General features: G+C 64.2%; 114 protein-coding genes and 1 pseudogene (2 of these 115 running past the window's edge). 76 read left to right on the plus strand and 39 right to left on the minus strand.

The window, feature by feature from the left end:
- On the minus strand, positions 1–176 hold the 5' end (the start) of the coding sequence (locus WHT83_RS10630) for a GntR family transcriptional regulator (protein ID WP_108609022.1). 514 nt of this gene lie to the left of the window's left edge; only the first 176 of its 690 coding nucleotides appear in the window; its start codon is at positions 174–176; the stop codon falls past the left edge of the window.
- Between the two features lie 195 nt (positions 177–371).
- On the opposite strand from WHT83_RS10630, the gene WHT83_RS10635 reads away from it, so the two are divergent.
- From WHT83_RS10635 to WHT83_RS10685, 11 genes are all read left to right on the plus strand, one after another.
- Complete coding sequence (locus WHT83_RS10635; RefSeq protein WP_108609021.1) at positions 372–1,943, plus strand: ABC transporter substrate-binding protein; 1,572 nt, start codon at positions 372–374, stop codon at positions 1,941–1,943.
- Positions 1,944–2,039: 96 nt separating this feature from the next.
- Complete coding sequence (locus tag WHT83_RS10640) at positions 2,040–3,032, plus strand: ABC transporter permease (protein ID WP_108609020.1); 993 nt, start codon at positions 2,040–2,042, stop codon at positions 3,030–3,032.
- 9 nt (positions 3,033–3,041) lie between these two features.
- The gene (locus WHT83_RS10645) at positions 3,042–3,977 is read left to right on the plus strand and encodes an ABC transporter permease (RefSeq protein WP_108609019.1); all 936 of its coding nucleotides are present in this window, start codon (positions 3,042–3,044) and stop codon (positions 3,975–3,977) included.
- 4 nt (positions 3,978–3,981) lie between these two features.
- Entirely contained in the window at positions 3,982–4,950 is a 969-nt protein-coding gene (locus WHT83_RS10650) for an ABC transporter ATP-binding protein (protein WP_406873767.1), read from the plus strand.
- Positions 4,947–6,020: an ABC transporter ATP-binding protein gene (locus WHT83_RS10655; protein WP_406873768.1), complete on the plus strand. Its 1,074-nt coding sequence runs from the start codon at positions 4,947–4,949 to the stop codon at positions 6,018–6,020. The genes WHT83_RS10650 and WHT83_RS10655 overlap by 4 nt, the downstream gene beginning before the upstream one ends.
- A 10-nt stretch (positions 6,021–6,030) precedes the next feature.
- Complete coding sequence (locus tag WHT83_RS10660) at positions 6,031–6,693, plus strand: flavin reductase family protein (protein WP_108609016.1); 663 nt, start codon at positions 6,031–6,033, stop codon at positions 6,691–6,693.
- 66 nt (positions 6,694–6,759) lie between these two features.
- On the plus strand, positions 6,760–7,950 hold the full coding sequence (locus WHT83_RS10665; protein ID WP_108609015.1) for an amidohydrolase family protein: 1,191 nt from the start codon (positions 6,760–6,762) through the stop codon (positions 7,948–7,950).
- 9 nt (positions 7,951–7,959) lie between these two features.
- Entirely contained in the window at positions 7,960–9,432 is a 1,473-nt protein-coding gene (locus tag WHT83_RS10670; protein ID WP_108609014.1) for an amidohydrolase family protein, read from the plus strand.
- Between the two features lie 173 nt (positions 9,433–9,605).
- The gene (locus tag WHT83_RS10675) at positions 9,606–9,920 is read left to right on the plus strand and encodes a helix-turn-helix transcriptional regulator (protein ID WP_108609013.1); all 315 of its coding nucleotides are present in this window, start codon (positions 9,606–9,608) and stop codon (positions 9,918–9,920) included.
- 2 nt (positions 9,921–9,922) lie between these two features.
- Positions 9,923–10,387 (plus strand): SRPBCC family protein, encoded by a 465-nt coding sequence (locus WHT83_RS10680; RefSeq protein WP_108609012.1) that lies wholly within the window; start codon positions 9,923–9,925, stop codon positions 10,385–10,387.
- 22 nt (positions 10,388–10,409) lie between these two features.
- Positions 10,410–10,823 (plus strand): GFA family protein, encoded by a 414-nt coding sequence (locus tag WHT83_RS10685; RefSeq protein ID WP_406873769.1) that lies wholly within the window; start codon positions 10,410–10,412, stop codon positions 10,821–10,823.
- 22 nt (positions 10,824–10,845) lie between these two features.
- On the opposite strand, the gene WHT83_RS10690 is transcribed toward WHT83_RS10685, so the two are convergent.
- The 3 genes from WHT83_RS10690 to WHT83_RS10700 form a co-directional block, all read right to left on the minus strand.
- Positions 10,846–11,922, minus strand: a complete 1,077-nt coding sequence (locus tag WHT83_RS10690) for an HlyD family secretion protein (RefSeq protein WP_108609010.1) — start codon at positions 11,920–11,922, stop codon at positions 10,846–10,848.
- A 6-nt stretch (positions 11,923–11,928) separates the two neighbouring features.
- Complete coding sequence (locus WHT83_RS10695) at positions 11,929–13,485, minus strand: MFS transporter (protein WP_406873958.1); 1,557 nt, start codon at positions 13,483–13,485, stop codon at positions 11,929–11,931.
- A gap of 156 nt (positions 13,486–13,641) precedes the next feature.
- Positions 13,642–14,085 (minus strand): MarR family winged helix-turn-helix transcriptional regulator, encoded by a 444-nt coding sequence (locus WHT83_RS10700; protein WP_108609008.1) that lies wholly within the window; start codon positions 14,083–14,085, stop codon positions 13,642–13,644.
- Between the two features lie 193 nt (positions 14,086–14,278).
- Between WHT83_RS10700 and WHT83_RS10705 the strand changes: the two genes are divergently transcribed.
- The gene (locus tag WHT83_RS10705; RefSeq protein WP_210307940.1) at positions 14,279–14,629 is read left to right on the plus strand and encodes an ArsC family reductase; all 351 of its coding nucleotides are present in this window, start codon (positions 14,279–14,281) and stop codon (positions 14,627–14,629) included.
- Here the strand turns inward: WHT83_RS10705 and WHT83_RS10710 are convergent.
- Complete coding sequence (locus WHT83_RS10710; RefSeq protein ID WP_406873959.1) at positions 14,605–15,540, minus strand: LysR substrate-binding domain-containing protein; 936 nt, start codon at positions 15,538–15,540, stop codon at positions 14,605–14,607. The genes WHT83_RS10705 and WHT83_RS10710 overlap by 25 nt on opposite strands.
- Before the next feature lie 90 nt (positions 15,541–15,630).
- Between WHT83_RS10710 and WHT83_RS10715 the strand changes: the two genes are divergently transcribed.
- Entirely contained in the window at positions 15,631–15,834 is a 204-nt protein-coding gene (locus WHT83_RS10715; RefSeq protein WP_108609005.1) for a hypothetical protein, read from the plus strand.
- On the opposite strand, the gene WHT83_RS10720 is transcribed toward WHT83_RS10715, so the two are convergent.
- A complete protein-coding gene (locus tag WHT83_RS10720; protein WP_406873770.1) occupies positions 15,831–16,235 on the minus strand; it encodes an MAPEG family protein in 405 nt (134 codons plus the stop codon). The genes WHT83_RS10715 and WHT83_RS10720 overlap by 4 nt on opposite strands.
- 172 nt (positions 16,236–16,407) lie before the next feature.
- Here WHT83_RS10720 and sbmA point away from each other — a divergent pair, with 172 nt between their 5' ends.
- Positions 16,408–17,685 carry a peptide antibiotic transporter SbmA gene (sbmA, locus tag WHT83_RS10725; protein WP_108609003.1) on the plus strand — a complete coding sequence of 426 codons (1,278 nt, stop codon included), beginning with the start codon at positions 16,408–16,410 and terminating at the stop codon, positions 17,683–17,685.
- A 190-nt stretch (positions 17,686–17,875) separates the two neighbouring features.
- On the opposite strand, the gene WHT83_RS10730 is transcribed toward sbmA, so the two are convergent.
- Entirely contained in the window at positions 17,876–18,871 is a 996-nt protein-coding gene (locus WHT83_RS10730) for a polysaccharide deacetylase (RefSeq protein WP_406873771.1), read from the minus strand.
- A 1,122-nt stretch (positions 18,872–19,993) separates the two neighbouring features.
- Here WHT83_RS10730 and WHT83_RS10735 point away from each other — a divergent pair.
- The 9 genes and pseudogenes from WHT83_RS10735 to WHT83_RS10775 all read left to right on the plus strand — a co-directional run bounded on the left by WHT83_RS10735 (position 19,994) and on the right by WHT83_RS10775 (position 27,473).
- Positions 19,994–20,964: pseudogene (locus WHT83_RS10735) on the plus strand (IS110 family transposase).
- 198 nt (positions 20,965–21,162) lie between these two features.
- Positions 21,163–21,828, plus strand: coding sequence for a tetratricopeptide repeat protein (locus WHT83_RS10740; RefSeq protein ID WP_183263674.1), 666 nt, complete (start codon positions 21,163–21,165; stop codon positions 21,826–21,828).
- Positions 21,829–21,838: 10 nt separating this feature from the next.
- Complete coding sequence (gene der, locus WHT83_RS10745) at positions 21,839–23,275, plus strand: ribosome biogenesis GTPase Der (RefSeq protein ID WP_108609000.1); 1,437 nt, start codon at positions 21,839–21,841, stop codon at positions 23,273–23,275.
- Positions 23,276–23,402: 127 nt separating this feature from the next.
- Positions 23,403–24,587 carry a cell wall hydrolase gene (locus WHT83_RS10750; RefSeq protein ID WP_406873772.1) on the plus strand — a complete coding sequence of 395 codons (1,185 nt, stop codon included), beginning with the start codon at positions 23,403–23,405 and terminating at the stop codon, positions 24,585–24,587.
- A gap of 240 nt (positions 24,588–24,827) precedes the next feature.
- Positions 24,828–25,238, plus strand: coding sequence for an AtpZ/AtpI family protein (locus tag WHT83_RS10755; RefSeq protein ID WP_183263672.1), 411 nt, complete (start codon positions 24,828–24,830; stop codon positions 25,236–25,238).
- 38 nt (positions 25,239–25,276) lie between these two features.
- On the plus strand, positions 25,277–26,026 hold the full coding sequence (locus WHT83_RS10760) for a F0F1 ATP synthase subunit A (RefSeq protein WP_108608997.1): 750 nt from the start codon (positions 25,277–25,279) through the stop codon (positions 26,024–26,026).
- Positions 26,027–26,098: 72 nt separating this feature from the next.
- Positions 26,099–26,323: a F0F1 ATP synthase subunit C gene (locus WHT83_RS10765; protein ID WP_055978221.1), complete on the plus strand. Its 225-nt coding sequence runs from the start codon at positions 26,099–26,101 to the stop codon at positions 26,321–26,323.
- 60 nt (positions 26,324–26,383) lie between these two features.
- Positions 26,384–26,983 carry a F0F1 ATP synthase subunit B gene (locus tag WHT83_RS10770; RefSeq protein ID WP_406873773.1) on the plus strand — a complete coding sequence of 200 codons (600 nt, stop codon included), beginning with the start codon at positions 26,384–26,386 and terminating at the stop codon, positions 26,981–26,983.
- Between the two features lie 10 nt (positions 26,984–26,993).
- Entirely contained in the window at positions 26,994–27,473 is a 480-nt protein-coding gene (locus tag WHT83_RS10775) for a F0F1 ATP synthase subunit B (protein ID WP_406873774.1), read from the plus strand.
- A gap of 105 nt (positions 27,474–27,578) precedes the next feature.
- Here WHT83_RS10775 and WHT83_RS10780 read toward each other — a convergent pair whose 3' ends face one another.
- Positions 27,579–28,229: a ribonuclease HII gene (locus WHT83_RS10780; protein WP_406873775.1), complete on the minus strand. Its 651-nt coding sequence runs from the start codon at positions 28,227–28,229 to the stop codon at positions 27,579–27,581.
- 146 nt (positions 28,230–28,375) lie between these two features.
- A complete protein-coding gene (locus WHT83_RS10785; RefSeq protein WP_108608994.1) occupies positions 28,376–29,530 on the minus strand; it encodes a PA0069 family radical SAM protein in 1,155 nt (384 codons plus the stop codon).
- A 147-nt stretch (positions 29,531–29,677) separates the two neighbouring features.
- Here WHT83_RS10785 and WHT83_RS10790 point away from each other — a divergent pair, with 147 nt between their 5' ends.
- The 3 genes from WHT83_RS10790 (at position 29,678) to WHT83_RS10800 (ending at position 31,954) form a co-directional block, all read left to right on the plus strand.
- Positions 29,678–30,202: a glycosyl transferase family 2 gene (locus tag WHT83_RS10790; protein WP_183263669.1), complete on the plus strand. Its 525-nt coding sequence runs from the start codon at positions 29,678–29,680 to the stop codon at positions 30,200–30,202.
- Between the two features lie 132 nt (positions 30,203–30,334).
- The gene (locus tag WHT83_RS10795; protein ID WP_406873776.1) at positions 30,335–30,739 is read left to right on the plus strand and encodes a hypothetical protein; all 405 of its coding nucleotides are present in this window, start codon (positions 30,335–30,337) and stop codon (positions 30,737–30,739) included.
- 87 nt (positions 30,740–30,826) lie between these two features.
- Positions 30,827–31,954, plus strand: a complete 1,128-nt coding sequence (locus WHT83_RS10800; protein WP_406873777.1) for a helix-turn-helix transcriptional regulator — start codon at positions 30,827–30,829, stop codon at positions 31,952–31,954.
- A 12-nt stretch (positions 31,955–31,966) separates the two neighbouring features.
- Here WHT83_RS10800 and moaB read toward each other — a convergent pair whose 3' ends face one another.
- The 6 genes from moaB to WHT83_RS10830 form a co-directional block, all read right to left on the minus strand.
- Entirely contained in the window at positions 31,967–32,518 is a 552-nt protein-coding gene (gene moaB, locus WHT83_RS10805) for a molybdenum cofactor biosynthesis protein B (protein WP_108608992.1), read from the minus strand.
- Between the two features lie 9 nt (positions 32,519–32,527).
- The gene (locus tag WHT83_RS10810; protein WP_406873778.1) at positions 32,528–33,394 is read right to left on the minus strand and encodes a 4-(cytidine 5'-diphospho)-2-C-methyl-D-erythritol kinase; all 867 of its coding nucleotides are present in this window, start codon (positions 33,392–33,394) and stop codon (positions 32,528–32,530) included.
- Positions 33,395–33,404: 10 nt separating this feature from the next.
- Complete coding sequence (locus tag WHT83_RS10815) at positions 33,405–33,590, minus strand: NfeD family protein (protein ID WP_108608990.1); 186 nt, start codon at positions 33,588–33,590, stop codon at positions 33,405–33,407.
- Positions 33,591–33,671: 81 nt separating this feature from the next.
- A complete protein-coding gene (locus WHT83_RS10820; protein WP_406873779.1) occupies positions 33,672–34,538 on the minus strand; it encodes a S49 family peptidase in 867 nt (288 codons plus the stop codon).
- Positions 34,539–34,610: 72 nt separating this feature from the next.
- Positions 34,611–35,411 (minus strand): tRNA1(Val) (adenine(37)-N6)-methyltransferase, encoded by an 801-nt coding sequence (locus tag WHT83_RS10825; RefSeq protein ID WP_406873780.1) that lies wholly within the window; start codon positions 35,409–35,411, stop codon positions 34,611–34,613.
- Entirely contained in the window at positions 35,408–35,632 is a 225-nt protein-coding gene (locus WHT83_RS10830; RefSeq protein WP_108608987.1) for a DUF2007 domain-containing protein, read from the minus strand. The genes WHT83_RS10825 and WHT83_RS10830 overlap by 4 nt, the downstream gene beginning before the upstream one ends.
- Before the next feature lie 151 nt (positions 35,633–35,783).
- On the opposite strand from WHT83_RS10830, the gene WHT83_RS10835 reads away from it, so the two are divergent.
- The 4 genes from WHT83_RS10835 to WHT83_RS10850 all read left to right on the plus strand — a co-directional run bounded on the left by WHT83_RS10835 (position 35,784) and on the right by WHT83_RS10850 (position 40,502).
- Positions 35,784–36,800: a polyprenyl synthetase family protein gene (locus WHT83_RS10835; RefSeq protein ID WP_108608986.1), complete on the plus strand. Its 1,017-nt coding sequence runs from the start codon at positions 35,784–35,786 to the stop codon at positions 36,798–36,800.
- Positions 36,801–36,981: 181 nt separating this feature from the next.
- On the plus strand, positions 36,982–38,985 hold the full coding sequence (locus WHT83_RS10840; RefSeq protein ID WP_406873781.1) for a tetratricopeptide repeat protein: 2,004 nt from the start codon (positions 36,982–36,984) through the stop codon (positions 38,983–38,985).
- Between the two features lie 115 nt (positions 38,986–39,100).
- Positions 39,101–40,045, plus strand: a complete 945-nt coding sequence (locus WHT83_RS10845) for a glycine--tRNA ligase subunit alpha (RefSeq protein WP_406873782.1) — start codon at positions 39,101–39,103, stop codon at positions 40,043–40,045.
- Positions 40,046–40,118: 73 nt separating this feature from the next.
- The gene (locus WHT83_RS10850; protein ID WP_318762306.1) at positions 40,119–40,502 is read left to right on the plus strand and encodes an endonuclease domain-containing protein; all 384 of its coding nucleotides are present in this window, start codon (positions 40,119–40,121) and stop codon (positions 40,500–40,502) included.
- 24 nt (positions 40,503–40,526) lie between these two features.
- Here WHT83_RS10850 and WHT83_RS10855 read toward each other — a convergent pair whose 3' ends face one another.
- Positions 40,527–40,685 (minus strand): hypothetical protein, encoded by a 159-nt coding sequence (locus WHT83_RS10855; protein WP_318762305.1) that lies wholly within the window; start codon positions 40,683–40,685, stop codon positions 40,527–40,529.
- Between the two features lie 200 nt (positions 40,686–40,885).
- Here WHT83_RS10855 and glyS point away from each other — a divergent pair, with 200 nt between their 5' ends.
- On the plus strand, positions 40,886–43,177 hold the full coding sequence (gene glyS / locus WHT83_RS10860) for a glycine--tRNA ligase subunit beta (protein WP_406873783.1): 2,292 nt from the start codon (positions 40,886–40,888) through the stop codon (positions 43,175–43,177).
- Between the two features lie 33 nt (positions 43,178–43,210).
- Here the strand turns inward: glyS and WHT83_RS10865 are convergent, their stop codons facing one another.
- The gene (locus WHT83_RS10865; protein WP_108608982.1) at positions 43,211–43,594 is read right to left on the minus strand and encodes a hypothetical protein; all 384 of its coding nucleotides are present in this window, start codon (positions 43,592–43,594) and stop codon (positions 43,211–43,213) included.
- 95 nt (positions 43,595–43,689) lie between these two features.
- Positions 43,690–44,097 carry a hypothetical protein gene (locus WHT83_RS10870; protein WP_406873784.1) on the minus strand — a complete coding sequence of 136 codons (408 nt, stop codon included), beginning with the start codon at positions 44,095–44,097 and terminating at the stop codon, positions 43,690–43,692.
- Between the two features lie 201 nt (positions 44,098–44,298).
- Here WHT83_RS10870 and WHT83_RS10875 point away from each other — a divergent pair, with 201 nt between their 5' ends.
- The 3 genes from WHT83_RS10875 to WHT83_RS10885 all read left to right on the plus strand — a co-directional run bounded on the left by WHT83_RS10875 (position 44,299) and on the right by WHT83_RS10885 (position 47,418).
- On the plus strand, positions 44,299–45,237 hold the full coding sequence (locus tag WHT83_RS10875; protein WP_406873960.1) for an L-threonylcarbamoyladenylate synthase: 939 nt from the start codon (positions 44,299–44,301) through the stop codon (positions 45,235–45,237).
- Between the two features lie 15 nt (positions 45,238–45,252).
- Positions 45,253–46,683: an FAD-binding oxidoreductase gene (locus WHT83_RS10880; protein ID WP_406873785.1), complete on the plus strand. Its 1,431-nt coding sequence runs from the start codon at positions 45,253–45,255 to the stop codon at positions 46,681–46,683.
- A gap of 168 nt (positions 46,684–46,851) precedes the next feature.
- Positions 46,852–47,418, plus strand: a complete 567-nt coding sequence (locus WHT83_RS10885) for a DUF6101 family protein (protein ID WP_108608978.1) — start codon at positions 46,852–46,854, stop codon at positions 47,416–47,418.
- Here WHT83_RS10885 and ubiA read toward each other — a convergent pair whose 3' ends face one another.
- The gene (ubiA, locus tag WHT83_RS10890; RefSeq protein ID WP_406873786.1) at positions 47,419–48,402 is read right to left on the minus strand and encodes a 4-hydroxybenzoate octaprenyltransferase; all 984 of its coding nucleotides are present in this window, start codon (positions 48,400–48,402) and stop codon (positions 47,419–47,421) included. It lies immediately after the preceding gene.
- A gap of 100 nt (positions 48,403–48,502) precedes the next feature.
- Between ubiA and WHT83_RS10895 the strand changes: the two genes are divergently transcribed.
- The 3 genes from WHT83_RS10895 (at position 48,503) to purD (ending at position 50,380) form a co-directional block, all read left to right on the plus strand.
- Entirely contained in the window at positions 48,503–48,757 is a 255-nt protein-coding gene (locus WHT83_RS10895) for a type II toxin-antitoxin system prevent-host-death family antitoxin (protein WP_183263657.1), read from the plus strand.
- Positions 48,754–49,026 carry a Txe/YoeB family addiction module toxin gene (locus WHT83_RS10900; RefSeq protein ID WP_406873787.1) on the plus strand — a complete coding sequence of 91 codons (273 nt, stop codon included), beginning with the start codon at positions 48,754–48,756 and terminating at the stop codon, positions 49,024–49,026. Before WHT83_RS10895 ends, WHT83_RS10900 begins: the two co-directional genes overlap by 4 nt.
- Before the next feature lie 76 nt (positions 49,027–49,102).
- Positions 49,103–50,380, plus strand: coding sequence for a phosphoribosylamine--glycine ligase (gene purD, locus WHT83_RS10905; RefSeq protein ID WP_406873788.1), 1,278 nt, complete (start codon positions 49,103–49,105; stop codon positions 50,378–50,380).
- Between the two features lie 23 nt (positions 50,381–50,403).
- Here purD and WHT83_RS10910 read toward each other — a convergent pair whose 3' ends face one another.
- Both WHT83_RS10910 and WHT83_RS10915 read right to left on the minus strand, forming a co-directional pair.
- Positions 50,404–51,600: a glycoside hydrolase family 25 protein gene (locus WHT83_RS10910; RefSeq protein ID WP_406873789.1), complete on the minus strand. Its 1,197-nt coding sequence runs from the start codon at positions 51,598–51,600 to the stop codon at positions 50,404–50,406.
- A 51-nt stretch (positions 51,601–51,651) separates the two neighbouring features.
- On the minus strand, positions 51,652–51,897 hold the full coding sequence (locus WHT83_RS10915) for a hypothetical protein (RefSeq protein ID WP_406873790.1): 246 nt from the start codon (positions 51,895–51,897) through the stop codon (positions 51,652–51,654).
- A 168-nt stretch (positions 51,898–52,065) separates the two neighbouring features.
- On the opposite strand from WHT83_RS10915, the gene WHT83_RS10920 reads away from it, so the two are divergent.
- Both WHT83_RS10920 and WHT83_RS10925 read left to right on the plus strand, forming a co-directional pair.
- Positions 52,066–53,844, plus strand: a complete 1,779-nt coding sequence (locus WHT83_RS10920; RefSeq protein WP_406873791.1) for an acyl-CoA dehydrogenase — start codon at positions 52,066–52,068, stop codon at positions 53,842–53,844.
- A 25-nt stretch (positions 53,845–53,869) separates the two neighbouring features.
- The gene (locus WHT83_RS10925; RefSeq protein ID WP_406873792.1) at positions 53,870–54,622 is read left to right on the plus strand and encodes a crotonase/enoyl-CoA hydratase family protein; all 753 of its coding nucleotides are present in this window, start codon (positions 53,870–53,872) and stop codon (positions 54,620–54,622) included.
- A 30-nt stretch (positions 54,623–54,652) separates the two neighbouring features.
- Here WHT83_RS10925 and pdxH read toward each other — a convergent pair whose 3' ends face one another.
- Positions 54,653–55,270, minus strand: coding sequence for a pyridoxamine 5'-phosphate oxidase (gene pdxH / locus WHT83_RS10930; protein ID WP_183263650.1), 618 nt, complete (start codon positions 55,268–55,270; stop codon positions 54,653–54,655).
- A 42-nt stretch (positions 55,271–55,312) separates the two neighbouring features.
- Here pdxH and WHT83_RS10935 point away from each other — a divergent pair, with 42 nt between their 5' ends.
- The 4 genes from WHT83_RS10935 (at position 55,313) to WHT83_RS10950 (ending at position 58,343) form a co-directional block, all read left to right on the plus strand.
- A complete protein-coding gene (locus WHT83_RS10935; protein WP_318762290.1) occupies positions 55,313–55,777 on the plus strand; it encodes an RT0821/Lpp0805 family surface protein in 465 nt (154 codons plus the stop codon).
- Positions 55,778–55,867: 90 nt separating this feature from the next.
- Positions 55,868–56,809, plus strand: a complete 942-nt coding sequence (locus WHT83_RS10940) for a DnaJ C-terminal domain-containing protein (RefSeq protein ID WP_108610010.1) — start codon at positions 55,868–55,870, stop codon at positions 56,807–56,809.
- Between the two features lie 108 nt (positions 56,810–56,917).
- A complete protein-coding gene (gene fabI / locus WHT83_RS10945; protein ID WP_108608968.1) occupies positions 56,918–57,736 on the plus strand; it encodes an enoyl-ACP reductase FabI in 819 nt (272 codons plus the stop codon).
- Positions 57,737–57,755: 19 nt separating this feature from the next.
- Positions 57,756–58,343 (plus strand): histidine phosphatase family protein, encoded by a 588-nt coding sequence (locus tag WHT83_RS10950; protein WP_183263648.1) that lies wholly within the window; start codon positions 57,756–57,758, stop codon positions 58,341–58,343.
- 19 nt (positions 58,344–58,362) lie between these two features.
- Here WHT83_RS10950 and WHT83_RS10955 read toward each other — a convergent pair whose 3' ends face one another.
- Entirely contained in the window at positions 58,363–58,611 is a 249-nt protein-coding gene (locus tag WHT83_RS10955; protein ID WP_108608966.1) for a DUF1344 domain-containing protein, read from the minus strand.
- 281 nt (positions 58,612–58,892) lie between these two features.
- Here WHT83_RS10955 and aroC point away from each other — a divergent pair, with 281 nt between their 5' ends.
- The 3 genes from aroC to WHT83_RS10970 all read left to right on the plus strand — a co-directional run bounded on the left by aroC (position 58,893) and on the right by WHT83_RS10970 (position 62,245).
- Positions 58,893–59,990 (plus strand): chorismate synthase, encoded by a 1,098-nt coding sequence (aroC, locus tag WHT83_RS10960; RefSeq protein ID WP_406873793.1) that lies wholly within the window; start codon positions 58,893–58,895, stop codon positions 59,988–59,990.
- Positions 59,991–60,083: 93 nt separating this feature from the next.
- Positions 60,084–61,181: a 3,4-dihydroxy-2-butanone-4-phosphate synthase gene (ribB, locus tag WHT83_RS10965; protein ID WP_406873794.1), complete on the plus strand. Its 1,098-nt coding sequence runs from the start codon at positions 60,084–60,086 to the stop codon at positions 61,179–61,181.
- Between the two features lie 80 nt (positions 61,182–61,261).
- On the plus strand, positions 61,262–62,245 hold the full coding sequence (locus WHT83_RS10970; protein WP_183263646.1) for a hypothetical protein: 984 nt from the start codon (positions 61,262–61,264) through the stop codon (positions 62,243–62,245).
- A 47-nt stretch (positions 62,246–62,292) separates the two neighbouring features.
- Here WHT83_RS10970 and WHT83_RS10975 read toward each other — a convergent pair whose 3' ends face one another.
- On the minus strand, positions 62,293–63,507 hold the full coding sequence (locus WHT83_RS10975) for an MFS transporter (RefSeq protein ID WP_318762286.1): 1,215 nt from the start codon (positions 63,505–63,507) through the stop codon (positions 62,293–62,295).
- Between the two features lie 105 nt (positions 63,508–63,612).
- Positions 63,613–64,833: an MFS transporter gene (locus WHT83_RS10980; RefSeq protein ID WP_183263644.1), complete on the minus strand. Its 1,221-nt coding sequence runs from the start codon at positions 64,831–64,833 to the stop codon at positions 63,613–63,615.
- Between the two features lie 151 nt (positions 64,834–64,984).
- Between WHT83_RS10980 and WHT83_RS10985 the strand changes: the two genes are divergently transcribed.
- The 8 genes from WHT83_RS10985 to WHT83_RS11020 all read left to right on the plus strand — a co-directional run bounded on the left by WHT83_RS10985 (position 64,985) and on the right by WHT83_RS11020 (position 72,386).
- Positions 64,985–65,596, plus strand: coding sequence for a TetR/AcrR family transcriptional regulator (locus tag WHT83_RS10985; protein WP_406873795.1), 612 nt, complete (start codon positions 64,985–64,987; stop codon positions 65,594–65,596).
- 115 nt (positions 65,597–65,711) lie between these two features.
- Positions 65,712–66,638, plus strand: a complete 927-nt coding sequence (locus tag WHT83_RS10990; protein WP_108608960.1) for a histone deacetylase family protein — start codon at positions 65,712–65,714, stop codon at positions 66,636–66,638.
- Positions 66,639–66,641: 3 nt separating this feature from the next.
- Positions 66,642–66,893 carry an exodeoxyribonuclease VII small subunit gene (locus tag WHT83_RS10995; protein WP_406873796.1) on the plus strand — a complete coding sequence of 84 codons (252 nt, stop codon included), beginning with the start codon at positions 66,642–66,644 and terminating at the stop codon, positions 66,891–66,893.
- Between the two features lie 85 nt (positions 66,894–66,978).
- Entirely contained in the window at positions 66,979–67,245 is a 267-nt protein-coding gene (locus WHT83_RS11000; RefSeq protein ID WP_108608958.1) for a DUF2277 domain-containing protein, read from the plus strand.
- 52 nt (positions 67,246–67,297) lie between these two features.
- Positions 67,298–68,218 carry a pirin family protein gene (locus WHT83_RS11005; protein WP_108608957.1) on the plus strand — a complete coding sequence of 307 codons (921 nt, stop codon included), beginning with the start codon at positions 67,298–67,300 and terminating at the stop codon, positions 68,216–68,218.
- A 104-nt stretch (positions 68,219–68,322) separates the two neighbouring features.
- The gene (dxs, locus tag WHT83_RS11010; protein ID WP_406873797.1) at positions 68,323–70,236 is read left to right on the plus strand and encodes a 1-deoxy-D-xylulose-5-phosphate synthase; all 1,914 of its coding nucleotides are present in this window, start codon (positions 68,323–68,325) and stop codon (positions 70,234–70,236) included.
- A gap of 138 nt (positions 70,237–70,374) precedes the next feature.
- Positions 70,375–71,148, plus strand: a complete 774-nt coding sequence (locus WHT83_RS11015) for a TlyA family RNA methyltransferase (protein ID WP_406873798.1) — start codon at positions 70,375–70,377, stop codon at positions 71,146–71,148.
- A complete protein-coding gene (locus tag WHT83_RS11020; protein ID WP_108608954.1) occupies positions 71,145–72,386 on the plus strand; it encodes a class I SAM-dependent RNA methyltransferase in 1,242 nt (413 codons plus the stop codon). The genes WHT83_RS11015 and WHT83_RS11020 overlap by 4 nt, the downstream gene beginning before the upstream one ends.
- Before the next feature lie 30 nt (positions 72,387–72,416).
- On the opposite strand, the gene tldD is transcribed toward WHT83_RS11020, so the two are convergent.
- Entirely contained in the window at positions 72,417–73,826 is a 1,410-nt protein-coding gene (gene tldD, locus WHT83_RS11025) for a metalloprotease TldD (protein WP_406873799.1), read from the minus strand.
- Positions 73,827–74,026: 200 nt separating this feature from the next.
- Between tldD and WHT83_RS11030 the strand changes: the two genes are divergently transcribed.
- Together WHT83_RS11030 and WHT83_RS11035 are read left to right on the plus strand one after the other, a co-directional pair.
- Positions 74,027–75,532, plus strand: coding sequence for a S8 family peptidase (locus WHT83_RS11030; RefSeq protein ID WP_406873800.1), 1,506 nt, complete (start codon positions 74,027–74,029; stop codon positions 75,530–75,532).
- Between the two features lie 91 nt (positions 75,533–75,623).
- The gene (locus WHT83_RS11035; protein WP_108608951.1) at positions 75,624–75,866 is read left to right on the plus strand and encodes a hypothetical protein; all 243 of its coding nucleotides are present in this window, start codon (positions 75,624–75,626) and stop codon (positions 75,864–75,866) included.
- A 33-nt stretch (positions 75,867–75,899) separates the two neighbouring features.
- On the opposite strand, the gene WHT83_RS11040 is transcribed toward WHT83_RS11035, so the two are convergent.
- The gene (locus tag WHT83_RS11040; RefSeq protein ID WP_406873801.1) at positions 75,900–76,412 is read right to left on the minus strand and encodes an invasion associated locus B family protein; all 513 of its coding nucleotides are present in this window, start codon (positions 76,410–76,412) and stop codon (positions 75,900–75,902) included.
- Between the two features lie 381 nt (positions 76,413–76,793).
- On the opposite strand from WHT83_RS11040, the gene coxB reads away from it, so the two are divergent.
- From coxB to rnhA, 12 genes are all read left to right on the plus strand, one after another.
- Positions 76,794–77,666: a cytochrome c oxidase subunit II gene (gene coxB / locus WHT83_RS11045; protein ID WP_108608950.1), complete on the plus strand. Its 873-nt coding sequence runs from the start codon at positions 76,794–76,796 to the stop codon at positions 77,664–77,666.
- Between the two features lie 37 nt (positions 77,667–77,703).
- Positions 77,704–79,353, plus strand: coding sequence for a cytochrome c oxidase subunit I (ctaD, locus tag WHT83_RS11050; RefSeq protein ID WP_108608949.1), 1,650 nt, complete (start codon positions 77,704–77,706; stop codon positions 79,351–79,353).
- A gap of 75 nt (positions 79,354–79,428) precedes the next feature.
- Entirely contained in the window at positions 79,429–80,370 is a 942-nt protein-coding gene (locus WHT83_RS11055; protein ID WP_108608948.1) for a heme o synthase, read from the plus strand.
- Complete coding sequence (locus WHT83_RS11060; protein WP_183263637.1) at positions 80,370–80,528, plus strand: hypothetical protein; 159 nt, start codon at positions 80,370–80,372, stop codon at positions 80,526–80,528. Before WHT83_RS11055 ends, WHT83_RS11060 begins: the two co-directional genes overlap by 1 nt.
- An 8-nt stretch (positions 80,529–80,536) precedes the next feature.
- Positions 80,537–81,169: a cytochrome c oxidase assembly protein gene (locus WHT83_RS11065; protein WP_183263636.1), complete on the plus strand. Its 633-nt coding sequence runs from the start codon at positions 80,537–80,539 to the stop codon at positions 81,167–81,169.
- A gap of 1 nt (position 81,170) precedes the next feature.
- Positions 81,171–82,055, plus strand: a complete 885-nt coding sequence (locus tag WHT83_RS11070; protein WP_108608947.1) for a cytochrome c oxidase subunit 3 — start codon at positions 81,171–81,173, stop codon at positions 82,053–82,055.
- An 82-nt stretch (positions 82,056–82,137) separates the two neighbouring features.
- Positions 82,138–82,629 (plus strand): murein L,D-transpeptidase family protein, encoded by a 492-nt coding sequence (locus WHT83_RS11075; RefSeq protein WP_108608946.1) that lies wholly within the window; start codon positions 82,138–82,140, stop codon positions 82,627–82,629.
- On the plus strand, positions 82,626–83,012 hold the full coding sequence (locus tag WHT83_RS11080; RefSeq protein ID WP_183263634.1) for a DUF983 domain-containing protein: 387 nt from the start codon (positions 82,626–82,628) through the stop codon (positions 83,010–83,012). The genes WHT83_RS11075 and WHT83_RS11080 overlap by 4 nt, the downstream gene beginning before the upstream one ends.
- 50 nt (positions 83,013–83,062) lie before the next feature.
- Positions 83,063–83,764: an SURF1 family protein gene (locus WHT83_RS11085; protein WP_406873961.1), complete on the plus strand. Its 702-nt coding sequence runs from the start codon at positions 83,063–83,065 to the stop codon at positions 83,762–83,764.
- 170 nt (positions 83,765–83,934) lie between these two features.
- A complete protein-coding gene (ispH, locus tag WHT83_RS11090; RefSeq protein ID WP_108610007.1) occupies positions 83,935–84,945 on the plus strand; it encodes a 4-hydroxy-3-methylbut-2-enyl diphosphate reductase in 1,011 nt (336 codons plus the stop codon).
- On the plus strand, positions 84,945–85,907 hold the full coding sequence (locus WHT83_RS11095) for a homoserine kinase (protein ID WP_108608943.1): 963 nt from the start codon (positions 84,945–84,947) through the stop codon (positions 85,905–85,907). The genes ispH and WHT83_RS11095 overlap by 1 nt, the downstream gene beginning before the upstream one ends.
- Positions 85,904–86,353: a ribonuclease HI gene (gene rnhA / locus WHT83_RS11100; RefSeq protein ID WP_108608942.1), complete on the plus strand. Its 450-nt coding sequence runs from the start codon at positions 85,904–85,906 to the stop codon at positions 86,351–86,353. Before WHT83_RS11095 ends, rnhA begins: the two co-directional genes overlap by 4 nt.
- A 62-nt stretch (positions 86,354–86,415) precedes the next feature.
- Here the strand turns inward: rnhA and WHT83_RS11105 are convergent, their stop codons facing one another.
- Both WHT83_RS11105 and WHT83_RS11110 read right to left on the minus strand, forming a co-directional pair.
- Positions 86,416–86,901, minus strand: a complete 486-nt coding sequence (locus WHT83_RS11105) for a peroxiredoxin (protein ID WP_108608941.1) — start codon at positions 86,899–86,901, stop codon at positions 86,416–86,418.
- Between the two features lie 97 nt (positions 86,902–86,998).
- Positions 86,999–87,805 carry a protein-disulfide reductase DsbD domain-containing protein gene (locus WHT83_RS11110; protein WP_406873802.1) on the minus strand — a complete coding sequence of 269 codons (807 nt, stop codon included), beginning with the start codon at positions 87,803–87,805 and terminating at the stop codon, positions 86,999–87,001.
- Positions 87,806–87,952: 147 nt separating this feature from the next.
- Here WHT83_RS11110 and WHT83_RS11115 point away from each other — a divergent pair, with 147 nt between their 5' ends.
- Complete coding sequence (locus tag WHT83_RS11115; RefSeq protein WP_183263763.1) at positions 87,953–88,561, plus strand: YqgE/AlgH family protein; 609 nt, start codon at positions 87,953–87,955, stop codon at positions 88,559–88,561.
- On the opposite strand, the gene WHT83_RS11120 is transcribed toward WHT83_RS11115, so the two are convergent.
- The 4 genes from WHT83_RS11120 to thrC are packed head-to-tail and all read right to left on the minus strand — an operon-like array spanning position 88,552 to position 94,759.
- The gene (locus WHT83_RS11120; protein WP_108610006.1) at positions 88,552–91,392 is read right to left on the minus strand and encodes an EAL domain-containing protein; all 2,841 of its coding nucleotides are present in this window, start codon (positions 91,390–91,392) and stop codon (positions 88,552–88,554) included. The genes WHT83_RS11115 and WHT83_RS11120 overlap by 10 nt on opposite strands.
- A 50-nt stretch (positions 91,393–91,442) precedes the next feature.
- Complete coding sequence (locus WHT83_RS11125; RefSeq protein WP_183263631.1) at positions 91,443–92,039, minus strand: GNAT family N-acetyltransferase; 597 nt, start codon at positions 92,037–92,039, stop codon at positions 91,443–91,445.
- A 15-nt stretch (positions 92,040–92,054) separates the two neighbouring features.
- A complete protein-coding gene (locus WHT83_RS11130; RefSeq protein WP_406873803.1) occupies positions 92,055–93,347 on the minus strand; it encodes a M16 family metallopeptidase in 1,293 nt (430 codons plus the stop codon).
- A 14-nt stretch (positions 93,348–93,361) separates the two neighbouring features.
- On the minus strand, positions 93,362–94,759 hold the full coding sequence (gene thrC / locus WHT83_RS11135) for a threonine synthase (protein WP_406873804.1): 1,398 nt from the start codon (positions 94,757–94,759) through the stop codon (positions 93,362–93,364).
- Positions 94,760–94,887: 128 nt separating this feature from the next.
- On the opposite strand from thrC, the gene WHT83_RS11140 reads away from it, so the two are divergent.
- Positions 94,888–95,481, plus strand: a complete 594-nt coding sequence (locus WHT83_RS11140) for a hypothetical protein (RefSeq protein ID WP_183263628.1) — start codon at positions 94,888–94,890, stop codon at positions 95,479–95,481.
- A 54-nt stretch (positions 95,482–95,535) separates the two neighbouring features.
- On the opposite strand, the gene WHT83_RS11145 is transcribed toward WHT83_RS11140, so the two are convergent.
- The gene (locus tag WHT83_RS11145; RefSeq protein ID WP_406873805.1) at positions 95,536–96,225 is read right to left on the minus strand and encodes an HAD family hydrolase; all 690 of its coding nucleotides are present in this window, start codon (positions 96,223–96,225) and stop codon (positions 95,536–95,538) included.
- Positions 96,226–96,397: 172 nt separating this feature from the next.
- Here WHT83_RS11145 and WHT83_RS11150 point away from each other — a divergent pair, with 172 nt between their 5' ends.
- Positions 96,398–97,531: a site-specific DNA-methyltransferase gene (locus WHT83_RS11150; RefSeq protein WP_108608934.1), complete on the plus strand. Its 1,134-nt coding sequence runs from the start codon at positions 96,398–96,400 to the stop codon at positions 97,529–97,531.
- A gap of 155 nt (positions 97,532–97,686) precedes the next feature.
- Here WHT83_RS11150 and WHT83_RS11155 read toward each other — a convergent pair whose 3' ends face one another.
- Both WHT83_RS11155 and mutY read right to left on the minus strand, forming a co-directional pair.
- The gene (locus WHT83_RS11155) at positions 97,687–98,298 is read right to left on the minus strand and encodes an HAD family hydrolase (protein ID WP_406873806.1); all 612 of its coding nucleotides are present in this window, start codon (positions 98,296–98,298) and stop codon (positions 97,687–97,689) included.
- Positions 98,299–98,305: 7 nt separating this feature from the next.
- Complete coding sequence (mutY, locus tag WHT83_RS11160; protein ID WP_406873807.1) at positions 98,306–99,418, minus strand: A/G-specific adenine glycosylase; 1,113 nt, start codon at positions 99,416–99,418, stop codon at positions 98,306–98,308.
- A 57-nt stretch (positions 99,419–99,475) separates the two neighbouring features.
- Here mutY and WHT83_RS11165 point away from each other — a divergent pair, with 57 nt between their 5' ends.
- The 3 genes from WHT83_RS11165 (at position 99,476) to smc (ending at position 104,379) form a co-directional block, all read left to right on the plus strand.
- Positions 99,476–99,973, plus strand: coding sequence for a DUF721 domain-containing protein (locus WHT83_RS11165; protein ID WP_183263623.1), 498 nt, complete (start codon positions 99,476–99,478; stop codon positions 99,971–99,973).
- Positions 99,974–100,116: 143 nt separating this feature from the next.
- Positions 100,117–100,860: a DsbA family protein gene (locus tag WHT83_RS11170; RefSeq protein ID WP_406873808.1), complete on the plus strand. Its 744-nt coding sequence runs from the start codon at positions 100,117–100,119 to the stop codon at positions 100,858–100,860.
- Between the two features lie 60 nt (positions 100,861–100,920).
- The gene (gene smc / locus WHT83_RS11175; RefSeq protein ID WP_406873809.1) at positions 100,921–104,379 is read left to right on the plus strand and encodes a chromosome segregation protein SMC; all 3,459 of its coding nucleotides are present in this window, start codon (positions 100,921–100,923) and stop codon (positions 104,377–104,379) included.
- Between the two features lie 77 nt (positions 104,380–104,456).
- Here the strand turns inward: smc and WHT83_RS11180 are convergent, their stop codons facing one another.
- Positions 104,457–104,993, minus strand: a complete 537-nt coding sequence (locus tag WHT83_RS11180; protein WP_108608928.1) for a TetR/AcrR family transcriptional regulator — start codon at positions 104,991–104,993, stop codon at positions 104,457–104,459.
- 154 nt (positions 104,994–105,147) lie between these two features.
- On the opposite strand from WHT83_RS11180, the gene WHT83_RS11185 reads away from it, so the two are divergent.
- Together WHT83_RS11185 and WHT83_RS11190 are read left to right on the plus strand one after the other, a co-directional pair.
- Positions 105,148–106,332, plus strand: a complete 1,185-nt coding sequence (locus WHT83_RS11185) for an efflux RND transporter periplasmic adaptor subunit (protein WP_108608927.1) — start codon at positions 105,148–105,150, stop codon at positions 106,330–106,332.
- Entirely contained in the window at positions 106,329–109,412 is a 3,084-nt protein-coding gene (locus WHT83_RS11190) for an efflux RND transporter permease subunit (protein WP_108608926.1), read from the plus strand. The genes WHT83_RS11185 and WHT83_RS11190 overlap by 4 nt, the downstream gene beginning before the upstream one ends.
- A gap of 211 nt (positions 109,413–109,623) precedes the next feature.
- On the opposite strand, the gene WHT83_RS11195 is transcribed toward WHT83_RS11190, so the two are convergent.
- Both WHT83_RS11195 and WHT83_RS11200 read right to left on the minus strand, forming a co-directional pair.
- A complete protein-coding gene (locus WHT83_RS11195; protein ID WP_406873810.1) occupies positions 109,624–110,262 on the minus strand; it encodes a helix-turn-helix domain-containing protein in 639 nt (212 codons plus the stop codon).
- 25 nt (positions 110,263–110,287) lie between these two features.
- Positions 110,288–110,622, minus strand: the 3' end of a protein-coding gene (locus WHT83_RS11200) for a purine-cytosine permease family protein (RefSeq protein ID WP_406873811.1). 1,078 nt of this gene lie beyond the right edge of the window; 335 of the gene's 1,413 nt are visible here — the last part of the coding sequence; its start codon lies beyond the right edge, outside the window — the gene reads right to left on this strand; the stop codon is at positions 110,288–110,290.

The raw sequence follows: 110,622 nt of genomic DNA on the forward strand, positions 1-110,622 counted from the left end.
CGTGCCAGATTCTGCAATACATGGCGGATGCGCGCCCGGCTGGCGCTGAAGATGTCGGCGAGTTGCTCTTCCTTCAGCCGTGTGCCGGGGCCGACCTGCCGTTCGGCAATCGCGTTCCAGATTTTCTCGTAAATCTCTTGATCGGTGGCATGTCGCTTGCCCGCTTCAGCGTCCATCCAATCCTCCTCCCGCCGGGTCCGATGTGCGACCCGCAACCTATTCAAACCCAAAAACGCCACAAGTCAACAAATTTGTCGACAAAGATTGTTGACAATAATTGGATACGATGTCAGCGTTAAATGGATGGAGCCCAGAGGCGCCCTGCAAACGTAAAGGCGCGGGTCCATAGGTTCTGTAACGGGAGGAGTTCAATGAAGAAGTTCCTGCTCGCGGCCACCGCCGCGGCTCTGGTCCAGCTTGGCATGATGGGCAACGCGAGCGCAGCCGAGCTGCGTTATGCCGCTGCCGGCGACATCTACGGGCTCGACCCGGATTCGATGACCGACAGCTTCTCGAACAATTTCCTGCAGCACATCTACGAGCCGCTGGTCCGCTACAACAAGGAACTGAAGATCGAGCCGGCGCTGGCCCTGTCCTGGGAAGTCGTCAAGCCCGACGTCGTCCGCTACAAGCTGCGCCAGGGCGTCAAGTTCCATGATGGTGCCGAGTTCGGTGCCGACGACGTCATCATGTCGCTGATGCGCGCCGTCGACGAGAATTCGCCGATCAAGGGCAACTTGCCGGCGCTCAAGTCGGTCGAAAAGATCGATGACTACACCGTCGACCTGCACCTTGCCGGCCCGACGCCGCTGCTCAACAACTACCTCACCAACATCGCCGTCTTCGATGCCGGCTGGCTGGAGAAGAACAACGCGGTCAAGCCGATCAACGCCGAGCTCGGCCAGGAAGGCTACACCTCGACCCATGCCAACGGCACCGGTCCCTTCAAGCTTGAAAGCCGCCGCCCCGACGCCCAGACCGTTCTGGTCGTCAACGAAGGCTGGTGGGACAAGCCGCAGCACAACCTGACCAAGGTCATCTTCACCCCGATTGCCTCCGACGCCACCCGCGTCGCGGCGCTGCTCTCGGGCGAGGTCGACATCATCACGCCGTCGCCGCTGCAGGATGCCAAGCGCATCGCCTCGAACCCCGGCACCAAGGTTCTGGAAAATCCGGGCCTGCGCACCATCATGATGAACTTCAACATGCGCGATAAGCTGGTCGACGGAAACGTCGAAGGCAATCCGTTCAAGGATGCACGTGTTCGCAAGGCCGTCTACCAGGCCATCAACATGGATCTGGTCCGCGACAAGATCATGCGCGGCAAGTCGCGCGTCTCCGGCATGCAGATCGCGCCCGAAGTGCCTGGCTTCGACGCCAAGCTCAACGAGCGTTTCCCCTATGATCCGGCGGCCGCCAAGGCGCTGCTGGCCGAGGCCGGCTATGCCGACGGCTTCCAGTTCAACATGAACTGCCCGAACGATGCCTACGTCAACGACGAGGAAGTCTGCCAGGCGATGACGGCGATGCTGGCCCAGGTCGGCCTCAACGCCAAGCTTGTCACCGAAGCACGCACCCTGCACTTCAAGAAGGCGCAGGAAGGCCAGACCGACATGTTCATGATCGGCTGGGCGACGCTGCCGATGCTCGACGGCTTCTCCGTGCTGTCGGCCATGCTGCACTCACCCGAGGAGAAGCTCGGCACCTGGAACCCCGGCGGCTACAAGAACGCCAAGGTCGACGAACTGGTCAAGAAGATCGACGTCGAACTCGACGAGGCCAAGCGCCGCGCGATGATGGTCGAGGCCTTCGGCATCACCGAGCAGGAAGTCGCCTGGCTGCCGCTGCACCAGCAGCCGCTGTCATGGGCGGTGCGCGACAATGTCGAGGTGGTCCAGACCGCCGACGACCTGCTCCGCCTCTGGTACGTCAACGTCAAGTAAGTCGAACCGGGCCCCTGTCCATCTAGGGCAGGGGCCTTTCGCTACCGGCAAGCCCGCCCCCAACGAAGCGGGCCTACCTCCAAGGGAGCTGCGACGATGTTCGTATTCCTCGTCCGCCGTCTGCTGCAGGCCGTCATGGTCATGCTTGCCGTGGCGTTCATCGCCTTCCTGATGTTCCGTTTCCTCGGCGACCCGGTCAACAACATCGTCAGCCAGGATGCCACCCAGGTCCAGCGTGAGGAGGTGCGTCAGCGCCTGCGTCTCGACGACCCGCTGGTCCTCCAGTACGGCCGTTTCGTCGTCAATGCCGCCAAGGGCGATTTCGGCGTCTCCTACCGCAACAGCCGTCCGGTCAGCGCGCTGCTCGCCGAACGCTTCCCGGCCACAGCCGAACTGGTGCTGGTCGCCGCCATGCTGTCGCTGGTGCTCGGCATTCCGCTTGGCATCTACACCGCGCTCAAGCCGCGCGGGGTGCTCAGCCAGGGCCTGCAGATCATGTCGCTGATCGGCATTTCGCTGCCTACCTTCGTCACCGGCATCCTGCTCATCCTGGTGTTCTCGGTCTGGCTCGGCTGGCTGCCGTCCTTCGGCCGCGGCGACGTCATCGACGTCGGCTGGTGGTCGACGGGCTTCCTCACCGCCTCCGGGCTCAAGGCGCTGATCCTGCCGTCCTTCATGCTGTGCCTGTTCCAGCTGACGCTGATCATGCGGCTGGTGCGTGCCGAGATGCTGGAGGTGCTGCGCGCAGACTACATCAAGTTCGCCAAGGCGCGCGGGCTGAAGAGCCGCGCCATCCATTTCCGCCATGCGCTCAAGAACACGCTGATCCCCGTCGTCACCATCTTCGGGCTTCAGCTCGGCGGCCTCATCGCCTTCGCCATCATCACCGAGACGGTGTTCCAGTGGCCGGGCATGGGCGCGCTCTTCATCCAGGCCGTCAACTTCACCGACGTGCCTGTCATGGCGGCCTATCTCGTCATGGTCTCGCTGATCTTCGTCATCATCAACACCAGCGTCGACCTTCTCTACAACGTCATCGATCCGCGCCTTCGCACCGATCCGACCCGGGCCTCCGGGAAGGGCGCCTGACGGGAACCCATGACCATGAGTGACACCTCCTTCACCGGGCGCCTGCGCAGCTTCGCCGACAGCGACCTGTTCTACTCGTTCCGCCGCTCCAGGACGACGGTCATCGCCGCAGTCGCGCTGGCGCTGCTGTTTTTCGGCGCGATCTTCGCGCCGGTGATCGCGCCCTACGATCCATTCGACATTGCCCACCTCAACCTGCTCGACAGCGAGTTGCCGCCGGCCTGGATGGAAGGTTCCAACCCGGCCTACATCCTCGGCACCGACACCCAGGCGCGCGACGTGCTGTCGTCGATCCTCTACGGCCTGCGCATCTCGCTCTTCGTCGGCTTCGCCTCGGTCATCCTTGCTGCCGTGCTCGGCGTCTTCCTCGGGCTTGTCGGCGGCTTCGTCGGCGGCATCGTCGATGCCGTCATCATGCGCGTCGCCGATGTTCTGCTGAGCTTCCCGGCGATCCTCGTCGCACTGCTTATCAACGGTGTCATGCGTGGCATCCTCCCCGCCAACCAGCACGAGAGCGCGGCCATCCTCGTTCTCGTGCTGGCCATCGGGCTCACCAACTGGGTGCAATACGCCCGCACCGTGCGCGGCTCGACGCTGGTCGAGCGCCAGCGCGAATACGTCCAGGCAGCCCGCACCATCGGCGTCGGCCGCCTGCGCATCATGCTCACCCACATCCTGCCCAACGTGCTCGGCCCGGTGCTGGTCATCGCCACCATCAATCTCGGCATGGCCGTCCTCACGGAGGCGACCTTGTCGTTCCTCGGCGTCGGCATGCCGGCGACCCAGCCTTCGCTCGGCACGCTCATCCGCGTCGGCAACGAGTACCTGTTCTCCGGCATCTGGTGGGTCGTCATCTTCCCGTCGGCAACGCTCGCCGTGCTGGTCCTCGCCGTCAACCTGATCGGCGACTGGCTGCGCGACGCCCTCAATCCGAAGCTGAGGTAAGGCCATGGCCCTGCTCGAAGTCGAAAATCTGAAAGTCGAGTTCCCCACCCGCAAGGGCGTGCTCACCGCCGTCGACAACGTCTCCTTCAACGTCGAACAGGGCGAGATCCTCGGCGTCGTCGGCGAGTCCGGCGCCGGCAAGTCGATGACCGGTGCTGCCGTCATCGGCTTGCTCGAACCGCCGGGTCGCATCGGCGGCGGCCAGATCCGTCTCGACGGCAAGCGCATCGACAATTTGTCGCCCGACGAGATGCGCAAGATCCGTGGCCGCCACATAGGCGCGATCTTCCAGGACCCGCTGACCAGCCTCAACCCGCTGTTCACTGTCGGCGAGCAACTGGTCGAGACGATCCGCACGCATTTGCCGATGTCCGCAGCGGAAGCCAAGAAGCGCGCTATCGGCTGGCTCGCCGAGGTCGGCATCCCGGCGCCCGACAGGCGCTTCGACCAGTACCCGCACCAGTTCTCCGGCGGAATGCGCCAGCGCGTCGTCATCGCCCTGGCACTCTGCGCCGAGCCGCGGCTGATCATCGCCGACGAGCCGACGACCGCGCTCGACGTTTCGGTCCAGGCACAGATCATCGCGCTGCTCAAGCGGGTCTGCCGCGAGCGCAATGCGGCCGCGATTCTCGTCACCCACGACATGGGCGTCATCGCCGAGACCGCCGACCGTGTCGCGGTGATGTATGCCGGACGCCTCGCCGAGATCGGCCCGGTCGCGCATGTGCTGCAGAAGCCGAGCCATCCCTATACAGCCGGCCTGATGGGTTCGATCCCGCGTGTCGGTCCGCGCCCAGAACGGCTGATCCAGATCGAGGGCTCTATGCCGCGCCTGACCGACATCCCGAGCGGCTGCGCCTTCAATCCGCGCTGCCCCAAGGTCTTCGCCGAATGCCACCGTGTCAGGCCCGAATTGCGCCCGGTCGCCGACGGTGCCGCTGCCTGCCTGCTCTATGAAGGGGTGACGCCATGAACGCCGCACCGATTGCCAGAACCGGCCAGCCGCTGCTCCAGGTCAAGGGCCTGAAGAAGCACTTCGCCATGGCCAAGCCTTTCCTCAACCGGCTGCTGGAAGGCGGCGAGCAGCAGACGGTCAAGGCCGTCGACGGCCTCGACCTCGAGATCCCGCGCGGCCAGACGCTGAGCCTCGTCGGCGAGTCCGGCTGCGGCAAGTCGACGGTCGCCCGGCTGATCATGGGCCTGTCCAATCCCTCCGGCGGCTCCATCCTGTTCGACGGCGCCGACATCTCCCGCGCCCCGGCGGGCCAGCCGGCGGACATCCGCCGCCGCATGCAGATGATCTTCCAGGATCCCTATGCCAGCCTCAACCCGCGCTGGCGGGTCGCCGACATCATCGCCGAGCCGCTGCGCACCTATGGCATGTGCGCCTCGCGCCAGGAGGAACGCCGCGAGGTCGACCGCCTGCTCGAGTTCGTCGGCCTCAACGCCAAGGATGGCGACAAGTTTCCGCACGAGTTTTCCGGCGGCCAGCGCCAGCGCATCTCGATCGCCCGCGCCATTTCCACCAAGCCGGAGTTCCTCGTCTGCGACGAGCCGACCTCGGCGCTCGACGTCTCGGTGCAGGCGCAGATCCTCAACCTGATGCGCGCGATGCAGCGCGAGCTCGGCCTGACCTATTTGTTCATCAGCCACGATCTGGCGGTGGTCAATTTCATGTCCGACTGGATCGGCGTCATGTATCTCGGTCGCCTCGTCGAGGTCTCGCCCGCGGCCGAACTGTTCGCCAATCCGCAGCATCCCTATACGAGGCTGCTGCTCGACACGATCCCCGACCTTGGCATGTCGAAGCGCGGCCGCCAGCCGGCGGCCGGCGAGGTGCCCAATCCGATCAACCCGCCGCCGGGCTGCCACTTCCATCCGCGCTGCGCGCTCGCCAACGAGCGGTGCCGGAGTGAGGCGCCGGTGCTTCGCATGTATGATGGCGGCGTGCGCGCCTCTTGCCATGCGGTCGAGGAAGGGCGCGGTGTCGAACCGATCATGGCACTGGCACGTGCCGCCCACCCGCTGCAGGCTGCGGTCTGAGGGAGAAAAAATGGATTTCGATTTCGCCGAACTGCCCGAAAACGATCGCTACCGGCTGCTGTGCAGCTTCGTTGGGCCGCGTCCCATAGCGCTGGTCACCACCATCGACGAACACGGCTGCAACAACGCCGCGCCGATGAGCTTCTTCAATGTCTTCTCGCACGAGCCGCCGCTGCTCATCCTCGGCATGCAGACCCGCCCCGACGGCACCGCCAAGGATACCGTCGCCAACATCAGGCGCTCTGGCGAGTTCGTCGTCCACATGGTCGACATGGCGATCGCCAACGAGATGATCGTCACCGGCATCAACTTCCCGAGTGACGTCGACGAGATCGAGTTGGCCGGGCTGACCAGCACCCCGTCGGTCAAGGTCGCGGCCCCCCGCATCGAGGAATCGCCCTGCGCCATGGAATGCCGGGTGTCGCAGATCCTCGACTATGGCCGCCGCACCATCGTCATCGGCGAGGTGGTGCAGATGTATGTCCGCGACGAATGCCTCGACGAGCGTGGCCGCTACGTCCGGCCGGAGGTCTACCAGCCGATCGCCAGGCTGCATGCCGACAACTACATCGTCGCCGACAACCAGTTCGTGCTCAAACGTCCGGCCGAGCTTCTTCACCACGAGGAAGCCGCCGGCTATGCCGTATCGAAGCCGGAAAAGGTTGCCGGCTGACCCAGGGAATGCGCCGGGCGTCCGCGCCCGGCTCCACTGAAATTCGAGAATGCAGCGGTGCTGAAAATGAAAGAACTCCTCCTCAGGAACGTCCGGCCCTTCGGCGGTGCTGCGACCGACATCCTCATCCGCGACGGCCGCATCGCCCGTGTTGGCAAGGCCGACGCCCCGGCTGCCGAGGTCGAGGACGGTGGTGGTGCGATTGCCATTCCCGGCCTGATCGAGGCGCATGCCCATCTCGACAAGTCGCTGTGGGGCATGGGCTGGCATGTCCATCAGGCCGGCCCGGCTCTTGAGGACAAGATTTCCACCGAGCGCCGCCTGCGCCGCGAACTCAACATCGATCCCGCCCGCCAGTCGGCGCGCCAGGTGGCGCTCGCCGCCTCGCACGGCACCACCGCCATCCGCAGCCATGTCGACATCGACACCGACCAGAAGCTGTGGTGCTTCGAGGGCGTGGCCGCCACGCGCGAACGCTTCCGCGATGTCATGGACATCGAGATCGTCGCCTTCCCGCAGTCGGGCCTGATGATCCGCCCCGGCACGCTGGAGCTGATGGACGAAGCCCTTGCCAATGGAGCCGATGTCGTCGGCGGCCTCGACCCCTGCGGCATCGACCGCGACCCCAAGGGCCAGCTCGACGCCATCTTCGGCCTCGCCGAGAAGCACGGCAAGCCGATCGACATCCACCTCCACGAAGCCGACGACCTCGGCGCCTTCTCGATGGAGATGATCATCGAACGGACCCGCGCGCTCGGCATGCAGGGCAAGGTCACCATCAGCCATGCCTTCTGCCTCGGCATGACCGACCGCGCCCGCGCCGCTTCGCTCACCGAGCAGTTGGCGCATCAGGACATCGCCATTGCCACCACGGCGCCGGCATCGCGTCCCGTGCCCATGGCGGCCGAGCTGCGCCGTGCCGGCGTGCGTCTCTGCGCCGGCTCCGACGGTATCCGAGACACCTGGGGTCCCTACGGCAATCTCGACATGCTGGAGCGCGCGCTGTTCATCGGCCTGCGCAACAATTTCCGCAACGACGCCGACGTCGAATACGCCCTGCATATCTGCACCCAGGGCGGCGCCGACGTCATGGAGCTCGCCGACTACGGCCTGCGCGAAGGCGCCTTCGCCGACATCGTCCTGCTCGATGCCGAGACCGTGCCGGAAGCCGTTGCCGCCCGTCCGAAGCGCAAGCTGGTGCTCAAGCGCGGCAAGCCGGTGGCGCGCGATGGCCAAGCCCTTTTCACTGTCGAATGAGAATTTGAAATGACCGAACCTTTGCTTCTCACCGCCCGCTGGGTCGTCGGCCATGTCGACGGCCGCCACGCGCTCTATCCCAATGGCGAAGTCGTTGTATCAGGCGACCGCGTGCTCTTCGTCGGCCACGGCTATGAGGGCCCCGTCGCTCGCCGCATCGACTATGGCAACGCGCTCATCGGCCCCGGCTTCGTCGATCTCGACGCGCTGTCCGACCTCGACACCACCGTGCTCGGCTACGACAACCAGCCAGCGGTCAAGAAGGGCCGCATCTGGCCCGAAACCTACATGGAAAGCGGCCCCTTCGAGATGTACTCGGAGGAAGAGCTGGCGTTCCAGAAGCGCTACGCCTTCTCCAGGCTGATCCGCTCCGGCATCACCACCGCGCTGCCCATCGCCTCGCTGTTCTACCGCCAGTGGGGCGAAACGACAGGCGAGTTCAGCGCTGCCGCCGAAGCCGCGCGTGACCTCGGCCTGCGCGTCTATCTCGGCCCAGCCTACCGCTCGGGCAACAGCTTCGTCCGCCGCGACGGCACCATCGACTACCATTTCGACGAGGAACGCGGCCTCGACGGTCTCGCCGATGCGGTCGATTTTTGCCGCAAGTTCGAGGGCCAGGCCAATGGCCTGATCCGCACCATGCTCGCCCCCGACCGCATCGAGACCTGCACGCCCGAACTCTTGAAGGCCTCAGCGGCCGCGGCCGAGGCGCTCGACGTGCCGATCCGCCTGCATTGCTGCCAGTCGCCGTTCGAGTACCAGAGCGTGCTCAAGCTGCGCGGCATGAGCCCGGCCGAATGGCTCGAAAGCCTGGGCTTCCTGTCGCCGCGCGCGATTCTGCCCCACGGCACCCATGTCAGTGGCCGCAACGGCATCGACCGGCCGGGCAGGGACCTGGAGATCCTGCGCGACGGCGGCGGCACCATCGCCCATTGCCCGCTGGTCTCGGCCCGCCACGGCAACGCGCTCCAGTCCTTCCGCAAGTACCGCGACATGGGCATCCGCATCGGTCTCGGCACCGACACTTACCCGCCGGACATGTTCCTCAACATGCAGGTCGGCATGATGCTCTGCCGCATCGAGGAAGGCGGTACCGACGGCTGCCGCTCCGAGGACTACTATGATGCCGCCACCCTTGGCGGTGCCGACGCGCTCAACCGTCCCGACCTCGGCCGCCTGCAGGCCGGCTCCGCCGCCGACCTGATCGTCGTCGATTTCGACGACCCGTTCATGGGCCAGACCATCGACCCGATCCAGACGCTGATGCTCAACGCCTCGGCCCGGTCGGTCTCGACCGTGATGATCGCCGGCCGCTTCGTCATGGAGAATGGCGTCATCCCGGGTGTCGACGACCGTGAATATCGCAAGCGCGCGCAGACGCAGTTCGACGGCGTCATCGCCAAGTACCCGCTGCGCACCTTCAGCCATCCGCCGGTCGAGGAAATCTTCTCGTCGAGCTACCCGACCCACCGCAAGGCGTAAGCCCCCGACGCCTTGCACGGAAAGGGCGCCACCACGCGGTGGCGCCCTTTTTGTTTGCAAGCAGAGTTTGGAGCCTGCCGGGCTCTGCAAGGTCGCCCTTTGTCAGCAGGCATGCGCCGTGATTTGACATGCAGGTATTTACCTGCATATTGTCTCTCACATGAGTGAGACCGATGAACGCTGACGACGTTTTCAAGGCACTGGCCGACCCGACACGCAGGAGGCTGCTTGACCTTCTCTACGAGAAGAACGGGCAGACGCTCGGCCAGCTTTGCGAAAATCTTGAGATGGCCCGCCAGTCCGCCACGCAGCACCTCGGGATTCTGGAGGCGGCCAATCTGGTGAGCACGGTCAGGCGTGGCCGGGAAAAGCTGCATTTCATCAACCCCGTGCCGTTGCACGAAGTCTACGAACGTTGGGTGCGGAAATTCGAACGTCAGCGGCTCAGCCTGCTGCACGATCTGAAGAAGGAACTCGAAGGAGAGTGACGATGACCAAAGAGAAGACCAGCTTTGTTTACGTGACCTACATTCTCTCGACACCCGCAAAGGTGTTCGAGGCCATAACGAAACCGGACGTCGCCAGGCGCTACTGGGGCCACGAGAACGTCTCCGACTGGAACCCCGGTTCGAAATGGGAACATGTCCGCGCCAATGACGAGCGGACCGTCGAACTCGTCGGCAACGTCATCGACGTCTCGCCGCCGACCCGTCTCGTCATCAGTTGGGCGAACGCCTCGCAGGCCGCCGATCCGGCAAGCCACAGCAGGGTTACGTTCGATATCGACGAATATGAGGGCATGGTTCGGCTGACCGTCAGCCATGACGAACTCGAAGCCGGCAGCGGGATGGCGAACGGCATCAGCAAAGGCTGGCCGATCGTGCTTTCCAGCCTCAAATCCTTCCTCGAAACCGGCCGCGCCCTCGACGTGTTTGCCAAGCCGAAGGCGGCCTGAACCTGCCACCAGGGGAATGACAATGACCAAGCGCTATACCGGCGGGTGCGCGTGCGGCGCGATCCGTTATGAAACGAGCAGCACGCCCGTCTTCGAAAACCACTGCCAATGCCGCGATTGCCAGCAGCGAAGCGGCACCGGGCATGGATCATATCTCAGCTTCGCCCGGCAGGCCGATGTCACGGTCACGGGCGAAGCGAAAACCTGGCGGGTAACGGCCGACAGTGGCAACGAAAAGATCCACGCCTTCTGCCCGACCTGTGGCACGCCGGTCTACCTGACATTCGTCGCGATGCCGGAGCTGATCGCGATCCATGCGGCCAGCCTCGACGACCCGGGCGAATTCAAACCGCATGCGGTCACATACGGCATCCGCGCCAATGCCTGGGACACGATGGATGCGTCGTTGCAGACATTCGAGCGAATGCCGCGTTGATGAGGAAGCGGTCCGACCTCGCCTAGTGCGCTGCGGTTTCGACCAGCGGCTGCGAATCCGTGTCGATGCTGACCACCACCGACATGCCGGGCGCCAGCCTGTCGGCCATCGCCTGGCCCGGATCGATGCCGATGCGCACCGGCAGGCGCTGCGCCACCTTGGTGAAGTTGCCGGTGGCGTTGTCGGGCCGCAGCACGCTGAATTCCGAACCCGTCGCCGGGGCAAAGCGCTCGACATGGCCGTCGAGGCGGGCATGACCCAGCGCATCGACAGTGAATGTCACCGGCTGGCCCACCTTCATGCCGCCAAGCTGGGTTTCCTTGAAGTTGGCGACCACCCAGATGCGCTTCGGCACCAGCGCCATCAGCTGCGTGCCAGGCGCCACATACTGCCCGAGCCGGGCGCCGACCTCGCCGAGCCGGCCGTCCTCGGGTGCCACGATGCGCGTGTTCTTGAGATCGATCTCGGCGAGATGCACGGTCGCCTCTGCGCCCGAGACCGCTGCCTCCAATGACTGCCGGCTGACGATGGTCGCCTGCAGGTCCTGCCGCGACACCTCGAGTGCCGCTTCCGCCTGGCTGTGGGCGGCACGCGCCTGCTCGAGCGCGGTGCGCGACTTGTCGGCCTCGCTCAGAGTCGACACGCCGCGCGCCAGCAGCGGTTCGATCCGGCCCCAGCTCGCCAGGGCGTTGTCATAGGCGACCTTGGCCGAAGCCACCTGCGCTTCGGCCGACGTGACGCGCGCCTCGGCCGAGTGCCGCTGCTGCTCGGAATTTGCCAGTGCCGCCTGCTGCGATGCCAGCGTCGCACGCGCCTGTTCCAGCTTCTGGACAAAGATGCGGTCGTCGATCCGGACCAGCAGTTGCCCCGCCTTGACGTCCTGGAAATCCTGCACGGCGACTTCGGCGATCGTGCCCGACAGCTGCGGCGCCAGGATGGTCGGCTGGCCGCGCACATAGGCGTTTTCGGTGATCTCGACCGCGCTCTTGAACGGCGGCAGGTGCCAGACATAGAGGATCAGCGTCAGCCCGGCGATGCCGAGGACGATGGCCAGGATGGTGCTGGCGGACCGGAGGAGATGGAGGCTTTTCGATAGCATGGCGGTTCACGCGGTGGCTGGGAGTGCAGGGGTGGCTGCCCGGTTGCGGAGAGCCACGATGGCGATGTGGATGAGAAGCAGGACCAGCGACGTCAGTGCGATCACCGTGATCAGCAGGAACGCGTCGTTGTAGGCGAGCACATACGCTTCGCGCGTCGCTTGCTGAGACAAGAGCTGCAGGCCTTCGGCGTTGAGCAAACCCTTATCGGTGATGACGCGCGAATAGGCGCCGCCAAGCTGGGCCACGCGCTGCGCCACCAGCGGGTCGGTCAGCGCGATGTGCTCGACCAGCACATTGTGGTGGAACTGCTCGCGACTGGTGACGAAAGTGGTGAACACCGCCGAGCCCAGCAGCCCGCCCAGGCTTTGGGTGGTCAGGAACACGATGATGAAGCTGAGGATGTAGTTCGGCCCCTTCTTCAGCGCCGACATCAGTCCGCTCTTCATCGCCGGCGGCAGGATCAGCGCCCCGGCAAAGGCGATCAGTGCCTGGCTGTAGAACACCTGCTCCGGCCGCGTCAGGTTGGTGGCCCGGCTGTCGAGGAAGGCGCCGACGGCGATCAGGATCAGCGCGGCGATGTGGATGCGCTCCTCCTTGCCGTGCTTCATCAGCGTCGCACAGGTCAGGCCGCCGGCAATCGATGCCACCAGGATCACCCAATAGACCGACCGCGTCTGTTCGTTGCTGAGGCCAAGCGCCTGGAAAAGGCTGGAGGCGCCCAGCGTCTGCTCGGAAAGCACCAGGCGGAACATCAAAAGCACGCCGGTGAAATGCAGGATCGGCGGGCTCGCCAGCCAGCGTATGTCGAGCAGCGGGTTCTTGCGGTTGAGCTCGATGACGGCTGCAATGGTGATGCACACCACCGCCAGCGCCAGAAGCGCCCCGATCCACGGCGCTTCCAGCCACCAGTAGAGCCGCCCGAGCACCAGCACGATCGCCGTCGCGCCGAAGCCTGTGGCGATTAGCAAATAGCTGACCACGTCGAGCTTCTCGATCACCTTGGCGCGCGGCTGCGGTGCCAGCGGCAAGGCATAGACCAGGGCGAAGGCGACCATCGCCATGCCGAGTTCGAACATGGTCACGGCATGAAAGCCGCCGATGTCGAACAGGGCAGGGGAGATCAGCCGCGCCACCGGCGCACCGAGCGTGATGCTGGTCAGCGCCAGCGGCAGGCCGACATTCAGCTTCTTCTCCGGCGAGAACGATTCCAGCATGTAGAGGAAGGCGAGCGTCGACATCGGTGCTGCCGCGATGCCGCTCATGAAGCGCACGACCAGCGCCGACTGCAGGTCGGATATGAACAGGTTGAGCACGCAGGCGAGCACGAAGCCGAGAATGCTGAGCTCGGCGAAGTTGCGCAGGCCGTATTGCGTCCTGATCTTGATCAGTGCCAGCGCCAGCGAGACATTCGGCGCCATGTAGGCGGCGACCAGCCACGTCGTCTCGGTCACCGTCGCGCCGATCGAGCCCTGGATCTGCGGGATGTTGGCGGCAACCAGGTTCATGCCAAGCCCCTGCGTCAGCGCCAGCACCACCGAGGCGCAGACATAGGCTGCTGCCATCAGCGGCGGCTTGGGCACGAAGGGCGGCGGTGCGGCCGGTGCCGCAGGCGGCGCGGCAGGCCCCTCGGCCCGCGTCGCCGCATCGGCTTGCCCGGGTTCAGCCGCCTTACCGCGGCCGTCGCCGGTGTCTGGTGCCTGCTGCATCTCTGGTCAGCTCTACTCGCAGGCGGCTTCGCCGATGTTGCGGCTGAGGACGCTCAGCACGCGGGTAGCGCTCTCGATATCGGCATCGTCGACGCCGGCCAGCACCCTGTTGCGCAGTTCGGCGACGAAGGCGATCATGCTGTCGGCTTCGCGCCGTGCATTCGGCGTCAGGAAAATGCGCTTGGCGCGCCGGTCGTCGTCGGTGGTGCAGCGCACCACCAGCCCCTTCTTTTCCAGCCCGTCGATAAGGCCCACCAGCGACGGCTGCTCGATATGCATCAGCTCCGCCAGCTCGGCTTGCGTCTTGCCTTCGCATTCGGCGATCTGCATCATCAGCCGGGCGCGTGCCAGCGTCAGCCCGCGCTTCTTGACCCGGGCGTCGAACATGGTCCGCAGCTTTCGGTTGACCTTCAGCAGTTCGTCGAAAAATGCGCCTTTCAGGCCTTCGTCGCTCATGTCGATCCCCTTTTTATTAGTATGGATATGATTAGCCTCCTATGTAATTAATCCGGAGGCATTTTGCAAGACGTGCCGCCCCCGCAGAGGCGATGCCGCGCGCTTGCCAAACCGGGCTCGATGTACAACCTAGCCGCAACCGAAACGGCCGAGTCGGCACAGCCTGCCCGGCCGCAAGACGCGGAGGCCGACCTTGCCCATCAAAATGTATGGCATCAAGAACTGCGACACCATCAAGAAGGCCCGCACCTGGCTCGAGGGCCATGGCGTCGCCTACGATTTCCACGACTACAAGGCCTCGGGCATCGACCGCCCAAGCCTGGAGGCGTGGGTCGAGGAGTTCGGCTGGGAGACCGTGCTCAACCGTGCCGGCACCACCTTCAAGAAACTGCCCGACGCCGACAAGCAGGGCCTCGACGCCGAAAAGGCCATTGCCCTGATGCTGGCCCAGCCCTCGATGATCAAGCGCCCGATGCTCGACCTCGGCGGCCGCCGCATCGTCGGCTTTAAGCCCGAGGCCTACGACGCCGCTTTCCCCGGCTGAGGTCCGGTCCCGAACCGGGCCATCGTCGCGGCAACCTCCTCGGCCAGCCAGCCTGAAAAATCCCTGACCTTGCGCGGCGGCCGCTCGGCAGCCGACGTCACCAGGTAGTAGCCGAGGCCGCTCGCCACCGTGATGCCGAACGGCGCCACCAGCCGCCCGTCGGCCAGCGCGTCGGCCGAAAGCAGCTGCCAGGCCAGCGCCACGCCCTGGCCGGCGATCGCCGCATCGATGCCGAGGATCGGGTCGGTGAAGGAGGGCCCCGCCGGCAGCACCGGATAGGGCGCCAAACCCGCCGCCTCGAACCAGCGCTCCCAACTGATCATCGTGCTCTCGTCCGAAATGACCGGCAGCTGCGCGATATCGGCCGGCCGCTTGAGCTTGGCCGTCAGCGCTGGCGCGCAGACCGGAAACACCTCCTGCGCCAGCAGCAGTTCGGCCCGCACGCCCGGCCATTTGCCGTCGCCCATCCGGATCGCCAGATCGACGTCGGAGTGGTCGAGGTCGACCAGCCCGGTCGAGGCATCGATCCTCAGCTTCAGCTCGGGAAAGCGCAGGTTGAAGCGGTTGAGCCGCGGCACCAGGAAGCGCGAGGCGAAGGCGGGTGCCACCGACACCACCAGCATCTTCGAGCTCGTCTCGTCGGCCAGCGCCACCGCGCGCGACAATTCCTGGAAGCCGGCACTCAGCCGGCGCGTGAATTCCACGCCGAAGCTGGTCAGCACGAGGCCTGTCCCTCCGCGTCGGAAGATCGCACGGCCGAGCTGCCGTTCGGTGCGCGTGATCTGCTGGCTCACCGCGCTCACCGAGACGCCCAGTTCTTCCGCGGCCTTGACCAGCGAGCCGCAGCGCGCCACGCTCTCCACCGCGCGGAGCCCGTTGAGGTGAACGCGATTGAGTGCCTGACTTGAGATTTTCTAAACTCCGTCTGCGGCATTCTTGATTGAAGACAGAGCATTTGTAGCGAAAATAACGTGAAAGGACCAACGCTTAGGAGAAGTCCAATGAAGATTTTCTCAAGCATTTCCAAGCTGCTTCAGAGCCAGCGCGACAGCCACGGCATCGACACAGAGCGTTTTCTAGGCTGGCTGCGCGATCCGCTTTCCCACCCCGACATCGAGCGCATGGATGCGCGCGAGCTCGGCGACTTGCCGCTTGGCCGCGGCTTCAGGCCGGCCCTGCCGGTGCCGGGCGAGTGCCGCGCCTAGAGCAATGCGAGGGCGTGGCCGAGCACGCCGAGTGCCGCAACAGTGATCGTCAGCACACTCAGGCCGAAGCCTGTCGCGCGTTGCCATTGCGCCGCCCGCTCATGGGTGAAATGCCAGGCATGGACCGTTCGGCCGAAGGTGAAGGCGCAGCCCAGCACATGGATCGCCACCGCCGGCGCGCCGAGTGCTGCGGCAAAACCCAGCAAGACCAGCATGATAGGAATGTTCTCGATGGCATTGGCATGGCCGCGCATCGTCCGGTGCAGGCGCGCCACCCCGCCGTCGCCGATCAGCACCATGTGCTTGCGCCTGACCAGCGCCGTCGCCATCGTCAGCCACAAAAGGATCAGGCCGTTGAGCGCGGCGTAGAGCCCTGCTGCCGCATATGCTGACTGGTTCATGTCGTCCCCGGACTGTGTAAATGACCAAACTGTAATATTCCGGTGCGGAAAATCGCCACGATCCGGCGCGCATTGCAACAACCGGCCGCCGCCGGGGATTCCCTTGTGTCGCGAAGTGTGACTTCATGCGGCCAACTGGCAATGCCACCGTCTCCGAAAGGAACCCGGAACCGTGTTCGTATCCTTCTTCCCGCAGCCGAAGCTGTTTTTCACCTCGGCCGCCGTCTGGAGCCTTGCAGCGGTGCTGTTCTGGTTCTTCGGGGGTGAACAATTAGGGGCCATCTTCGGCCTGCCGCCTGCGCCGGCCGGTGTTCCACCGATACTCGGGATCCGGATTTTCTGGTCAGCCCCGTTCCTTTGGTTCTACATTTATTTTGGGTTTTTGGTTGCGGTCTTCTACGCGTTTTGGGCTTGGTACTCGCCGCACCCCTGGCAGCGCTGGTCGATCCTGGGATCGTCGGCGATCCTTTTTTCCACCTACACCTCGGTTCAGCTCTATGTTGCGCTGAACACATGGCGGGGACCGTTTTTCGACCTTTTCCAGAAGGCCATATCGACCGCCGGGTCAGTAACGCCAGGCGAACTTTACGACCTCATCTGGGTCTTTGCCGGAATCGCCCTCTTCTCGGTTTCCCTGTTCGTGGTGACACGCTTTTTCGTCAGTCACTACATCTTCCGGTGGCGTACGGCGATGAACGACTACTACATGGCCAACTGGCCTAAGCTGCGCCATATCGAGGGCGCTTCCCAGCGTGTTCAGGAAGATACGATGCGCTTCTCGACGACGCTTGAGGGCTTGGGTGTTGCCTTCGTCGATTCTGCAATGACGCTGATTGCCTTCTTGCCACTACTGGCCCAACTGTCCACGCACATCACGGCGCTGCCTGTCGTTGGCCAGATACCTTATTCGCTTGTCTTCGCCGCGATCTTCTGGTCGCTCTTTGGCACCATCCTGCTGATGGTCTTTGGCATCAAGCTGCCGGGTCTCGAGTTCAAGAACCAGAGAGTTGAGGCCGCCTATCGCAAGGAACTGGTTTATGGCGAGGATCATGCGGATCGCGCCCAGCCGCCAACCGTGGCCGAATTGTTCGCGAATGTTCGGCGCAATTATTTCAACCTCTATTTCCACTACGCCTATTTCAACGTCATTCGCTCCGGTTACCTTCAGGCGGATGCCATTTTTTCCAGTCTCATTCTCATCCCAACTATCGCTGCGGGCAAGATAACGCTTGGAATCTGGCAGCAGATATCGACGGCCTTTAGTCAGGTCAGTTCTTCATTCCAGTACCTTGTCAGCGCCTGGCCGACGATTGTTGAACTGATCTCGATCTACAAGCGCCTGCGTGCCTTCGAGGCGACGCTGTCGGGCGACGCGCTACCCGACATCGACCAGCGTTATCTCGAACGTGAAAAGGCCGGCTTGAAGCCGGAAGATCAACCGGTGGCATGATTTCTAGCTCCAACGCCGACGACTCCCTCCCCCTTGTGGGGAGGGGCAAGGGGTGGGGGTAAATCAAACACGCCGCCGCATCCTGCTTGAAGTCCACCGTCGGCTTAAAGCCAGGCACGCACCCCACCCTCTATCCCTCCCACAAGGGGGAGGGGCGTCAACGTCCCGCTTGAAAAAACCAGTCGCCGGGTCACCCGCCGGTCTGCACCGGTGCCTCGTTGCGCCGCGCCACATAGTCGGCATAGCTGATGCATTCGACGTCAGCCTTCACGCACACCTCTCCGGCGAAGCGCTCCAGCGCGCGCCAATAAGCGCCGTCGTTCATCAGCGTGAAGTGGAAGCCGATCTGCAGTGGAATCCGGCCGCCTGCATATTGCGTGTCGAAGGCCTGCCGGAAGGCGCCATAGGCGCGGCTTTCGTATTTCGCCGCCTCGTCAGGCTTGTCGACGCCGCCGGAATGGCGGACGAACAGATTGTAGTCCATCGCTATGATGCGCCGCTCCGACGGGCCCTCGGGTATCAGCGGCAGGGCAAATTCCATCATGCCGCCGTCGAGTTTGGGTTCGTCCGGTCCGCGCGACACGCCGCTGGCGTTGTAGGCAAAGCCCTTGTCGCGCAGCGCGGCCGTCAGCCCCTTGCTGTCGGAGAGGTACGGAGCCCGGAAGCCTTTCACCGAGGCGGTGATTTGCGCCCAGCCCGCCGGCTCGGGCGATATGCCGTTGATCTTGTAGGTGTCGCGCATGATGGTCGAGAACGCGTCGAACTCCTTGGTCCACTCGGCCTTGCTCCACTTGCCGCCGTCGAAATGACCGCAGGCGTGGCTGGCTATTTCGTTGCCCTCGGCGGCAGCGAGATTGATCTGGCCAAGCCTGTCGGCCACCTCCTGCTTGTTCATGGCAAAACCGACATTCGACCTGCCGGCCGATTTGCCCGGCGCCTGGTACTCGCCGCGTGTCTCGCGCGACAGCAGGAAGACGCAGGAGAGGAAGTAGGTGAAGCGCGCGCCGGTGCGGGCAGCGAGGTTGCGGCTGCGCTGCCACTGGGCGACATCGTGCGCGCCGTCGAACGAGATCAGCACCACCTGCGGCGCCTTGACGTCCTCGACCTTGGGGGCAGGGCCGGCCACCGCCGGCAGCGCCACCAGCGACGCGGACAACAGGGCACTGAGGCGGAATGCTTTGGTCATGTCGAACTTCGATGCAATTTCGGGGGCTTGGCGACTTCAGGCGGGTAGGGCCGAAATGTGGCATGGATGCGTTCACGGTGGAATGCGGCATGCAGCGCCGGAAATTCAGCGCAGCCGGCGGGCATGTCCGACGTGGATTGCTTCTCCACGGCCGGTGATTTTTGTTGGGCGCTTTGGTTCCTGATTTTCACCGTCGCGATCCTTCCAACCCCCCTCTGGCCTGCCGGCCATCTCCCCCGCAAGGAGGGAGATTAGTCGCGTCGCCGGTGGCGCTCGTCCTGCAACATCGCCAGGATAAGCCTTGCGATGTTGGCGATTGGCTGCGGCGCCGATGACGGCGTGATCTCCCTCCTTATGGGGGAGATGGCCGGCAGGCCAGAGAGGGGCGAAGGATCGCGACGCGGAAGATTTGCTTCGTAAGGCAAGAGCGGCTGTCACCATCTGTCAGCAACCCGCGTGGATAGCCGCGCCTGTTTTTCCACGCCCCTCTCCACCTCCCGTATCCTCATCCTCGCGATCTTCCACGGGACCCCGGTGCGCACCGGGCAGCGGGGGGAAGCGCCGGTGCCGGGCTGGCAGGAGGTCGGATCTCTTGCTGGGTGATGAGCCCCCAAGTCCGGGCCTTGCGGCGGCTGGCGGTGAAAGCCGAGGCGACTGAGCGGGGCAAGAACACCGGGCGGGGCGCGAATGTCGCGCCACTATCAAACTATCGGAAGGCACGGCCTCGCGCCCCGCTTCCCGAACCACCTCATCCTGAGCTTGTCGAAGGATGACAATGGCCAGACCGGCAACGGGGCGTGGCAAGGCGAGTGTCTGCCTTCTCCCCTTGTGGGAGAAGGTGGCCGAGCGCAGCGAGGCCGGATGAGGGGTGTTGGAAGAAACGAGAGGCGGCAGGAGCAAGTGCAGGAATGGCAGACCGTTTTCGAAAGCCCCGCTCCGTCCAGCACCCCTTGCATGTTGGGCTGCGGCTATTGCTGTCATGATGGCCGTGCTCCCCGGCGGATAGCCGTCCACCGGGGAGTGGACGGATGGGACCGCACGCCCCTTGGCGCGAACCGCGGATGAGCGAGGTCCATTCGTCGTCGCGCTGGTCCTGAACAGATGATGGGGAGCAAGTCCCGCATGCAAGGCAAGGTATCGCCCGAACCCGCTACGACGGTGCCAGTCTATGTCGGCATCGACGTCTGTAAAGAGTGGCTGGACGTTCATGTCCATCCCCGTGGCCTGTCGCTGCGCGTGGCCAATGACGGCTCGGGGCTGCGGCAGCTCAAGCGTGCGCTTGCAGGGCTCGGCGTCACCTGCGTGGTGATGGAGGCGACGTCGAAATATCACCGCGCCGCCCAACGATCGCTGCATGCGGCAGGGCTTTGCGTGGCCATCGTCAACCCGTTGCGCGCCCGCCTCTTCGCCGAGGCCTGCGGCCGGCTCGCCAAGACCGACAGGATCGATGCTGCGCTGCTGGCGCTGATGGCGGCCGCCCTCGGTCCGGCCCAAACGCCGCCACTCACGCCCACGACCGAGGCCCTGCAAGAGTTGGTCGGTGCCCGCAGCGCCGCCAACGCCGAACTCACCGCGCTCACCAACCGGCTGGCCAGCGTCGAAGGGGCCTTCCTGCGCGGCGAACTCAAGCGCCGGATGGCGATGCTGCGGCGTCATCTCATCGCCTCGACGCCGAGATCGTCCGCCAGGTCGCCGCCGATCCCGTCTCGACCCGACGCTATGCCATCCTGACCACCATCCCCGGCATCGGCCCGGTCACCGCCGCAACGCTTCTGGGCCACTTCGCCGAGATCGGCACGCTCAACCCCAAGCAGGCCGCCAGCCTCGCCGGCCTGGCACCCTTCACCCGAGACAGCGGCACGCGCGAAGGCCGCCGCGCCATCCGTGGCGGACGAAAGGGCGTCCGCAATGTCCTTTACATGGCAGCCCTTTCGGCCAGCCGCCACAACAAGGACCTCGCCACCTTCGCAACCCGCCTGCGCAACGCCGGCAAACCCGCCAAGGTCGTCCTCGTCGCCGTCATGCGAAAGCTCCTCGTCCTGGCCAATGCACTCATTGCAAACGACCGCGTCTGGAGCCCCGACGCGCCTTGACAGCAAACACAGATGCTCATCCGTCTTGGCGCTGCGCGCCAATCCACCTTCTCCCACAAGGGGAGAAGGGGAAGGTGCTCAAACGGACCGCGAAACTCCCTGCCCACCGAATTTCCACCCCGCCCCCTTCCATGGCGGCGAAATTCCGTTAAAACGCAGGCTCAAACGGCCCCGAGGGGGCAAAGGTGGTTGGATAGCATGTCGGACGACAGTTTCTTTCGGGAGGTAAACGAGGAAATTCGCCAGGAGCAGGCGAGGGCCCTGTGGGACCGCTATGGCCCCCTGGCCATTGTCCTTGCCATCCTGGTCGTCATCGGCACGGGCCTGTTCGTCGCCTGGGAATATTGGGTCGAGACCAAGGCCAACCGTTCCGGCGACCAGTTCTCGCAGGCGCTGTCGCTCGCCAATACCGGCAAGGCCGACGAGGCGCTCGCCGCCTTTGACGCGCTGGAGAAGGATGGCTACGGCGCCTATCCGCTTCTGGCCAGCATGCGTGCCGCCACCGTCCAGGCCGACAAGGGCGACTTCAAGGCTGCCATCGCCGGCTTCGACGAAGTGGCCGCCGACAGCTCCATCCCGAACGTCATCCGCGACATCGCTCGCCTGCGCGCCGCCATGCTGCTCGTCGACCACGGCTCCTACGCCGACGTGTCGGGCCGCGTCGAGGCGCTGACCAACGACACCAATCCGCTGCGCCATTCCGCCCGCGAGGCCCTCGGCCTCTCCGCCTGGAAGGAAGGCAAGCTCGCTGACGCGCTCAAGCTGTTCGAGCAGATCGCTTCCGATGAAGGCGCACCGCGCAATGCGCGTCAGCGCTCCAACCTCCTGGCCGAACTGATCCGCGGTTCCGGCAACGCGTCGTGATGCGGGCCCGATGGCTTTCAAGATTGCGATAATCGGCCGGCCCAACGTCGGCAAATCCACTCTTTTCAACCGGCTGGTTGGAAAGAAGATCGCCCTTGTCGACGACACGCCCGGCGTGACGCGCGACCGCCGCGTCCATGCGGCCAAGCTCTACGACCTCGTCTTCGACGTCATCGACACCGCTGGTTTCGAGGATGCCGGTGCTGCGACCCTGCAGGGCCGCATGCGGGCGCAGACCGAGATCGCCATCAAGGAAGCTGATCTCATCTTCTTCATGGTCGACGCCAAGGCCGGCCTGACCCCTGACGACCGTACCTTCGTCGAGATCGTTCGCCGCTCCGGCAAGCCGGTGGTGCTCGTTGCCAACAAGTCCGAGGCGCGCGGCGCCCAGGGCGGCGCGCTCGAGGCGTGGGAACTCGGCATCGGCGAGCCGGTGCAGATTTCTGCCGAACACGGCCAGGGCATGCCCGACCTGCGTGACGCCGTCGTCGAGGCGCTCGGCAAGGAAGTCGTGTTCGCCGATGACGAGGACGATGCCGACGACATCGCCGAAAGCGACGTGCTGATCGGCGAGGACATCGCCGATCCCGACGCCGAGGATGTCCACGCCTATGACGAGACCAAGCCGCTGCGCATCGCCGTCGTCGGCCGGCCCAATGCCGGCAAGTCGACGCTGATCAATGCGCTGATCGGCGAGGAGCGCCTGCTCACCGGGCCTGAAGCCGGCATCACCCGAGATTCGATTTCGGTCGACTGGGATTGGCGTGGTCGCAGCATCAAGATGTTTGATACTGCCGGCATGCGCCGTAAGGCCAGGGTGCAGGAAAAGCTCGAAAAGCTGTCGGTCCAGGACGGCCTGCGCGCCATCCGCTTCGCGGAAATCGTCATCATCGTGCTCGATGCCACGATCCCGTTCGAGAAGCAGGACCTGCAGATCGCCGACCTGATCATCCGCGAGGGCAGGGCGCCGGTCATCGCCTTCAACAAGTGGGACCTGATCGACAACCCGCAGGAAGCGCTTGCCGAACTGCGCGAGAAGACCGAGCGGCTGTTGCCCCAGGCGCGCGGTCTGCAGGCGGTGCCGATGTCGGCCGAGACCGGCCGCGGCCTCGACAAGCTGATGGACGCGGTGATGAAGACGCACCGCGTCTGGAACAGCCGCATCTCGACAGGCAAGCTCAACCGCTGGCTCGAAGGCATTCTGGCCCATCATCCGCCGCCCGCCGTCGCCGGCCGCCGGCTCAAGGTCAAGTACATCACCCAGGCAAAGACCAGGCCGCCCGGCTTCGTCGTCTCATGCTCGCGCCCCGATGCGATGCCGCAGTCTTACGTGCGCTATCTCGTCAACAACCTGCGCGAAGCCTTCGACATGCCCGGCGTGCCGATCCGCATGGCGCTGCGCACCTCGGACAATCCGTTCGCCGGGCGCGCCAAAAAGAAGAAATGAAGCATCGAGGGGCTCGCATCGCGCGGGCCCTTCGCACATTGCCGCACCCTTGCGCCGTTAACGCTCCATCAAGGTTAATGCATCATTTTCGTCTCCAGTAGGGTGTGTTGCGTCCTGGAGAGTTTCTGTGCATCGACGAGTTGTGAAGGGGCGGTTTGCTGCTGCCCGCGAGGGGAGACGTTCGTTCCTGGCGCCCGCCATTGTCGGGCTCGGAATCTGGCTCGGCTTTCCCACCGTCGCCGCATACCAGGACATGACCAGCCTCGTCTCCGGCCTCGAAGGCCGGAACACCCGCTGGAGCTCCTATGTCGAGAAAGCTGCGGCCGGTTCGGTCCACGCAGCCGAAATGCCCTTCGTCGATGGCATTGTCACCGGCCCGATCTCCGGGTCGGGCGTCAAGATTGCCGGCGTCGGCACCGTCTCCTTCCGCGGCAAGAAATTCGGCGCGTCTGACCTTCCCGACGAGGACCGCGTCGTCCGCGTCGACAAGAAGGGCCGCATCATCAATGTCACGCGGGTTGCGCCGCCAAAGAATTTCACCGCAGGTTCGGTATTCGAACGCACCAGCTCATTGCTTCGCCCCGCACTCGACAGCAGCCTCAAGATGACCTTCGCCAAGCCCGACATCAGGGGCAAGGAAGTCGAGATCGCCGCGGCCTTCCACGCCAAGGAAACGAAGCGGCAGGCTTCCGGCGTGCCGGCGATGCTGGCGTCGCTGGTCAACAACGACAAACCGGACATCCTCGCCACTGCCTACGCACCGGCAGAGCCCGATTATGCCAAGGCTTCGCCTTTCGAGGCACTGCTGCGCGACGAGGACGAGGCGAGCGGCCGCTTCATTCCGCCGATGGGCAAGGGCGACCACCGCTGGCTGCAGAACCCGCTGCCGGCCAGCGTCTTCTCCAAGGCCGAGCAGACCTGCCTCGCCAACGGCATCTACTTCGAGGCGCGCGGCGAATCGGTGCGCGGCCAGGCGGCGGTCGCCCAGGTCATCCTCAACCGCGTGCGCAACCCTGCCTATCCCGGCAGCATCTGCGGCGTCGTCTACCAAAACGACGGCTGGTTCAATCGCTGCCAGTTCTCGTTTGCCTGCGACGGCATCAAGGACCGCGTTGCCAGCCCATCGCACTACAAGACCGCCCAGGATGTCGCCATGGCCGTCACCGCCGGCAAGATATTCATCCCGGAAGTCGGCTCGTCGACCCACTACTACGCCAACTACGTCAATCCGGGCTGGGCTCGCGGCATGAAGAAGATGACCAAGATCGGCCTGCATATCTTCTATCGCACCTATGGCGGCGGCTGGAGCTGACGTGTCCGTGCCGGGCTCGTGGAGTCGGGCCGGAAGGTGGATTGTTGCGGGATTCGGCCGCTGATCGCCGGACGGAGTCGCGGGCAGGATGTCGCACTTCGCCAACCCAATGATTTTCTTATATAAAATACTTGGTTAGATGGGCGCCCCCGTGGCTTGACGGGCAGGGGCCCTCTAACTATGTTGCCGGCGACTTTGAAGCGGACGAACGGATACGCTCGGACCGGGCGGGAGTTTGCGATGGCCAAGCCACCAGGGCCAGGCGAAACTGGAAACGACCGGCCTGAAAATCGAGCCGAAAACGACATTCGCGACGATGAACTCGAGCGCCGCCGGCGACAGCTTGAAGCAACACTTGCGACAAGACGCCAGGCCGAGCGCGACGGGGAAAAGAGTACAGGGTCGAGTGGCGTGACCGGCTACGGCCAGGCGCTCAAGCTGTCCAGCGAGTTCATCGCCGGGATCGCAGTGGGTGTCGGCATTGGCTGGATCATCGATCGGACGGCAGGCACGTCGCCCTGGGGGCTGATCGTGTTTTTGCTGCTCGGTTTCGGCGCCGGTGTGCTCAATGTCCTGCGTTCGGCGGGAATGGTTACAGAAGCCGGTGTCAGGTCTGCCGACAAGCAGTCGGACGGACCGGAAAAGAAATAGCGGCGCTGCAAGGCGCAATTTAGGCGAAGGGGGCCAGCGTGGCCAACGATCCAATTCATCAGTTTCAGATCTCGAAATTGATTCCGATCGAGATCGGCGGCCTCGACTTCTCCTTCACCAATTCGGCTGCCTTCATGGTTGCCACCGTGGTCGCCGCAGGCGCCTTCCTGTTCCTGACGACGTCGAGCCGCGGCCTTGTGCCAAGCCGCATGCAGTCGGTTTCGGAGATGTCCTACGAGTTCGTCGCCTCCATGCTTCGAGACGCCGCGGGTTCGCAGGGCATGCGGTTCTTCCCGATGGTATTTTCGCTGTTCATGTTCGTGCTCGTCGCCAACCTGATCGGCCTGTTCCCCTACTTCTTCACCGTCACCAGCCATCTCATCGTCACCTTCGCGCTGGCGCTGCTGGTCATCGGTACGGTCATTGTCTACGGCTTCATGAAGCACGGTTTCGGCTTCCTGAAGCTGTTCGTGCCGCAGGGCGTGCCGGGCATCCTGGTGCCGCTGGTCGTGCTGATCGAAGTGATCTCGTTCCTGTCGCGTCCGATCAGCCTGTCGGTTCGTCTGTTCGCCAACATGCTGGCCGGCCACATCACGCTCAAGGTTTTTGCCGGGTTCGTCACCTCGCTCAGCGCATTCGGCGCTGTCGGCGTCGTCGGCTCGATCCTGCCGCTGTTCATGACGGTCGCGATCACCGGCCTGGAAGTCCTGGTCGCGTTCCTGCAGGCCTACGTGTTTGCGGTTCTGACCTGCATGTATCTCAACGACGCCCTGCATCCGGGCCACTGAGCAAGAGTTCGTCGGCGGCTCGCCGCCGGTCGGGAAATCGCAACTAAGTTTCGATCCACAAGGAGTTGGACAATGGAAGTAGACGCAGCAAAGGCAATCGGCGCAGGCATCGCGACCCTCGGCATGGGTGGCGCGGGCATCGGCCTGGGCACCATTTTCGGTAGCTACCTGTCGGGCGCCCTGCGCAACCCGTCGGCAGCCGACGGCCAGTTCGGCCGCCTGATTTTCGGCTTCGCCGTGACCGAAGCTCTGGGCATCTTCTCGCTCCTCATCGCTCTGCTGCTCCTCTTCGCATAAGAGCAGCGCAGGCGAGTTGACCGGCCGCAAGTTGCGGCCGGTAGATGACAGGGGAAAGAGATGTTTGTCACGCCGGGTTATGCCGAGGAAGTCGCGCCTGCGGCTGGGGAAGCTCAAACCGATGCCGGTACTGCAGCGCACACGGAAACGGGTGCGGAGCATGGCGGCGGCGGGTTGTTTCCACCTTTCGATTCGTCGACCTATCCGTCGCAGCTGTTGTGGCTCGCGATCACTTTCGGCCTGTTCTATCTTTTCCTGAAGAACATCGTGCTGCCGCGTCTCGGCGGTATCCTCGAGGTGCGTCGCGATCGCATCGCCGGGGATCTCGACCAGGCTGCCCGGATGAAATCCGAGGCGGATGCGGCTGTTGCCGCATACGAGCAGGAGCTTGCCGAGGCGAAGGCCAGGGCAAACGCCATCGGCCAGGACGCACGCGACGCGGCCAAGGCGGAAGCCGAAGCCAAGCGCAAGGAAGTCGAAGCCGGGCTGGACCAGAAGCTCAGCGCTGCCGAGACCCGCATTGCTACCATCAAGGCTAACGCCATGAAGGAAGTGGGCTCCATTGCCGAGGACACCGCAGCTGCGATCGTCCAGGCTCTGGGCGCGGGCAAGGTCGACAAGGCCGACATCGCCGCCGCCGTCAAGGCAGCGGGCAAGTAGGAGAGAGGCCATGGACGCAACATTCTGGGCCACAGTCGCTCTCGTTATTTTTGTCGGGGTTGTCCTGTACCTGAAGGTGCCGGGCATGCTGTCGAAGTCGCTCGACGACCGCGCCGACCGCATTCGTGCCGAACTCGAAGATGCACGCAAGCTGCGCGAAGAAGCCCAGCAGCTGCTCGCCGAGTATCAGCGCAAGCGCAAGGAAGCGGAGAAGGAAGCCTTCGAGATCGTCGAATCGGCGAAGCGTGAAGCAGGCCTTCTTGCTGAAGAAGCGCACAAGAAGACCGAGGAATACGTTGCGCGCCGGACCGCGCTTGCCGAGCAGAAGATCGGCCAGGCGGAGCGCGAGGCGATCAACGAAGTCCGCGCCAATGCAGTCGACCTCGCGGTCGAAGCGGCCCGCCAGGTTCTGGCCGGCAAGGCTGACGCGAAGACCAATGCCGAGCTGTTCAAGGGTTCGGTTCAGGAACTGAAGGCCAAGCTCAACTAATTCGAGCGCGCCGAAAGCACTGAAGAAAGCCGCTGGAATTTCCGGCGGCTTTTTTGTTTTCAGGAAGCGCGTCCCTCAAGGGATAGACGCACAGTCGTTCGGGCTCTAATCCCTGAACGGCGCGAAGGATACGCGATGGATGCGTAGTGCCGCTCCATGCTCGACGATGGCTGCCCGATGGCGGGCAGTCGCATAGCCCATATGCACTTCGAAGCCATAGCGATTGTCGTTCGAGCCGCAGGCCGACATCATCCGGTCGCGCGTCACCTTGGCGACGATCGAGGCGGCGGCGATCGATTGTGAGCGCTGGTCGCCCTTGACCAGGGCGCGGCAAGTGCAGGCGAGGCCGGGCGGCACGTCGCGGCCGTCGGCGAGGGCCGATCTGGCAGTCACAGGCAGGCCCGCCATCGCGCGGCGCATCGCTTCCAGGCTTGCCTTGCGGATGTCGCTGCGGTCGATGCTGTCGGCGGAGACCGAGGCCACGGCGACGCCCAGCGCCTTGCGCAGGACCTCGTCGAACAATGCCTCGCGCTGGGCGGCGGTCAGCCGCTTGGAATCGTCGAGGCCGCCGGGGATGTTATCAGGATCGAGCACGACGGCTGCGGCTACCACGGGGCCGGCAAGCGGTCCGCGCCCGGCCTCATCGAGGCCGGCGCATGGCCACAGGCCTCCCGAGATCGCTTTCGTTTCGAAGGCGAAGTCGGGTTTGTCGATGAACTCGAAGAGGGGCGGAGAATCGGAACGCGGGCGAGCCATAGTGCGGCGATGCTCGCATCGGCTCCGATTCTCCGCAAGACCTTCCCGGCCGATTGGGGCGGCGGCCCGGGAAGGCACCGTCGACTGGCCACGGGGAGAGGCCGGACGGGATCTCGTGCAGCGGGCCAGGCTGGCCCGCGCAATCGTCAGAGCAGCGTTAGCTGCAGCTGATCCTTGGGCGCCGCTTCGAACAGGTCGGTCCTGAGCGGCGTCCGTACGGAGTTGAGGCCCAGGCGCTGGGCGGCGATCTCGAAGCGACGGCCGATCTGCCAGGCATAGGGGCCCTTGCCCTTCATGCGCTTGCCCCACTCGGAATCGTAGTCCTTGCCGTCGCGCATCGAGCGGACCAGCGACAGCACATGGCGGTAGCTGTCGGGGTAATGGCGCAGCAGCCAGTCCTTGAAGATAGGGCTGACCTCGAGCGGCAGGCGCAGGATGACGTAGCCGGCGCCGGTCGCACCGGCGGCCTTTGCGGAATCGAGGATGCGCTCGATCTCCTGGTCGGTGAGTCCGGGAATGATCGGTGCCACCATGACCGAGACAGGAACGCCGGCATCCGACAGTTGCCGGATCGCCTCAAGCCGCTTGGTCGGTGTTGCCGCACGCGGCTCCATGGTGCGGGCCAGCATGCGATCGAGCGTTGTGACCGACAGCGCCACCTTGGCCAGGCCTTTCTCGGCCATGCGGCTCAGGATATCGATGTCTCTGACAACCATCGCCGACTTGGTGACGATGCCGACAGGGTGATTGCGCGCTTCCAGGACTTCGAGGACCTCGCGCATGATGCGCCAGTGCTTTTCGATCGGCTGATAGGGGTCGGTGTTGGTGCCGATGGCGATCGTGCGCGGCTGGTAGCCGTCCTTCGACAGCTCGCGGTCGAGCAGCCGCGCAGCATCGGGCTTGGCGAACAGCTTGGACTCGAAGTCGAGCCCGGCAGAGAGACCCATATAGCTGTGCGTCGGCCTGGCGAAGCAATAGACGCAGCCATGCTCGCAGCCGCGATAGGGATTGATCGAGCGGTCGAAGGAAATGTCGGGCGATTCGTTGCGCGTGATGATGGTGCGCGGCTTCTCGACCTGCACTTCGGTCTTGAACGGCGGCAGCTCCTCGATGGTGCTCCAGCCGTCGTCGAAGACCTGGCGGCTGACCGGCTCGTAGCGACCGGAAGGATTGACGCCGGCACCGCGGCCGCGCCTGCGCTCGTGGTTGATGCGCAGGCCGCTTTCCTCGATCATGGCATTGGCCATCCCGGCTCCGCCGCCCTTGAAGGCAGCAATATCGGCACGCGCAATGGGTTCCATTTCACTGTCTCCCGAAGGGAAAGGCGCCGTCCGTCGATTCGTCCAGCATGAAACTATTCCTATTTCCGAAATGAGAACAAAGCAAGAACTTTGTCGGCCTGGCTGCAAAACTGGCGCTCCGGCCGGCTTTCGGATATGCGGCTAGGGATGTTGAGCGTTCTGATCGAAACCAAAGACGACGAGGAGGGGCTGGCGCGTACGCTGGCCTCGCTGGTCGGCGCCGCCGTAGAGGGCGTGGTGCGCGAGGTGATCGTCTGCGACCTCGGTTCGGCCGACCAGACGCACTATGTCGCCGAGCATGCCGGCTGCGCCTATTTGGCCAGCGGCGGCATCAAGGCCGGCATCGCGCAGGCCAGGAGCGACTGGCTGCTGCTGATCGAGCCCGGTGCCCGCTTGGCCGAAGGCTGGACCGAAGATGCGGTGCGCCACGTCGGCCGGCTGACGATGGCCGCGCGCTTCACGCGGTCAAGGTCAAGCAACCGGCCGTTCTGGGCGCGTGTGACCTCACGACCACGGGCGCTGGAGCAGGGGCTTATCATCACCAGGAAGCAGGCGGCGGTGCAGGCGCGCAACGGCGCCGATGCCGAAGGCATAGCGCGCGGGCTGGCGGTGAAGACGCTCGACGCCGAGATCGTGGTTGCCCAGAAGGGCAATGATTCCTCCCGCCGGTAGCACGTGACGGCTGAACTGCGGAGTTGTATCTCCATTCAGCAGGTCTTTTCGCGCATCCCTCCCGTTTGGGAACTGTAGGCGATCCCCCGAAAAGGTAACGTTCCAAAGTTCTTGGGACTGGTGGGCTGTCTCATGTTTTTCAGTGACGTTGGCGATGAGGCACAGCAGGCGCTGTGGAGGCTGCGTCAGTTGCTTTCATTGTGCGTATTGAAGATTGGCAGTGACCTATCGGTTTCAAACGAGAATGCGAAAAATAAGCCAATCTTGATTTCAAGGTGTGCCACCATGTCTTCGCAGTTTGGAAGGTTGGCAATTTTGACCTTGGCGGCCAGGCGGGATACTATGCGAGAAAGGCCGCCTCGAAATCTGCCGGAGAAGAAATCGGGCAATTTCCGTCTGTTACTGCAGGCTTGTTGCGCAAGCGCCAAGGCGTTGGTACGCAAGCCGCGGGTTTTAGACGCGGTGGGTTGCGTGTCCGGTGAGCGAAAAGGTCTTTCAGGACTTGCGCAAGGATCGGCTGGCGCATCCGACGATTGAACAAATGCTGCGTGTCGCTCCCTGGCGCAGGCGTTTCCTGTGCCGGGTCGACCATGCAGGCCTTCGCCGGAGGGGGCGGCGAAAGGCATGATGGCAAAGCGGAATCTGGATGGCTTCCTGGATCGTCTCTATGAGGCGGCGATCGATGCATCGTGCTGGCCCGCTGCGCTCGCCGAAGCGGTTGACCTGTTTGAATCCCGCAGTGCGCAGATCGGTCACTTGAGCCTCGTCGACCAGCGGCTGTCGTTCGTCATCAGCCACGGCTACGACATCACCCCGGAACGGATCAGGAGCTACGAGGAACTGATGGGCGAGGACCCTCGTCTTGCTCCGTTTGTCGCGCGGCCCTTCGTACCCATGCACTGCCGCATGATCGTTAGCGACGAAGCTTTCCATGCGAGCCGCCTTTACCGGGAGGTGCTGGCGCCGGACGGCATCGAATACACCCTTGGCGTCAATCTGATCGAGGAAGAACAGTCGACGTCGTTTTTCATGATGCTGCGGGGGCCCGACAGGCCGCGCTTCGGCGAGGTGGAATGCGAGATCCTGCGCGAGTTGGTTCCGCATCTTCGGCGGGTCATCAAGCTGCATACGCGCTTCGCCGAAATCGATCTCGACCGGTTGGTGGCGCAAGAGGCGCTCGACAGGCTGCCGCTCGGTGTCGCTGTCGTCAGGGCGAATGCCAGAATTGTCTCGCTCAACCGCATCGCACGCGATCTTGCGATGGCCGGAGATGGATTCTCCATCTTCGCCGGCATGCTGGTGGCCGAACGCCACCCCGATACGCAACGCCTGCAGGCGGCGATTGCGACAGCGGCACGCGGCGATACCAGGCGGTCCCAGGCGCTTACCCTGCGACGGGACAAGGGAGAGCCGCTGCGGCTCCTCGTCTGTCCCTTGTCGGCCAATCGGGTCGGCCAGTCGATTGCCTTGCCCCCGAGCGATCTGGTCATGGTCTTCATCAGCGACCCCGAACAACTCGTGGATGCGCAGTCGGAGCAGCTGCAGCATATGTTTGGCCTGACACGGTCTGAGGCAAGGTTGCTCGAACTACTGGTCGCTGGAGCTACGCTGAAGGTGGCGGCGGGCCGGCTCGACCTGACGCATGAAAGCGCGCGCCAGTATCTCAAGAGCATGTTCGTCAAGACTGGCTCGCACCGGCAAAGCGACCTGATCAGGAAGGTGCTGTCTTCGCCGGTATGGATGCAGCAATGATACCGAAAAGGTTCAGGCGGTCTTGATGCCGCCGCGCCTGAGATGCTCGTCGAGACGCGGCATGATCTCCACGAAATTGCACGGCATGTGGCGGTAGTCGAGCTGCGCCTTGAGGATGCCGTCCCAGGCGTCGCGGCAAGCGCCGGGCGAGCCCGGCAGCACGAAGACGAAGGTGGCGTTGAGCACGCCCCCCGTGGCGCGTGACTGGATCGTCGACGTGCCGATCTTGTCGTAGGAGATGCGGTGGAACACCTCCGAGAAGCCGTCCATGCGCTTCTCGAAGATCGGCTCCAGCGCGTCGGGCGTGACGTCGCGGCCGGTGAAGCCGGTGCCGCCGGTGGTGATGACCACGTCGATCTCGGGATCGAGCGACCAGGCGGTGACGCGGTCACGGATCTTGTCCTTGTCGTCGGTGACGATGTCGCGCGCCTTGAGCACGTGGCCGGCCTCGGTGATGCGGTCGGCCAGCGTCTGGCCCGACTTGTCCTCGGCAAGCGTGCGGCTGTCGGAAACGGTGAGCACCGCGATGCGGACAGGGACGAAGGGGCGGGGTTCGCTTGCCATTTAGGGCTCCTAGGTCCGCGTCATGGTGGCGGTGCTGAACCAGCCGGGGTGTTCGGCTGAGATTACCTCTGCGGCACGCGAAGCGGCAGCAGCACTGCCGAAGATGCCGAAGCAGGTCGCGCCGGAACCGGACATGCGGGCGAAGGCAGTACCCGAGCGGCGAAGCGTCGCCAGAACCTCGGCGATGGACGGTTCGATCGACATCGCAGCGCCTTCCAGGTCGTTGCGGGTCGCGCCGAGCCAGTCGAGCACCGTGTCGGCGCTGTCGAGCGGCGCAAGGGCGGGGTTGTCGCGCGAGGCGAGCGCGCGGAACACCTTGGGCGTCTCCACCGCGACGCCGGGATTGACCAGCACCATCGGCAGGGCCGGGAAGTGCCTGACGGGATCGAGCTCCTCGCCGATGCCCCGGGCGATCAGCGGGTGCCCGGCGATGCACATCGGCAGGTCGGCGCCGAGCGGCAGGGCGAGGCGGGCCAGTGCGGCGGCGTCGGCCGGGATACGCCAGAGGCGGCAAAGCGCGCGCAACGTCGCTGCCGCATCGCTCGAACCGCCGCCGATGCCGGAGGCGACCGGCAGGTGCTTTTCGAGCGTGATCGAAACCGGCTGGGTCGCATGGGCGGGATAAGCCCCACGCAGGGCGTCGCGGGCGCGCAGCACGAGGTTGCCGGCATCGCGCGGAACGCTACCGGCGAAGGGACCGGCGACGAAGAAGCTGTCTTCGCCCGAGGCCGTCACAGTGATGCGGTCGCCGAATTCGGCGAACACGACGAGCGTTTCAAGCAGATGGTAGCCGTCGGCGCGCCGGCCGGTGACATGCAGCGCGAGATTGATCTTGGCCGGGGCGAGTTCGGCGAGCGGAACGCTGTTGAAGGTCACGAGCCGGCTGTCATTCCTTCTCGAGCCGGTACTCGCCGGTCTCGGGATCCTTGACCAGCGTGCCCGAAGCACCGGTCTGGCGCTGGCGCTCGTTGCGCCGGACCTTGGCCGTCACCCGCTCGGCCTCCCTGATGAAGGAGCGATAGCCGATATAGGCGACCACGCCGACAAGCGCGAAAAAGATGAGCTGAGGCATCGTCATTCTCCTCCCTTCGGTTGCCGGTGTTTCCGGCCTGCCGGGATCATTCCCCGATGATAGTCCGCGGTTGCGGCTTTTTCAAAGGCCGAACCGGCTCCACAATGCGCGTTCTTCCGCCGCATCCACCAACCCGGAGGCGGCTGCGCCCACAGCATCGGGCGTCAAGCCCAGGGCCGATGAGCCGAGGCCGAGCCGGCGGCCGAACAGGCCGCGCGGCGCGGTGATCAGCTTGAGTTCGGCCTTGGCGCCGTAGCGGTCCTTGAGCACGGTGCGCATGTCGCCGAGGGAATCGACGAGGCCGAGTTCGAGGCCCTTTTTGCCCGACCAGAACAGGCCGGTGAACATGTCAGGATCGTCCTTGAGCTTGCCGCGGCGACGGTCCTTGACCATGTCGATGAACGTCTCGTGCACTTCGAGCTGCAGCTTCTTCAGCCGCTCGATGTCCTCTGCCTTTTCCGGCTGGAACGGATCGAGCGTCGCCTTGTTCTCGCCCGCCGTATAGACGCGCCGCTCGACGCCGATCTTCTTGATCAGGTCGGTGAAGCCGAAGGAAGCGGAGACCACGCCGATCGATCCGACGATGGAGGAGGGATCGGCGATGATCTCGTCGCCGGCAATCGCAATCATGTAGCCGCCGGATGCGGCGACGTCCTCGACGAAAACCAGCACCTTCTTGTGCTTCTCGGCGGCAAGGTCGCGGATGCGCTTGTAGATCAGCCGCGACTGCACCGGCGAACCGCCGGGCGAGTTGATCGAGATGGCGACGACCGGCGCGCTGGAAATCGAAAATGCCTTTTCGATCAGTCCGGCTGTCGTTGCCAGCGAAAGTGTCTGTCGGAACTGGCCGCCGCCCGACATGATCGCGCCTTGCAGCCTGATAACGGGAATGACGACTTCGCCGCCACGCATCGATCTCGGCAGCAGTCGGCGGAACAGGTTCTTCACGGCTTGGTCTCTCCGGTCTGTGTCATGCGGGATGTATGTATTCTTGCGACATCCGCAATGTTTTCCCGTTGCTCAGTCGCCGAAAAGCGAAGATCGGCCGTTGCTTATATCGTCGGCGCGTTGCGAGAACCTGTCGTCCGCGTCGCGCAGCACCAATGGCGGGCAGAGGGCCAAGGGGGCCCGCGACGCCCGCACGGCGCGCACGATGACGCGTATCGCGGCGGCGTCGGCGCGTGGATGGACCGGCACGATCTCGACCTTGCCGAAGCGGCCGTCCAGGGCGGTGAGGATGGGGGCCAACTGTTCCGGTCGCGCGATGATGGCCAGCCTGCCGCGCGGCTTGACCATGGCAGCGGCACTCCTGATCCAGTTCTCGAACAGCCCGTCTTCCATGACATGCGCCTGCCGCTTCAGCGCATCCGGCGTCGGCCGGTGGTGCGGCGGATTGAAGGGCGGGTTCATGATGACGAAGTCGAGCGAGTCGTCTGCAAGCCCGGCCCTGGCCCGTGCGTTGCCCGACAGCCCCACGTCGGCGACGAGCACCGAGGCGCGTCCGCTCAGTTGCGTGTTGCCGGGATGGGCGAGCGTGGCTGCGGCAAAGGCTGCCATTTCGGAGGTGATCTCGACCAGCAGCACCTCTGCCTGCTTGCAGCGCGAAGCGGCGGCAAGACCGGCAGCACCGGCGCCGGCGCCGAAATCGGCGAGCCGGCCGGCAAATGAGCCCGGTACGGCGGCGGCCAGCATCAACGCATCCATGCCGGCGCGGTGGCCGTTGTCCTTGGGCTGGACCAGCCAGAAGTCGCCGCGATGGAAGGCGTCCACCGTATGCGGCGGCAGGTCCACCTCCCGGGCTGGCGACGGTTCGGCTGTCACTTCTGGCGGATTTCGTTCTCGATGCCGGCGTCGATCAGCAACTGGCGCGCCTCGTCGGCGTCGTCCTCGTCGATCATGATGCGGCGTGGCAGGATGCCGATAGAACCGTCGAGCACGCTCATGTTCTGGTCGGCGACGAAGCAGCCGATGCCGGCATCGCGCAGCAGCGATTCCACGAAGGAGATGATGACGGCGTCGTTGGTGCGGATGAGTTCGATCATGTCGGAGAAATTCGCAGTTTGAGGCGGCGAAGTAAACGCCGCGTGTTGCACCGCGCCAATTCGCCACTTGCGGGTAGAGTGCATGCCGCCTTAGAATCGCCTAAGAGCTACGCGCGCGACCACGCGCCTGTGTAATTTGGGAGTGTTGGCCTTGGGTGTCGTTCTCAACATCGAGAAGGGAAAGCGGGACGCTGCGTCGATCAAGGATTTGATCGACCTGACTTCGGCCGACATGGCCAGGGTCAACGAGCTTATCCTTTCCAAGGCCGGCTCCGATGTCGAGATGATCCCGGAAGTCGCCAACCATCTCATTTCTTCGGGCGGCAAGCGCCTGAGGCCGATGCTGACCTTGGCCGCCGCCCAGATGTTCGGCTACACCGGCGAAAATCACGTCAGGCTCGCCACGTCGGTCGAGTTCATGCACACTGCAACGCTGCTACATGACGACGTCGTCGACGAGAGCGACCTGCGTCGCGGCAAGAAGACTGCGCGTACCATCTGGGGCAACCAGGCGAGCGTGCTCGTCGGCGACTTCCTGCTCGGCCAGGCGTTCCGCATGATGGTCGAGGTCGGTTCGCTCGAGGCACTCGACATCCTGTCCTCGGCCGCATCGATCATCGCCGAGGGCGAGGTCATGCAGCTTGCCGCGGCCAAGAACCTCGAAACCACCGAGGACGAGCATTTCGCCGTCATCAAGGCAAAGACCGCGGCGCTGTTTTCTGCGGCCGCCGAAGTCGGCCCGGTGATCGCAGGCGCGTCGAAGAACGACAAGGCGGCACTGCGCTCCTATGGCATGAATCTCGGCCTTGCCTTCCAACTCATCGACGATGCGCTGGATTATGGCGGTTCGAGCAAGGACCTCGGCAAGAATGTCGGCGACGACTTCCGCGAGGGCAAGGTCACGTTGCCGGTCATCCTGAGCTATCGCCGGGGCACCGCTGCCGAACGTGCTTTCTGGAAGAGCGCGATCGAGGACGGCGCCACCGACGACGCGGCGCTGGAGAAGGCCGTCGGCCTGATGGTGCGGCACGGGGCGATCGCCGACACGATCGGACGCGCCAGCCATTTCGGCGAGATTGCCCGCGACGCGCTGGCTCCGCTCGAGCAGACGCCGCAGAAGGCGGCACTGCTCGACGTCATCGATTTCTGCATAAGCCGCGTCGTCTGAGGCCGCAGACGGCCTTGCGCCCGGCGCCGGACTCGTGAAAACCTTGAGCCGGTTGTCGGATTGTGAAGCAGGTGCGGATTGATGCACGACCCCAAAAAGGCCATGCTTGGCGCAGACAAGCGGTTGCGACCCGGCTTACGGGTGTCATGACGACCGTGGGACCTCACTAGGAAGGACTTTCATGCGGCAGCGACGCGCGATCTGGCTGTTGGGCCTTGCGGCTCTGGCGGGTTTTACCGCCCTGACCCAGCCCGGATATGCCAAACAGCTCACCGAGCCGGTTGAAATCAGCTCGTTTTCCGGGGCTTATCTGGCGGCACGTACCGCCGAAGCCGACGACGATCTGGACAGCGCCATTGCCTATTACAAGCGCGCCTTGGCCTTCGATCCCGAAGACACCGCCCTGCAGCAGAGCGTGATGCTGGCGCTGATCGCGCAAGGCCGCTTCGATGAATCGCTGCCCTATGCCCAGATGCTGAAGACGGTGCCGGACGTCGAGCGCTTCTCGCGCCTGGCGCTGGCTGTCGATACCTTCCGCAAGAAGGATTACGAAGCCGCCCAGAACTGGCTCAAGCTGGCACTCGAATCCGACCTCGACCGCCTGATCACCGGTGTGATGACCGGCTGGGCCAAGCAGGGTGAAGGCAAGGCCGGTGACGGCCTGCAGTTCCTCGACAAGCTCGAGGGACCCGAATGGTACGACCTGTTCAAGACCTACCATCGTGCGCTGATCGCCGAGGCTGCCGGCCAGAAAGACAAGGCCGGCGAGATCTACAAGGCGGCGATCGACAATCTTGGTGCCGGCAGCGCAGCTCCCGAAACCTGGATGCGTGCCGCCGAGGCCTATGCCGGCTTCCTGGCGCGCGGCGGCAAGAAGGCCGAGGCGCTGGCGATCCTCGACCGTGCCGACGAGTTTGCGCCGGGCAAACTGCCGATCTCGTCCTTGCGCGAAAAGATCACCAAGGGCGAGAAGATTGCGCCGCTGGTCTCCGGCCCGAATGACGGTGCCGCCGAAATCCTGCTCAATCTGTCGACCGCGCTCAACCGCGGCGGCGGCGAGCCGTTCGTCAGGCTCTATCTGCAATACGCGCTGGCGCTGAAGCCGGAGAGCGACGAGCTGCTGGTGCAACTCGCGGCGATTGCCGAACAGCAGCAGGATGGCGAGCAGGCGATCGCACTCTATCGCCGCGTGCCGGCAAGTTCGCCGCTCAAGCGGCTGTCGGAACTGCAGCTTGGCCTCAACCTTGCCGACCTGAAGCGCCACGACGAAGCGATCAAGCACCTCAAGGCATTGGTCGACGCCAATCCCGATGACATGCGCGGTTATCTCGCGCTCGGCGGCGTCTATGCCGCGACTGACAACTATCGGGCTGCAGCCGATACCTACGACAAGGCGGTAGGCGTGCTGAAGGCGCCAACCAACGCCAACTGGAACGTCTTCTACCAGCGTGGCATCGCCTACGAGCGGCTCAAGGAATGGCCGAAGGCCGAGCCGAATTTCCGTGAGGCGCTGAAGCTGTTCCCCAACCAGCCGCAGGTGCTCAATTATCTCGGCTATTCGTGGGTCGACATGAACATCAATCTCGAGGAAGGCCTCGGGATGATCAAGCAGGCTGCCGATCTGCGCCCGAGCGACGGCTACATCATCGATTCGCTCGGCTGGGCCTATTATCGTCTTGACCGCTTCGACGATGCCGTGCGCGAACTGGAGCGCGCCGTTTCGCTCAAGCCTGACGATGCGGTTTTGAACGACCACCTTGGCGATGCCTACTGGCGCGCCGGGCGCAGGCTCGAAGCAACATTCCAGTGGAGCCATGCTCGCGACATGAAGCCGGAGCCGAATGTTCTGGCCGACGTCGAACAGAAACTGGCGAAAGGCATGCCGCCGCTGCCGGAGAAGCCCACGGCACTCGAAGCCCCGGCAAAGCCACCATTGGTCAAGCCGGCAGCCCCGGCGACGGACAGCCAGAAGAAGAGCGAGCTTGAAACGCCGGCGCCAGAGCCTGTGATCCAGGCCATTCCCGCTGCCTACAAGGTGCAGCGCGGCCAGTCGCTGTGGTCGATCGCCAACGAGGTGCTGGGCAACGGCGACCGCTATCGCGAACTGCTCGATCTCAATCCCGAACTGCGCGGCGATCCGGCCCGGCTGGCGCCCGGTCAGGAACTGCGTCTGCCGGGTAATTGACCGGCAGCGAAGGCGGCGGCTGAGTGCCGCTGCTTGACCCATATCTTCGGGCGGAATAGGACGGGGCCTCTCTGGCCCCGTTTTGCTGCGGGGCGCCAATGATCGAGCGTTGCCCGTGACCAACACCATGCCTGCCCACATGCACCCCAGCCGCTCGTTCCAGGGGCTGATCCTGACGCTGCACAATTTCTGGGCCGCGCAGGGCTGCATCATCCTGCAGCCATACGACATGGAAGTGGGCGCCGGTACCTTCCATCCGGCGACGACCTTGCGTGCGCTCGGTCCCCGGCGCTGGAACGCGGCTTACGTGCAGCCGTCGCGCCGTCCCAAGGACGGCCGCTATGGCGAGAACCCCAACCGCCTGCAGCATTACTACCAGTATCAGGTGATCCTGAAGCCGAACCCGTCCAACCTGCAGGAACTCTATCTCGGCTCGTTGAAGGCGATCGGCATCGACCCGCTGGTGCATGACATCCGCTTCGTCGAGGACGATTGGGAAAGCCCGACGCTGGGCGCCTGGGGCCTTGGCTGGGAGTGCTGGTGCGACGGCATGGAAGTGTCGCAGTTCACCTACTTCCAGCAGGTCTGCGGCATCGAATGCGCGCCCGTGGCGGGCGAGTTGACCTACGGCCTCGAGCGCCTGGCGATGTATGTGCAGGGCGTCGACAACGTCTACGACCTCAACTTCAACGGCCTCGAGGGCGACGAGAAGGTCACCTATGGCGAGGTCTTCCTGCAGGCCGAGCAGGAATATTCCCGGCACAATTTCGAGCACGCCAACACGGCGATGCTGCTCAGGCATTTCGAGGACGCCGAAGCCGAGTGCAAGGCGCTGCTGGCTGCCGGCGCGCCCGCCGAGGGAGGCAATCTTGCCCAGCACAAGATAGTGTTCCCGGCCTACGACCAGTGCATCAAGGCGAGCCACGTCTTCAACCTGCTCGACGCGCGCGGCGTGATCTCGGTCACCGAGCGCCAGAGCTACATCCTGCGCGTCCGCAACCTGTCAAAGGCGTGCGGCGAGGCCTTCCTGCTGACGGAAGCGGGTGGCCTGGCGGCGTGATAGGTTTTACCTCCCCCTTGATGGGGGAGGTCGCCGCGAAGCGGCGGGTGGGGGTGATGAGGAGGAGGGCTCGATGCCCAAACTCGATCGTTTCCGACTGGAGTCAGCGCGCCGCCTTCGCTCGGCAATGACCGACGAGGAGCGAATTTTATGGAAGCATATTTGGCGGATTCCCGTTGAAGGAACACATTTCCGCAGGCAAGCTTCCTTAGGCATCTATTTCCCTGACTTCATCTCGCATCGGCTGAAGTTGATCATTGAGGTCGACGGCGCTCATCATGGTTTTGATGATCAAAGGCGGCATGATCAAACGCGGACCCTCTGGCTCCAGAGCCAAGGATATCGGGTCATTCGCTTTTGGAATCACGAAGTGAAACAGGAACTGGAAGCAGTTCTGGACACCATCTTTGCGGTCGTCGACGAGCGTCGCAGAGACTTGGCTATCGACGCTCACTGACTGGAAAGACACCCCACCCCGGCGCTACGCGCCGACCCTCCCCATCGAGGGGAGGGTAAAGCTCTCCATCGTCTGCAGTGCCTTGCGCACGCCCGGCATCCTGAATTCGGTCGGGGCCGCCACGTGCATGGCGAGCAGGGCGCTGAGGCTGAGGATCTGGAGCAGGGCGGAGGCGGTTTTCATTGTCGTTCGGCCAATAGGTGTCTGTCTGAGCGTGGGTCGCTCCAGCGCAGCGTTCGGTTCATGGAAATCTTCATCCCAAGGACGATTTCATCGGCCGTGGTCCGACAGCCGGATGGAATTTTGCTCGACGCGCACTGGAGGTGACAGCGGGCACCTGAGTTGCTATGCCGCGCGGACCATTTCCCGCGTGAGCCCGTCCGATGCCCGATCTGCTTTTAGAGTTGCGTTCCGAAGAAATCCCCGCGCGCATGCAGCGCAAGGCGGCGGGCGATCTCAGGAAGATGCTGACCGACGGTCTGGTCGAGGCCGGGCTGACCTATGAGGCGGCGCGCGAATACTGGACGCCGCGCCGGCTGACGCTCGACATCAGGGGGCTGACGGCTCGCTCCAAGGACATTCGCGAGGAACGCAAGGGCCCGAGCACCAAGGCGCCGGAAGCGGCGATCCAGGGCTTCCTGCGCAGCGCCGGCCTCGCCTCGATCTCCGAGGCCCATGTCCACAGCGATCCCAAGAAGGGTGATTTCTACGTCGCCCACATCTCCAAGCCGGGCCGTTCGGCCGAGGAGATCATCGCCGAGCTGATGCCGGCGATCGTCAAGAGCTTCCCTTGGCCGAAGTCGATGCGCTGGGGCCCGGCCTCGGCCAAGCCGGGCAGCCTGCGCTGGGTGCGTCCGCTGCAGTCGATCGTCTGCACCTTCGGTCCCGAGACCGAGGAGCCAGTCGTCATCGACTTCGAGGTCGACGGCATCCGTTCGGGCAACGTCACCTACGGCCACCGTTTCCACGCGCCCGAGGCGATCACCGTACGCCGTTTCGATGATTATGCCGCCAAGCTGGAGGCGGCCAAGGTCGTCATCGACGCTGACCGCCGCAAGGAGATGATCGTCGCCGACGCGCGCAACCTGGCCTTTGCCAGCGGGCTCGAACTGGTCGAGGACGAGGGGCTGCTGGAAGAGGTTTCGGGGCTGGTCGAATGGCCGGTCGTGCTGATGGGCACCTTCGAGGATGCCTTCCTGGAGATTCCGGCCGAGGTGATCCGGCTGACCATCCGTGCCAACCAGAAGTGCTTCGTCACGCGGCCGCAGGGCCAGGAGGATGCGCTCTCCAACCATTTCGTCCTGACCTCGAACATCGAGGCCAAGGACGGCGGCAAGGAGATCGCTCATGGCAACGGCAAGGTGGTGCGCGCGCGCTTGTCGGACGCGCTCTATTTTTGGAACACCGACCAGGGCGACCTGCCCGACCTCGGCACGCTGAAGTCGTCGGCGGAAGCCTTCGGGCTCGACCTCAGGAAGCCGCTCGACCAGCGCATGGCCCGCCTCGACCATCTCGGCGTGACCTTCCACGCCAAGCTCGGCACGCAAGGCGCGCGCGTCCAGCGTATCCGCGGGCTGGCCCGCGCCATTGCGCCGCTGGTCGGTGCCGAACCGAAGCTGGCCGACCGTGCGGCCGTGCTCGCCAAGGCTGACCTGCAGACCGAGGTCGTCGGCGAGTTCCCCGAACTGCAGGGTGCCATGGGCCGCAAATATGCGCTGCTGCAGGGCGAAAGCCCGTCGGTTGCTGCCGCTCTCGAAGAACACTACAAGCCGCAGGGCCCTTCCGACCGCGTGCCGGCAGATCCGGTTTCGGTGTCGGTGGCGCTCGCCGACAAGCTCGACACGCTGGTCGGCTTCTGGACCATCGATGAGAAGCCGACGGGTTCGAAGGACCCCTACGCGCTGCGTCGCGCCGCCCTCGGTATCGTCAGGATCATCCTGTCGGCGCGTGGCAGCCTGCCGTTGCAGGGGCTGTTCGATGCAGCACTTGGGCAGCTCGAGGAGGCCTCCGTCCAGCGCCGGCTGGCGGCGTTCGAAGCCTCGCAGGCGGCGATCGACAGCGGCGACGTCGATGGCGAGCAGGATGTCGACAACGCGCTTGCCGCCTACGAGGCCGAGCTGCGCCAGGAAGTCATCGCAGGTGCCGGCGCGCTCAAGGCCGACCTGCTGGCGTTCTTCCATGACCGTCTCAAGGTCTACCTGCGCGAGCTCGGCGCCCGCCACGACCTGATCGACGCGGTGATCACGCCTGATGCCGACGACCTGTTGACCATCACCCGCCGGGTCGAGGCGCTGGGGCAGTTCCTCGACACCGAGGACGGCAAGAACCTGCTTGCCGGCACCAAGCGGGCGGCGAACATCCTGGCTGCCGAAGAGAAGAAGGGCACGGCCGTTGCCGACGCCGTCGACCCTGGCCTGTTCCGCGAGGAAGCCGAGAAGGCGCTGTTTGCGCCGATGAATCAGGCCATCAGCGAAGCCGGCCAAGCTATACGGAATGAAGACTTTTCCGGCGCCATGCGCGCGCTGAGCGTGCTGCGTGAACCGGTTGATTCATTCTTCGAGAAGGTTCTGGTCAATGACGAGGATCTGGCCGTGCGGGCAAATCGCCTGGCGCTGCTCGCCCGCATCCGTGCGGCGACCGACCAGGTTGCCGATTTCTCCAAGATCGCGGGCTGAGGCGGGGCGGCGCAGAGCCGCCCTCGCATATTGCTAGTCGAGCAGGCGGACCCTGACGCTCTCGCGGTAGACTTCGACCTCGATCAGCGGATCGCCGTGCAAGATGGCGCTGCGGGTCGAATTGCTCATCGCGCCCGGCCGGTTCAACAACTGCTCGAAGCGAGCGCGCTTGGCATTGGTCGTGAACCAGCCGTCGATGTCGTCTTCCTCGTCGGTCTGGATGTGCCGGTGGACGTTGGCGCGATCCTGGCGGACGACCTGGGCTGCGCTGTCGAGCGCATAGCCGTCACTGGCCTGGTGATCCCGTTCCGAGATGCGTGCGACATAGGTGCCGAGCAACTGGTCGGCCTGCGCGGCGCTTGCACCGAGGAAGAGTGCGGCGGCGAGCCCTACCGACGTCAAACGAATTGCCTTCATGGATCAACCCCTTGTCCAAATCTGCGTATGTGCCGTTCGCGCGGCATCGAACGCTGCGCGAACCTGCACATCGACTGGAAGGTGGTCAAGCCAGTCTACTGTGTTTCGACCGGCACTGTTGCTGGATCGACTGCTGCGTCGTCAGACGACGCCGGCAGGGCAGGCTGGCCGCCGGCGGCCTGCTGGGCAGGCGCGGCGGCATCTGCCGAGGCCGGCGCAGGCGATGCCGGTTCCGGCGATGCGCTGCCGACCTCGCCGCCGCGTATGACCATCATTTCGGGGGCCAGTTCGGGGCTGGAGCTCTTGGCGTCGACTGCGGCAACCTTGCCGGTATCGATGCCTGGCATGCCGATCGCGACGATGGCGCCGGATGCCGACTTCGGCACGCCGACGGTGATCGACGACGGGCTGGCCGCGTCGTCTTTGATGACGACGATCGAAGACGCATGGGCCGACCCGGAAGCGACGATGCCGGCAACAAGAAACGCAGCAAACAGGCGCATTTAGCCCTCAGTTTTGAATCAACCTTTGAGGGCAATGTAGCTGGCCGGCGGTTGCAGCCGGCTTGCGAAGATGCCCTGCATTTTAGGCAATGGCTGAATTTGTGGGCCTCGGTCTTGTCGCCCAGCCGGATGCGGGCTAGGGACCGGGGCATTCAACTGGAATGCTATGACGTGGCGGAATTGATCGCAGCGGACAAGGCGATGGACGCGGCACTGGCCCTGCTCCGCGCAGGCGAAGTTGTCGCCATCCCGACCGAGACCGTCTATGGCCTTGCCGGCGACGCCACCAATGGCGAGGCGGTCGCCCGCATCTTCGAGGCCAAGGGCCGCCCGCGTTTCAATCCCCTGATCGCTCATGTCGCCGACATGGCCATGGCCGAGCGCATCGGCGTCTTCGATCCGCTGTCGCGGAGGCTGGCGGAAAAATTCTGGCCCGGCCCGCTGACGCTGGTCGTGCCGCTGCGTGCTGGATCAGGCATTCATCCATTGGTCACGGCCGGTCTCGACACGATTGCACTGCGCATGCCCAAGGGATTTGGCGGCACGCTGATCGCAAGGCTCGGGAGGCCGCTGGCGGCACCCAGTGCCAACACGTCGGGCAAGATCAGTTCGACCAGCGGCGAGGCGGTGGCGAGCGACCTTGGTGGCCGTATTCCGCTTGTCGTCGATGGCGGCGCAACGCCGGTCGGGCTCGAGTCGACGATCGTCAAGGTCGAGGACGGCAAGGTGCGCCTGCTGCGTCCGGGCGGTGTTGCGGCCAGCGAGATCGAAGCGGTAGCTGGCGCGCCCTTGCTGCGTGGTGCCACCGCCGGCATCGAAGCGCCAGGCATGCTTGCCTCGCACTATGCGCCGGGCGCCGCGATGCGGCTCAATGCAGGCAGCGTCGGGGCAGGCGAGGCGCTGCTCGGCTTCGGGCCGAAGCGTGCCGAAGGCTGGCAGCAGGCGCGTGCCTTCTTGAACCTCTCCGAGAGCGGCGACCTGCGCGAAGCGGCGACAAATCTGTTTGCCCATCTTCAGGCGCTCGACCGCAGCGGTGCCGCAATGATTGCCGTCGAGCCGGTGCCATCGGAAGAACTCGGCGAAGCGATCAACGATCGGCTGGCGCGTGCGGCAGCACCCCGTGACAATCCCCACGTCTGAATTTAGCTTCACAAGATGACGCAAAACCTTCCCGGCCTCGATCCCGCGCTCGCCGAGCGCTTTGCCGCCATCGTAGGTGAGCGCTACGCCGTTCGCGCCGAGGCCGACATCGAGCCCTATGTGCATGAGCCACGTGGGCTGTTCACCGGCGCAACCACGCTGGTGCTGCGCCCGGGCAGCGTCGAGGAGGTCAGCGCCATCATGAAGCTCGCTTCGGAGACGCGCACGCCGATCGTGCCGCAGGGCGGCAACACCGGGCTTGTCGGCGGTCAGGTTCCCGACCGTTCAGGTGGCCAGGTCGTGCTGTCGCTGTCGCGGCTCAACCGGATCAGGGAGATCGACCCTGTATCCAATACGGTGATCGCCGAAGCCGGCGTCGTGCTCGACACGCTGCACAAGGCGGCCGACGAGGTCGGCCGGCTCTATCCGCTGTCGCTCGCTTCGCAAGGGTCCTGCCAGATCGGCGGCAACCTGTCGTCCAACGCCGGCGGTACAGGCGTCGTGGCCTATGGCAATGCCCGCGAACTCTGCCTCGGCGTCGAGGTGGTGCTGCCCACCGGCGAGGTGCTGGACGATCTGCGCAAGCTCAAGAAGGACAATACCGGCTACGACCTGAAGAACCTGTTCGTCGGCGCGGAAGGCACGCTCGGCATCATCACCGCCGCCGTGCTGAAGCTCTTCCCGAAGCCGAAGGGGCGCGAAGTCGCCTGGGTCGGCCTGCCGTCGGCCGGGGCGGCTTTGGCGCTGTTCAACATCGCGCAGGACCTTGGCGGAGGGGCGCTTACCGCTTTCGAGCTCATCGGCAGGACTCCGATGAGCTTCGCCATGCGCCACATCCCCGATGCGCGGCCGCCGCTCATGGGCGATTGGCCCTGGGAAGTGCTGATGGAAATCTCGTCGGGCCGTTCGGCCGAGGATGCACGCACGCTGATCGAAGATATCCTGTCTGCCGGTTTCGAGGCCGACCAGGTCGGCGATGCGGTGATTGCCGCGAGCGTCGGCCAGGCGAACGAGTTCTGGCGCCTGCGCGAGATGCTGCCAGAATCACAGAAGCCGGAAGGCGCCTCGATCAAGCACGACATATCGGTGCCCATCGCCGGTATTCCGGCTTTCATCGAGCAGGCGGCAGTGGCTGTTGCCGGAGTGTGTGCCGAGGCGCGGGTGGTCTGCTTCGGCCATATGGGCGACGGCAATCTGCACTACAACATCTCGCAGCCGGTGGGCATGGAAGCTGCGGCGTTCCTCGCCCTGTACCGCGACATGAACAAGGCCGTTCACGACGTGGTCCGCAGCATGAATGGCTCGATCTCCGCCGAGCACGGCATAGGCCAGCTTAAGCGCGACGAGCTGATTGCCACAGCACCTCCGCACGCCATCGAGCTGATGCGCAGGGTCAAGTCGGCGTTCGATCCTGCCGGGATCATGAACCCCGGCAAGACGATTTGAACGTCTCTGGTGGCATTCCGATAACCATCGCCGCGATCAGCAAAATTTAACCGAATTTCTTAAGCGGGGCGGTAAGGCGACCCCGCTAGTGTCCTTCCCAACGAGACCGGGAAAACTGGTCCGGAGAGACCGGAAACCGGCTCTCAGGAGATAACAGGAAGGCACAATATGAACACCGGACTGAAGCCAGTCTGGGCGGGACGCAACATGCGCCTCGACCCGTTCCGCTTGCCGCAGATGGTCAGCTACGCCACGCGTGACGACCTTGGCGACGTCACCTTCACCATCGACCACCGCGGCGCCGTCATCCGCCGGGTATTGGCGCAGAGCGGGCTCCCCGCCATCATCGCACTGCCGGCCCGCGCCTTTCGCGGTGTCGCTGCGCGTGCCATGGAGGACGAGAACCTCAACGTCACGGTGACGCTCGAACTGCTGCACAATGATCCGATGCTGTCGGTGCCGCTGCTGGTTGCCCACGATCTCGACGACGTTGCCGCCGACTGGCGCGCCTGGGCCGACTTCTACAGCCTGCCGATGCTGCTGATCGAGGCGGACGGCATTGCCCGCACGCTCGAGGAGTCGCTCGGTGCGGCGATCAAGACCATGCCGGCGCAGGAACGCCGCAAGGGTCGCGTGTCGCGCATGCGCCGGCCGCGCTTCCTCGCCCGCCGCAAGTCTGGCAATCTCGGCGTGCGCCTCGTCATCGACGGCGAGGAGATCATCGCCCGGGCGTGATCAGATCAGCGGCTTCAGCGCCACCCAGGCGCCGCCGCAAAGCAAGCCGATGAAGATGATCCATCCGACCTGGCCGTTCGACCTGAACAGTCGGAGGCACTGGTCGGGATCGTCGATATCGAGCGACGTGATCTGCCGCGCCATGTGGATGCCGGCGGCAACCAGTCCTGCCAGCGCCGGCATCGGCACCTGCGCGATGGCAAAGGCCGTCGCAAACAGCATCAGCGCCCCGGCGTACAAGCCGACCAGCCACGATTTGGTGTTTTCGCCGAAGAAACGTGCCGTCGACTTCACGCCGACGAGCGCGTCGTCTTCCTTGTCCTGGTGGGCGTAGATCGTGTCGTAGCCGATCACCCACATGACCGATCCGAAATAGAGCAGCACGGCCGGGGCGTCGAGGTCGCCGAACTCGGCCGCCCAGCCCATCAGCGCGCCCCACGAGAAGGCGAGACCCAGAACGAACTGCGGCCAGTTGGTGATGCGCTTCATGAACGGGTAGATCGCGACGATCACCAGCGACGAGATGCCGAGCAGGATGGCGAAGTTGTTGAACTGCAACAGCACGACAAGCCCGACCAGCGCCTGGAGCACCAGGAAGGTCCAGGCCTGCCGGCGCGTGACCTGGCCGGAGGGCAGGGGGCGCGACCGGGTGCGCTCGACCTGCGCGTCGATGCCTTCGTCGACGATGTCGTTGTAGGTGCAGCCGGCGCCGCGCATGGCGACGGCGCCGACGAGAAACAGAAAGAGGAACCAGGGCGATGGCAGCAGCGACATCAGGCTGTCGGCCGGCCTCGCATAGGCGCTCGCCGCCATCGCCGCCGACCACCAGCACGGCCAGAGCAACAGCACCCAGCCGATCGGCCGGTCCCAGCGCGCGAGCTGCGCGTAGGGCCACAGGCCGCGCGGCAAGGCGCGGTAAACCCAATGTCCGCTGGGGGCGTCGGCGACCCGGCCCTGGCCGGCTTTCGATTGGATCTGTTCCATGTGACGGGAGTGCCAGCGAGGCGGTCGGGCGTCAAGCGGCTCCAGCTTGAAGCGGGTGAGATGTACGTATATATGTACAGTGAGAACTTAGGAGGCTGCCGTGGCCTATGTCACGCTTACAGAACTTCGCGCCAACATGGCCAAGCATTTCGACAAGGTCGAGGAAGACCGGACCGAACTGATTGTCACGCGACAGAATCATGAACCTGTGGTGGTTCTTCCTCTTTCCGAGTGGGAGGGCATGAAGGAGACGCTGTATCTCCTCAGCAATCCCGTAAACGCTGAAAGATTGCTGAAGTCCATCGAGGACGCCAATGCCGGCAAGCTCGAAGAGCATGAACTGATCGAGCCGTGAAGGTTCTCTGGACTGCCAAAGGCAGGGAGGACTATCTTTACTGGCAGGAGACGGACGCCAAGATTTTGGTGCGGATCAACGAATTGATCCGGGATACGCGACGTAGCCCGTTCGCTGGCATCGGCAAGCCAGAACCTTTGCGCAACGAAATGTCCGGATGGAGGTCCAGGCGCGTCAATCACGAGCACCGGTTAGTTTATCGGGTGATCGGAACCGGAGAAAACCAGGCGCTTGAAATAGTCGCTTGCCGTTTTCACTATCACCGATAGGCGCGGGGCGCTTGACCTCGTCCCTCTCGACCACTAGCGGGTGCATCAAATTCCGCATCGGCAAGAGGTCAAGCGCATGAACATCCTGCTCATCGGCTCCGGCGGCCGCGAACACGCGCTGGCCTGGAAGCTTGCGGCATCGCCGATGCTGACCAGGCTTTATGCCGCGCCCGGCAATCCCGGCATTGCCCAGGAAACCGAGCTCGTGGCGCTCGACATTGCCGACCACGCGGCGGTCGTCTCTTTCTGCAAGGACAAGGCCATCGATCTTGTCGTCGTGGGGCCTGAGGGCCCGCTGGTGGCGGGTATCGGCGATGACCTGCGCGCAGCAGGCATTCGCGTGTTTGGCCCGTCGAAGGCGGCAGCCCAGCTCGAGGGCTCCAAGGGCTTCACCAAGGATCTCTGCGCCCGCTACGGTATCCCGACCGCTGCCTATGGTCGTTTCGACAATGCCGCCGAGGCCCGCGCCTATGTCGAGAAGATGGGAGCGCCGATCGTCATCAAGGCGGACGGCCTGGCTGCCGGCAAGGGCGTGACCGTGGCGATGACGCTGGACGAGGCACTGGGCGCCGTGGACGGCTGCTTCGACGGTGCCTTTGGCGGTGCCGGCGCATCGGTGGTCGTCGAGGAATTCATGACCGGCGAGGAAGCGAGCTTCTTCTGCTTGTGCGACGGCAAGACAGCACTGCCGTTCGGCACGGCGCAGGACCACAAGCGCGTCGGCGACGGTGACGTTGGCCCCAACACCGGCGGCATGGGCGCCTATTCGCCGGCGCCCGTCATGACACCCGAACTGATCGAGCAGACGATGCGCGAGATCGTCGAGCCGACGATGCGCGGCATGGCCGAGATGGGCTCGCCCTTTGCCGGCGTGCTGTTTGCCGGCCTGATGCTGACCGACAAGGGGCCGAGGCTGATCGAATACAACACCCGCTTCGGCGATCCCGAATGCCAGGTGCTGATGCTGCGGCTGAAGGAAGACCTGCTCGTGCTGCTCAACGCTGCCACGGACGGCCAGCTCGCGCATGTCTCGGCGCGCTGGCGAGACGAGGCCGCCCTTACCGTCGTGATGGCGGCGAAGGGCTACCCCGGCACGCCGGAAAAGGGCTCGGTCATCTCTGGCATCGACAAGGCCGAAGCCTCCGGCGCCCGGGTGTTCCACGCCGGCACCGCCGTGCAGGGCGGCAAGATCGTTGCCAATGGCGGCCGCGTGCTGAATGTCACGGCGACCGGCAAGAACGTCAGCGAAGCGCAACAGAAAGCCTATGCTGCGGTCGATCTGGTCGACTGGCCGGAGGGCTTCTGTCGCCGCGACATCGGCTGGCTTGCGGTGGAACGCGAACAGCGGAAGTAGGCGCCGGATTTAGGCGCCTCCGGCTAGCGCGCGGCGCTGTCGATCTCCGTCGAGGCGGTTGAAACCGGGTCGAACTCGGCCTTGCGGCCGGTATTGAGGCGTGCGTCGAGCCTGGCGGCGATGTATTCCGCCATGCCGTGGGGATACCGGCTTGCAGGCGCCTGGATCGCCGGCACGGCGCCGATGACTGCCTTGTTCCAGCTCGCGCGCAGCGCTTCCGCCAGAAGATCGAGGCGAACCGGGTAGGCGACCGAGGCATAGGTAATGCGGCTTTCGCCCCTGAGTCCGTTTTCGCGGGCGATCGGCACCGGCACCGATGCGACGAACTCGTCGGTCGATTCGATCAGTTGGCCGAACGGCCAGACTTTGCGCAGTGCGGCAGCGTCCATCGGGGCGACGTTGACGTCGATGTCGTTGGGCGTGCCGGCGACCCGGTAGGGACAGCGGCGGATGCCGCAATTGGCTTGCGCCGAGAACTGCCACAGCGTGTAGCTCTGCCAGTTGCCCTTCGGAAAATGGATGCCGATCTCGGGCTTGTAGCGGGCGTACCAGAGCGGCAGGCGCGACAGGAGCCGGTAGCGGTAGCGGTTGTCGGCGATGTAGCGGGACGTCGAGCCGTTGGTATAGAGGATCGGATAGCGGCCGGTGCGCAGGAAGATGTGGCGGACGAAGATTTCCGCGTCCTCCAGCGACATCCATTTCGTCGCGTCGTTCTCCTCGATGTCGAGCGCCATCAGGTCGTCGGGACCGGGCTCGGCGAAGTCGAGGAAGTTCTCCGCCTGCTCGATGGGATTGCCGGGGCGGGCGAGGTGGTAGGCACCCCATTTGAGGCCGAGCGCCTTGGCGACGGTCCTGCGGGTGTGGAACAGTTCGCGCGCCACCGCATGGCGTTTCCACAGCGCCTTGCACAGCCTGTAGGCGGTTTCGTCGCCGGAGCAGGAATAGGCTGGCGGCAGCCCGTCGGAGGCCTTGTTGATGAAGCCGACGATACGCTTGTCGCCGGCGAGCTTCTGCCAGTCGATCGAATTGTATTCGTAGGCGTCGATGACGAGCGCCCGGTCGACCTTCTTCCACGGTTCGGAGAAATCGGAGGCTTCAGCCGTCGCGGGCAGGTGAATGGCCCACGCGGCGGTGAGCGCCGCGAGCGCGAAACGGTGAAGCTTGGACGTCAATCCCCTCAAGCGGCCATCCTCGGTGACGAACCGATGGTGAACCGCCATGGTTAAGGAAATGCTGATGAAGCTCCACCGCCCAGCGGTTGCAAAGGCGCCCTATTTGCCGTCGTTGAATGAGATCGCCTGCAGGTCGAAAGGATCGGGCGCGGCTTCCGTCGGAAGCGTGCCGTCGGTCGCGCGCTTGCGGTAGTGCGCGAGAGAGCATTTGGGCGAGCACAGGATGCCGCGGTCGGTCCAGTAGACGGCGCCATTCTCGACCCTGCCCTCGTGATAGCAGAAACCTTCCGATCGGAACGGCAGGCCGCATTCGATGCAGCTGTAGGGATCGGGGCGGGCGAGCATCTGTGAACCTCGTTGTTTCGCCCCTTTTAGCAGCGCCAGACTTTAGTTCGAAGCCTGTCAAAAAGTTGACGTTTACGTCAAAAGTCACTTCCCCTCGGCGGAGGAAGGCGGATAGTGTGTCGCGCAAGGCGGCCGACGGGCCGCGTGGGATGACCAGGAGGAAGTGTCATGTATCGCGCCCCGGTGGAAGAGATTGCCTTTGCGTTGAAGCACGTCGCGGGGCTGAAGGCGGCGCTCGATGCGGGAACCTTCGGCGACCTCGGCGAAGATCTGGTCGACGCCATCCTGGGTGAGGCCGGTCGCTTCGCCAGCGAAGAGGTGGCCCCGCTCTACGAGATCGGCGACAAGGTGGGGGCAAAGCTCAAGGACGCGGCCGTGACCACGCCACCCGGCTGGAAGGCCGTCTACAAGCACTGGGCCGAGGGCGGCTGGAACAGCCTCAACGGTCCCGAGGCGTTCGGCGGCCAGGGCCTGCCGACGATGATCGGGGTCGCGGCGCTTGAAATGTGGAATTCGGCCTCGATGGCCTTCGGTATCGGCCCGACGCTGTCGATGGGCGCGGTCGAGGCGCTGGAGAAACACGCATCGGAGGAACTGCAGGCGGCCTATCTGGCAAAGCTCGTCTCGGGCGAGTGGATGGGCACCATGAACCTGACCGAGCCGCAGGCCGGGTCGGATCTGGCAGCGCTGCGCACCCGTGCCGAGCGCGCCGGCGATGGCACCTACCGCATCTTCGGCCAGAAAATTTTCATCACCTATGGCGAGCACGACCTGACCGACAACATCGTGCACCTGGTTCTGGCGCGCCTGCCCGATGCGCCGGCCGGCACGCGCGGCATCTCACTGTTCCTCGTGCCAAAGTTCCTGCTCAACGACGACGGCACGCCAGGTGCACGCAACGACGTGTTCTGCTCGGGGCTCGAGGAGAAGCTCGGCATCCACGCCTCGCCGACCTGCACGATGATCTATGGCGACGGCTTTGCCAAGGACCGCGAGCCGGGTGCGGTCGGTTGGCTGATCGGCGAGGAAAACCGGGGCCTTGCCTGCATGTTCACCATGATGAACAACGCCCGCCTCGCCGTCGGCATGCAGGGCGTGGCGGTGGCCGAGACGGCCTTCCAGAAGGCGCTCGCCTATGCCAACGACCGCCGGCAGGGCAAGGCATCCGGCTACACCGGCGAGGGCATGGCGCCGATCGTCCATCACCCCGACGTGCAGCGCAACCTGTTGACCATGAAGGCGCTGACGCAAAGCGCGCGGGCCATCGCCTATTCCTGTGCCTATGCCATAGACATGGCGCGGGTTTCGGAAGGTTCGGCCAAGGCGCACTGGCAGGACCGCGCCAATCTGTTGACCCCGGTCGCGAAAGCCTTCCCAACCGACGTCGGCGTCGATGTGGCCTCGCTCGGCGTGCAGGTGCATGGCGGCATGGGCTTCATCGAGGAGACGGGTGCGGCGCGCCTGCTGCGCGATGCCCGCATCGCCCCGATCTACGAAGGCACCAACGGCATCCAGGCGATCGACCTCGTCATCCGCAAGCTGCCGCTGGGCAATGGCGACCATGTCTTTGACTACATCGGCGAACTCGACGCGGTGGCCAATGCGGTCGCGGCGCTGAACAGCGAGGACTACGGCCGCAGCGCCATCTGCCTGGAGCAGGCGCTGGACGACCTGCAGCAGACCACGCGCTTCCTGCAGAAGCTGCTCGAGGACGGCAGGACGGACGACGCCCTGGCCGGTGCCACGCCCTATCTCCGGCTGTTCGCGCTGGCTGCCGGCGGCGCCTATCTGGCACGCGCGGCCCTTGCCGATGGCGATGCCGGGCGCGTGGCATTGTGCCGGTTCTTTGCCGAGAACCTGCTCGGCGAGACGGCGGCTCTCAAGGACCGCGTCACCGGCGGCGCGGCAAGCCTGCGCGAAGCCGCCAAGGCGCTGCTTTCGGCATGAATTATGGGACGAGGAACAGTCTGACGTGAGCGACCACATTATCATCGAACGGCAGGATGCCGTGCAGACCATCCGGATGAACCGTCCGGACAAGAAGAACGCGATCACCCGAGCCATGTATGCCGAGATGGCGGCGGCACTTGCCGCCGGCGATGCCGATCCGGCAGTGCGCGTCCATGTCTTCCTCGGCGTGCCGGGCGCGTTCTCGGCCGGCAACGACCTCGCCGACTTCATGACGATCGCCACGGGTGGCGAAGGCGGCGGCGAGGTTTGGGATTTCCTGCTTGCCCTGGCCAGGACCGAAAAGCCGGTGGTTTCGGGCGTCGACGGCATCGCCGTCGGCATCGGCACAACCATCAACCTGCATTGCGACCTGACCTTCGCCACGCCGCGTACCGTGTTCCGCACTCCCTTCGTCGACCTGGGACTGGTGCCGGAGGCGGGGTCCAGCCTGCTTGCGCCGCAGGTGCTTGGGCGCCAGGGCGCCTTTGCGCTGCTCGGCCTGGGCGAGGGGTTCCCGGCGGAACGGGCGCTCGCTGCGGGGCTGATCTACAAAGTCGTGGCTGAAGACGAGCTGGAGGCTGCAACGCTTGCGGCTGCCTGTGAAATCGCGACCAAGCCGCCGGAAGCACTGAAGATCGCCCGCGACCTGATGCGCGGCGACCGCTCGGAGCTCGTCGCCCGCATCAAGGTGGAAGGCGAGCACTTCCGTGCCCGGCTCAAATCCGACGAGGCGCGCGCCGCGCTCGTCGCCTTCATGACGCGGAAGAAGGGCTGATTTTCACCCTCCCCGGGGAGGGTGAAGGGCTTACGGATACAGCCTGTCCTTGTCCCAGCCGCCGTCGGCAGCACGGGTGAAGACGACGCGGTCATGCAGCCGGAACGGACGGTCGTGCCAGAACTCGATCTGGCTCGGCACGATGCGGAAGCCTGACCAGTGCGCCGGGCGCGGGATTTCGCCGATGGCGTGGCGCGCGGTGTACTCGGCGACCGCCTTCTCCAGCGCGAAACGGCTTTCAAGCGGGCGCGACTGCTTCGACGCCCAGGCGCCGATGCGGCTGCCACGCGGACGGGTGGCGAAATACTCGTTGGCCTCGGCATCGCTGACGATCTCCACCGGGCCGCGCACCCGGACCTGGCGCCGCAGCGATTTCCAGTGGAAGCACATGGCTGCCTTCATCGTCGCCAGTATCTCGCGGCCCTTGGCGCTCTCGAAGTTGGTGTAGAAGACGAAGCCATGTTCGTCGAAGCCCTTGAGCAGCACCATGCGCACGTCCGGCAGCCCGTCGGTGTCGACGGTTGCCAGTGCCACCGCGTTGGGATCGTTCGGCTCGCTGGCCGTTGCGTCCTTCAGCCAGGCTGCAAACAGCCGATAAGGCTCGGCGCTCTCGGTGAAGTCACCGCTTGTTAACTCAGTGTCCGTCATAGCTCTTACTCGACCTGCCATTTACGACCGGGAGAATGCCTATTGTCGCGCTTCGCGCAAGCCTTTGAGGGCCATTGCCTCCCACAATTCGGGTTCCGATCCTTCAAGGTGGTGCTGCTGCTTAGCCTGACGACGATCAGCGCCTGTGGCGTTGGCGGCTTCAGCCTGGAGAAGGCCGAGGTGGACCGCACGCTGCTGACCAGCAAGGTTCCGGACGACGCCAACCGGAGCAGCGATGCGAATCGGCTGTCCGACGAGGCGACGATCCGCAACGCCGTCTCTTCCGCCGATGTCGAAGGCCTGCAAGGGCAGGCGATTCCCTGGGCCAATACGGAGACCGGATCTCGCGGTGCGATCAGCGCGCTGGTGGAAAGCACCGGACGTGGCGTGTTGTGCCGGCAATTTGCCGCCTCGCGCGAAAGCTTCGACGGCGTCAGCCTGTTCAAGGGCGAAGTGTGCGCCGCCGGTGCCGGGGCTTGGCAGATGGTGGCATTCGAGCCCGCCTGACGCATTGCGGCATCCCTGCCTCTGGAATTTCTTCCTAGCCAAGCGCATATAGGAGGGAACCAACCCTTTTTCTCTGTTGTGGAACTGCGCATGCGCGACCCCTATGAGGTGCTGGGCGTTGCCAAGAACGCCTCGGCCAAGGACATAAAAGCGGCCTACCGCAAGCTCGCCAAGAAGCATCATCCGGACCAGAATCCCGATGATCCCAAGGCGAAGGAACGCTTTGCCGCCGCCAACCAGGCCTACGAGATTCTCGGCGACGAGAAGAAGAAGGGCGCGTTCGACCGCGGCGAGATCGATGCCGATGGCAAGCAGCGCTTCCATGGCTTCGAAGGTGCTGCGGGTGGCGATCCGTTCGGCGGCTTCCGCCGTCAGCAGGCCGGGCCTGGCGGCTCGCGCTTCGAATTCCGTTCCGGCGGTCCCGGCGGCGCATCCTTCGACGCCGGCGACATCTTCAGCCAGATTTTCGGCGATTCCTTCAGCCAGCGCGGCCCGGGAGCAGGTGCGGGCGCCGGCATGGGGGGCGGCCAGCGCGCTCAGCCCGGTGCCGACGTCAATGTCACGCTCGACGTGACCATCGAGGAAGCTGCGACTGCGCCCAAGGTCGCGGCGATGTTTCCTGACGGACGCAAGATGGCCGTCAAGCTGCCGGAGTATGTCGAGGACGGCCAGACCATCAGGCTCAAGGGCCAGGGCGAGCAGGGCCTTGGCGGCGCGGGCGATGCACTCGTCAAGATCAGGTTCCGCCGCCATCCGCGCTATCGCGTCGAGGGCAGGGACCTTCATGCCGACCTGCCGGTGCCGCTGCGCGATGCCGTGCTCGGCGCCAAGCTTGCGGTGGAAACACCGGCCGGGCGGCTTGCCGTCAACGTGCCGGCCTGGTCGAGCTCGGACAAGGTCCTGCGCATCAAAGGGCGTGGTCTGCCTGAAAAGGCCGGCGGCCATGGCGACCTCTATGTCCATGTTCGCGTCATGCTGCCCGAGGGCGGCGATGCCGCGCTCGAAGAGCTGATGCGCAAGTCCAACGGCTGACAGCCGGCCGGCGCGACGTCGCCGGCCATCGGCGTATCAATGCTTGAAGGCATGAGTTGCCTATGCGATAGGCTCTCCCAAACAATTCTTGCATCGGAGAGCGCTCATATGGCGGGTGGACAGGGCCTGATGGCCGGCAAGCGCGGCCTTATTCTCGGCGTCGCCAACAACAGATCGATCGCCTGGGGCATTGCCAAGGCCTGCGCCGACCAGGGCGCCGAACTCGCCTTCACCTATCAGGGCGACGCTCTGAAGAAGCGCGTCGAGCCGCTGGCCGCCGAAATCGGTGCCTTCGTCTGCGGCCATTGCGATGTCACCGACATGGCGACCATCGACGCCTGCTTCGAGACGCTGGAGAAGAAGTGGGGCAAGCTCGACTTCGTCGTCCACGCCATCGGCTTCTCCGACAAGGACGAACTCACCGGCCGCTATGTCGACACCAGCCATGGCAACTTCCTGAAGACCATGGATATCTCGGTCTATTCCTTCACGGCGGTCGCCCAGCGCGCCGAGAAGCTGATGACCGATGGCGGCTCGCTTTTGACCATGACCTATTACGGCGCCGAGAAGGTGATGCCGAACTACAACGTCATGGGCGTCGCCAAGGCAGCGCTCGAGGCGAGCGTGAAGTATCTCGCCGTCGACCTCGGCCCGAAGAAGATCCGCGTCAACGCGATCTCCGCCGGCCCGATCAAGACGTTGGCTGCCTCGGGCATCGACGACTTCCGCTACATTCTGAAGTGGAACGAGTACAACGCCCCGCTGCGCCGTACCGTCTCCATCGAGGAAGTCGGCGATTCCGGCCTGTATTTCCTGTCCGACCTGTCGCGCGGCGTCACCGGCGAGGTGCATCACGTCGATTCCGGTTATCATGTCGTCGGCATGAAGGCGGTCGATGCGCCCGATATCGCAGCCGTCAAGGACTGACATCCCGCATCAGCCTGACATGACCCCGCTCACCTATTTCGTGCGCCACGGCCAGACGCCCTGGAACGCCGAGCAGCGCCTGCAGGGCCAGGCCGACACCGACATCAATGCGCTCGGACGGGAACAGGCCGACCGCAATGGCCGCCGGCTCGCTGAGCTCATTGCCGATCCGGAGACTTTCGATTTCGTGGCCAGCCCGATGCGGCGAACCCGCGAGACTATGGAGCGCGCGCGCAAGGCGATGGGGCTCGATCCCTCGGCTTATCGCACCGACAGCCGCCTGGTCGAGGTGAACTTCGGCGACTGGCAGGGCTTCACCTTCCCCGAACTCGAGGAACGCCAGCCCGGCGCCAGCACGGCGCGCCTGCACGACAAGTGGGATTTCGTGCCGCCCGGCAAGGATGCGGAGAGCTACGAGATGCTCACCGCCCGTATCCGCCCGTGGTTGGCGGAGGTCGTGCAGCCGACGGTATGCGTCACCCACGGCGGCGTCATCCGCGCCATCTTCCGCCTTGTCGAAGACCTGCCCAAAAACAGAGCCGCGGCCCTGGAGGTTCCCCAGGACCGCGTGCTGAAACTGGAAGGCGGCCGCCTGGACTGGATCTAGCGGCCGGATATTTCGGTGCCTACTGCGGCAGTTCCATGTCGGTGATCAGGTTCTCGCCCTCGACCACATCATAGGCCAGCAGGATTTCCATGCCGGGCTTGATGTTGTCGACATCGAACTCGCCCGGAAGCTTGTAGGATTTGCCGTTGTCGAGCGTGATGACCGACTTGTCCTTGTCGACCGACTTGACCTGACCTTCGGCCTCTGCGGCCAGCGCGGCACCGGTGATCATCAGAACGGCGGCAACAGCGCCAATAAGGGTACGCATTATCGTCCTCTTTCTTTTACGTTCTTTCACGCCTCTCCCCCGAAAGGCGACGATTTACGGGCGGTCGGAGGGAAGCAGAAACCAACCGAATGTGTCAAAACTAAATCGCCTTCGATCACGGTTTGACCACCGCTAAAAAGGCAATTGCACCCCATGTGTCGTTGCGGAGGCGCAAGGATGCGCCATTCCCGGGAGTTGGCGCATGGTCCTTTCCGAAAAGGAATTTTACTTTTCGGGGGCATGCGCTAGAAGGCCCCATACCCCCCGGAAAGGGCTCTTGCATGTCGCATAACACCTTCGGCCATCTGTTTCGCGTCACCACCTGGGGCGAGAGCCATGGGCCGGCGCTTGGCTGCGTTGTCGACGGCTGCCCGCCCGGCATTCGCTTCACGTTGAAGGACATCCAGGACGAGCTCGACAAGCGCAAGCCCGGTCAGTCGCGCTTCGTCACTCAGCGCCGCGAGCCCGACGAGGTCAAGGTGCTGTCGGGCGTGATCCTTGACGAGGACGGCGAGACGCTGATTTCGACCGGCACGCCGATCTCGATGATGATCGAGAACGTCGACCAGCGCTCCAAGGATTATGGCGAGATTGCCCGGCAGTATCGCCCGGGCCACGCCGACTACACCTACGACGTCAAATATGGCCTGCGCGACCATCGCGGCGGCGGACGCTCGTCGGCGCGCGAAACGGCGGCACGCGTGGCCGCCGGTGCCATCGCCCGCAAGGTGGTGCCGGGGCTGGTCGTGCGCGGCGCGCTGGTGTCGATGGGCACGAAGTCGATCAACCGGGCCAACTGGGACTGGGACTTCATCGGCAGCGCCGAGAACCCGTTCTTCACCCCGGATGCGGCTTCGGTCCAGGGCTTCGCCGACTATCTCGACGGCATCCGCAAGTCGGGTTCCTCCGTCGGCGCGGTGATCGAGATCGTCGCCGAGGGCGTGCCTGCGGGGCTTGGTGCGCCGATCTACGGCAAGTTAGACCAGGACATCGCCTCCAACCTGATGTCGATCAACGCCGTCAAGGGCGTCGAGATCGGCAACGGCTTCGAAGCCGCGCGCATCACCGGCGAAGAGAACGCCGACGAGATGCGCATGGGCAATGACGGCCAGCCGATATTCCTGTCGAACCACGCCGGCGGTATACTGGGCGGCATCTCGACGGGGCAGGCGGTGATTGCGCGTTTCGCCGTCAAGCCGACCTCGTCGATCCTGACGTCGCGCAAGTCGATCGACAAGGATGGCAAGGACGTCGACGTGATGACCAAGGGCCGGCACGATCCGTGCGTCGGCATCCGCGCCGTACCGATCGGCGAGGCGATGGTCGCCTGCGCCATTGCAGACCATTATCTGCGCCATCGTGGACAGACGGGAAGATGAGCGAATAGGGAATAGTGAGTAGCGAATGGTACGGTTTCCCTCTATTCGCTACTCACTATTTCCTATTCGCCAGAACGAGCGAAGCGAGCACACATGCCATACGATCAGAAGAAAGTTGTCGAAGCGCTGAGAGCCTTCGAGCGCGGTGAGATCGTGGTCGTCATGGACGATGACGGGCGCGAGAACGAAGGCGACCTGATTGTCGCCGCCGTCCATTGCACGGCCGAGAAGATGGCCTTCATCGTCCGCCATACCTCCGGCATCGTCTGCACGCCAATGCTGAAGGAAGATGCGAGGCGGCTCAACCTGACGCCGATGGTCGCCGACAACGATTCCGCGCACACCACGGCCTTCACCGTCAGCGTCGACTTCAAGCATGGCACCACGACCGGCATCTCGGCCGAGGATCGCACGCTGACCGTGCGCAACCTCGCCAACGGCAATGTCGGCGGCTCCGACTTCGTCCGCCCGGGCCACATCTTCCCGCTGATCGCCCGCGAAGGCGGCGTCCTGATGCGCTCGGGCCATACCGAGGCTGCCGTCGACCTGTGCAAGCTCGCCGGCCTGCCGCCGGTAGGTGTCATTTCCGAACTGGTGAACGACGACGGTACCGTCATGCGCGGCCCGCAAGTTGCCTCCTTTGCCGAGAGGAATGGCCTCAAGCAGGTTTCGGTCGCCGATCTCATCGCCTACCGCCAGCGCCAGGAGACGCTGATCGAGCGCGTCGATACTTTCGACATCGAGACCCCGGCCGGCACGGCCAAGGCCATCACCTACACGCTGCCGTGGGACGTCATGCACCACCTCGCGATCGTCTTCGGTGACATCCGCGACGGCGAGGAAGTGCCGGTGCGCCTGCACACCGAGGACGTGGTGACCGACGTGTTCGGCACCAGCAACCGCCTTGGCGACATCATGAAGACCTTCGGCGAGTGCAAGCGCGGCGTCATCGTCTATCTGCGCGAAGGGTCGGTTGGCGTTTCCAATCTCGGCCGCAACCGGCCTTCGGCCGAACGCGAGGATCATGAAGAGGCTCGCCATCGCGAGGACGAATGGCGCCAGATTGGCCTCGGTGCCCAGATTCTGAAGGATCTCGGCATCTCCTCGATCAACCTGGTTGCCTCGCGCGAACGCCACTATGTCGGCCTCGAAGGTTTTGGCATCCGCATCGCCAAGACCGAAATCCGCTGATTTTCACCCCTTTGAGGGGGTGATTGACATCCGCCGGCTGCGGCGCATCCTCCTGTCCATCTCTTTGGGGAGAGTCGGGTATGTGGGATTTCAGCATAGGCCAGAGCCTGGCGATCATGGCGCGCACCTGGCCGTTCATCGTGCTGCGCATGGTCGTCTATTTCGGCATCACGCTCGCCTACATCGTGGCGATGGGGGCGGGCGCCGGCGTGGGCTACGGGGTCGGCCATATCGCGACCGACCCTGACGGGCCGGTTTCGTTCGCCCTGTGGGGCGGCATCGCCGGCTTCGGCGTGGTGTCGGTCGCAGTCTACTGGATCCGCGAATACATCCTCTACATCGTCAAGGCGGGCCACATCGCCGTGATGGTCCATCTCATCGACGGGCGCGACATACCCGGCGGCCAGGGCCAGATCGCCTACGCCCGCGAGGTCGTCAACGAGCGCTTCAGCGAGGCGAGCATCCTGTTTGTGCTCGACCAGCTGGTGAAGGGCGTGATCCGCACGATCACCGGCCTGATCGGCGGCATCGCCGCCTTCTTGCCGATCCCGGGTCTCGACGGGGTGGTCAGGTTCATCAATACCGTCATCCGCATGTCGCTGACCTATGTCGACGAGATCATCCTCGGCTACAACATCCGCATCGGCAGCACTTCGCCGTGGCAGAGCGCGCGCCAGGGCGTGGTGCTCTATGCGCAGAACGGCAAGACCATGGTCAAGAACGCCGTCTGGCTGTCGCTCGTCGTCTGGGGCGTGTCGCTGCTGATCTTCCTGTTCATGCTCGCGCCGGCAGGTGCCATCCTCTACTTCATGCCGGGCCAGCTTGGCGGCTGGGCCTTCGTGCTGGCGATCGTCTTTGCCTGGGCGTTCAAGTCCGCGCTGATCGAGCCATTCGCCGTGGCCTCGCTGATGCAGGTCTATTTCAGGGTCATCGAGGGCCAGGTGCCCAATCCTGAATGGGACCGCAAGCTGGAGGAGACGTCGTCGAAGTTCCGCGAGTTGAAGGAAAAGGCCTTCGGTTCGGGCGAGGCGTCGCGCTGGGACGGCACGCCACGCAGTACCTGAAAGGGGCCGGCCCGCGCAGGCCAATGCCCGCGCGGACCGCACGTTTCTTATTCCGCCGGCTGAGCCAGCGCCGGCGCGATGCGCACCGATTGCCGCAGCGACCGCTGACCGAGGAAGGTGATCACGAGCGCGATAAAGCCTGCGATCAGCGACACCATGAAGCCGCTTCTGGGGTCGAGGTTGTCGATGAGCCAGCCGGAGGCCGACGAGCCTGCGGCCATGCCGATGCTGATGCCGGTGACGGCCCAGGTCATGCCCTCGGTGAGTTTGGCTGACGGCACGATCTTCTCGACCAGCGCCATCGACAGGATGATGGTCGGCGACACTGCAACGCCTGCCAGGAACAGAACGATCGAAAGCATCGTGACGTTGTTGACGGCCAGCAGCGGCAGCGTCGTCAGGGCGGCGAGTGCGATCGCGATCAAAAGCTGCCGGGCAAGCGGCATCTTGAGCTTCAGGGTGCCGAAGACGAGGCCGGCGATGAGCGAGCCGGCAGCATAGGCGGACAACGCAAAGCCGGCGGACGCCTTGTTGCCCTGGGCTTCGGCAAAGGCCACTGCGGTGACTTCGGCGGTGCCGAAGATGGCGCCGATGGCGATCAGGGTCAGCACCAGGATCTGGACGGGGCCGAGCCGGATCACCGACTTGCCGTCGCTGCGGTCCTGCGCATGCACAGGCGGTTCGGTCGAGCGTTGGGCGGCGAACAGCAGGCTGCCCACAGCCAGCAACACGGTCGCGACGAGCGGACCGGCCTCCGGGAAGAAGCCGACGCTGAGGCCGATGGCGATGATGGGACCGGCCATGAAGATGACTTCGTCCACGATCGACTCGAAAGCGAAGGCCGTGTGCAGTTGAGGTGTGTCGCGGTAGATCTCGGTCCAGCGCGCACGCACCATCGCGCCCATGATCGGCGTGACGCCTGCGAGAATCGCGAAGACAAAGAGCACCCAGTTGGGCGCGCCATAGCGCGTGGCGAGCATCAGTCCGGACAGTGCAGCAACCGCCAGGGCAGCGCTCGGCAGCAGCATGCGAACCTGGCCGTAGCGGTCGATCAGCCTGGCGACCTGCGGCGCGACGACGGCGCTCGACAGGGCGAAGGCGGCGGCAACAGCGCCGGCCAGCCAGTATTCGCCATGGGTTTCGGACAGCATGGTCACGATGCCGAGCGTGACCATGGACATCGGCAGGCGCGCGACGAAGCCGGCGGCCGAGAACGCCTTGGCGCCCGGCGCCTTGAAGATTTCTGAGTATGGATTGCGCATGGATGTCACCGGGGCGGAGATAACTGAGATTTCAAAGCCAGTCGAGCCGCCTGATATGGCGACTCGTTGGTGCAGTCGAAAGGCCTTGCCTGAGAAAATGTCGGCTCATTCCGCTGCTTGTGGAGCAGCTCGCGGCAATTCTACTTCGTGTTCGCCTGCGAGTGCTTTCTGACCGAGAAGGACGACTACGAATGAGATCGTGCCTGCGGCCACGGAAACCCAGAAGCCGTTCTGCGCGCCGAAATTGTCGACGACCCAGCCAGCCACGAAGGCGCCCAGCGCCATGCCGATGCCGATGCCGGCCATCACCCAGGTGATGCCTTCGGTCAGCATGGCCTCGGGCACCCGCCGCTCGATCAGGCCGAAGGCCATGATGAAGGTGGGCGAGATCGCCACGCCGCTGACGAAAATGGCAAGCGCGAGCAACGGCACCGTGTCGGCGACCAGCAAAGGCAACGTGGTCACTGCGACGACGGCGATCGCGATGGCGAGCAGGCGTTGTTTCGGTACCTCGAGGTTCAGCGCGCCGACGATCAGTCCGACAACGAGCGAACCGGCCGCGTAGACGCCGATGACGAGGCTGGCGGCAGTGGGCTGGCCGAGTTCCTTTGTGATCGCCACGGCGCTGACCTCGGCGGTGGCGAAGATCGAGCCAACGAAAATGAGCGCCAGCGTGATGATCTGTACCGGGCGCAGCATGATCGCCGAGCCGCCGTTCGCGAGTTCCCGCTTCCTGACCTTGGGCTCGCTCGACCGTTGCAGGATGAAGGCTGCCATGCCCAGCGCCAGGAAGAGCGTGCTGGCCAGCACGCCGGCTTCCGGGAACAGGGCAACGCTCAGGCCGACGGAAAGCGAGGCACCGGCAATGTAGACCATTTCGTCGGCGACCGATTCAAAGGCGAAGGCGGTGTTGAGTTCGGGGCGGTCGCGGAAGATCTCGGTCCAGCGGGCGCGCACCATGGCCGGCACGCTTGGCATGGCCGCAGCGATGAAAGCCGAGACGAACAGCGTCCAGGCTGGCCAGTCATAGCGGGTTGCAACGAGCAATGCGGCAAAGGCGATGACGGAGATGACAGTGGTGGGGAGAGCCACCGCAGTCTGGCCGAGCCGGTCGATTCGGCGCGAGATCTGCGGGGCGGCGAAAGCATTGGTCAGGGCGAAGGTGGCCGCGACCGCACCGGCCAGCCAGTATTCGCCGCGCGTCTGCGACAGCATCGCGACGATGCCGATAGGGGCCATGGCGATCGGCAGGCGGGCGATGAAGGCAGCCGCTGCGAAGCCCTTGGCCCCTGGGACCCTGAAGATTTCACCATACGGATTGTGCATCGGAGCACTCCTGGAAATTCGAGGACGTGCCACTTACATACGTGGCGTATGTGAAAGAGCTAATTGCATACGCTCCGTATGTCAATTACCATACGCTTCGTATGTAAAAAATATACGTGACGTATGTGAATGGGATCCGCAGGAAGAAGCGATGAAGATTGCGCATAAGTCCCGCAGCGAGATGATTGCCGAAACGCGCGGCAAGCTGATTGCGGCCGCGAGAAGGGCCTTCGCAACGGTGGGCTATGCCAACGCGTCGATGGACGACTTCACCGCCGAAGCCGGTCTCACGCGCGGCGCGCTCTACCATCACTTTGGCGACAAGAAGGGCCTGTTCGAAGCCGTCGTGGCCCAAATCGACCGTGAGATGTCGTTGCGGCTCAATGCCATCTCGGCCAAGGCCAGGACACGCTGGCAGGGTTTCGTGGACGAAAACATCGCCTATGTCGAAATGGCTCTGGAACCGGAAATCCAGCGTATCGTCCTGCGCGACGGTCCGGCAGTCCTTGGCGATCCGGCGCAATGGCCCAACGCCAACGCCTGTATCCTTTCGATAACGAGCAATCTCGTTGCGCTGAAAGAGGAGGGCGTCATACGCGACATCGACCCGGAGGCGATGGCGCGGCTGATCAGCGGCGCTTCGCTCTATGCTGCCCAGTGGATCGCCATTTCCGACGACCCCGGCGCAACGTCGACAAAAGCGGTGAAGGCGTTCCGCACGCTCATGGAGGGGCTGCTGGTGGACAACAAGTCCGCTGCCTGATCTTTAACCCGGCCGGATATGCCTCTTGGTCGACACCGGCATCACGCCGTGATTTTTCCCCAGGCTTCGGCAGCTATCGCGTGGTCTGGCCAGCCATAGCTGATAAGGTGAGGCGATGACCACTCGGCTCTATTCCCACCCGATCTATCTCGAACACCTCACCCCGGCCGGACACCCCGAACGGCCCGACAGGCTGCGCGCCATCGAGCGCGCACTCGAAGACGAGACATTCGAGACCCTCGACCGCGCGGAAGCGCCGGAGGGCGACGAGCAGACGATTCTCTATGCGCATCCGGAATCCTTCGTCGACAGCGTCCGACGTCAGGTGCCGGAGGAGGGGCTGGCGCGGATCGACGGCGACACCGTGCTGAGCCCGAAGAGCTGGCAGGCGGCGCTGACGGCCATTGGTGCGGCCAACGCCGCGGTCGACGACGTCTTCTCCAAGAAGATCGACAATGTCTTCGTCGCTTCGCGTCCGCCCGGCCATCATGCCGAGAAAACCACGGCGATGGGCTTTTGCCTGTTCAACAACGCGGCCATCGCCGCGCGCCACGCCCAGAAAAAGCATGGCGCCGAGCGCGTGGCGATCGTCGACTGGGACGTGCACCATGGCAATGGCACCCAGGACATCTTTTGGGACGATCCGAGCGTTCTCTACTGCTCGACCCACCAGATGCCGCTTTTTCCCGGCACTGGGGCCAAGAGCGAGACCGGCACTGGCAATATCGTCAACGCGCCGCTGTCGCCGGACACCGGCAGCGACCATTTCCGCGAGGCGTTCCGCTCGCGCGTGCTGCCGGCACTCGACAGTTTTGCGCCCGACCTGATCATCATCTCGGCCGGCTTCGACGCGCATCACCGCGACCCGCTGGCCGAGATCAACCTGACCGAAGCCGATTTCGACTGGGCGACGGGGCAACTGATGGACCGCGCCGCGCGCCATTCGTCCGATCGCCTCGTCAGCCTGCTCGAAGGCGGCTACGACCTTCACGGGCTGGCCTTTTCAGTGGCCGCCCATGTCAACCGCCTCATGAAAGGATGAACCATGGCCGCTGAGCCCAATGACGAAATCAAGGCGATGAGCTTCGAGCAGGCGCTGGCCGCCCTGGAGAAGATCGTCGACGATCTCGAGCGCGGGGATGTGCCGCTCGACCAGTCGATCAAGATCTACGAGCGCGGCGAAGCGCTGAAGGCGCATTGCGACCGCCTGCTCAAGGCCGCAGAGGACAAGGTCGAGAAGATCAGGCTTTCGCGCGACGGCAAGCCAGTCGGCGTGGAACCGCTCGACGCGGAGTGACCGGCTCCCGAATAACTTGACCTCGCGGCACGTTGCGCCCAGTTATGGGGAACCCACACGGTTGACGAAAACCCGGGAGCAGGCGATGTGCCGCAACATCAAGACATTGTTCAATTTCGACCCGCCGGCGACGCATGACGAGATCCGCGACGCCGCGCTGCAATTCGTCCGCAAGCTGAGCGGTGCGACCAATCCATCGAAGAAGAACGAAGCGGCTTTCAACCGCGCGGTCGACACGATCGCGGAAGCCGCACATGAAATGCTGCATGCGATGGAAACGCACCAGCACCCGCGCAATCGCGAGGAAGAAGCCGCCAAGGCAAAGGCCCGTTCGGCGTTGAGATTTGCCTGATTCTGACACCCGTGGTGACAGCAGCGCTCCGTTAACCCCTTAGGATGCAGTCATGAGTTTCTTCCCAGCCAGTGACCCGACCCCGGGTGACGCCTTTTCCTGCGACCAGATTGAACTGATGGTCGTGCCCAATGCCAAGGATATCGATGGCTTCGAGGTCCGCCGGGCCCTGCCGACGGCAAAGCGCCGGCTGGTCGGGCCGTTCATTTTCTTCGATCGCATGGGCCCTGCCATCCTGCGGGCCGGTCATGCGCTGGACGTGCGCCCGCATCCGCATATCGGGCTTGCGACCGTGACTTACCTTTTTGACGGCAAGATCAGGCACCGGGACTCGCTCGGCACCGAAATGGTGATCGCGCCCGGCGATGTGAACCTGATGACCGCCGGTCGCGGCATCGTCCACTCCGAGCGCACGCCCGAGGAACTGCGCGGCGCGCCGATGTCGGTGTCGGGCCTGCAGACCTGGCTGGCGCTGCCCGATGGCAAGGAGGAGGTGGCGCCGCTGTTCGAAAACACTGCCAGCGTCGATCTGCCGGAGTTTGCCGCCGACGGCGTCCGCGGGAGGCTCATCATCGGCGACTTCAAGGGACTACGCTCGCCGGTGCGGGCGGCCTCCGACACGCTTTATGCCGATATCTCGCTTGCTCCCGGCGCCAGGATCAAGATTCCTGCCGATGCCGAGGAACGCGCCATCTACACGCTTGGCGGCGAGATCGACATCCTCGGCGACCGTTTCCCGATCGAGCGGCTCCTGGTGTTCAAGCCGGGCGACGAGATCGTCGTTTCGTCCGAGACCGGCGCGCATTTCATGCTCTTCGGCGGCGCCTCGCTTGGTTCCAAGCGCTACATCTGGTGGAACTTCGTCTCGTCGTCGAAGGAGCGCATCGAGCAGGCCAAGAATGAATGGAAGACCGGCCGCTTCGATATCGTTCCCGGTGATGAGGAAGAATTCATCCCGCTGCCCGAGAGCTAGAGCCGGGCGCCTACGGCCTAAACCCGACCGCGTCACCGCTACGCATTTACTTTCCGGGCCTGCGGACGTATCTGCCGAGGGTTAATAGATGTTAGTGCTGTTTGATGAACGCAAAACCTGAAACTCCCCTTCTCGACAAGGTTCGGCTGCCGTCCGAGCTGCGCGCGCTCGACGAGGCACAGTTGCCGCAGCTCGCCAGCGAGCTCCGGGCCGAGCTGATCGACGCTGTCTCGCAGACGGGCGGACATCTCGGCGCCGGTCTTGGCGTCGTCGAGCTCACGGTGGCGCTGCATTACGTCTTTGATACGCCCGACGACCGCATCATCTGGGACGTCGGCCACCAGGCTTATCCGCACAAGATCCTGACCGGCCGCCGCGACCGCATCCGCACGTTGCGGCAGGAGAACGGGCTTTCCGGTTTCACCAAGCGTGCCGAGAGCGAATACGATCCTTTTGGCGCGGCCCACTCGTCGACCTCGATTTCGGCCGGACTCGGCATGGCCGTGGCGCGCGACCTCAACGGCGGCCGAAACAACGTCATCGCCGTCATCGGCGATGGCGCCATGTCGGCTGGCATGGCCTATGAGGCGATGAACAACGCCGGTGCGCTGGACGCCCGGCTGATCGTCATCCTCAACGACAACGACATGTCGATCGCACCGCCGGCGGGCGCGATGAGCGCCTATCTGGCGCGCCTTGCCTCCGGCCGCACCTATGCCGGCGTGCGCGAACTCGGCAAGAAGCTGACCTCCTATCTCGGCCGCCGTGTCGACCGCGCCATCACCCGCGCCGTCGAGCACGCGCGCGGCTTCGTCACCGGCGGAACGCTGTTCGAGGAGATGGGCTTCTTCCATATCGGCCCGATCGACGGCCACAATCTCGAGCACCTGATCCCGGTGCTGAAGAATGTCCGCGACAACGGAACCGGCCCCGTGCTGATCCACGTCGTGACCCAGAAGGGCAAGGGCTACGCCCCGGCGGAAGCTGCCGCAGACAAGTATCACGGCGTCAACAAGTTCGACGTCATCACCGGCGCCCAGGCCAAGGCCCCGGCGAATGCGCCAAGCTACACCAAGGTGTTCGCCGAGAGCCTGGTCCAGGAGGCACGCGAGGACGACAGGATCGTCGCCGTCACCGCGGCCATGCCGTCGGGCACCGGCCTCGACCTGTTCGGCGAGGCATTCCCCTCGCGCACCTTCGACGTCGGCATCGCCGAGCAGCATGCGGTGACCTTTGCCGCCGGTCTTGCGACCGAAGGCATGCGGCCCTTCGTGGCTATCTACTCGACCTTCCTGCAACGTGCCTACGACCAGGTCGTGCACGACGTTGCCATCCAGAAGCTGCCGGTGCGCTTTCCGATCGATCGCGCCGGTTTCGTCGGCGCCGACGGGCCCACCCATTGCGGCGCCTTCGACACGGCCTATCTCGCCTCGCTGCCCGATTTCGTCGTGATGGCGGCGGCCGACGAGGCCGAGTTGCGCCACATGGTGCGCACCGCAGTCGAGTTTGACGAGGGCCCGATCTCGTTCCGCTATCCCCGCGGCAACGGTGTCGGCGTCGACATGCCCGAGCGCGGGCAAGTGCTGGAGATCGGCAAGGGCCGGATCGTCAGGGAAGGCACCAAGGTGGCGCTGCTGTCCTTCGGCACGCGCCTCAAGGATTGCCTGCTCGCCGCCGAGGAACTGGGCGCTGCCGGCCTGTCCACCACGGTTGCCGATGCGCGTTTCGCCAAGCCGCTCGACGAAGATCTGATCCGCCGCTTGGCGCGCTCGCACGAGGTGCTGGTTATGGTCGAGGAGGGATCGGTCGGTGGCTTCTCGAGCCAGGTGCTCGATTTCCTCGCCCGCAACGGCCTGCTCGACAACGGCCTTAAGGTGCGTCCGCTGACGCTGCCGGACAGCTTCGTCGACCACGCCAATCCCGACAAGATGTATGTCGACGCGGGCCTCGATTCGGCTGGCATCGTGCGCGCCGTCTTTGCAGCGCTCGGCAAGTCTGCCCAAGCGGTCCGCGCCTGATCGGGGCGCGCTTGCCTTCCGGGCGCGCATTCGCCATTGAAAGCCATGGAAATCTCAAGGCAAGCCCGCGCATCGGCCCGGAAATCGAAATCGATTTTCGGAAAGCACGATGCGCAGATTCAAGAAGCTGGAGCGCCTTTGCGCGTCCAATCGGACGCGGGGCGCTCCGGAGCCAGCCTGCGGCTCGACGAATTGCTCGTCAGCCGCGGTTTCTTTGCCAGCCGATCGCGTGCCCGCGATGCGGTGGCGCGCGGGGCTGTGACCGTCGATGGCCAGCCGGCGAAGAAGCCCGGCCAGTCTGTTGCGGGCGACGTTGCCATTAAGGTCGACGACCCGGCGCAGACCTATGTCTCGCGCGCAGCACTGAAGCTGATCGCCGGGCTCGATCATTTTGGCTTCGACCCGGCAGAGCGGCAGGCGCTCGACATCGGTGCCTCGACGGGCGGCTTCACGCAGGTGCTTTTGGAACGCGGTGCGACCCATGTCGTGGCGATCGACGTCGGCCACGGCCAGATGGATGGGAAGCTGAAGGGCGATCCGCGTGTGACCTGCCTGGAAGGGCTCAACGCCCGCAACCTGGCGCGCGATGATCTCGGCGGAAGTCTGCCGGACTTTCTGGTCTCGGATGTGAGTTTCATCTCGCTGCGGCTGGCTCTGCCCAACGCACTCGGACTGGCTGCATCTGGCGCAAAGGGCGTTTTCCTGGTCAAGCCGCAGTTCGAGGCCGGGCGCGAGGCGATCGGTAAGGGCGGCCTGCTCAGGAATGCTGACGACGGGCCGAAGATTGCCGAGGAACTGCGCCTTTGGCTCGATACCATTCCGGGCTGGCGGGCGCTCGGCATCTGCCCGTCGCCGCTCGAAGGCGGTGACGGCAACCGCGAATACTTGCTCGCTGGAGTGAAAGATCGATGACTGCACGGTTCGAGATTGCGCGGCTGGGCGCGCATGGCGACGGCGTCGTCGATGCCAATGGCGGGCATATCTTCATCCCCTTCGCTCTGCCCGGCGAGACGGTGACCGCCGCGCGCGAGAAGGATCGCGCACAGTTGCTAGCCGTGATCGAGGCTTCGCCGCAACGGGTCGAACCTGCCTGCCGCCATTTCACCGAATGCGGCGGCTGCGCCATCCAGCATCTTGAAGATGGCGCCTATCGCGACTGGAAACGTAGCCTGGTGGTGCACGCGTTGAAGGCGAGGGGCATCGAAGCTTCGGTCGGCGATCTTGTCGCCTGCCCGCCGCACAGCCGCCGCCGTGCCGCTTTTACCGCCCGCAACACCGAGACCGGCATTCATCTCGGCTACAACAAGGCTTTTTCCCACACCCTCGTCGATATCGAGGAATGTCCGGTGCTCCTGCCTGGTATCGTCGAGGCGGCCGGTATCCTGCGTCATCTCGCCGGGATCATCGCCAACACGTCGAAGCCTTTCAGGTTCCTGGTCACCTCGACGGAGACCGGTTTCGACGTGGCGGCCAGCGATTGCGGCAAGCCGACCGAGGCGATCCGCCGTGCGGCCACCGATTTCGTCATCAAGTCGAAGATCGCAAGGCTTTCCATCGACGGCGAGATCATCGTCGAGCCGGTCAAGCCGATGCTGACGTTCGGCACGGCGACGGTGACGCCGCCGACCGGCGGTTTCGTCCAGGCGGTAGCCGATGCCGAACAGGCGATGGCGTCGCTCGTGATCGGCCATCTGCGCAAGGCCAAGAAGGTCGCGGACCTGTTCTCCGGCAGCGGCACGTTTTCTCTGCAGCTGGCGACAAATTCGGAGGTTCACGCCGTCGAGGGCGATGCGTCGGCGCTGGCCGCGCTCGACAGGGGCTTCCGTTTTGCCTCCGGACTGAAGCGCGTCACGGTAGAGCGCCGTGACCTCGATCGGCGCCCGCTGACCTTCAAGGAACTGAATGCCTTCGACGGCATCGCCTTCGATCCGCCGCGCGCCGGCGCCGAGGATCAGTGCAAGCAGATCGCCCGTTCGGACGTGCCCTATGTGGCTGCGGTGTCGTGCAATCCGGCGACACTGGCGCGGGATCTACGCATCCTCATCGACGGCGGGTACGCGCTGAAGAGCGTGACGCCGATCGACCAGTTCCTCTGGTCCCACCACGTCGAGGCGGTGGCGCTGCTGGAGAAGCCCAAGAAGCGGCGGTGAAGGCGCTCGTGGCCGAGCGCCTCGTCATAGTCAGACGCGCGTGCCGCCGACGGTCATCTGGTTCATCCTGAGATGCGGCTGGCCGACGCCGACCGGCACGCCCTGTCCGGCCTTGCCGCACATGCCGATGCCGGTGTCGAGCTTCATGTCGTTGCCGACCATCGTCACCCGATGCATCGCGTCGGGGCCGTTGCCGATCAGCATGGCGCCCTTGATCGGCTGGGTCACCTTGCCGTTCTCGATCATGTAGGCCTCGGTGCATCCGAACACGAACTTGCCTGAGGTGATGTCGACCTGGCCGCCGCCGAAGGAGACGGCATAGATGCCGTTCTTGACCGAGGCGATGATCTCTTCCGGCGTCTTGTCGCCAGATGTCATGTAGGTGTTGGTCATGCGCGGCATCGGCTGGTGCGCGTAGGATTCGCGGCGGCCGTTGCCGGTGGCGTTCATGCCCATCAGCCGCGCGTTCTGGCGGTCCTGCATGTAGCCGACGAGCTTGCCGTCCTCGATCAGCACGTTGCGGCCGCTCGGCGTGCCTTCGTCGTCGACGGTGATCGAACCGCGGCGTTCGGAAATGGTCCCGTCGTCGACGACGGTGACGCCCTTGGCCGCGACCTGCTGGCCCAACAGGCCGGCGAAGGCCGAGGTCTTCTTGCGGTTGAAGTCGCCTTCGAGGCCGTGGCCGACGGCTTCATGCAGCATGACGCCCGGCCAGCCGGAGGACAGCACGATGTCGAAGGTGCCGGCAGGGGCGGGGATCGCCTCGAGATTGACCAGCGCCTGGCGCAATGCCTCGGTCGCCGCGTTCTTCCAGCTCTCGTCTGTCAGGAACTCGTCGAAGCTCTTGCGCCCGCCCATGCCATAGGAGCCGCTCTCCTGGCGGTCGCCATCGCCGACCACTACGGCGACGTTCATACGCACCAGCGGGCGGATGTCGCGCACGACCTGGCCGTCGCCGCGCAGTATCTCGACATGCTGCCACGACGAGGCGAGCGATGCCGTCACCTGGCGGACACGCGGGTCCTTGTCGCGCAGCCAGGCGTCGATTTCCTGCAGCAGCTTGGCCTTGGCCTCGAATGAGGGAGAGGAGATCGGGTTCTCTTCGCCGTAGAGATGACGGTTGGTGCGGGCCGGCGCCGCAGCCAACGTACCGGAATAGCCGCCCTTGACGGCCGAGACCGCGTCGGAGGCTCGCAGCAGGGCGGCTTCGGACAACTCGCTGGAGTGGGCATAGCCGCTGGCTTCGCCGGCGACCGCGCGCAGGCCAAAACCCTGGTCGGTGTTGAAGCTCGCCGTCTTCAGCCGGCCGTTGTCGAACATCAGCGCCTCGCCCTCGCGATATTCGAGGAACAATTCGCCGTCGTCGGCGCCCTCGATCGTCTCGGCGACGATCTTGCGCACGCGGTCTTCGGTGATGTCGAACTGGCTGACGAGGTTCATGGCAGGGATCCCGGAGAGGTTTGAACCTGATGTAGGGCGGCTTGGACGTCATCGCAATCGTTAGCCTGGTCGGAGAGGCGAGGGATGCCGTATTCGCTGCTTTTGAAATGCAATCCACAGGTGTATAAATTGATGAAAGCAACCAAAAGGAGTATTGTGGTCGCTGCACTCAATCAGATCGGGCAGAATTGAGGGAGCAGATGGAAGAGTATGTTTTTATTCCGGATCATCGGTCCAGTGGCGAACAGTTGGTGGCTACGCTTCAGGCGGTAGTGGCCGTCGATACCGAGTTGGATTTTCTGGCTGCGCCGGCCGGAGGGGCGTGGGGCGCCCTGCCCGTGGCGGTCAGGCCCATGGCTGAAGAAGTAATGACCCGCGGCCTGGAGATTCTGGAGGTCGTTCCGCAAAGCGGGGTCGCGCTGGTCAGGACCTCGATTGCGGGGCCAGCCCCAGCGGCAGTGGGTGGAACATTCCATCCCGTCGTGAACTACACGATGGCCGTGGCTGATGTTCGTGTCGGTCGCCTTCGCCTGACCGGAAGCCTCGGTCCGTCCGGCGCCGAATTCTTTAGCATCGCCCTGCAGTCAGCCGGTACCAACAAACCCATCGGCAATGCGATTGCGACATTGGGACTGAAGAACGGCAGCCAGCAACTCACGGCAGTATCGGACAGCGCCGGGATTGTGCGGTTCGGTCTGCGGGCAAAAGCGGTGATGGACGCGATGCTTGCCATCGAGCCTGGCTTTGCTGGCCATTGGGGATATCTCCAGCGGAAGGCAGACCTCGTCTCAGGCAGTGTGATTATGCTCGATCCGATCGATCTGGCTGGCTCGGCCGACAGTCTGAGGCATCTTCTTCCACCCGGACCTGCGGGCAGCGGCAGAGGAGTGGTTGTTGGGGTCGTGGACAGCGGCGTCGGGCCGCACAACCATCTCACCAACGTGGAAGGGGATGACGATTCGTCGATCGGCCACGGCACTCATGTTGCAGGCATCATCGCCGGCAATGGCGGAAACGGGTACGCAGGCGTGGCGCCGGGCGCAAGTATTCGCAGCTACAGGGTGTTCGACGATCCAGCCACGGGTATCGCGAGGAACTTCGAGATTCACCGGGCGATCGAGCAGGCGGTCGACGACGGATGCCATATCATCAACCTCAGCCTGAAGGCCGAACGGGAAGCCAGTCCGAGCCACGATGACAGGGTGCTGTCGCAGGCAATAGAGGATGCCGCCGAGCAGGGCGTTCTCGTCGTCGCCGCGGCTGGAAACGACTTTCGGCGCTTTGTGGCGTTTCCGGCCCGGCACCGGGATGCCATTGCGGTTTCGGCACTTGGCTGGGAACCTGGCCTGCCTGCCAACGCATACGACCGCTGGACGGTATCAAGCGACCGCGGCGACCCCGATCGTGACGTCTTCTTCGCCACCTTTTCCAATGAGGGGCATGCGCCCACCAGAATAGATCTCATCGGTCCGGGGGCAGGCGTAGTATCCACCGTGCCGGGCGACCAATATGCGCCTATGAGCGGCACGTCGATGGCATGTCCGGCAATGACGGGTGCGATTGCACGGATATTGTCGGCCAATCCTGCCGTCCTGACGATGCCGCCCACCAGGGCGCGTTATCAGGCCATGAGGCAACTGGCCTTCGCAAGCCTGCGCAAGCACGGCTTTGGTGCAATCCGCGAGGGCGGCGGCATGATCATCTGACTGTCGGCGTCCGCGGGTTGCGCGGCCGGAGCGGCGCCCTATATCCTCAGGCAACGACGCGAGATTGATCGTGGCGCTGGAGTGCTGACGCGTGGAAAAGCTGGTTTTGATCATTGGCAAGGTTGCGAAGGATGCGGCGCAGGTGGCGAGCGAGATCGACAGCCTGCCCGGCATCTCGGTGACGTCCCGGTCGCGATCGATGATCGATGTGGATGTTTCGGAACCTTCCGCAGCCGAGGCACTGCGCAGCTATGCAGGCCGGCACGGCTTCGAAGTCGAACCGATGTCGGAAGCCCAGCTCATCGAGCCGATCTCGCCGTTCAAGGCGCGTTGAGGCGCTGGCTCTGCAGCGTCGTGCCGCGCGAGATCAAGGCAGCGCGGCGAAACCTTCACCGAAACCGTTGAGATCGACCGGAATGCCGATGCCTTCCTCGGGCGTCTGGAAGACGATGAAGGTGGCCGCCTTGCCGGTCTTCAGCGTGTCGAGCAGCGGCTTGTCGAGGATCACTTCGGCATAGCAGCCGTCCTGGAAGCAGCGCACGAAATAGGCGCGGCCGATATCCTTCTGGTCGACGTTGAGGCCAAGGCCGTTGGGCAGGAGCACGCCGAGCGGCGCGAGCACGCGCAGGATTTCGGCCTTGTTGTCGGCGGTGCGCAGGATGACCACCGAAAGCCCCATCTCGGGGCGGTCTTCGGCGATGACGTTCTGCATCATCACGCATTGTTCGTTGGTCGCGCCCGCAGGCGTGTCGCAGATGATCGACCACGCGCCATGGGTGGACTTGACCGTGCCGCTCTGCTGCGCGCCGGCCTGCATGGGAGCCAGGCAGACAGCGGCGACCAACACCCTGGCCAAGGTTTTCAAAAGCCCAGACTTCATGACGGCTCCATTGCGAATCACGACAATTTAGGTCGTGCCGGCAGCAAGTAAATAACAAGAGGGCGCCTTCGCCATCCCGCAATCTTAGGTTTTCCAGACATTCGAGTTCAATTTTGCTCGAATTGCGACGACTTTTGAGCGCATGTCAGCACCCTGCGGACGACTGCCCCGCCTCGATGCATTCATCAACTAGCGCCAAACGGCCCCAAGCGCCAGCCTTGCCGCCTGCGCGCAAAAATGCCGCATGAGTTCCGCCTCTGCTTCCTTGCGGTTACAAAGAGAGTATGGTTTGAACCTCCGAACGTCTCTGGGATTCCCGTCCCGGAGCGGCACGATGTCCTTGCGGCCAAGACCGCATGGAAATGGGAGATACTGAGGGTGATGAGAAAGATCCTTGCTAGCGCCGTCGCGGCGACTGCTTCCTTTGCCAGCGCCGCGGCCTATGCGGCGCAGCCGGTAGAATGGCAGACCACATTCCAGCCGGCCGCGACCGGCATCATGGAACAGATCACCTGGTTCGAGCGCTACACGCTGTGGTTCATCGTTCCGATCACGCTCTTCGTTCTGTTCCTGCTGGCCTATTGCATCTGGCGGTTCCGGGCGAGCGCCAATCCTGTGCCTTCGCGCACCAGCCACAACACGCTGATCGAGGTCGTCTGGACCGTCGGTCCGGTTGTGATCCTGCTGTTCCTGGCCATTCCGTCCTTTCAGCTTCTGACCGCGCAGTATTCGCCTGTCGAGGAGCCGAAGCTGACGATCAAGGCGACCGGCAACCAGTGGAACTGGGATTACGAATACCAGACGGAAGAGCCGCTTTCGTTCAATGCGGCGATGCTTTCGGAAAAGCCCGAAGAGCGTAAGGCTGCCGGCAAGGAAGACAGGGGTGCCTATCCGCGCCTTCTCGCCGTCGACAACGAAGTGGTCGTGCCTGTCGGTCAGGTCGTCCGCGTGCTGGTCACCGCATCGGACGTGATTCACGCCTTCGCCATGCCGGCCTTCGGTATCAAGGTCGACGCCGTTCCGGGTCGGATCAACGAGACCTGGTTCAAGGCTGACAAGGAAGGCCTGTATTATGGCCAGTGTTCCGAGCTTTGCGGCAAGGACCACGCCTACATGCCGATCGCAATCCGCGTCGTCAGCGACGCACAGTATACGACGTGGCTGGCTGCCGCGAGGACCGACTTGCCGGGTGCCAACAAGGCGCTGATGGCCGAGACGGACGGTGCGGCCAAGGTCGCGGCCGCCGGCAACTGAGCCGCGGCGAATTAGGGATCAGGGAACGGAGCGGAACATGGCAGGCGCTGCAGCTCACGACCATCACGACCACAAGCCGAAGGGCTGGGTCCGGTGGGTGTACTCGACCAACCACAAAGATATTGGAACGCTTTACCTGATCTTCGCGATCATGGCAGGCTGCGTCGGCGGCTTCCTGTCCGTCATGATGCGCTGGGAACTGGCCGAGCCAGGCATCCAGATTTTCCACGGCTTGGCCTCGATGGTCTACGGCGTCGAGGGCGATGCCGCGATCGATGCCGGCAAGAGCATGTTCAACGCGTTCACCACCGCGCATGGCCTGGTCATGATCTTCTTCATGGTCATGCCGGCGCTGATCGGCGGCTTTGCCAACTGGATGGTGCCGATCATGATCGGTGCGCCTGACATGGCGTTCCCGCGCATGAACAACATCTCGTTCTGGCTGCTTCCGCCTGCCTTCATCCTGCTCGTCATCTCGGCCTTCATGCCGAGCGCGCCGGGTGCGCATGGCGTGGGTGGCGGCTGGACGATCTACCCGCCGCTGTCGACCTCGGGCCAGCCCGGGCCGGCGATGGATCTCGCGATCCTGTCGCTGCACATCGCCGGCGCCTCGTCGATCCTCGGTGCGATCAACTTCATCACTACGATCTTCAACATGCGCGCTCCGGGCATGACGCTGCACAAGATGCCGCTGTTTGCCTGGTCGGTGCTGATCACCGCCTTCCTGCTGCTGCTGTCGCTGCCGGTTCTGGCTGGTGGCATCACCATGCTGCTGACCGATCGCAACTTCGGCACGGCCTTCTTCGCACCTGAAGGCGGCGGTGACCCGATCCTGTTCCAGCACCTGTTCTGGTTCTTCGGTCACCCCGAGGTGTACATCCTGATCCTGCCGGGCTTCGGCATCGTCAGCCACATCGTCTCGACCTTCTCGCGCAAGCCGATCTTCGGCTACCTGGGTATGGCCTACGCCATGGTCGCCATCGGTGCCGTCGGCTTCGTCGTGTGGGCCCATCACATGTACACCACCGGCATCTCGCTCGACACGCAGCGCTACTTCGTCTTCGCCACGATGGTCATCGCGGTTCCGACAGGCGTGAAGATCTTCTCGTGGGTTGCCACCATGTGGGGCGGCTCCATTTCGATGAAGCCGCCGATGCTGTGGGCGATCGGCTTCATCTTCCTGTTCACCGTCGGTGGCGTCACCGGCGTGCAGCTGGCCAATGCCGGCCTCGACCGTTCGCTCCACGACACCTACTACGTCGTCGCGCACTTCCATTACGTGCTGTCGCTGGGTGCCGTGTTCGCGATCTTCGCGGCCTGGTACTACTGGTTCCCGAAGATGACCGGCTACATGTACTCGTCGGCCATCGCCAACACCCACTTCTGGGTGACGTTCGTCGGCGTGAACCTGGTCTTCTTCCCGCAGCACTTCCTCGGTCTCGCCGGCATGCCGCGCCGCTACATCGACTATCCCGATGCATATGCCGGCTGGAACATGGTGTCGTCCTACGGCTCCTACATCTCCGCCGTCGGCGTGCTGATCTTCCTGTTCGGCGTCTTCGAAGCCTTCTCCAAGAAGCGCGTCGCCGGTGCCAGCCCATGGGGCGAGGGTGCGACCACGCTCGAATGGCAGCTGCCTTCGCCGCCGCCCTTCCACCAGTGGGAACAGCTGCCGAAGATCAAGTAAGGCACTGACTGAACCACGAAGCCGCCGGCCCGACCGGCGGTTTCGGCCAAACGGAACGACTGGACGTAAGTACGCATGGCCCTTGTCCACAACCGGTTTGAAGACCAGACCTTCCGCATGTCGGAGGCAACTGCGGGCGATTTCTTCGCCCTGCTGAAGCCCCGCGTCATGTCGTTGGTGGTCTTCACGGCCTTTGTCGGCATGGTTGCCGCGCCCGTGACGATCAACCCGTTCCTCGCCGTCGTGGCGATCCTTGCGATCGCCATCGGCGCCGGCGCCTCGGGCGCGCTCAACATGTGGTACGACGCCGATATCGACGCTGTCATGACACGCACCGTCAACCGGCCGGTTCCTTCCGGCAAGGTGACGCCGCACGAGGCGCTGACCTTCGGCCTGGTGCTGTCGGTCTTGTCGGTGATGACGCTGGGCGTTCTCGTCAACTGGCTGTCGGCGGCGCTGCTCGCCTTCACCATCTTCTTCTACGCCGTCGTCTACACGATGTGGCTCAAGCGCTGGACGCCGCAGAACATCGTTATCGGTGGCGCGGCCGGCGCGCTGCCACCGATGATCGGCTGGGCTGCCGTGACCGGCGCCATAAGCTTCGAGAGCGTCGTGCTCTTCCTCATCACCTTCCTGTGGACGCCGCCTCACTTCTGGGCGCTGGCCCTGTTCAAGTCGCAGGACTATGAGCGCGCCGGCATCCCGATGATGCCGAACGTCGCCGGCGAGGCCTCGACCCGCCGCCAGATCTTTGCATACTCTTTGCTGCTCGCGCCTGTCGGCGTGGCGCCATGGCTGCTCGGCTACACCACAATCGGCTACGGCGTCGTTTCGCTGGCGCTCGGCATCGGCTTTGTCTGGTACGCCTGGAAGGTGCTGCGCATGCCCGACAGCGACCGGGTGATGAAGCCGGCCAAGGCGCTGTTCGGCTATTCGCTACTTTACCTGTTCGTGATCTTTGCGGCCTATCTGGCCGACAGCGTCATCGAGCGTGTGTTTGCGCTTGGAGGTGCATGATGTCGGATGACAATCTGGTAACGCTCACGGACAAGCAGAAGAAGGCGCGCCGCAGCCGCAACATCGCCATCGGCCTGGCACTGGCGGCACTCGTTATCATCTTCTATCTCGCGACGATCGCGAAGTTCGGCCCGGCAATCCTGGATCGGCCGCTATGAGCGAAAGCATGCCCACCGAAACGCAGCCCGTAGACCCGAAGAAGCAGCGCTCCAACCGGATGGTTGCGGGCATGTGCATCGCCTTTGTCGGCGGCATGGTCGGCATGGCCTATGCGGCGGTGCCGCTCTACGCCATGTTCTGCCAGATCACCGGTTACGGCGGCACGACGCAGCGCGTCGAGCAGTATTCCGACAAGATCCTGGACCGGACGATCACCGTCCGTTTCGACGCCAACACTTCAGGCGGGTTGCCTTGGGATTTCAAGCCGGTGGCGCGCGACGTCCAGATCAAGATCGGCGAGACGACGCAGATCCACTACGAGGCAAAGAACACCTTCGATGTGCCGACCCAGGGCCGCGCGACGTTCAATGTCACGCCCGATCTAGCCGGCGCATACTTCAACAAGGTCGAGTGCTTCTGCTTCACCGATACCACGCTGAAGCCGGGCGAGACGCTCGACATGCCGGTCGTCTTCTTTGTCGATCCGGAAATCGTCAATGTGCCTGAACTCAAGGACATCAAGACGATCACCTTGTCCTATACCTTTTTCCCGATTGAGGGGGAAAAGCCCGTAGCTGCCGCGCCCAAGGTCGACGGCGAAACGAAAATTATTAATTCCGACGGAAAAGCCGGGGGCTGATATGGCAGACGCGCACGCCAAACATCACGATTACCACATCATTGATCCAAGTCCGTGGCCGTTCCTCGGCTCGCTGGGCGCGCTCATCATGGCGTTCGGCGGTGTCGCCTGGATGCAGCACATGAAGGGCGCCGAGTTCCCGATCTTCGGCTTCAACGTCGCGAACGCCAATTACTGGATCTTCGCGATCGGCCTGCTGGTCGTGCTCTACACGATGTACGGCTGGTGGTCGGACACGATCAAGGAAGGCAACGAAGGCCATCACACGCGCGTCGTGTCGCTGCACCTGCGCTACGGCATGATCATGTTCATCGCCTCCGAGGTGATGTTCTTCGTCGCCTGGTTCTGGGCCTTCTTCGACGCCAGCCTGTTCCCGGGCGAGGCCACTCAGCAGGTCATGCGCGCAGAGTTTACCGGTGGCGTGTGGCCGCCCAAGGGGATCGAGATCCTCGATCCGTTCCACCTGCCGCTCTACAACACCATCATCCTGCTCCTGTCGGGTACGGCTGTGACTTGGGCACACCACGCCCTGCTGCACGGTGACCGCAAGGGCCTGGTCAACGGCCTTGCCATCACGGTTGCGCTCGGCATCCTGTTCTCGTTCGTCCAGGCCTACGAGTACATTCACGCTCCGTTCGCGTTCAAGGACTCTATCTACGGTGCGACCTTCTTCATGGCGACGGGCTTCCACGGCTTCCACGTCATCATCGGCACGATCTTCCTGCTGGTGTGCCTGTTCCGTGCGATGGGCGGTGCCTTCACGCCGAAGCAGCATTTCGGCTTCGAGGCTGCTGCCTGGTACTGGCACTTCGTTGACGTGGTGTGGCTGTTCCTGTTCGCCTCGATCTACATCTGGGGTTCGGTAGGCGGCACCATCGCTCACTGATATCCTGATTTTTCGAACAAGGCGGTCGCGGCAACGCGGCCGCCTTCTCTTTTTGGGCGCTTTCTTGCGCCAAGCATCCGGCATGTTGATCAGCCGCTTCGCTTTTCCTTGGATCGTCTTGATCGCCTCGGTGACCATGGCCCGCGCCGATGCCGTAGATCTGGTCCGGGTCGACAAGTCGGACCGCTTGATGGAACTGATGTCCGGCGAGAAGATCGTGCGCAGCTATGCGGTGGCGCTCGGTGCCAATCCGGTTGGCCACAAGCGCCAGGAGGGCGACGAACGCACGCCTGAAGGGCGCTACGTTCTTGACTGGCGCAATCCCGAAAGCGCCTTCACCAAGTCGATCCACATCTCCTATCCCAACGCCAACGACAAGGCTGCGGCAATGAGGGCAGGTGTCGATCCCGGCGGAATGATTATGATCCACGGCCAGTCCAAGGGTTTCGGCTGGTGGTCCTGGCTGATGCAGATGTTCGACTGGACGAATGGCTGTATCGCCGTTACCGACGAGGACATGGCGGAGATTTGGCAGATGGTCGAAAACGGCACTCCCATCGAGATAAATCCATGAGCGAAGACAAGGCGATCTGGCCGCCGGTCGAGCCGATAGCTGCCGGGCTCAAGGGGCGCTGTCCGCGCTGCGGCGAAGGCAAGCTGTTTTCCAGCTTCCTGACGGTCGGCAAGCAATGCGGCGTGTGTCGCCTCGACTATTCCTTTGCCGATGCGGGCGACGGGCCCGCAGTCTTCGTCATTCTGATCATTGGCTTCGTCGTTGTCGGCCTGGCGTTGTGGATGGAGGTTTCGCTGGCGCCGCCGTTATGGCTCCACCTGCTGCTCTGGATACCGCTGACCCTCATACTCAGCCTCGGCTCGCTCCGCTTGATCAAGGGTGTGCTGATCACCTTGCAGTACAGCAACAAGGCCGCCGAAGGGCGCCTGGACAAAGACCAATGACCGAACAGAATACCTTGCCTGCCCCGGCGCGCCGCTCCGGGTATGTGTTGATGCTGGTACTTGGCACCATGTCGTTCGCGTTGCTGATCGCCCTTGGCAGCTGGCAGGTGCAGCGGCTGTACTGGAAAGAGGAACTGCTCGCCCAGATAACCGAACGGACGCAATCGCCGCCGCTGCCATTGGCGGAGATGGAAGTTAAGTACCGCGCTACAGGCGATGTCGACTACTGGCCGGTGACGCTTTCGGGAACGTTCGAGCATTCCGGCGAGCGGCATTTCCTCGCTACCTGGCAAGGCCAGTCGGGCTTTCATGTCTATGCCCCGCTCAAGCTGGACGATGGACGCTACGTCCTGGTGAACCGTGGCTTCGTTCCGTACGATTTCAAGGATGCGGCCAAGCGTCCGGTGGGTCAGGTTACTGGCCCCGTCAGCATTGCCGGCCTTGCGCGCAATCCGCTCGAGGGCAAGCCGGGTTCGCTGGTACCCGACAACGACCTCAAGAAGAACGTCTTCTACTGGAAGGACCTCGGAGTCATGGCGAAAACGGCGGGGCTGCCAGCGGACGCGGTGGTGCTGCCCTTCTTCGTCGATGCCGACAAGACGGCCAACCCGGGTGGCTTGCCGGTGGGCGGCGTTACTATGGTCGAGATGCCAAACAATCATCTGCAATATGCGGTCACCTGGTACGGGCTGGCGGCGGCACTGCTGGGCGTCATGGGCTTCTGGTTGCTGCGGCGGCCGGAAGGCAAATGACCACCAGTGCATGACCCCGAAAATCGAAATCGATTTTCGGAAGGATCATGCACAACTTCATAGTGCTAGAGCGTCCCTTGCGCGTCCAAGGGGACGCGCGGCGCTGTAGTCGCCCTTGACAGCACATGGCCGCAGACATCATTTCGGCACTGAACAAAGAACCGGATCACATGCCCCAGACCCTCGCAAAACCGCCCCTGACCATCAGGCTTTGCCAGCCGCGCGGCTTTTGCGCAGGCGTCGACCGCGCCATCCAGATCGTCGTGCTGGCACTCAAGAAATACGGGGCGCCTGTCTATGTGCGCCACGAGATCGTGCACAATCGCTACGTCGTCGAAGGGTTGCAGAACCTGGGTGCCGTCTTCATCGAAGAACTGAGCGAAATCCCCGACGACCACCACGATGCGCCTGTCGTGTTCTCAGCCCATGGCGTGCCGAAGTCGGTGCCGGCGGACGCCGTGGCGCGCAACCTGTTCTATCTCGATGCGACCTGCCCGCTGGTCTCCAAGGTGCACAAGCAGGCCATGCGCCACCAGCGCAAGGGACGTCACGTGCTGCTGATCGGTCATGCCGGGCACCCGGAGGTGATCGGTACCATGGGGCAACTGCACGAAGACGCCGTGACACTGATCGAGACCGAGGCAGACGTCCGGAACTTCACGCCAGCTGATCCAGCGGCACTCGGCTTTGTCACCCAGACGACGCTCTCGGTGGAAGACACCGCAGGTATCCTCAAGGCACTGCAGGAGAAGTTCCCGGAGATGCAGGCGCCTGCCGCCGAATCGATCTGCTATGCCACCACGAACCGCCAGGAAGCGGTGAAGGAAACGGCTCCCGGCGCCGACCTCTATCTCGTCGTCGGTGCGCCGAACTCGTCCAATTCGCGCCGCCTCGTCGAAGTTGCCGAGCGGGCAGGGGCCAGGATGTCGCTGCTGGTTCAGCGCGCGTCGGAGATCCCGTGGAACGACATCGGCGGCATCGCTACGCTTGGCCTGTCGGCGGGCGCTTCGGCGCCGGAGATCATCGTCGACGAAATCATCAATGCCTTCCGCGAGCGCTTCGAGGTGAACGTGGAACTCGCCATCACGGCGACCGAGACGGAGGACTTTCCTGTAATGCGGGTATTGCGCGACGTCGAGCTGACGCCGGCCGACATGGCCTTCGTCAACGGAAACGCCTGATGGCTGTCTATACCGATGTCGGCGAGGGTGAGCTCGAGGCGTTCCTACGCAACTATCCGGTTGGCGAACTGCTGTCCTACAAGGGCATCGCCGAGGGTACCGAAAACACCAACTTCCTGCTGCATACGACGACAGGTTCGTACATCCTGACGCTCTATGAAAAGCGGGTCGAGAAGTCCGACCTGCCGTTTTTCCTCGGCCTGATGCAGCATCTCGCCCACAAGGGCCTGTCCTGCCCGCTGCCCGTTGATGGCAAGGACGGCAATGTCATCGGCACGCTCGCCGGCCGGCCGGCCGTCATCATCACTTTCCTCGAAGGCATGTGGCTGCGCCGACCTCAGGTCGTGCATTGCCGCGAGGTCGGCAGGGCGTTGGCCGAACTGCACATCGCCGGCCAGGACTTTGCCATGACGCGGCCGAACGCGCTCGCCATCGACGGCTGGCGCAAGCTCTGGGACGCAGCACATCCGCGCGCCGACGAGGTTGAGCCCGGCCTTGCCAGGGAGGTCGATGCGGACTTTGCCGAGCTCGAGAAGAACTGGCCGAAAGATCTGCCCTCCGGCGTCATCCACGCCGATTTGTTCCCCGACAACGTCTTCTTCCTTGGCGACAGGCTGTCGGGCCTGATCGATTTCTATTTTGCCTGCAACGACCTCTACGCCTACGACCTCGCCACCTGCCTCAACGCCTGGTGCTTCGAGAAGGACTTTTCCTTCAACCTGACCAAGGGCACGGCACTTCTCGACGGTTACCAGAGCGTCCGGCCGTTGAGCGAAGCTGAGAAGGCGGCACTGCCCATCCTGGCGCGTGGGTCGGCCCTGCGCTTCATGCTGACGAGGCTGTACGACTGGCTGACGGTGCCGGATGGCGGGTTAGTCATGAAGCGCGACCCTTCGGAATACATACGCCGCATGCGTTTCCACAGGACGATCAAGTCCGCGCAGGAATACGGACTGAAATGAAGCAAGTTGAAATTTTCACCGATGGCGCCTGCTCGGGCAATCCGGGTCCGGGCGGTTGGGGCGCGATCATGCGCTACAAGGCCAAGGTCAAGGAGCTGTCGGGCGGCGAGGCCGAGACCACCAACAACCGCATGGAACTGCTGGCAGCCATCTCCGCCTTGAACTCTCTCAAGGAGCCGTGCGAGATCGACCTGCACACGGACAGCAAATACGTCATGGACGGGATCTCGAAGTGGATCCACGGCTGGAAGAAGAACGGCTGGAAGACCGCCGACAAGAAGCCGGTGAAGAACGGCGAGCTGTGGCAGGCGCTGGACGAGGCCAACAGGCGCCACAAGGTGACCTGGCACTGGGTCAAGGGCCATGCCGGCCATCCCGAGAACGAACGCGCCGACGAACTGGCGCGCGAGGGCATGGCGCCGTTCAAGAACGGCCGCAAGGCATAGGCCTGGGCTGCTGCCAGGCCTGAGTGGGGCGCGCCGCCTGAAGGCAGCGCGCCATTTTCATTTCAGAGCTGTTCGAGAATGCGGGCCGCGCCGGAATCGATCGCCTGACCGGCCGTGCCTTCGACGTTGAGCTGGGCGACCTTGCCGTCCTCGACAACCATCGAGAATCGCTTCGAGCGCAGGCCCATGCCGGCGGCCGACAGGTCGAGGTCGAGGCCGGTCGCGCGGGCGAAATCGCCGCTGCCGTCGGCGAGGAACAGGACCTTGCCTTCACCGCCGCTGAATCGCGCCCAGGCGCCCATGACGTGCACGTCGTTGACCGAGACCACCGCGATGGTGTCGACGCCGCGCGCGACGATGGCGTCATGGTTCTCGACATAGCCGGGCAGGTGGTTGTTGCTGCAGGTGGGCGTGAAGGCGCCCGGTACTGCAAACAGCACGACCTTCTTGCCAGCGAAGATTTCTTCAGTGGTGAGGTTCTTGGCGCCGTCGGCGGTCATCGTCTTGAAGGTGGCGCTGGGGAGCTTGTCGCCAATCGAAATGGTCATGTTGGTCCTCGTGGCAGTGGATTGAAATCGGGTGGCCGCAGCGATCCACTAGCGCAGATGCATCGGTAATCCAATGGCTGGCGGTTTGGCGGAGCGATCAGGGGTAGGCCAGAAAGCCTTCGACTGCGCCGGCCGAGCTGATCAGGGTGTAGGGAATGCCCTTGCCGGCAGGCTTTGCCGTGGGCCGTTCGAGCACTTTGAGCGAGAAGCTGATCTTGCCGGCCGCCTCGTGGCGCTGGGGCGTACCGAACTGATAGCCATCCACGCCGGCGACGAAAATATCGATACCTTCGGGATCTCCGGGTGCGGCTGCCGTAATCGAGATCGTCTCGCCCTCTGCTGGCGCCAGCGTGGCGCCGAAGTCCGGCTGGGCGGCAGAGGGGAGGGCGGCCAGCGCTGCCGCTACCAGCGCGGCATCATTTGCATTGCCGGGATCGGCGGCGGCGTCGACTTCCAGCCGCGCCTGCACCGGCACGCAGATGGTTTCGCAGATGCCGAGGAACACGTCGGCCGCGATTGCCGCAGGCTCGCCCGGGGCTGGGACCGTGAAGCTGACGGGCAGACGGACGGGGAAGTCGTAGCCTGCCCATTTGGCGTAGCCGTCGTCGTGGCGCTGGGGGGCGGGATACGAGATTTCGGCCGCCGAGACATTGCGGCTGGCCGAAAGGTCGATCTGCGGCGGCACGCCGGAATTGCCGGGATCGCGCCAATAGGTTTTCCAGCCGGGCTTGAGCTCGATGTCGAGCACGCCCTGGAGCTTGCCAGAGGCATCGGGCTGGCCGGTGGTCACGAGGCGGAAGCGGCCGCCGTCGGTTTCGAACCAGGCAGACGATGACGCGTGCGCGGATCCAGCGGCCAAAATGGCGGTGCCGAGGCAGAGGGCGATTGGGGGCGTGAATTTCATGGCGGTGATTTGATAGTCTCCGGCTGAGAGCGCAACATGCCTTCACGTCACGTCGCCATCATTTTTGCGTGACGCCATGGGCCAAAGGTGAACCGCAGTCCCCTTGAGCTATCTTTCAAGACGGCGGGAAACGCGTTACCTTTGGCTATGGACCTCTTACGCCAGAAAAAGGGCGCCTCGCAGCGCGGTTTTCTCGACGACCAGTTCCTCATCGCCATGCCGGGGATGAAGGACGACAGGTTTTCGCGCGCCGTCATCTACATTTGCGCCCATAGCGACGAAGGTGCCATGGGCCTGATCATCAACCAGGTCCAGCCGCTGCTCTTTCCCGATCTGCTGGTGCAACTCGGCATCCTCGACGAGCAGGAAGCGATTCGGCTGCCGATGAAGGCCAAGGACTTCATCGTCCGCAATGGCGGGCCGGTCGACCGCAGCCGTGGCTTCGTGCTGCACACCGACGACTACAAGGTCGAATCCTCGCTGCCTGTCTCGGACGAGATCTGCCTGACGGCAACCGTCGACATCCTGCGCGCGATTTCGGCTGGACGCGGGCCGCGCCATGCGCTGATGGCGCTGGGCTATTCGGGCTGGGGTGCCGGCCAGCTTGAAAGCGAGATCGCCGAGAATGGCTGGCTGACCTGCCCGGCAACGTCGGAACTGCTGTTCGACGCCGACATCGACCGCAAATACGACCGCATTCTCGCTACGCTGGGCATCGACCTTGCGCGATTGAGCACGGCCGCCGGTCACGCCTGAGCGAGCGGGTACTGTTCCTTCAGCATCTTGAGCGCCTGGTCGCCGGGGATCGGCGCGCCGAACATGAAGCTCTGCACATATTCACAGCCCATCTGGCGCAGTTCGAGCGCGTCGCTCTCGTCCGAGATGCCTTCGGCGACCACCGACAGCCCCAGTTCGTGAGCCATGTTGACCATCGACTTGATCAGCACGGCCCGCTTGGGCGAGGTGTCGTCGACGAAGCTCTTGTCGATCTTGATGGTGTCGAAGGGGAAGCGGGTCAGGTAGGACAGCGACGAATAGCCGGTGCCGAAATCGTCGAGCGACAGGCCGATGCCAAGCTGCTTCAGCTTGGTCAGCACATGGTTGGTCTGCTCGGGATTGTCCATGACCAGCGACTCGGTGAGCTCTAGGCGGAAGCAACGCGGCTTGAGATTGGCCCGGGCGATGACCGAACGGACGTCGCTGACGAGGTCTCGGCGGATCAGCTGGCGGCTCGACAGGTTGACCGAAACGGATAGTGGGGCGTCGTTGATCTGCTTTTGCCATTCGGCCAGGTCGTCGGCGGCGCGTTGCATGGCAAACAGGCCAAGCTGGACGATCAGGCCGCAGCTTTCGGCAACGGGAATGAAGTCGCCCGGCGGGATCATGCCGCGGCGCGGGTGATCCCATCTGAGCAACGCTTCGAAGCCGGCGACAGTGCCATCCTCAAGCCGCACGATCGGCTGGTAGGCAAGCGTGAACTCCTTGCGCTCGATGGCGCGTCTGAGATCCGACTCAAGCTGCAGGCGGTCGGTGCCCACGGTGCGGAAAGCCGGGCGGAACGGTTCGATGCGGTCGCCGCCGAAACGCTTGGCCTGGTGCATGGCAAGCTCGGCGTCCTTGACCATGTCTTCGGCCGAGGCCTGGGCCGTGGTCCAGGTGATCAGGCCGACGGATGCGGTGAGCACGATCTCGCGCTTGGCGAAGGTGATAGGTGCCTTGATCGCCTGCTTGATGGCGTCGGCCACGGCCGCGATGCGGGTGGGATCCTGCTCCGACAGAAGCATCAGGGCGAACTGGTCGCCGGCGAAGCGCGACAGCGAGTCTTTCGGCTTGAGCAGGCGGTGCAGGCGCCGCGCGATGGTCAACAGAATCGTGTCGCCGGCGGAAATGCCGAGTCCGTCGTTGACCAGCTTGAAGCGGTCGATGTCGATGACGAACACCGACGGCCGCACTTTCTCCTCCGTGCGGGCAATCGAGATGATCGCCTCCAGCCGATTCATGTACAGTTCGCGATTGGGCAGGCCGGTCAGATTGTCGTGCACGGCGTCGTGCAAGAGGCGTTCTTCCGACTTCTTCTGCTCGGTAACGTCGACCATCGTGCCGACGCAGCGGATCACTTCGCCGTCGGAGCCGATCACCGGCCGGGCCCTGAGCGAAAACCAGTGATAGTGGCCATCGGCACCGCGCAGGCGGAAACTTTGCGACACCCGGCCACGGCGGTGCTCCAGCACGACGTCAAGCGTCGTGCGGAACGTGTCGCGGTCGTCGGAATGCAGCACGGGCAGCCAGTTGCGTGCGGCTCCGCCAAGGCTGTTGGGCGCAAGGCCCAGCTGAATCGAAACGTCGGGACGGGTGACGACGCGGTCGCGCAGTACATCCCAATCCCAGACGATGTCGCCGGAGCCGGAAATCGCCAGTGCCTGCCGCTCCATGTCGCTGAACAGGCCCTGATGGGCCCCGCCGCCTGCGAAGGCATGCTGCATGACGGTGAAGCCGATGAGCAGGATGATGAGGATCAGCCCGCCGCCGAGGGCAGGCTGGACGATGTCGTTGTCGAGCACGCCGGTGATCGCCATCCACGAACCGCTCAGCCAGATCAGCACCATCGCCCAACTGGGCACCAGCATGATGGCGCGGTCGTAGCCGCGGATGCTGAGATAGACGATAAGCCCAAGGCCGGTGAGGGCGGTCGCGGCGAAGGAAATGCGCGCAATGCCGGCTGCAACGGCGGGATCGATGATGGCGACGCCGGCGATCAGCAGCAGGCCGATGATCCAGACGAAGGCGCCATAGCTGAAATGGCCGTGCCATCGGTTGAGGTTGAGATAGGCGAACAGGAAGACGACGAACGTTCCTGCCAGCGCCACCTCCGTCCCGGCCCGCCATATCTGCTCGTTGCCGGGCGATACCTCGATAACCTTGTTGAGGAAGCCGAAGTCGACGCAGATGTAGGCGAGCACCGCCCATGCCAGGGCTGCTGTCGCTGGGAACATCGAGGTCCCCTTGACCACGAACAGGATGGTCAGGAAGAGCGCCAAAAGGCCGGCGATGCCAATGACGATGCCGCGGAACAGCGTGTAGGAATTGACCGTGTCCTTGTAGGCTTCCGGCTCCCACAGATAGACCTGCGGCAGCTTGGGGGAGGCCAGTTCGGCGATGAAGGTCACCACCGAGTTCGGGTTGAGGGTTACCAGGAACACGTCGGCGTCGGGGCTGGCCTGGCGATCGAGGGCGAAACCCTCGCTCGGCGTGATGGCGGCGATGCGGCTTGAGCCGAGGTCGGGCCAGAACAGGCCTGAGCCGACCAGCCGGAAATGCGGCGCAACGATCAGGCGGTCAATCACCTGGTCGGTGGTGTTGGCGAGCGCGAACACCGCCCAGTCGCCGGACGAGCGCTTGTCGTTGGCCTCGACCTCGATGCGGCGAACGATGCCGTCGAGGCCCGGCGCTGTCGAAACCTGGAAGTTCTCGCCCTGATTCCGGTAGATTTCGACGGCGCCCGAGAGGTTGAGCGCGACGTCGTCACGGGAGATCTTGATCGGTTCCACGGCGAGTGCCGGCGACACCGCGCAGACACTGGCGATCATGGAAACGATGAGCGCAAACAGGGGCGCCAGCAGGAAATGCTTCGACAAGTTCAGGCCTTCATGGTGACAGCTTGCGGGTCGTCCGCGATCAGTGCGTAAAGATAGTGGTCGTGCCATTCGCCGTTGATCCTGAGGTAGGATCGCAAAAGTCCTTCGCGCCGGAATCCGGCTTTTTCAAGCACGCGGACAGAGCGCGCATTGTCGGGGATACAGGCAGCCTCGATCCGGTGCAACCGGAGCGTATCGAAAGCATGGCGAACCACCAGCCTGACGGCATCGACCATGAAGCCCTGGCCGGCGTAACGTTCGCCGATCCAGTAGCCGATATGTCCGGTCTGGGCGACGCCGTAGCGAATGTTGCCGAGCGTGATGCCGCCGACAAGCTTGCCGCTCGAATTCTCGTAGATGAAGAAGGCGACCGCCGTACCCTGGATGAACTCGTCCTTGTAGCGCGAGAGGCGGATGCGCCAGGCCGAGCGATCCAGCTCGTCGGGTGCCCAGCGCGGCTCCCAGGGCTCCAGGAACGAACGGCTTTCAGCCCGGAGTGCCACCCACTCGTGGTAGTCGCGCCAGTTCGGCAGCCGCAGGCTGACGCGTTCGCCCTTCAGTGCCGGGGTGTCGCGGCGAAAGAGCGAGAACGAAAACATGCGTGTGTAGTCTGGTCAGACGGCGAGCTTGCGCGCGGTCGACTGTGTGCCCGGCAGCGCGTCGAGGATCGATTCGTAAGGCGCCAGGGTGCCGACCGGGCCAACCGCCGTGATCGTCGGTCGGGTAGAGAAGAGGCGTGCCGACAAATCGGTCAGGCGCTCGACAGTCAGGGCGGACAGCCGCTCCATCAGCTCTTCCTTGGCGATCGGGCGGCCGAACAGCAGGAGCTGGCGGGCAATCTGCGAAGCACGGCTGGAGCAGCTCTCGGCCGACATGATCAGGCCGGCGCGATACTGGGCGCGGGCGCGGTCGAGTTCTTCCAGCAGGATGCTGTCGCCGGCCTTCTGCAATTCGCCGATGATGACGGGCAGCAGTTCGGCGATGTCGCTCTGCCCCGTCGCGGCGTGGACGCCGAAGATGCCGGTGTCGGAAAAGCCCCAGTGGAAGGCATAGACCGAGTAGCAAAGACCGCGCTTTTCGCGCACTTCCTGGAATAGGCGCGACGACATGCCGCCGCCGAGGATCATCGACAGGACCTGCGAGGCGTAGAAGTCGCGGACGTGATAGGCGCGGCCCTCGAAACCGAGCACGATCTGCGCGTCCATCAGGTCGCGATCTTCGCGGAAATCGCCGCCGACATATTGCGCATACTGCGGAATGGCGCTTTCGGCCTTGGAGCGGAAATTGCCGAGCCGCTTTTCGACATGGCGGACGAAATCGTCATGCTTGACGTCGCCGGCAGCCACCACGACCATGCGCTCGGCGCCGTACTGGCGATTCATGAAATCGTGAAGCTGAGCCGAGGTGAAGGACTGTACCGTCTCGGGCGTGCCGAGGATCGAACGGCCGATCGTCTGGTGGCGAAACGCGGTTTCGGTGAAGCGGTCGAAGACGATGTCGTCGGGCGTGTCGTGCGCAGCGCCGATTTCCTGCAGGATGACGTGCTGCTCGCGCTCGAGCTCGTTGGGATCGAATTCGGAATCCTGGAGGATGTCGGACAGGATGTCGACCGCCAGCGGCACGTCGTCGGCCAGGACGCGGGCGTAGAAGGACGTCGTCTCGACCGATGTGGCGGCGTTGATTTCGCCGCCGACATTTTCGATCTGCGAGGCGATCTCGAAGGCGGTGCGGTTTTTGGTGCCCTTGAACGCCATGTGTTCGAGCAGGTGAGCCATGCCGTGCTCGTCGTCGCGCTCGTTGCGCGCTCCCGACTTGACCCATGTGCCGAGAGCTACGGTCTCTACGCTTGGAAGTGTTTCAGTGGCCACTGTCAGGCCGTTCGACAGACGGCTTACCTCAACACCCATATTAAGCGTACTCCCTAACCCGCCGCTCGTGTGCGGCGGCTAATGTAATCTTCCACCATTTTTATCTCTGATGGAAGTACCGTGAACTTTTCCTTACGTTCCATCAGCCCCGACAGCCATTTTGGCAGCGCGGGCTCGATGCCGCAGGCAGCATTCACCGCAGCCGGGAATTTTGCCGGGTGAGCGGTGGCAAGCACCACCATCGGCACGTCGCTCCGGGGAAGTCCTGCGGCGACGTGGACAGCGGTCGCGGTGTGCGGATCGAGCAGGTAGCCGCTGCCTTCGAGCGTCGAGCGGATGGTCGCAGCCGTCTCCTCCATGCTGGCGCGACCGGCGCCGAATTCGCTGCGGATGCCGGCCAGGGCCTTTGCCTCGATGGTGAAGGCGCCGGACTGCTTGAGGCTGGCCATATAGCGCCGGACCACGGCCGGGTCGCGGTCTGAGGCCTCGAACAGCAGCCGTTCGAAGTTCGACGAGACCTGGATGTCCATCGACGGCGAGGTCGTGGCAACCACGCCGGTCTGGCGGTATTCGCCGCTCTTCAGCGTGCGGGCCAGGATGTCGTTGTCGTTGGTGGCGATGACCAGCTCGTCGATCGGCAGGCCCATGCGCTTGGCGGCGTAGCCGGCGAAGATATCGCCGAAATTGCCGGTCGGCACGGTGAAGGACACCGGCCGGTCAGGCGCGCCGAGCGAGATGGCGGATGAGAAATAGTAGACGATCTGGGCCATGATCCGCGCCCAGTTGATCGAGTTCACGCCCGACAGCTGCACCCGGTCGCGGAAGCCGTGGTCGTTGAACATGTCCTTCACCAGGCCCTGGCAGTCGTCGAAGTTTCCTTCGATCGACAGGGCATGCACATTGGCTGCATCAGACGTTGTCATCTGGCGCTGCTGCACCGGCGAGACGCGACCGTGCGGGAACAGGATGAAGATGTCCGTGCGCTCGCGGCCGGCAAAGGCGTCGATTGCAGCACCGCCGGTATCGCCTGAGGTTGCGCCGACGATGGTCGCGCGCTGGCCGCGTTCGGCAAGCACGTGGTCCATCAGCCGCGCCAGCAACTGCATGGCGACGTCCTTGAAGGCGAGCGTCGGGCCGTGGAACAGCTCGAGCACGAAGCTGTTGGCGCCGGTCTGGACCAGCGGGCACACGGCGTCGTGCCGGAAGGTGGCATAGGCCTGGTGCACCAGGCGCTCGAAGACGTCCTGCTTGATCTCGCCGCCAAGGAATGGCGTCAGGATACGGATCGCCAGGTCGGCATAGCCAAGGCCGCGCATGGCGCGGATTTCGGCGGCGCTGAAGGTTGGCCATTGTGCCGGGAGATAGAGGCCGCCGTCGCGGGCCAGTCCGGCCAGAACTGCATCGGAAAATCCGAGCGTGGGCGCTTCCCCACGGGTACTCACATAGTGCATATCTATCCGTTCCAACGCGCAGCGACCTGCCGGTGATCGGCGGGGCGGGGAAAACTGCGCTCCATCAGTCGCATTTTTGCCGCGCGGTTGATATAGAACGACTGCTTTGCGAGAGGGAAGTGCAGTTCATGGTGTTTCGTTTGATCGACGGCCGTTTTCTGACGGCTTTGGCGACCGCAGGCTTTATGCTCGCCGTCACGGGCTGCCAGTCAGGCGGCAGCGGCGGCTTTTTTAGCCCTCCCGCGCCGAAAGACCCCAAGGTGATTGCGGCCGAAGAGGGCAAGATCCTGGCCAGCGAGTTGCTTGCCTACTGCCCGAATGTCACGCTGCGCGACGGCACGGCCTTCTTCAACAGCTATGCCAAGGGCGGCCAGGACGATCCGGCCAAGCTGGTCCACCAGTCGGCGATCACCGACGTCACCCGCAGTTGCACGCGCGCCGACGGCCAGATGATGATCAAGGTCGGCGTTGCCGGCAAGGTCGTGGTCGGTCCAGCCGGCGGTGCCGGCACGGTCAACATGCCGATCCGCATCGCGGTGATCCGCGGCGAAGACGTGCTCTATTCGCAGCTGCACAAGAACGCGGTGCAGGTTTCCGACCCGTCGACGGCGACGCAGTTCGTCTTCACCGACGCCAATGTCGTGATCCCGGTTCCGACCGCGCGCGACATCCAGATCTATGCCGGTTTCGACGAGGGCCCGGCCAAGAAGAAGGCCCAGTAGGCAGGTTCTTCCTGCATGCATTCAAGCGCCGGCGTCTCGCCGGCGCTTTTGCGTTCAGGCGTGTTCGGACCACATGCTGAGTGCGGCGAGCACGCCGCCGAGGTCGGCCCAGCGGCGAATCACCGTCTCGGCGCCTGCCTCGGTCAGCATGTCGGCATGGCCGGGATAGCTGTGCGCCCCGCCGGTGAAGCCGATCACCCGCATGCCGGCCGAAACCGCACCGGAGATGCCGTGCACCGAATCCTCGATCACGAAGGTCTTGGCCGGATCGGCGCCATAGGTGCTTGCGGCGTGCAGGAAGACGTCCGGCGAAGGTTTGGGCTTCTTGCTCGGCGTTTCCAGCGCCGAGAAGATGCGGCCCTTGAACAGCGGCAGGATGCGCGTGCGCTCGAGCATCATTTCGATGCGCTCGGTGGTCGAGTTGGAGCAGATGCAGCGCGGTGCGGTCACCGCAGCGACCGCCTCGTGCACGCCGTCGATGGCGCGCACATCTGTCTTCAGCTTGCGGTCGACCAGTTCCTCGGCCTGGGTGATGAGCGAGGCCTGGAAGGGGATGGCCGCCCTCTCCTCGATCTTCAGCATGATGTCCTTGAAGGTCAACCCGGCATAGGCCTCGGCGATCTCCTCGGCGCTGATTTCGAAGCCGGCTGCGGTCAGCAGTTCGGCCTCGATGCGGGCGGCGATGATTTCGGAATCGACGAGTACGCCGTCGCAATCGAATATCACTAGTTCTGGCTGGGTCATGACGGTCCGGGAAACTGGGGCGGCGCCGGGGCGCAGGCCGAAAAGCTCAAGGCGGGGCGATTACACCATTCTGCCCCGATCCGCAAATTGCGAGGGCCGCTTCACCAATTGTTTACGCTGATCGGTAACCATAACGGTGAGTAAACAGTAACGCGTCATCCCGGGTATCAGAATGTCAGCAGTGCGTCCTCTCGACCAGCTTTCCCGCACTCCCAAGCAGTCGGAATGGCTCGATACCATCATCAAGGGCGATTGCGTGGCGGCGCTCGACAAGCTGCCGGCCAACTCCGTCGACATCATCTTTGCCGACCCGCCCTACAACCTGCAGCTCGACGGCGACCTGCATCGCCCCGACCAGTCTAAGGTCGACGCGGTCGACGATCACTGGGACCAGTTCGAAAGCTTCGCTGCCTATGACGCCTTCACCCGCGCCTGGCTGCTTGCCGCGCGCCGCGTGCTGAAGCCGAACGGCACCATCTGGGTCATCGGCTCCTACCACAACATCTTCCGCGTCGGCGCGACGATGCAGGATCTCGGCTTCTGGATCCTCAACGATGTCGTCTGGCGCAAGACCAACCCGATGCCGAATTTCCGCGGCCGCCGTTTCCAGAACGCCCATGAGACGATGATCTGGGCCTCGCGCGACCAGAAGGGCAAGAACTACACCTTCAACTACGATGCGCTGAAGGCGTCGAACGACGACGTCCAGATGCGCTCGGACTGGCTGTTCCCGATCTGCACCGGCGGCGAGCGCCTGAAGGACGAGGACGGCAACAAGCTGCATCCGACACAGAAGCCGGAAGCGCTGCTGGCCCGCATCATGATGGCCTCGACCAAGCCGGGTGACGTGGTCCTCGACCCGTTCTTCGGCTCGGGCACGACGGGTGCCGTTGCCAAGCGTCTCGGCCGCCATTTTGTCGGTATCGAACGCGAACAGGCCTACATCGACGCCGCCAATGAGCGCATCGCATCGGTGCGTCCGCTCGATGGCCCGGCACTCACGGTATTGACCGGCAAGCGCGCCGAACCGCGGGTCGCCTTCGGCAGCCTGCTCGACATGGGGCTGCTGGCACCAGGGGCGACACTGTATGATGCGAAGAAGCGCTGGGCTGCAAAGGTCCGCGCCGACGGCACGCTGGCGATCGGCGACACCGCCGGTTCGATCCACCGCGTTGGCGCTACCGTGCAGGGCCTGGACGCCTGCAACGGCTGGACCTTCTGGCACTACGAGCGTGCCGGCGGCCTGACCCAGATCGACGAACTGCGCCGCATCGTCCGCGTCGGCATGGAAAAGGCGGGCGCCTGAAGGATCAGCCGTCCCGCCGGACTGTCCGGCGCGACGGCACAGGCTTCATCGATAACCCGTTCTGGACCTTCAGAGCCCGTTTCGAGCCTGCGATAGAGATCGAATTCCGGCAGCCAATCAAGCCAGTCCGGATTCGTCGATCGGCCGGTTTCCAGTCACCGTCCGATCCCGAGACGCTCGAGGTCCGCCTCGAGCGTTTTCGCATTCGTGAACAGCACCGCCTGCCAGCCGGCCTCGATGGCGGCGTTCACGTTCTTCTGGCTGTCGTCGATGAATAGCGCAGCCTTCGGGTCGAGACCGAAGGAGGCGACGTGGAGGTCGTAGATGCGGCGGTCAGGCTTGATCAGGCCTACATCGCCGGAAACGGTGACGCCGCGCGGCCGTTCGAGGAACGGGAAGCGTCCGCGTGCCTCGCGGAAGGTGTCCGAGGCCCAGTTGGTCAGCATGGTGACGTCGTGGCCGGCATCGACCAGCCCCTCCATCAAGGCGACGGAGTCGTCATAGGCATGCGGCACCATTTCGTGCCAATGCTGGCGGAAGGCGCGGATTTTGTTTTCGTGCTCGGGGAATTCAGCGACCAGCAGCGCCTCGGCTTCCTGCCAGGTGCGGCCGCGATCCTGCTCGATGTTCCATTCGCTGGTGCAGACAGTGTCGAAAAACCAGCGCCGTTCGACCGGATCGGGAATGATGCGGCTGAACGGGATGTCCGGGTCGTAATGGATCAGCACCTTGCCGATGTCGTAGACGATGTGGCGGATTTCGCTCATGATTTCGCTAACGTCCTCGTTTCGTTGCGCCCGGTATGGCAGCTTCGATGACTTTTTTCATGACGCTTGGCAAGGCTTCGCCGGCGAGGTCAGCGGGGAGCGACCAGAAGTGGCCGTCGGGCGCCTTGTCTATCGTGACGTCGGCGCGAAACACGTCCAGATCGAGCGCGAAATGGGTGAAAACGTGGGTGATCGTACCCGCGCGCGCCCAATTCGCGGCAAAGGGCGCGCTGTCGGGTCCGGTCGCGCCATCGACACGGGAGGTCCAGTCGGTCGTCGGCACTTCCGTCATGCCGCCGAGCAGGCCCTTGCCGGGCCGCTTGCGCAACAGCACCGCGCCATCGCCCCTGACCACCACGAACGCCGCGCCGCGCCGTTGCGGTCGTTCCGCCTTGGCCGGCTTGACGGGATAGAGTTCGGGGTCGCCTGAGACGACCGCGCTGCAATCGCCGCGTAGCGGGCACAGCATGCAGCGCGGGCGCCGCGGCGTGCAGATCGTGGCGCCGAGATCCATCATCGCCTGGGCGAAATCACCGGGTCTGGCCGCGGCAAGCATGCGCTCGACATGCGCGCGGATTTCGACCTTTGCCTGGGGCAGGGGCGTTGCGATGGAAAACAGCCGCGTGACGACGCGCTCGACATTGCCGTCGACGACGGCTGCCGGTCGGTTGAAGGCGATGGAGGCGATCGCAGCCGCCGTATAGGGGCCGATGCCGGGCAAGTCGCGCAGGCCGCCTTCGCTGTCCGGAAACAGCCCGCCCGGCAGGTGCGCCACCGTTTCCGCGCAGGCCTTGAGGTTCCTGGCGCGAGAGTAGTAGCCGAGCCCTGCCCATGCCTTCATCACGTCCTCGGCCTCGGCGCTCGCGAGCGATTGAACGGTGGGCCACTTCTCTAGGAAGGCGCGGAAATAAGGCTTCACCGCCTCGACGGTGGTCTGCTGCAGCATGATCTCCGACAGCCAGACGCGGTACGGATCCGGGCGGATGCCTCGCTTCAGTTCGGCGGGCGGCGTGCGCCACGGCAACTCGCGATGGTGGACGTCGTACCATTCGAGCAGCAGGTCAGCGATCCTGCCGTCCACTTCGGTCATGTGCTTGCGGCTATCGGTGCGGAATGCCATTGATGGTCTGGACTGCCTTCGGCGTTGCGTGTCGACAGGGGTATTCTGGAGAACGACATGGCAGGGAAACGGTGGACGGGCAATCCCGTCCCGGTCAGCGATCTGGCAAGTGCGATTCTCGATCCGGTCCTGCGCAAGCGCACCGGCATCTCGGTCGGGCTCGTGCAGTCATGGGAAGAGATCGTTGGGCCGCGCCTTGCCCACAACACCCGGCCGGAAAAGATCCAGTGGCCCCGGCGCATGCACGAGGACGATCCGTTCGAGCCGGCGGTGCTGATCGTTGCCTGCTCGGGGCCGGCAGCGCTCCATCTCCAGCATGAGACCGGCGAGATTATCGGCCGGGTCAATTCCTATCTCGGCTTCAACGCCATCGGCCGCATCCGCATCGTCCAGAAACCGGTGTCGGGGGCGGCAACCAGGCCGCGGCCGCGCCTGCGCAAGCTCACCGACGCTGAACAGGGCAAGGTGGCGGGCGCGGTGCGCTTCATCGAGGACGAGGGCCTGAAGGCAGCGCTCGAGAAGCTTGGCACCAACATATTGGGCAGTCGCAAGTAGAATTGACCGTCTTTCTCGCGCATTCGTGATCGGAAGTGCGGCAAATCGCGATTGGTTTGGGGACAGCCATGCCTTAATTCGCGCCAACTCTCGCTTTCACGTAACCGCACATTGCAAAATCCAACCATCGTCAGGTGATTCGTATGCTTCGTTCGATTTCTCGCAGGACCGCACTTACCGGGCTCGCAGCCGTTTCGGCAGCGGCGCTGCTTTCAGCTTGCAGCGATTCCGGCGAGCAGGCCAACGCGGCAACGCCCAAGCCTGCCGAACCGGCAACGCCGGCGGCCACGCCGGCTGCTCCGGCCACCCCGGTCCAGGCGGTGAAGGCGCCCGAAGCGCAGGGCACCGTCGACATGGCCAAGCTGCTCGAGGCAGGCAGCCTGCCCGACATGGTTCTGGGCAAAGCGGACGCCCCGGTCACCATCGTTGAATACGCCTCCATGACCTGCCCGCATTGCGCGCGGTTCCACGAAGACACGTTGCCGACGATCAAGACCAAATACATCGACACCGGCAAGGTGCGGCTGATCTACCGCGAGTTCCCCTTCGACCCGCTGGCCGAGGCAGGCTTCATGCTTGCGCGCTGCTCGAAGGATAATTACTTCCCGATGGTCGACGTGCTGTTCAAGCAGCAGTCGAACTGGGCGGCATCGCAGACCCCGAAGGACGCGCTGCTGCAGATTTCCAAGCTCGCCGGCTTTTCACAGGAGTCGTTCGAGGCCTGCTTGACTGACCAGAAGCTTCTGGACGATATCAGGGCGGTGCGCGCCCGTGGCGAGAAGGATTTCAAGGTCGACTCCACGCCGACCTTCTTCATCAACGGGAATGTCTACAAAGGGGCGATGTCCATTGAGGAAATGTCGGCGGTTATCGACGGCATGCTCTGACAGGTTCGTAGCGCCGAAGCCACGCAGCTTCGGCGCACCCTTGCGTGCGGATTGGCGCGAATGAAGTTTTCGCGCCTCCGCCTTCTCGGTTTCAAGTCCTTCGTCGAGCCGGGCGAGTTCGTCATTGAACGCGGCCTCACCGGTATCGTCGGGCCGAATGGCTGCGGCAAATCCAATCTGGTCGAAGCGTTGCGCTGGGTGATGGGCGAAAGCTCGTACAAGAATATGCGCGCTTCCGGCATGGACGATGTCATCTTCTCTGGCTCCGGCACCAGGCCGGCGCGCAACACCGCCGAAGTGACGCTGTTCCTCGACAACAGCGATCGTACCGCTCCGCCTTCCTTCAATGACGCCGACGAGTTGCAGGTGTCGCGCCGCATCGAGCGCGAGGCAGGCTCCGTCTATCGCATCAACGGCAAGGAAGCGCGTGCCAAGGACGTGCAGCTTCTGTTCGCCGACCAGTCGACCGGTGCCCGGTCGCCGTCGATGGTGGGGCAGGGGCGCATCGGCGAACTGATCCAGGCAAAGCCGCAGGCGCGCCGCGCATTGCTGGAAGAAGCGGCCGGCATTTCCGGCTTGCACACGCGCCGGCACGAGGCGGAGCTGCGCCTGCGCGCCGCCGAGCAGAACCTCGAACGCCTAGACGACGTCGTCGGCGAGCTCGAAAGCCAGATCGAGAGCCTGAAGCGCCAGGCGCGCCAGGCCTCGCGCTTCAAGAACCTGTCCGCTGACATCCGCAAGGCGGAAGCCACGTTGCTGCATCTGCGCTGGACGCTGGCCAAGACGCAGGAAGGCGAAGCCCAGTCGGCATTGGCGACGGCGACGGCACTGGTCGGCGACCGGGCGGCGGCCCAGATGGCGGCGGCGAGGGACCAGGCGGTCGGCGCACACAAATTGCCTGAGATGCGTGATGCCGCTGCTGCGGCTGCTGCGACCTTCCAACGGCTCTCCATTGCCCGTTCACAGCTCGAGGAAGAGGCCGGGCGCATCAATTCACGCCAGAGCGAACTCGACCGCCGGCTGCAGCAGCTCGACGCGGACATTGCCCGCGAGCAGCGCATGATCGGCGACAATGCGGCGATCCTGTCGCGCCTCGACGCCGAGGAGAAGTCTCTCAACGACGAGAATGCCGGTGCGACCGATCGGGAAACCAGCACCCGCGCGGCCTTCGAAGAGGCGAGGGCGACGCTGGCGCTGACCGAGGCCGAACTGGGCCGGGTGACTGCCGAGCGCGCCGACGCCGCTGCCGGGCGCACCCAGGCCGAGCGCGCCATGCGCGATGCCGCCGAACGCCGCGACCGCTTTGCCCGCCAGCTCGCCGAACTCGACCGCGAGGCGAGCGAGATTGGCGCCCGCATCTCTGCGCTCGCCGATCCGGCGGAAAAGCAGATGCTTGCGGAAGCAGCACAGGAAGCTCTCGAGGAGGCAGAATACGCCGCCACCGAGGCAGAACGTGCCGTCACCGAGGCACGTCAGGCAGAAGCTTCGTCGCGTTTGCCGCTGCAGGAGGTGAAGGCCGAACTGGCGCGCATCGAGACTGAGGCACGCACGCTGGCCAAGATCATCAACGCTGCCTCGGGCGATCTTTTCCCGGCGGTGCTGGAGCAGATCGGCGTCGAACGCGGGTTCGAGACGGCGCTGGGCGCCGCCCTTGGCGACGATCTCGAAGCCGCGCTCGACCGTGCTGCACCCGTGCATTGGGGCGATGCCGAACCGGCGCCGGGCGATCCGAAGCTGCCCGATGGCGTGCGCAGCCTTGCCGAAGTTGTCCGCGCGCCGCGCCAACTGGCGCGACGCCTCGCACAGGTCGGCGTGGTCGATGCCGCCGAGGGCGCAAAGCTGCAGCGGCTGCTGATGCCCGGCCAGCGCCTGGTGAGCCGCGAAGGCGCGCTGTGGCGTTGGGATGGACTGACCGCCAGCGCGGATGCCCCGACTGCGGCAGCACAACGGCTTGCCCAGAAGAACCGGCTTGCCGAACTCGATGCCGAGGCCGTCGAGGCAACGCTTGCCGTGCGTAAGGCCGAAGAAGCGCTGGCACGTGCCGAAAACGCGGTACGCGAAAGCACCGAAGCCGAGCGGCAGGCCCGGCAGGCCTGGCGCGAAGCCCAGCACCAGGTGGGGGCGGCCCGCGATGCGCTGGCCCAGGCCGAAAAGGCTGCGGGCGAATTGACCAGCCGCCGTGCCGCGCTCGACGAGGCCCGGGCGCGGGTCGCCGATGCGCATGAAGAGGCGCAGGAGACCTATATCGAGGCGGAGGACCTGCTCGGCTCGGCACCAGACCTCGCCGACCTGCAGATGCGCCTCGAACAGCTTTCAGGCGCGGTTGCGCGGGATCGCTCTGCGGTGGCCGACGCACGCGCCGTGCATGACGGGCTCAGCCGCGAGGCCGAGGCCAGGGCGCGCCGGCTTGCGGCGATCGCCACCGAGCGCCAGAGCTGGGTGCTGCGTGCCGAAAGCGCTGCCGAGCAGATCGAGGCGCTCGCCGAGCGGCGCGAGGAAGCGGCTGCGGAGCGCGAAACGCTGGCCGAAGCGCCAGACGAACTCGACGCGCGCCGTAGGGCGCTGATGTCGGAACTCAGCCGTGCCGAGGTCTTGCGCAAGGAAGTCTCGGATCGCCTCCAGGAGGCCGAGACCAGACAGGCTGTTCTCGACAAGGCGGCGACCGCCGCGATCCAGGGACTTGCCGAGGCCCGGGAGGCCCGCGCGCGCGCCGAGGAGCGCCTGACCGCAGCCGACGAACGCCGCCGCGAGGTCGAGGCGCGCATCCAGGAAGTGCTTGCGACACCGCCCCACCTGGTTCTTCGCCATACGGGTCTCGAAGCCGACAGCCCGATGCCGGATCCGGTTGAAGTCGAGCGCACGCTGGAGCGCCTCAAGATCGAGCGTGAGCGGCTCGGTGCGGTCAACCTGCGCGCCGAGGAAGAGCAAAAGGAGCTGTCCGAACGGCTCGAGGCGATCGTCTCCGAGCGCGAGGACATCATCGAGGCCATCCGCAAGCTGCGCCAGGGTATCCAGGGGCTGAACCGGGAAGGGCGCGAGCGCCTGCTGGCCGCTTTCGACCTCGTCAACGGCCACTTCAAGCGCCTGTTCACCCACCTGTTCGGCGGCGGCACGGCGGAGCTTCAGCTCATCGAGTCCGAGGATCCGCTCGAAGCCGGTCTCGAAATCCTTGCCCGCCCGCCCGGCAAGAAGCCGCAGACGATGACGCTGTTGTCCGGCGGCGAGCAGGCGCTGACGGCCATGGCTCTGATCTTTGCGGTGTTCCTGACCAATCCGGCGCCGATCTGCGTCCTCGACGAGGTGGACGCGCCGCTCGACGACCACAATGTCGAGCGTTTCTGCAACCTGATGGACGAGATGGCGGCGTCGACCGAGACACGTTTCGTCGTCATCACTCACAACCCGATCACCATGGCGCGGATGAACCGGCTGTTTGGCGTCACCATGGCCGAGCAGGGCGTCAGCCAACTGGTCTCGGTCGACCTGCAGGCCGCCGAGTCCTTGCGCGAAGCGAGCTGATCAGCGGTTCGCGGCCTTCCGCGCGCATCGATCCACCCCAGCAAGTGAGGAATTGCTTCGGCATCGGTGGCGCGTGTCTATTGCGCTGCGGCCTGATCGAGCAAATACGCAATCGCCACGTTGCGTTCATCCTCGTGGAGTATGTCCATGTCGAAGAGCTTCATGCTGCGCAGCCCTTCGATGACGAGGAACGCCACGATCAGCTTGGCCGTATCGGGATTTTCGGCCTTGAGCCGGTCGAGCAGATGGCGTTTGAAATCCCTGACCGGGTTGAGGAAATCGGGGTCTTCGGCAAGTGCGGCGAGGACGCCAGCTGCAGATGGCTGCTTTTGGCTGCACTCCTGGGCGGACAGCTCGATGTAGGCAGCGAGGCTATTGGCCTCATCGCCGGTCGATTTGGCGGAGAGGGCGTCTTCGAAGGTCTTGAGATAATCCTGGACCAGCGCCTGCATCAGCTTGGCCTTGGTCGGGAAGTTGTATAGGAGCCCGCCTTTCGACACCCCGGCGCGCTGGGCCACGGCATCGAGCGACAGGTTGCCCGGCCCGACAATGTCGGCAAGTTCGGCGGCTGCTGCGAGAATTTTGTCGCGAGAGCTAGGTCTGTGGCCCGACATGGGTGATGTCTCCGTGAAACTTCACATTATCGCCGATTGACAATACCGTCCAGACGGTACAGTAAGCGCTCCACACTTGGGTTTTTCTATAAACAGGTTCAATGTGCATCGCGGCCCGCCCGGATGCCGATTCCTTACCGATTGGGGATCTCCTTTGATCAAGCGTCTCATCATCGCTCTCGTTCTGCTCGTTCTCGTCTGCGGCGGCATCGTTGGATTCAACGTCTTCCGCGACAACGCGATCCAGCAATTCTTCGCCAACATGCCGGTTGCGTCGGTGACCGTGGCCACCGCCAAGGTCGAGCCCGCTCCATGGACGCCGGGCATCGAAACCATCGGAACGGTCAACGCCTCCCAGGGTGTCGATCTGACCGTCGAACAGGCCGGCATCATCAAGGATATCAAGTTCTCGGCCAACCAGCACGTCAATCAGGGCGACGTGCTGATCCAGCTCGACGACACTGTGCAGCAGGCGGACCTGGCGGCAGCCAAGACCCAGGCGGCGCTCGACCAGCAGTCGCTCGACCGCGCCATCCAGCTGCAGCGTCGCGGCGTCGGCTCCGAAGTCGCCCTCGATGCTGCGAGGGCAGCGGCCTCGACATCGGCATCGCAGGTGCAGAAGCTGCAGGCAGTGGTCGACCAGAAGCAGCTGCGCGCGCCGTTTTCCGGCACCATCGGCATTCCGAAGGTGGATGACGGCCAGTATCTGGCGCCCGGCACGATCGTCGCCACGCTCCAGGATCTCGAAACGATGCGCGCCGATTTCTCCGTTCCCGAGCAGCAGCTTGGCCTGTTGAAGATCGGCCAGCCGGTTGGCTTCGGCATCGCCGCCGACGACATGCCGTTCAAGGGCTCGGTGGTTGGCATCGATCCCAAGGTCGATCCTCAGAGCCGCCTGGTCTCGGTCCGCGCCAAGATCACCAATCCGGAAGGCAATCTGAGCCCCGGCCAGTTCGTGCGCGTTCGCGTCGAGCTGCCCGAGGAGGACGGCGTGCTGGCGGTGCCGCAGACCGCGCTGACCACCAGCCTCTATGGCGACTATGTCTATGTCGTTCGCCCGGCTGAGGCCAAGGCTGCGGCCGCAGGCGCTGCGGCTCCCGCCGCTGCAGCTGCCGCACCCGCCCAGCCAGCCGCGGCTGAGCCGGCTCTTGCCGTCAAGCAGGTGTTCGTCAAGGTTGGTCGTCGCTCCGAAGGCCGCGTCGAGATCATCGAAGGCGTTTCGGCGGGCGACGAACTGGTCATCGCCGGACAGAACAGGCTGACCAATGGCACGCCGGTGAAGATCGACAACACCGTTTCGCCCACCACTTCGGCCAACGCGCAGGCAACCGCGAAATGAGTTTTTCCGACATCTTCATTCGCCGCCCCGTCCTGTCGACGGTGGTTGCCCTCATGATCCTGCTCCTGGGTTTCCAGGGGCTTTTCAACCTTTCGGTCCGGCAGTACCCGGAGGTCGAGGAGACGGTGATCACCATCACCACCGTCTATCCCGGCGCCAGTGCCGACCTCATCCAGGGCTTCATCACCGCGCCGATCTCGGCTGCGGTGGCGACCACCGAAAACATCGACTACGTGACGTCGCAGAGCCGTCCGTCGACCAGCATCGTGACGGTGCAGATGGAGCTCGGCTCCAATCCGGATACGGCGCTGACGGAGGTCATGTCCAAGGTCCAGCAGGTGCGCGGCCAGTTGCCGAGCGACGCCAAGGATCCGACCATCGTCAAGGGCACTGGCATGCAGTTCGCCATCATGTATCTGGCGATGCAGAACCCGAACATGAGCTCGGAAGAGCTGACCGAATACATCGAGCGCGTCATCCGTCCGCGCATGTCGACCATCGAGGGCGTCGCCGAAGTCCAGGTCCTGGGCGCCGCAAACTATTCGATGCGCGTCTGGGTAGATCCGGTGAAGCTCGCCGCGCGCGGGCTGACCGCCGCCGAAGTGTTGCAGGCCATCAACGCCTCCAACTTCCTGTCGGCGCCGGGCAAGACCAAGAACGAATACGTCGCCTACTCGATCACCATGAAGTCGACGCTGCAGACACCCGAGTCGTTTGCAGAACTGCCGCTCAAGTCGGCGAACGGCAATGTCGTCCGGCTGCGCGATGTCGCGCATGTCGAGCTCGCTGCCGAAAGCACCGACACGGTCGTCAATTTCAACGGCGAGCCGGGCACCTTCATCGGTATCTTCCCGACGCCTTCGGCCAACCCGCTGAACACCGCAGCAGCCGTCATCGACGAACTGCCGGCCATCAGCGCCAGCCTGCCCGAAGGCATGACCATCACCATGGTCTATGATTCGACCGAGACCATCAGCGCCTCGATCGAAGAGGTGTTCAAGACCATCGCCGAAGCCGTCGCCATCGTCATCGTCGTCATCCTGCTGTTCCTCGGCTCGTTCCGTTCGGTGCTGATGCCGGTGGTGACCATTCCGCTGTCGCTGATCGGTGTCTGCTTCATCCTTCTGATGATGGGCTATTCGATCAACCTCCTGTCGCTCCTGGCCATGGTGCTGGCGATCGGACTGGTCGTCGACGATGCCATCGTGGTGGTCGAGAATATCCATCGCCACATGGAAGAGGGCATGACGCCGATGCAGGCGGCGTTCAAGGGCATGCGCGAGATCTTCGCGCCGGTGGTCGCCATGACCATCACGCTCGCCGCCGTCTTTGCCCCGCTCGCCTTCACGGGCGGTCTCACCGGTTCGCTGTTCCGCGAATTCGCGCTGACGCTCGCAGGTGCAGTCGTCATCTCCGGCTTCATCGCGGTGACCATCACCCCCATGATGTCGGCGCGCCTGCTGAAGGCCGGCAACCACAGCCGCTTCGCGCAGTTCGTCGACCGCACCTTCGAACGCGTCGCCAATCGCTACGAGCGGCTGGTCGCCGGCTCGCTCAAGTACCGGCCGGTGACGCTGCTGATCGTCATCGCACTGGTTTCGGTGACGGGCTTCATGTTCTTCAAGACGTCGAGCGAACTGGCGCCTGAAGAGGATTCAGGTGCGCTGTTCTCGCTGATCACCGCACCTCGCTATGCGACGACGGAGTACACCAGCCTCTACGCCGACCAGATCCGCGACCTGACCAAGGACCTGCCGGAGCTCAAGGCCAACTTCTCCATCGTTGGCATGGGCGGCGAGACCAATTCGGGCTTCTCGGTCTGGGCGTTCAAGGACTGGGCCGACCGCGACCGGTCGCAGGCCGAGCTGCAGGCCGATATCCAGGGCCGGCTGTCCAAGGTCAGCGGCGTCCAGGCGCTGGTCTTCGCACCACCGTCGCTGCCGGGCGCCGGCGGCGGCCTGCCGATCTCGATGGTCATCCAGTCGACCGGCGATCCGAGCCAGGTCTACGAGGTGGCCGAGCAGATCAAGGAAAAGGCGCAGGCCTCCGGACGCTTCATCGTCGTGCAGAACTCGCTGTCCTTCGACGCACCGCAGGTTACCGTGACCATCGACCGCGATCGTGCCGCAGCGCTCAACCTGTCCGTCAGCGATGTCGGCTCGACGCTGAGCCTTCTCGTCGGCGGCGGCGCCATCGCCGAGTTCGACCGCGATTCCAACAGCTACGACATCATCATGCAGGTGCCGGAGGAATACCGGAACAATCCGGAGAAGCTCGGCGAGTTCTTCGTCCGCAGCGTCAACGGCCAAATGGTGCCGCTGTCGGCCGTCGTGACGATCAAGACCAATTCGTCGCCGGCCTCGATCGAGCAGTTCAACCAGCTCAATTCGGCGACGATCTCGGCACTGCCGGTGCCCGGTGTGACCACCGGCGACGGCCTGAAGACGATCGAGGATATCGCGCGGCCGTTGCTGCCGGGCGGCTTCTTTGTCGACTACTCCGGCCAGTCGCGCCTGGAAAGCGAGCAGGGCAGTACGATCCTGATCGCCTTCGCACTTGCCATCGTCGTGATCTACCTGGTGCTGGCGGCGCAGTTCGAAAGCTTCCGCGACCCGTTCATCATCATGATGTCGGTGCCGTTGTCGATCTTCGGCGCCATCGTGCCGCTCAATCTCGGGCTCGGTACGCTCAACATCTACACCCAGGTCGGCCTGATCACGCTGATAGGCCTGATCACCAAGCACGGCATCCTGCTGGTCGAATTCGCCAACCAGCAGCGCGAGGAGCATGGTTTGTCGCGTAGCGAGGCGATCATCGCCTCGGCCAAGGTTCGCCTGCGGCCGATCCTGATGACCACGGCTGCGATGGCGCTCGGCGTCGTACCTCTGATCACCGCCTCGGGTGCGGGTGCTGCTGCGCGCTACTCGATGGGCCTGGTGATCTTCTCGGGTGTCATCGTCGGCACGGTGTTCACGCTGTTCGTGGTGCCGATGTTCTACACCTTCATCTCGCGCAAGGACCTGGCCGCTCACGCCGAGGTGCCGGATGCCAAGCAGATGGCCGAACCGGCTCATCACTGAGGTGATGGATAAGAAATGAGAAAGGCCCCGGAGCGATCCGGGGCCTTTTCTTATGGGCCATCGCCATACACGGCGCGGACCAGGTCAACGCGCCCGCCATGCGGGTTCTGCTGTGGGGTGCCGCGCGGGCGGAGGCAAACCGGTTACGACACGAAACTGGCGGAAGGCGGTGCGGGCGGTGTCACGGAGGTTGTCTTCACCAGGCTTCGGATCATCTGTCTCGACGGCGGGTCATGACAGACAAACAGCGGATGGGCAGTTGGGCCAATTCGTCGACACCATGTTGGATTGTCGCGTCGAAGAACAGGCTATCCCCGGGCGTCATCCGATAGGTGTCAGCCCCGTGACGATATACGATTTCGCCTTGCAGCAGGTAAAGGAAGACCGTGCCCTGATGGCCGGCTGCCGGAAAGACGTCCGTCTCGCAGGTGAGGGAGATCAGCTGGGGCTCGACGACAAGTCCATCGGCGTTGCGGTCTGTATGGCCGAGAGGCTCGCATTGCTGTCTGGCAGCGCTGCTGTTCGGAGCAACCTCGCTACCGGCTTTGACGAAGACGGCAGTACGTTCAGATTCGAAGCGGCTCACCAGCCAGGTAATGGGTACGGCCAAGCCGCGCGATATCGCCTGCAACGTTGTCAGAGAAGGCGAAATGTCCCCGTTCTCGATCTTGGAGAGCATTCCAACCGACAGTTTCGTGGCTGCGGCCAGGTCGGTCACCTTCATGCCGTGCCTGGTTCGAAAGGCGCGGACCTCCCGACCGATTGCGGTATGCAACAGTGGTTCCCTGGCTCGCTTCACTTTGGGATCTGGATCGATGGTTGGGGTTGCGTGAAGCGGGTGATCCGTCATGTGAGCGGATCACCCGATCCCGAGATCAATATCCTCCGCGTCGTGCCGGCATCACCAACGTCTTGGTCAGAGCGTAGTGAAGGATCGCTGCCACGAGACAGGCAGGAACGGACGCGCTGATCCAGACGAATGGACCATGCGCGGCAAGCGACTGGGGATCGAACAACGCGTAGTAGACGATGCCCCCGCCTGCCAGAGCCAGGAACGAAGCCGGATTGATGCCGCGCCAGAAGGCGTAGTCGGAATCGGCACCGTCGTTGAAGACGTCGCACTGCTTGATCCGGCCTCTGCGCAGGACCAGGTAGTCCATCGCCGTCACGCCGGAGAGCGGTGCAAATCCGAGTGCGGTCCAGGCGAGGA

It is taken from the genome of Aminobacter sp. P9b (assembly GCF_045345995.1).
In the GTDB taxonomy this organism is placed as follows: Bacteria; Pseudomonadota; Alphaproteobacteria; order Rhizobiales; family Rhizobiaceae; genus Aminobacter; species Aminobacter niigataensis.

What these genes read in the sequence shown, in the direction of transcription:
- WHT83_RS10635 (WP_108609021.1), top strand. Translation starts at nt 372, where the DNA reads ATGAAGAAGTTCCTGCTCGCGGCCACCGCCGCGGCTCTGGTCCAGCTT.
- WHT83_RS10640 (WP_108609020.1), top strand. Translation starts at nt 2,040, where the DNA reads ATGTTCGTATTCCTCGTCCGCCGTCTGCTGCAGGCCGTCATGGTCATG.
- WHT83_RS10645 (WP_108609019.1), top strand. Translation starts at nt 3,042, where the DNA reads ATGACCATGAGTGACACCTCCTTCACCGGGCGCCTGCGCAGCTTCGCC.
- WHT83_RS10650 (WP_406873767.1), top strand. Translation starts at nt 3,982, where the DNA reads ATGGCCCTGCTCGAAGTCGAAAATCTGAAAGTCGAGTTCCCCACCCGC.
- WHT83_RS10655 (WP_406873768.1), top strand. Translation starts at nt 4,947, where the DNA reads ATGAACGCCGCACCGATTGCCAGAACCGGCCAGCCGCTGCTCCAGGTC.
- WHT83_RS10660 (WP_108609016.1), top strand. Translation starts at nt 6,031, where the DNA reads ATGGATTTCGATTTCGCCGAACTGCCCGAAAACGATCGCTACCGGCTG.
- WHT83_RS10665 (WP_108609015.1), top strand. Translation starts at nt 6,760, where the DNA reads ATGAAAGAACTCCTCCTCAGGAACGTCCGGCCCTTCGGCGGTGCTGCG.
- WHT83_RS10670 (WP_108609014.1), top strand. Translation starts at nt 7,960, where the DNA reads ATGACCGAACCTTTGCTTCTCACCGCCCGCTGGGTCGTCGGCCATGTC.
- WHT83_RS10675 (WP_108609013.1), top strand. Translation starts at nt 9,606, where the DNA reads ATGAACGCTGACGACGTTTTCAAGGCACTGGCCGACCCGACACGCAGG.
- WHT83_RS10680 (WP_108609012.1), top strand. Translation starts at nt 9,923, where the DNA reads ATGACCAAAGAGAAGACCAGCTTTGTTTACGTGACCTACATTCTCTCG.
- WHT83_RS10685 (WP_406873769.1), top strand. Translation starts at nt 10,410, where the DNA reads ATGACCAAGCGCTATACCGGCGGGTGCGCGTGCGGCGCGATCCGTTAT.
- WHT83_RS10690 (WP_108609010.1), bottom strand. Translation starts at nt 11,922, where the DNA reads ATGCTATCGAAAAGCCTCCATCTCCTCCGGTCCGCCAGCACCATCCTG.
- WHT83_RS10695 (WP_406873958.1), bottom strand. Translation starts at nt 13,485, where the DNA reads ATGGCAGCAGCCTATGTCTGCGCCTCGGTGGTGCTGGCGCTGACGCAG.
- WHT83_RS10700 (WP_108609008.1), bottom strand. Translation starts at nt 14,085, where the DNA reads ATGAGCGACGAAGGCCTGAAAGGCGCATTTTTCGACGAACTGCTGAAG.
- WHT83_RS10715 (WP_108609005.1), top strand. Translation starts at nt 15,631, where the DNA reads ATGAAGATTTTCTCAAGCATTTCCAAGCTGCTTCAGAGCCAGCGCGAC.
- WHT83_RS10720 (WP_406873770.1), bottom strand. Translation starts at nt 16,235, where the DNA reads ATGAACCAGTCAGCATATGCGGCAGCAGGGCTCTACGCCGCGCTCAAC.
- WHT83_RS10730 (WP_406873771.1), bottom strand. Translation starts at nt 18,871, where the DNA reads ATGACCAAAGCATTCCGCCTCAGTGCCCTGTTGTCCGCGTCGCTGGTG.
- WHT83_RS10740 (WP_183263674.1), top strand. Translation starts at nt 21,163, where the DNA reads ATGTCGGACGACAGTTTCTTTCGGGAGGTAAACGAGGAAATTCGCCAG.
- der (WP_108609000.1), top strand. Translation starts at nt 21,839, where the DNA reads ATGGCTTTCAAGATTGCGATAATCGGCCGGCCCAACGTCGGCAAATCC.
- WHT83_RS10755 (WP_183263672.1), top strand. Translation starts at nt 24,828, where the DNA reads ATGGCCAAGCCACCAGGGCCAGGCGAAACTGGAAACGACCGGCCTGAA.
- WHT83_RS10765 (WP_055978221.1), top strand. Translation starts at nt 26,099, where the DNA reads ATGGAAGTAGACGCAGCAAAGGCAATCGGCGCAGGCATCGCGACCCTC.
- WHT83_RS10770 (WP_406873773.1), top strand. Translation starts at nt 26,384, where the DNA reads ATGTTTGTCACGCCGGGTTATGCCGAGGAAGTCGCGCCTGCGGCTGGG.
- WHT83_RS10775 (WP_406873774.1), top strand. Translation starts at nt 26,994, where the DNA reads ATGGACGCAACATTCTGGGCCACAGTCGCTCTCGTTATTTTTGTCGGG.
- WHT83_RS10780 (WP_406873775.1), bottom strand. Translation starts at nt 28,229, where the DNA reads ATGGCTCGCCCGCGTTCCGATTCTCCGCCCCTCTTCGAGTTCATCGAC.
- WHT83_RS10785 (WP_108608994.1), bottom strand. Translation starts at nt 29,530, where the DNA reads ATGGAACCCATTGCGCGTGCCGATATTGCTGCCTTCAAGGGCGGCGGA.
- WHT83_RS10790 (WP_183263669.1), top strand. Translation starts at nt 29,678, where the DNA reads ATGTTGAGCGTTCTGATCGAAACCAAAGACGACGAGGAGGGGCTGGCG.
- WHT83_RS10795 (WP_406873776.1), top strand. Translation starts at nt 30,335, where the DNA reads ATGTTTTTCAGTGACGTTGGCGATGAGGCACAGCAGGCGCTGTGGAGG.
- WHT83_RS10800 (WP_406873777.1), top strand. Translation starts at nt 30,827, where the DNA reads ATGATGGCAAAGCGGAATCTGGATGGCTTCCTGGATCGTCTCTATGAG.
- moaB (WP_108608992.1), bottom strand. Translation starts at nt 32,518, where the DNA reads ATGGCAAGCGAACCCCGCCCCTTCGTCCCTGTCCGCATCGCGGTGCTC.
- WHT83_RS10815 (WP_108608990.1), bottom strand. Translation starts at nt 33,590, where the DNA reads ATGCCTCAGCTCATCTTTTTCGCGCTTGTCGGCGTGGTCGCCTATATC.
- WHT83_RS10830 (WP_108608987.1), bottom strand. Translation starts at nt 35,632, where the DNA reads ATGATCGAACTCATCCGCACCAACGACGCCGTCATCATCTCCTTCGTG.
- WHT83_RS10840 (WP_406873781.1), top strand. Translation starts at nt 36,982, where the DNA reads ATGCGGCAGCGACGCGCGATCTGGCTGTTGGGCCTTGCGGCTCTGGCG.
- WHT83_RS10850 (WP_318762306.1), top strand. Translation starts at nt 40,119, where the DNA reads ATGCCCAAACTCGATCGTTTCCGACTGGAGTCAGCGCGCCGCCTTCGC.
- WHT83_RS10855 (WP_318762305.1), bottom strand. Translation starts at nt 40,685, where the DNA reads ATGAAAACCGCCTCCGCCCTGCTCCAGATCCTCAGCCTCAGCGCCCTG.
- glyS (WP_406873783.1), top strand. Translation starts at nt 40,886, where the DNA reads ATGCCCGATCTGCTTTTAGAGTTGCGTTCCGAAGAAATCCCCGCGCGC.
- WHT83_RS10865 (WP_108608982.1), bottom strand. Translation starts at nt 43,594, where the DNA reads ATGAAGGCAATTCGTTTGACGTCGGTAGGGCTCGCCGCCGCACTCTTC.
- WHT83_RS10870 (WP_406873784.1), bottom strand. Translation starts at nt 44,097, where the DNA reads ATGCGCCTGTTTGCTGCGTTTCTTGTTGCCGGCATCGTCGCTTCCGGG.
- WHT83_RS10875 (WP_406873960.1), top strand. Translation starts at nt 44,299, where the DNA reads ATGGACGCGGCACTGGCCCTGCTCCGCGCAGGCGAAGTTGTCGCCATC.
- WHT83_RS10880 (WP_406873785.1), top strand. Translation starts at nt 45,253, where the DNA reads ATGACGCAAAACCTTCCCGGCCTCGATCCCGCGCTCGCCGAGCGCTTT.
- WHT83_RS10885 (WP_108608978.1), top strand. Translation starts at nt 46,852, where the DNA reads ATGAACACCGGACTGAAGCCAGTCTGGGCGGGACGCAACATGCGCCTC.
- ubiA (WP_406873786.1), bottom strand. Translation starts at nt 48,402, where the DNA reads ATGGAACAGATCCAATCGAAAGCCGGCCAGGGCCGGGTCGCCGACGCC.
- purD (WP_406873788.1), top strand. Translation starts at nt 49,103, where the DNA reads ATGAACATCCTGCTCATCGGCTCCGGCGGCCGCGAACACGCGCTGGCC.
- WHT83_RS10910 (WP_406873789.1), bottom strand. Translation starts at nt 51,600, where the DNA reads ATGGCGGTTCACCATCGGTTCGTCACCGAGGATGGCCGCTTGAGGGGA.
- WHT83_RS10915 (WP_406873790.1), bottom strand. Translation starts at nt 51,897, where the DNA reads ATGCTCGCCCGCCCCGATCCCTACAGCTGCATCGAATGCGGCCTGCCG.
- WHT83_RS10920 (WP_406873791.1), top strand. Translation starts at nt 52,066, where the DNA reads ATGTATCGCGCCCCGGTGGAAGAGATTGCCTTTGCGTTGAAGCACGTC.
- pdxH (WP_183263650.1), bottom strand. Translation starts at nt 55,270, where the DNA reads ATGACGGACACTGAGTTAACAAGCGGTGACTTCACCGAGAGCGCCGAG.
- WHT83_RS10940 (WP_108610010.1), top strand. Translation starts at nt 55,868, where the DNA reads ATGCGCGACCCCTATGAGGTGCTGGGCGTTGCCAAGAACGCCTCGGCC.
- fabI (WP_108608968.1), top strand. Translation starts at nt 56,918, where the DNA reads ATGGCGGGTGGACAGGGCCTGATGGCCGGCAAGCGCGGCCTTATTCTC.
- WHT83_RS10950 (WP_183263648.1), top strand. Translation starts at nt 57,756, where the DNA reads ATGACCCCGCTCACCTATTTCGTGCGCCACGGCCAGACGCCCTGGAAC.
- WHT83_RS10955 (WP_108608966.1), bottom strand. Translation starts at nt 58,611, where the DNA reads ATGCGTACCCTTATTGGCGCTGTTGCCGCCGTTCTGATGATCACCGGT.
- aroC (WP_406873793.1), top strand. Translation starts at nt 58,893, where the DNA reads ATGTCGCATAACACCTTCGGCCATCTGTTTCGCGTCACCACCTGGGGC.
- ribB (WP_406873794.1), top strand. Translation starts at nt 60,084, where the DNA reads ATGCCATACGATCAGAAGAAAGTTGTCGAAGCGCTGAGAGCCTTCGAG.
- WHT83_RS10970 (WP_183263646.1), top strand. Translation starts at nt 61,262, where the DNA reads ATGTGGGATTTCAGCATAGGCCAGAGCCTGGCGATCATGGCGCGCACC.
- WHT83_RS10975 (WP_318762286.1), bottom strand. Translation starts at nt 63,507, where the DNA reads ATGCGCAATCCATACTCAGAAATCTTCAAGGCGCCGGGCGCCAAGGCG.
- WHT83_RS10980 (WP_183263644.1), bottom strand. Translation starts at nt 64,833, where the DNA reads ATGCACAATCCGTATGGTGAAATCTTCAGGGTCCCAGGGGCCAAGGGC.
- WHT83_RS10985 (WP_406873795.1), top strand. Translation starts at nt 64,985, where the DNA reads ATGAAGATTGCGCATAAGTCCCGCAGCGAGATGATTGCCGAAACGCGC.
- WHT83_RS10990 (WP_108608960.1), top strand. Translation starts at nt 65,712, where the DNA reads ATGACCACTCGGCTCTATTCCCACCCGATCTATCTCGAACACCTCACC.
- WHT83_RS10995 (WP_406873796.1), top strand. Translation starts at nt 66,642, where the DNA reads ATGGCCGCTGAGCCCAATGACGAAATCAAGGCGATGAGCTTCGAGCAG.
- WHT83_RS11000 (WP_108608958.1), top strand. Translation starts at nt 66,979, where the DNA reads ATGTGCCGCAACATCAAGACATTGTTCAATTTCGACCCGCCGGCGACG.
- WHT83_RS11005 (WP_108608957.1), top strand. Translation starts at nt 67,298, where the DNA reads ATGAGTTTCTTCCCAGCCAGTGACCCGACCCCGGGTGACGCCTTTTCC.
- dxs (WP_406873797.1), top strand. Translation starts at nt 68,323, where the DNA reads ATGAACGCAAAACCTGAAACTCCCCTTCTCGACAAGGTTCGGCTGCCG.
- WHT83_RS11020 (WP_108608954.1), top strand. Translation starts at nt 71,145, where the DNA reads ATGACTGCACGGTTCGAGATTGCGCGGCTGGGCGCGCATGGCGACGGC.
- tldD (WP_406873799.1), bottom strand. Translation starts at nt 73,826, where the DNA reads ATGAACCTCGTCAGCCAGTTCGACATCACCGAAGACCGCGTGCGCAAG.
- WHT83_RS11030 (WP_406873800.1), top strand. Translation starts at nt 74,027, where the DNA reads ATGGAAGAGTATGTTTTTATTCCGGATCATCGGTCCAGTGGCGAACAG.
- WHT83_RS11040 (WP_406873801.1), bottom strand. Translation starts at nt 76,412, where the DNA reads ATGAAGTCTGGGCTTTTGAAAACCTTGGCCAGGGTGTTGGTCGCCGCT.
- coxB (WP_108608950.1), top strand. Translation starts at nt 76,794, where the DNA reads ATGAGAAAGATCCTTGCTAGCGCCGTCGCGGCGACTGCTTCCTTTGCC.
- ctaD (WP_108608949.1), top strand. Translation starts at nt 77,704, where the DNA reads ATGGCAGGCGCTGCAGCTCACGACCATCACGACCACAAGCCGAAGGGC.
- WHT83_RS11055 (WP_108608948.1), top strand. Translation starts at nt 79,429, where the DNA reads ATGGCCCTTGTCCACAACCGGTTTGAAGACCAGACCTTCCGCATGTCG.
- WHT83_RS11060 (WP_183263637.1), top strand. Translation starts at nt 80,370, where the DNA reads ATGTCGGATGACAATCTGGTAACGCTCACGGACAAGCAGAAGAAGGCG.
- WHT83_RS11065 (WP_183263636.1), top strand. Translation starts at nt 80,537, where the DNA reads ATGCCCACCGAAACGCAGCCCGTAGACCCGAAGAAGCAGCGCTCCAAC.
- WHT83_RS11070 (WP_108608947.1), top strand. Translation starts at nt 81,171, where the DNA reads ATGGCAGACGCGCACGCCAAACATCACGATTACCACATCATTGATCCA.
- WHT83_RS11075 (WP_108608946.1), top strand. Translation starts at nt 82,138, where the DNA reads ATGTTGATCAGCCGCTTCGCTTTTCCTTGGATCGTCTTGATCGCCTCG.
- WHT83_RS11080 (WP_183263634.1), top strand. Translation starts at nt 82,626, where the DNA reads ATGAGCGAAGACAAGGCGATCTGGCCGCCGGTCGAGCCGATAGCTGCC.
- WHT83_RS11085 (WP_406873961.1), top strand. Translation starts at nt 83,063, where the DNA reads ATGCTGGTACTTGGCACCATGTCGTTCGCGTTGCTGATCGCCCTTGGC.
- ispH (WP_108610007.1), top strand. Translation starts at nt 83,935, where the DNA reads ATGCCCCAGACCCTCGCAAAACCGCCCCTGACCATCAGGCTTTGCCAG.
- WHT83_RS11095 (WP_108608943.1), top strand. Translation starts at nt 84,945, where the DNA reads ATGGCTGTCTATACCGATGTCGGCGAGGGTGAGCTCGAGGCGTTCCTA.
- rnhA (WP_108608942.1), top strand. Translation starts at nt 85,904, where the DNA reads ATGAAGCAAGTTGAAATTTTCACCGATGGCGCCTGCTCGGGCAATCCG.
- WHT83_RS11105 (WP_108608941.1), bottom strand. Translation starts at nt 86,901, where the DNA reads ATGACCATTTCGATTGGCGACAAGCTCCCCAGCGCCACCTTCAAGACG.
- WHT83_RS11110 (WP_406873802.1), bottom strand. Translation starts at nt 87,805, where the DNA reads ATGAAATTCACGCCCCCAATCGCCCTCTGCCTCGGCACCGCCATTTTG.
- WHT83_RS11115 (WP_183263763.1), top strand. Translation starts at nt 87,953, where the DNA reads ATGGACCTCTTACGCCAGAAAAAGGGCGCCTCGCAGCGCGGTTTTCTC.
- WHT83_RS11120 (WP_108610006.1), bottom strand. Translation starts at nt 91,392, where the DNA reads ATGATCGCCAGTGTCTGCGCGGTGTCGCCGGCACTCGCCGTGGAACCG.
- WHT83_RS11125 (WP_183263631.1), bottom strand. Translation starts at nt 92,039, where the DNA reads ATGTTTTCGTTCTCGCTCTTTCGCCGCGACACCCCGGCACTGAAGGGC.
- WHT83_RS11130 (WP_406873803.1), bottom strand. Translation starts at nt 93,347, where the DNA reads ATGGGTGTTGAGGTAAGCCGTCTGTCGAACGGCCTGACAGTGGCCACT.
- thrC (WP_406873804.1), bottom strand. Translation starts at nt 94,759, where the DNA reads ATGCACTATGTGAGTACCCGTGGGGAAGCGCCCACGCTCGGATTTTCC.
- WHT83_RS11140 (WP_183263628.1), top strand. Translation starts at nt 94,888, where the DNA reads ATGGTGTTTCGTTTGATCGACGGCCGTTTTCTGACGGCTTTGGCGACC.
- WHT83_RS11145 (WP_406873805.1), bottom strand. Translation starts at nt 96,225, where the DNA reads ATGACCCAGCCAGAACTAGTGATATTCGATTGCGACGGCGTACTCGTC.
- WHT83_RS11150 (WP_108608934.1), top strand. Translation starts at nt 96,398, where the DNA reads ATGTCAGCAGTGCGTCCTCTCGACCAGCTTTCCCGCACTCCCAAGCAG.
- WHT83_RS11155 (WP_406873806.1), bottom strand. Translation starts at nt 98,298, where the DNA reads ATGAGCGAAATCCGCCACATCGTCTACGACATCGGCAAGGTGCTGATC.
- mutY (WP_406873807.1), bottom strand. Translation starts at nt 99,418, where the DNA reads ATGGCATTCCGCACCGATAGCCGCAAGCACATGACCGAAGTGGACGGC.
- WHT83_RS11165 (WP_183263623.1), top strand. Translation starts at nt 99,476, where the DNA reads ATGGCAGGGAAACGGTGGACGGGCAATCCCGTCCCGGTCAGCGATCTG.
- WHT83_RS11170 (WP_406873808.1), top strand. Translation starts at nt 100,117, where the DNA reads ATGCTTCGTTCGATTTCTCGCAGGACCGCACTTACCGGGCTCGCAGCC.
- smc (WP_406873809.1), top strand. Translation starts at nt 100,921, where the DNA reads ATGAAGTTTTCGCGCCTCCGCCTTCTCGGTTTCAAGTCCTTCGTCGAG.
- WHT83_RS11180 (WP_108608928.1), bottom strand. Translation starts at nt 104,993, where the DNA reads ATGTCGGGCCACAGACCTAGCTCTCGCGACAAAATTCTCGCAGCAGCC.
- WHT83_RS11190 (WP_108608926.1), top strand. Translation starts at nt 106,329, where the DNA reads ATGAGTTTTTCCGACATCTTCATTCGCCGCCCCGTCCTGTCGACGGTG.
- WHT83_RS11195 (WP_406873810.1), bottom strand. Translation starts at nt 110,262, where the DNA reads ATGACGGATCACCCGCTTCACGCAACCCCAACCATCGATCCAGATCCC.